The organism is Pseudomonas sp. lyk4-R2A-10 (assembly GCF_030209075.1).
GTDB classification, from domain to species: Bacteria; Pseudomonadota; Gammaproteobacteria; order Pseudomonadales; family Pseudomonadaceae; genus Aquipseudomonas; species Aquipseudomonas glycinae.
Map to the genome: position 1 here is coordinate 169,610 of NZ_JARVSR010000010.1, position 109,608 is coordinate 279,217.

The 109,608-nt window shown below is 59.3% G+C and carries 119 protein-coding genes, 1 tRNA gene and 1 pseudogene (2 of these 121 only partly in view); 63 read left to right on the forward strand and 58 right to left on the reverse strand.

Features of this window, described 5'->3' with window-relative positions; all coding sequences use genetic code 11:
- The 6 genes from drt3a to QRN46_RS14235 form a co-directional block, all read right to left on the reverse strand.
- Positions 1-872 carry the 5' portion of an antiviral reverse transcriptase Drt3a gene (gene drt3a, locus QRN46_RS14210; protein WP_285355351.1) on the reverse strand. It extends 475 nt beyond the left edge of the window, so only the first 872 of its 1,347 coding nucleotides appear in the window; it begins with the start codon at positions 870-872; its stop codon lies beyond the left edge, outside the window.
- Positions 873-956: 84 nt separating this feature from the next.
- A complete protein-coding gene (gene phnE, locus QRN46_RS14215; RefSeq protein ID WP_282473882.1) occupies positions 957-1,724 on the reverse strand; it encodes a phosphonate ABC transporter, permease protein PhnE in 768 nt (255 codons plus the stop codon).
- Positions 1,721-2,548 carry a PhnE/PtxC family ABC transporter permease gene (locus tag QRN46_RS14220; protein ID WP_085747402.1) on the reverse strand — a complete coding sequence of 276 codons (828 nt, stop codon included), beginning with the start codon at positions 2,546-2,548 and terminating at the stop codon, positions 1,721-1,723. Before QRN46_RS14220 ends, phnE begins: the two co-directional genes overlap by 4 nt.
- The gene (locus QRN46_RS14225) at positions 2,542-3,339 is read right to left on the reverse strand and encodes a phosphonate ABC transporter ATP-binding protein (protein WP_285355352.1); all 798 of its coding nucleotides are present in this window, start codon (positions 3,337-3,339) and stop codon (positions 2,542-2,544) included. Before QRN46_RS14225 ends, QRN46_RS14220 begins: the two co-directional genes overlap by 7 nt.
- A complete protein-coding gene (locus QRN46_RS14230) occupies positions 3,336-4,187 on the reverse strand; it encodes a putative selenate ABC transporter substrate-binding protein (protein WP_007955223.1) in 852 nt (283 codons plus the stop codon). The genes QRN46_RS14225 and QRN46_RS14230 overlap by 4 nt, the downstream gene beginning before the upstream one ends.
- A gap of 109 nt (positions 4,188-4,296) precedes the next feature.
- Positions 4,297-5,136 carry a type 1 glutamine amidotransferase domain-containing protein gene (locus QRN46_RS14235; protein WP_285355353.1) on the reverse strand — a complete coding sequence of 280 codons (840 nt, stop codon included), beginning with the start codon at positions 5,134-5,136 and terminating at the stop codon, positions 4,297-4,299.
- A 101-nt stretch (positions 5,137-5,237) separates the two neighbouring features.
- On the opposite strand from QRN46_RS14235, the gene QRN46_RS14240 reads away from it, so the two are divergent.
- A complete protein-coding gene (locus tag QRN46_RS14240) occupies positions 5,238-6,164 on the forward strand; it encodes a LysR family transcriptional regulator (RefSeq protein ID WP_285355354.1) in 927 nt (308 codons plus the stop codon).
- 6 nt (positions 6,165-6,170) lie between these two features.
- On the opposite strand, the gene QRN46_RS14245 is transcribed toward QRN46_RS14240, so the two are convergent.
- Together QRN46_RS14245 and QRN46_RS14250 are read right to left on the reverse strand one after the other, a co-directional pair.
- Positions 6,171-7,163, reverse strand: coding sequence for a zinc-binding dehydrogenase (locus tag QRN46_RS14245; protein ID WP_285355355.1), 993 nt, complete (start codon positions 7,161-7,163; stop codon positions 6,171-6,173).
- Positions 7,164-7,279: 116 nt separating this feature from the next.
- Positions 7,280-8,176, reverse strand: a complete 897-nt coding sequence (locus QRN46_RS14250) for a LysR family transcriptional regulator (protein WP_201818233.1) — start codon at positions 8,174-8,176, stop codon at positions 7,280-7,282.
- 164 nt (positions 8,177-8,340) lie between these two features.
- Between QRN46_RS14250 and QRN46_RS14255 the strand changes: the two genes are divergently transcribed.
- A complete protein-coding gene (locus QRN46_RS14255; protein ID WP_201818234.1) occupies positions 8,341-9,090 on the forward strand; it encodes an SDR family NAD(P)-dependent oxidoreductase in 750 nt (249 codons plus the stop codon).
- Position 9,091: 1 nt separating this feature from the next.
- Here the strand turns inward: QRN46_RS14255 and QRN46_RS14260 are convergent, their stop codons facing one another.
- From QRN46_RS14260 to gstA, 3 genes are all read right to left on the reverse strand, one after another.
- The gene (locus tag QRN46_RS14260; RefSeq protein WP_011333862.1) at positions 9,092-9,763 is read right to left on the reverse strand and encodes a paraquat-inducible protein A; all 672 of its coding nucleotides are present in this window, start codon (positions 9,761-9,763) and stop codon (positions 9,092-9,094) included.
- Positions 9,760-10,356, reverse strand: a complete 597-nt coding sequence (locus QRN46_RS14265; RefSeq protein ID WP_011333863.1) for a paraquat-inducible protein A — start codon at positions 10,354-10,356, stop codon at positions 9,760-9,762. The genes QRN46_RS14260 and QRN46_RS14265 overlap by 4 nt, the downstream gene beginning before the upstream one ends.
- 152 nt (positions 10,357-10,508) lie before the next feature.
- Positions 10,509-11,123 carry a glutathione transferase GstA gene (gstA, locus tag QRN46_RS14270; protein ID WP_011333864.1) on the reverse strand — a complete coding sequence of 205 codons (615 nt, stop codon included), beginning with the start codon at positions 11,121-11,123 and terminating at the stop codon, positions 10,509-10,511.
- Positions 11,124-11,231: 108 nt separating this feature from the next.
- On the opposite strand from gstA, the gene QRN46_RS14275 reads away from it, so the two are divergent.
- Both QRN46_RS14275 and QRN46_RS14280 read left to right on the forward strand, forming a co-directional pair.
- Complete coding sequence (locus tag QRN46_RS14275; RefSeq protein ID WP_201818237.1) at positions 11,232-12,134, forward strand: transcriptional regulator GcvA; 903 nt, start codon at positions 11,232-11,234, stop codon at positions 12,132-12,134.
- A 123-nt stretch (positions 12,135-12,257) separates the two neighbouring features.
- Entirely contained in the window at positions 12,258-12,683 is a 426-nt protein-coding gene (locus QRN46_RS14280; protein WP_007955201.1) for a cupin domain-containing protein, read from the forward strand.
- A gap of 65 nt (positions 12,684-12,748) precedes the next feature.
- Here QRN46_RS14280 and QRN46_RS14285 read toward each other — a convergent pair whose 3' ends face one another.
- The 4 genes from QRN46_RS14285 to QRN46_RS14300 all read right to left on the reverse strand — a co-directional run bounded on the left by QRN46_RS14285 (position 12,749) and on the right by QRN46_RS14300 (position 17,978).
- The gene (locus tag QRN46_RS14285; protein ID WP_201818239.1) at positions 12,749-13,864 is read right to left on the reverse strand and encodes an alkene reductase; all 1,116 of its coding nucleotides are present in this window, start codon (positions 13,862-13,864) and stop codon (positions 12,749-12,751) included.
- Positions 13,865-14,014: 150 nt separating this feature from the next.
- Positions 14,015-16,252: a xanthine dehydrogenase family protein molybdopterin-binding subunit gene (locus tag QRN46_RS14290; protein ID WP_285355356.1), complete on the reverse strand. Its 2,238-nt coding sequence runs from the start codon at positions 16,250-16,252 to the stop codon at positions 14,015-14,017.
- The gene (locus QRN46_RS14295; RefSeq protein WP_285355357.1) at positions 16,249-16,722 is read right to left on the reverse strand and encodes a (2Fe-2S)-binding protein; all 474 of its coding nucleotides are present in this window, start codon (positions 16,720-16,722) and stop codon (positions 16,249-16,251) included. Before QRN46_RS14295 ends, QRN46_RS14290 begins: the two co-directional genes overlap by 4 nt.
- The gene (locus QRN46_RS14300; protein ID WP_285355358.1) at positions 16,719-17,978 is read right to left on the reverse strand and encodes a c-type cytochrome; all 1,260 of its coding nucleotides are present in this window, start codon (positions 17,976-17,978) and stop codon (positions 16,719-16,721) included. Before QRN46_RS14300 ends, QRN46_RS14295 begins: the two co-directional genes overlap by 4 nt.
- A 309-nt stretch (positions 17,979-18,287) precedes the next feature.
- On the opposite strand from QRN46_RS14300, the gene QRN46_RS14305 reads away from it, so the two are divergent.
- Positions 18,288-19,487 carry an MFS transporter gene (locus tag QRN46_RS14305; protein WP_285355360.1) on the forward strand — a complete coding sequence of 400 codons (1,200 nt, stop codon included), beginning with the start codon at positions 18,288-18,290 and terminating at the stop codon, positions 19,485-19,487.
- A 100-nt stretch (positions 19,488-19,587) separates the two neighbouring features.
- Positions 19,588-20,505: a LysR family transcriptional regulator gene (locus tag QRN46_RS14310; protein ID WP_285355362.1), complete on the forward strand. Its 918-nt coding sequence runs from the start codon at positions 19,588-19,590 to the stop codon at positions 20,503-20,505.
- Positions 20,506-20,623: 118 nt separating this feature from the next.
- On the opposite strand, the gene QRN46_RS14315 is transcribed toward QRN46_RS14310, so the two are convergent.
- From QRN46_RS14315 to QRN46_RS14325, 3 genes are all read right to left on the reverse strand, one after another.
- Positions 20,624-21,826 carry an NAD(P)/FAD-dependent oxidoreductase gene (locus QRN46_RS14315; protein ID WP_285355365.1) on the reverse strand — a complete coding sequence of 401 codons (1,203 nt, stop codon included), beginning with the start codon at positions 21,824-21,826 and terminating at the stop codon, positions 20,624-20,626.
- Between the two features lie 223 nt (positions 21,827-22,049).
- On the reverse strand, positions 22,050-22,424 hold the full coding sequence (locus QRN46_RS14320; protein WP_041475244.1) for a response regulator transcription factor: 375 nt from the start codon (positions 22,422-22,424) through the stop codon (positions 22,050-22,052).
- A gap of 148 nt (positions 22,425-22,572) precedes the next feature.
- Positions 22,573-23,592 carry a GlxA family transcriptional regulator gene (locus QRN46_RS14325; protein WP_285355368.1) on the reverse strand — a complete coding sequence of 340 codons (1,020 nt, stop codon included), beginning with the start codon at positions 23,590-23,592 and terminating at the stop codon, positions 22,573-22,575.
- A gap of 275 nt (positions 23,593-23,867) precedes the next feature.
- On the opposite strand from QRN46_RS14325, the gene QRN46_RS14330 reads away from it, so the two are divergent.
- Positions 23,868-24,827 carry an MBL fold metallo-hydrolase gene (locus QRN46_RS14330; protein WP_011333876.1) on the forward strand — a complete coding sequence of 320 codons (960 nt, stop codon included), beginning with the start codon at positions 23,868-23,870 and terminating at the stop codon, positions 24,825-24,827.
- A 144-nt stretch (positions 24,828-24,971) separates the two neighbouring features.
- Here QRN46_RS14330 and QRN46_RS14335 read toward each other — a convergent pair whose 3' ends face one another.
- From QRN46_RS14335 to QRN46_RS14355, 5 genes are all read right to left on the reverse strand, one after another.
- Entirely contained in the window at positions 24,972-25,346 is a 375-nt protein-coding gene (locus QRN46_RS14335; RefSeq protein ID WP_064381874.1) for a response regulator transcription factor, read from the reverse strand.
- 126 nt (positions 25,347-25,472) lie between these two features.
- A complete protein-coding gene (locus QRN46_RS14340) occupies positions 25,473-25,997 on the reverse strand; it encodes a hypothetical protein (RefSeq protein ID WP_285355371.1) in 525 nt (174 codons plus the stop codon).
- A 15-nt stretch (positions 25,998-26,012) separates the two neighbouring features.
- A complete protein-coding gene (locus QRN46_RS14345; protein ID WP_350310501.1) occupies positions 26,013-26,660 on the reverse strand; it encodes an AraC family transcriptional regulator in 648 nt (215 codons plus the stop codon).
- Between the two features lie 110 nt (positions 26,661-26,770).
- Positions 26,771-28,225: a sensor histidine kinase gene (locus QRN46_RS14350; protein WP_011333880.1), complete on the reverse strand. Its 1,455-nt coding sequence runs from the start codon at positions 28,223-28,225 to the stop codon at positions 26,771-26,773.
- Positions 28,226-28,571: 346 nt separating this feature from the next.
- Complete coding sequence (locus QRN46_RS14355; protein ID WP_201818255.1) at positions 28,572-29,219, reverse strand: response regulator transcription factor; 648 nt, start codon at positions 29,217-29,219, stop codon at positions 28,572-28,574.
- A 402-nt stretch (positions 29,220-29,621) separates the two neighbouring features.
- On the opposite strand from QRN46_RS14355, the gene QRN46_RS14360 reads away from it, so the two are divergent.
- Positions 29,622-30,596, forward strand: coding sequence for a LysR family transcriptional regulator (locus QRN46_RS14360; RefSeq protein WP_011333882.1), 975 nt, complete (start codon positions 29,622-29,624; stop codon positions 30,594-30,596).
- 108 nt (positions 30,597-30,704) lie between these two features.
- On the opposite strand, the gene QRN46_RS14365 is transcribed toward QRN46_RS14360, so the two are convergent.
- Complete coding sequence (locus tag QRN46_RS14365; protein ID WP_011333883.1) at positions 30,705-31,523, reverse strand: alpha/beta fold hydrolase; 819 nt, start codon at positions 31,521-31,523, stop codon at positions 30,705-30,707.
- Positions 31,524-31,868: 345 nt separating this feature from the next.
- Positions 31,869-34,043 carry a TonB-dependent siderophore receptor gene (locus QRN46_RS14370; RefSeq protein ID WP_011333884.1) on the reverse strand — a complete coding sequence of 725 codons (2,175 nt, stop codon included), beginning with the start codon at positions 34,041-34,043 and terminating at the stop codon, positions 31,869-31,871.
- A gap of 406 nt (positions 34,044-34,449) precedes the next feature.
- On the opposite strand from QRN46_RS14370, the gene QRN46_RS14375 reads away from it, so the two are divergent.
- Entirely contained in the window at positions 34,450-34,890 is a 441-nt protein-coding gene (locus QRN46_RS14375; RefSeq protein ID WP_041475246.1) for a hypothetical protein, read from the forward strand.
- Between the two features lie 121 nt (positions 34,891-35,011).
- Here QRN46_RS14375 and QRN46_RS14380 read toward each other — a convergent pair whose 3' ends face one another.
- The 5 genes from QRN46_RS14380 to QRN46_RS14400 form a co-directional block, all read right to left on the reverse strand.
- Positions 35,012-35,431, reverse strand: a complete 420-nt coding sequence (locus QRN46_RS14380) for an organic hydroperoxide resistance protein (protein ID WP_011333886.1) — start codon at positions 35,429-35,431, stop codon at positions 35,012-35,014.
- Between the two features lie 301 nt (positions 35,432-35,732).
- Positions 35,733-36,650, reverse strand: coding sequence for an AraC family transcriptional regulator (locus QRN46_RS14385; protein ID WP_201818394.1), 918 nt, complete (start codon positions 36,648-36,650; stop codon positions 35,733-35,735).
- 81 nt (positions 36,651-36,731) lie between these two features.
- Positions 36,732-36,989: an Atu4866 domain-containing protein gene (locus QRN46_RS14390; protein WP_039773158.1), complete on the reverse strand. Its 258-nt coding sequence runs from the start codon at positions 36,987-36,989 to the stop codon at positions 36,732-36,734.
- Between the two features lie 19 nt (positions 36,990-37,008).
- Complete coding sequence (locus QRN46_RS14395) at positions 37,009-37,227, reverse strand: hypothetical protein (RefSeq protein ID WP_201818257.1); 219 nt, start codon at positions 37,225-37,227, stop codon at positions 37,009-37,011.
- A gap of 177 nt (positions 37,228-37,404) precedes the next feature.
- A complete protein-coding gene (locus QRN46_RS14400) occupies positions 37,405-38,169 on the reverse strand; it encodes an SDR family NAD(P)-dependent oxidoreductase (RefSeq protein WP_201818259.1) in 765 nt (254 codons plus the stop codon).
- A gap of 284 nt (positions 38,170-38,453) precedes the next feature.
- Between QRN46_RS14400 and QRN46_RS14405 the strand changes: the two genes are divergently transcribed.
- Complete coding sequence (locus tag QRN46_RS14405) at positions 38,454-39,398, forward strand: helix-turn-helix domain-containing protein (RefSeq protein ID WP_041475248.1); 945 nt, start codon at positions 38,454-38,456, stop codon at positions 39,396-39,398.
- A gap of 180 nt (positions 39,399-39,578) precedes the next feature.
- Positions 39,579-40,313 (forward strand): SDR family oxidoreductase, encoded by a 735-nt coding sequence (locus QRN46_RS14410; RefSeq protein ID WP_011333892.1) that lies wholly within the window; start codon positions 39,579-39,581, stop codon positions 40,311-40,313.
- 70 nt (positions 40,314-40,383) lie between these two features.
- Here QRN46_RS14410 and QRN46_RS14415 read toward each other — a convergent pair whose 3' ends face one another.
- From QRN46_RS14415 to QRN46_RS14430, 4 genes are all read right to left on the reverse strand, one after another.
- On the reverse strand, positions 40,384-41,736 hold the full coding sequence (locus QRN46_RS14415) for a cytochrome c (protein ID WP_201818262.1): 1,353 nt from the start codon (positions 41,734-41,736) through the stop codon (positions 40,384-40,386).
- A gap of 17 nt (positions 41,737-41,753) precedes the next feature.
- Positions 41,754-43,997, reverse strand: a complete 2,244-nt coding sequence (locus tag QRN46_RS14420; protein WP_285355378.1) for a xanthine dehydrogenase family protein molybdopterin-binding subunit — start codon at positions 43,995-43,997, stop codon at positions 41,754-41,756.
- On the reverse strand, positions 43,997-44,452 hold the full coding sequence (locus QRN46_RS14425) for a (2Fe-2S)-binding protein (RefSeq protein ID WP_085611777.1): 456 nt from the start codon (positions 44,450-44,452) through the stop codon (positions 43,997-43,999). Before QRN46_RS14425 ends, QRN46_RS14420 begins: the two co-directional genes overlap by 1 nt.
- Positions 44,453-44,530: 78 nt before the next feature.
- Positions 44,531-45,463, reverse strand: coding sequence for an AraC family transcriptional regulator (locus QRN46_RS14430; RefSeq protein WP_285355382.1), 933 nt, complete (start codon positions 45,461-45,463; stop codon positions 44,531-44,533).
- Positions 45,464-45,692: 229 nt separating this feature from the next.
- Between QRN46_RS14430 and QRN46_RS14435 the strand changes: the two genes are divergently transcribed.
- Entirely contained in the window at positions 45,693-46,901 is a 1,209-nt protein-coding gene (locus QRN46_RS14435; protein WP_221614828.1) for an MFS transporter, read from the forward strand.
- Positions 46,902-47,089: 188 nt separating this feature from the next.
- Here the strand turns inward: QRN46_RS14435 and QRN46_RS14440 are convergent, their stop codons facing one another.
- The 4 genes from QRN46_RS14440 to QRN46_RS14455 all read right to left on the reverse strand — a co-directional run bounded on the left by QRN46_RS14440 (position 47,090) and on the right by QRN46_RS14455 (position 51,036).
- The gene (locus QRN46_RS14440) at positions 47,090-48,088 is read right to left on the reverse strand and encodes an NADP-dependent oxidoreductase (protein WP_285356080.1); all 999 of its coding nucleotides are present in this window, start codon (positions 48,086-48,088) and stop codon (positions 47,090-47,092) included.
- Between the two features lie 67 nt (positions 48,089-48,155).
- The gene (locus tag QRN46_RS14445; RefSeq protein WP_285355384.1) at positions 48,156-49,025 is read right to left on the reverse strand and encodes an alpha/beta fold hydrolase; all 870 of its coding nucleotides are present in this window, start codon (positions 49,023-49,025) and stop codon (positions 48,156-48,158) included.
- 82 nt (positions 49,026-49,107) lie between these two features.
- Positions 49,108-49,896, reverse strand: coding sequence for an SDR family NAD(P)-dependent oxidoreductase (locus tag QRN46_RS14450; RefSeq protein WP_285355386.1), 789 nt, complete (start codon positions 49,894-49,896; stop codon positions 49,108-49,110).
- A gap of 39 nt (positions 49,897-49,935) precedes the next feature.
- Positions 49,936-51,036, reverse strand: a complete 1,101-nt coding sequence (locus tag QRN46_RS14455; RefSeq protein ID WP_285355388.1) for an alkene reductase — start codon at positions 51,034-51,036, stop codon at positions 49,936-49,938.
- Between the two features lie 150 nt (positions 51,037-51,186).
- Between QRN46_RS14455 and QRN46_RS14460 the strand changes: the two genes are divergently transcribed.
- The 3 genes from QRN46_RS14460 to QRN46_RS14470 all read left to right on the forward strand — a co-directional run bounded on the left by QRN46_RS14460 (position 51,187) and on the right by QRN46_RS14470 (position 54,003).
- The gene (locus QRN46_RS14460) at positions 51,187-51,783 is read left to right on the forward strand and encodes a TetR/AcrR family transcriptional regulator (protein ID WP_285355390.1); all 597 of its coding nucleotides are present in this window, start codon (positions 51,187-51,189) and stop codon (positions 51,781-51,783) included.
- A gap of 129 nt (positions 51,784-51,912) precedes the next feature.
- Positions 51,913-52,533: a TetR/AcrR family transcriptional regulator gene (locus tag QRN46_RS14465; protein ID WP_285355392.1), complete on the forward strand. Its 621-nt coding sequence runs from the start codon at positions 51,913-51,915 to the stop codon at positions 52,531-52,533.
- Between the two features lie 198 nt (positions 52,534-52,731).
- Complete coding sequence (locus QRN46_RS14470; protein ID WP_285355394.1) at positions 52,732-54,003, forward strand: OmpP1/FadL family transporter; 1,272 nt, start codon at positions 52,732-52,734, stop codon at positions 54,001-54,003.
- Positions 54,004-54,078: 75 nt separating this feature from the next.
- Here the strand turns inward: QRN46_RS14470 and QRN46_RS14475 are convergent, their stop codons facing one another.
- Complete coding sequence (locus QRN46_RS14475; protein WP_285355396.1) at positions 54,079-55,539, reverse strand: efflux transporter outer membrane subunit; 1,461 nt, start codon at positions 55,537-55,539, stop codon at positions 54,079-54,081.
- 209 nt (positions 55,540-55,748) lie between these two features.
- Here QRN46_RS14475 and QRN46_RS14480 point away from each other — a divergent pair, with 209 nt between their 5' ends.
- Together QRN46_RS14480 and QRN46_RS14485 are read left to right on the forward strand one after the other, a co-directional pair.
- Entirely contained in the window at positions 55,749-56,858 is a 1,110-nt protein-coding gene (locus tag QRN46_RS14480) for an efflux RND transporter periplasmic adaptor subunit (RefSeq protein WP_011333906.1), read from the forward strand.
- Positions 56,855-59,944 (forward strand): efflux RND transporter permease subunit, encoded by a 3,090-nt coding sequence (locus QRN46_RS14485; RefSeq protein ID WP_011333907.1) that lies wholly within the window; start codon positions 56,855-56,857, stop codon positions 59,942-59,944. The genes QRN46_RS14480 and QRN46_RS14485 overlap by 4 nt, the downstream gene beginning before the upstream one ends.
- A 322-nt stretch (positions 59,945-60,266) precedes the next feature.
- Here the strand turns inward: QRN46_RS14485 and QRN46_RS14490 are convergent, their stop codons facing one another.
- From QRN46_RS14490 to QRN46_RS14500, 3 genes are all read right to left on the reverse strand, one after another.
- On the reverse strand, positions 60,267-60,956 hold the full coding sequence (locus QRN46_RS14490) for a lipopolysaccharide kinase InaA family protein (protein WP_011333908.1): 690 nt from the start codon (positions 60,954-60,956) through the stop codon (positions 60,267-60,269).
- Between the two features lie 603 nt (positions 60,957-61,559).
- Positions 61,560-62,609, reverse strand: a complete 1,050-nt coding sequence (locus QRN46_RS14495) for a tyrosine-type recombinase/integrase (protein WP_285355401.1) — start codon at positions 62,607-62,609, stop codon at positions 61,560-61,562.
- Position 62,610: 1 nt separating this feature from the next.
- The gene (locus QRN46_RS14500; RefSeq protein ID WP_285355403.1) at positions 62,611-62,853 is read right to left on the reverse strand and encodes a DUF4224 domain-containing protein; all 243 of its coding nucleotides are present in this window, start codon (positions 62,851-62,853) and stop codon (positions 62,611-62,613) included.
- Positions 62,854-63,009: 156 nt separating this feature from the next.
- Between QRN46_RS14500 and QRN46_RS14505 the strand changes: the two genes are divergently transcribed.
- Together QRN46_RS14505 and QRN46_RS14510 are read left to right on the forward strand one after the other, a co-directional pair.
- Positions 63,010-64,101 carry a PIN domain-containing protein gene (locus QRN46_RS14505; RefSeq protein WP_285355405.1) on the forward strand — a complete coding sequence of 364 codons (1,092 nt, stop codon included), beginning with the start codon at positions 63,010-63,012 and terminating at the stop codon, positions 64,099-64,101.
- Complete coding sequence (locus QRN46_RS14510; RefSeq protein ID WP_285355407.1) at positions 64,098-64,916, forward strand: HNH endonuclease; 819 nt, start codon at positions 64,098-64,100, stop codon at positions 64,914-64,916. The genes QRN46_RS14505 and QRN46_RS14510 overlap by 4 nt, the downstream gene beginning before the upstream one ends.
- Before the next feature lie 269 nt (positions 64,917-65,185).
- Here QRN46_RS14510 and QRN46_RS14515 read toward each other — a convergent pair.
- Positions 65,186-65,851 (reverse strand): annotated as a pseudogene (locus QRN46_RS14515) (DNA cytosine methyltransferase); the annotation flags it as partial.
- Between the two features lie 168 nt (positions 65,852-66,019).
- On the opposite strand from QRN46_RS14515, the gene QRN46_RS14520 reads away from it, so the two are divergent.
- The gene (locus QRN46_RS14520; protein WP_285356085.1) at positions 66,020-66,295 is read left to right on the forward strand and encodes a hypothetical protein; all 276 of its coding nucleotides are present in this window, start codon (positions 66,020-66,022) and stop codon (positions 66,293-66,295) included.
- An 18-nt stretch (positions 66,296-66,313) separates the two neighbouring features.
- On the opposite strand, the gene QRN46_RS14525 is transcribed toward QRN46_RS14520, so the two are convergent.
- Both QRN46_RS14525 and QRN46_RS14530 read right to left on the reverse strand, forming a co-directional pair.
- A complete protein-coding gene (locus tag QRN46_RS14525) occupies positions 66,314-66,493 on the reverse strand; it encodes a hypothetical protein (protein ID WP_285355409.1) in 180 nt (59 codons plus the stop codon).
- Positions 66,490-66,984: a hypothetical protein gene (locus tag QRN46_RS14530; protein ID WP_285355411.1), complete on the reverse strand. Its 495-nt coding sequence runs from the start codon at positions 66,982-66,984 to the stop codon at positions 66,490-66,492. Before QRN46_RS14530 ends, QRN46_RS14525 begins: the two co-directional genes overlap by 4 nt.
- An 84-nt stretch (positions 66,985-67,068) precedes the next feature.
- Between QRN46_RS14530 and QRN46_RS14535 the strand changes: the two genes are divergently transcribed.
- Together QRN46_RS14535 and QRN46_RS14540 are read left to right on the forward strand one after the other, a co-directional pair.
- Positions 67,069-67,755: a hypothetical protein gene (locus QRN46_RS14535; RefSeq protein WP_285355412.1), complete on the forward strand. Its 687-nt coding sequence runs from the start codon at positions 67,069-67,071 to the stop codon at positions 67,753-67,755.
- A gap of 104 nt (positions 67,756-67,859) precedes the next feature.
- Entirely contained in the window at positions 67,860-68,636 is a 777-nt protein-coding gene (locus QRN46_RS14540; RefSeq protein WP_285355414.1) for a DUF2971 domain-containing protein, read from the forward strand.
- A 43-nt stretch (positions 68,637-68,679) separates the two neighbouring features.
- On the opposite strand, the gene QRN46_RS14545 is transcribed toward QRN46_RS14540, so the two are convergent.
- From QRN46_RS14545 to QRN46_RS14555, 3 genes are all read right to left on the reverse strand, one after another.
- On the reverse strand, positions 68,680-68,991 hold the full coding sequence (locus tag QRN46_RS14545; protein WP_285355416.1) for a hypothetical protein: 312 nt from the start codon (positions 68,989-68,991) through the stop codon (positions 68,680-68,682).
- 81 nt (positions 68,992-69,072) lie between these two features.
- A complete protein-coding gene (locus QRN46_RS14550) occupies positions 69,073-69,387 on the reverse strand; it encodes a hypothetical protein (RefSeq protein WP_285355418.1) in 315 nt (104 codons plus the stop codon).
- Positions 69,384-69,659, reverse strand: a complete 276-nt coding sequence (locus tag QRN46_RS14555; protein WP_285355419.1) for a hypothetical protein — start codon at positions 69,657-69,659, stop codon at positions 69,384-69,386. The genes QRN46_RS14550 and QRN46_RS14555 overlap by 4 nt, the downstream gene beginning before the upstream one ends.
- A gap of 402 nt (positions 69,660-70,061) precedes the next feature.
- On the opposite strand from QRN46_RS14555, the gene QRN46_RS14560 reads away from it, so the two are divergent.
- Positions 70,062-70,274 (forward strand): hypothetical protein, encoded by a 213-nt coding sequence (locus QRN46_RS14560; protein ID WP_285355420.1) that lies wholly within the window; start codon positions 70,062-70,064, stop codon positions 70,272-70,274.
- Between the two features lie 45 nt (positions 70,275-70,319).
- Here QRN46_RS14560 and QRN46_RS14565 read toward each other — a convergent pair whose 3' ends face one another.
- Both QRN46_RS14565 and QRN46_RS14570 read right to left on the reverse strand, forming a co-directional pair.
- Positions 70,320-70,703 carry a response regulator transcription factor gene (locus tag QRN46_RS14565; protein WP_285356086.1) on the reverse strand — a complete coding sequence of 128 codons (384 nt, stop codon included), beginning with the start codon at positions 70,701-70,703 and terminating at the stop codon, positions 70,320-70,322.
- Positions 70,704-71,065: 362 nt separating this feature from the next.
- Positions 71,066-71,761, reverse strand: a complete 696-nt coding sequence (locus QRN46_RS14570; RefSeq protein ID WP_502942403.1) for a S24 family peptidase — start codon at positions 71,759-71,761, stop codon at positions 71,066-71,068.
- A 145-nt stretch (positions 71,762-71,906) separates the two neighbouring features.
- Here QRN46_RS14570 and QRN46_RS14575 point away from each other — a divergent pair, with 145 nt between their 5' ends.
- The 10 genes from QRN46_RS14575 (at position 71,907) to QRN46_RS14620 (ending at position 77,334) form a co-directional block, all read left to right on the forward strand.
- Complete coding sequence (locus tag QRN46_RS14575) at positions 71,907-72,137, forward strand: helix-turn-helix domain-containing protein (protein ID WP_285355423.1); 231 nt, start codon at positions 71,907-71,909, stop codon at positions 72,135-72,137.
- A gap of 229 nt (positions 72,138-72,366) precedes the next feature.
- Positions 72,367-73,026 carry a phage antirepressor KilAC domain-containing protein gene (locus QRN46_RS14580; RefSeq protein WP_285356088.1) on the forward strand — a complete coding sequence of 220 codons (660 nt, stop codon included), beginning with the start codon at positions 72,367-72,369 and terminating at the stop codon, positions 73,024-73,026.
- Positions 73,026-73,769 (forward strand): DnaT-like ssDNA-binding domain-containing protein, encoded by a 744-nt coding sequence (locus tag QRN46_RS14585; protein ID WP_285355425.1) that lies wholly within the window; start codon positions 73,026-73,028, stop codon positions 73,767-73,769. The genes QRN46_RS14580 and QRN46_RS14585 overlap by 1 nt, the downstream gene beginning before the upstream one ends.
- The gene (locus QRN46_RS14590; RefSeq protein ID WP_285355427.1) at positions 73,766-74,461 is read left to right on the forward strand and encodes a replication protein P; all 696 of its coding nucleotides are present in this window, start codon (positions 73,766-73,768) and stop codon (positions 74,459-74,461) included. Before QRN46_RS14585 ends, QRN46_RS14590 begins: the two co-directional genes overlap by 4 nt.
- Positions 74,454-74,663, forward strand: coding sequence for a hypothetical protein (locus QRN46_RS14595; RefSeq protein WP_285355429.1), 210 nt, complete (start codon positions 74,454-74,456; stop codon positions 74,661-74,663). Before QRN46_RS14590 ends, QRN46_RS14595 begins: the two co-directional genes overlap by 8 nt.
- The gene (locus QRN46_RS14600) at positions 74,654-74,956 is read left to right on the forward strand and encodes a nuclease domain-containing protein (protein ID WP_285355431.1); all 303 of its coding nucleotides are present in this window, start codon (positions 74,654-74,656) and stop codon (positions 74,954-74,956) included. The genes QRN46_RS14595 and QRN46_RS14600 overlap by 10 nt, the downstream gene beginning before the upstream one ends.
- Positions 74,953-75,324, forward strand: coding sequence for a RusA family crossover junction endodeoxyribonuclease (locus tag QRN46_RS14605; protein WP_285355433.1), 372 nt, complete (start codon positions 74,953-74,955; stop codon positions 75,322-75,324). Before QRN46_RS14600 ends, QRN46_RS14605 begins: the two co-directional genes overlap by 4 nt.
- A complete protein-coding gene (locus QRN46_RS14610; protein WP_285355435.1) occupies positions 75,321-76,601 on the forward strand; it encodes a tyrosine-type recombinase/integrase in 1,281 nt (426 codons plus the stop codon). The genes QRN46_RS14605 and QRN46_RS14610 overlap by 4 nt, the downstream gene beginning before the upstream one ends.
- An 18-nt stretch (positions 76,602-76,619) precedes the next feature.
- Entirely contained in the window at positions 76,620-76,940 is a 321-nt protein-coding gene (locus QRN46_RS14615; RefSeq protein ID WP_285355437.1) for a hypothetical protein, read from the forward strand.
- Between the two features lie 4 nt (positions 76,941-76,944).
- Positions 76,945-77,334, forward strand: a complete 390-nt coding sequence (locus QRN46_RS14620; RefSeq protein ID WP_285355439.1) for an antiterminator Q family protein — start codon at positions 76,945-76,947, stop codon at positions 77,332-77,334.
- Positions 77,335-77,380: 46 nt separating this feature from the next.
- On the opposite strand, the gene QRN46_RS14625 is transcribed toward QRN46_RS14620, so the two are convergent.
- Positions 77,381-78,985 (reverse strand): ATP-dependent nuclease, encoded by a 1,605-nt coding sequence (locus QRN46_RS14625; RefSeq protein ID WP_285355441.1) that lies wholly within the window; start codon positions 78,983-78,985, stop codon positions 77,381-77,383.
- A gap of 361 nt (positions 78,986-79,346) precedes the next feature.
- Between QRN46_RS14625 and QRN46_RS14630 the strand changes: the two genes are divergently transcribed.
- The 28 genes from QRN46_RS14630 to QRN46_RS14770 all read left to right on the forward strand — a co-directional run bounded on the left by QRN46_RS14630 (position 79,347) and on the right by QRN46_RS14770 (position 103,197).
- Positions 79,347-79,667, forward strand: coding sequence for a phage holin family protein (locus tag QRN46_RS14630; protein WP_258449127.1), 321 nt, complete (start codon positions 79,347-79,349; stop codon positions 79,665-79,667).
- Between the two features lie 419 nt (positions 79,668-80,086).
- Positions 80,087-80,656, forward strand: a complete 570-nt coding sequence (locus QRN46_RS14635; protein WP_262949165.1) for a terminase small subunit — start codon at positions 80,087-80,089, stop codon at positions 80,654-80,656.
- A 4-nt stretch (positions 80,657-80,660) separates the two neighbouring features.
- Positions 80,661-82,655, forward strand: a complete 1,995-nt coding sequence (locus QRN46_RS14640) for a phage terminase large subunit family protein (RefSeq protein ID WP_285355447.1) — start codon at positions 80,661-80,663, stop codon at positions 82,653-82,655.
- Between the two features lies 1 nt (position 82,656).
- The gene (locus QRN46_RS14645; RefSeq protein ID WP_064596156.1) at positions 82,657-82,863 is read left to right on the forward strand and encodes a phage head-tail joining protein; all 207 of its coding nucleotides are present in this window, start codon (positions 82,657-82,659) and stop codon (positions 82,861-82,863) included.
- Positions 82,863-84,344 carry a phage portal protein gene (locus QRN46_RS14650; RefSeq protein WP_169430194.1) on the forward strand — a complete coding sequence of 494 codons (1,482 nt, stop codon included), beginning with the start codon at positions 82,863-82,865 and terminating at the stop codon, positions 84,342-84,344. The genes QRN46_RS14645 and QRN46_RS14650 overlap by 1 nt, the downstream gene beginning before the upstream one ends.
- Complete coding sequence (locus QRN46_RS14655; protein ID WP_285355452.1) at positions 84,341-85,489, forward strand: head maturation protease, ClpP-related; 1,149 nt, start codon at positions 84,341-84,343, stop codon at positions 85,487-85,489. Before QRN46_RS14650 ends, QRN46_RS14655 begins: the two co-directional genes overlap by 4 nt.
- Before the next feature lie 2 nt (positions 85,490-85,491).
- Entirely contained in the window at positions 85,492-85,836 is a 345-nt protein-coding gene (locus QRN46_RS14660) for a head decoration protein (protein WP_262949161.1), read from the forward strand.
- A 62-nt stretch (positions 85,837-85,898) separates the two neighbouring features.
- Positions 85,899-86,894 (forward strand): major capsid protein, encoded by a 996-nt coding sequence (locus QRN46_RS14665; protein WP_262949160.1) that lies wholly within the window; start codon positions 85,899-85,901, stop codon positions 86,892-86,894.
- A gap of 2 nt (positions 86,895-86,896) precedes the next feature.
- Entirely contained in the window at positions 86,897-87,217 is a 321-nt protein-coding gene (locus QRN46_RS14670) for a head-tail joining protein (RefSeq protein ID WP_285355455.1), read from the forward strand.
- On the forward strand, positions 87,214-87,879 hold the full coding sequence (locus QRN46_RS14675; RefSeq protein WP_285355457.1) for a hypothetical protein: 666 nt from the start codon (positions 87,214-87,216) through the stop codon (positions 87,877-87,879). The genes QRN46_RS14670 and QRN46_RS14675 overlap by 4 nt, the downstream gene beginning before the upstream one ends.
- Entirely contained in the window at positions 87,872-88,387 is a 516-nt protein-coding gene (locus QRN46_RS14680; RefSeq protein ID WP_285355459.1) for a hypothetical protein, read from the forward strand. Before QRN46_RS14675 ends, QRN46_RS14680 begins: the two co-directional genes overlap by 8 nt.
- A gap of 29 nt (positions 88,388-88,416) precedes the next feature.
- The gene (locus tag QRN46_RS14685; RefSeq protein WP_262949209.1) at positions 88,417-88,971 is read left to right on the forward strand and encodes a phage baseplate assembly protein V; all 555 of its coding nucleotides are present in this window, start codon (positions 88,417-88,419) and stop codon (positions 88,969-88,971) included.
- Between the two features lie 56 nt (positions 88,972-89,027).
- Positions 89,028-89,276: a hypothetical protein gene (locus tag QRN46_RS14690; protein ID WP_285355461.1), complete on the forward strand. Its 249-nt coding sequence runs from the start codon at positions 89,028-89,030 to the stop codon at positions 89,274-89,276.
- A gap of 5 nt (positions 89,277-89,281) precedes the next feature.
- Positions 89,282-89,608, forward strand: a complete 327-nt coding sequence (locus tag QRN46_RS14695) for a GPW/gp25 family protein (RefSeq protein WP_262949156.1) — start codon at positions 89,282-89,284, stop codon at positions 89,606-89,608.
- Positions 89,605-90,486 (forward strand): baseplate assembly protein, encoded by an 882-nt coding sequence (locus tag QRN46_RS14700; RefSeq protein ID WP_285355464.1) that lies wholly within the window; start codon positions 89,605-89,607, stop codon positions 90,484-90,486. Before QRN46_RS14695 ends, QRN46_RS14700 begins: the two co-directional genes overlap by 4 nt.
- A 1-nt stretch (position 90,487) precedes the next feature.
- Positions 90,488-91,096: a phage tail protein I gene (locus QRN46_RS14705; protein ID WP_285355466.1), complete on the forward strand. Its 609-nt coding sequence runs from the start codon at positions 90,488-90,490 to the stop codon at positions 91,094-91,096.
- Complete coding sequence (locus QRN46_RS14710; protein ID WP_285355468.1) at positions 91,089-93,065, forward strand: phage tail protein; 1,977 nt, start codon at positions 91,089-91,091, stop codon at positions 93,063-93,065. Before QRN46_RS14705 ends, QRN46_RS14710 begins: the two co-directional genes overlap by 8 nt.
- A 2-nt stretch (positions 93,066-93,067) precedes the next feature.
- Positions 93,068-93,511 carry a tail fiber assembly protein gene (locus tag QRN46_RS14715; protein ID WP_285355470.1) on the forward strand — a complete coding sequence of 148 codons (444 nt, stop codon included), beginning with the start codon at positions 93,068-93,070 and terminating at the stop codon, positions 93,509-93,511.
- Between the two features lie 104 nt (positions 93,512-93,615).
- On the forward strand, positions 93,616-94,785 hold the full coding sequence (locus QRN46_RS14720; protein ID WP_285355472.1) for a phage tail sheath subtilisin-like domain-containing protein: 1,170 nt from the start codon (positions 93,616-93,618) through the stop codon (positions 94,783-94,785).
- A 13-nt stretch (positions 94,786-94,798) separates the two neighbouring features.
- Positions 94,799-95,302 carry a phage major tail tube protein gene (locus QRN46_RS14725; RefSeq protein ID WP_285355474.1) on the forward strand — a complete coding sequence of 168 codons (504 nt, stop codon included), beginning with the start codon at positions 94,799-94,801 and terminating at the stop codon, positions 95,300-95,302.
- 13 nt (positions 95,303-95,315) lie between these two features.
- Positions 95,316-95,915 carry a phage tail assembly protein gene (locus QRN46_RS29140; RefSeq protein WP_502942401.1) on the forward strand — a complete coding sequence of 200 codons (600 nt, stop codon included), beginning with the start codon at positions 95,316-95,318 and terminating at the stop codon, positions 95,913-95,915.
- 150 nt (positions 95,916-96,065) lie between these two features.
- Positions 96,066-98,723, forward strand: a complete 2,658-nt coding sequence (locus tag QRN46_RS14740; RefSeq protein WP_285355475.1) for a phage tail tape measure protein — start codon at positions 96,066-96,068, stop codon at positions 98,721-98,723.
- A 9-nt stretch (positions 98,724-98,732) separates the two neighbouring features.
- A complete protein-coding gene (locus tag QRN46_RS14745; RefSeq protein ID WP_285355476.1) occupies positions 98,733-99,578 on the forward strand; it encodes a phage tail protein in 846 nt (281 codons plus the stop codon).
- Positions 99,553-99,759, forward strand: a complete 207-nt coding sequence (locus tag QRN46_RS14750; protein WP_285355478.1) for a tail protein X — start codon at positions 99,553-99,555, stop codon at positions 99,757-99,759. Before QRN46_RS14745 ends, QRN46_RS14750 begins: the two co-directional genes overlap by 26 nt.
- A gap of 97 nt (positions 99,760-99,856) precedes the next feature.
- Positions 99,857-100,906 carry a phage late control D family protein gene (locus QRN46_RS14755; protein WP_285355480.1) on the forward strand — a complete coding sequence of 350 codons (1,050 nt, stop codon included), beginning with the start codon at positions 99,857-99,859 and terminating at the stop codon, positions 100,904-100,906.
- Between the two features lie 49 nt (positions 100,907-100,955).
- The gene (locus QRN46_RS14760; protein WP_285355483.1) at positions 100,956-101,489 is read left to right on the forward strand and encodes a glycoside hydrolase family 19 protein; all 534 of its coding nucleotides are present in this window, start codon (positions 100,956-100,958) and stop codon (positions 101,487-101,489) included.
- Between the two features lie 5 nt (positions 101,490-101,494).
- Positions 101,495-102,001: a lysis system spanin subunit gene (locus QRN46_RS14765; protein WP_502942404.1), complete on the forward strand. Its 507-nt coding sequence runs from the start codon at positions 101,495-101,497 to the stop codon at positions 101,999-102,001.
- A gap of 83 nt (positions 102,002-102,084) precedes the next feature.
- Entirely contained in the window at positions 102,085-103,197 is a 1,113-nt protein-coding gene (locus QRN46_RS14770) for a DUF2971 domain-containing protein (RefSeq protein WP_285355485.1), read from the forward strand.
- Between the two features lie 217 nt (positions 103,198-103,414).
- On the opposite strand, the gene QRN46_RS14775 is transcribed toward QRN46_RS14770, so the two are convergent.
- From QRN46_RS14775 to QRN46_RS14785, 3 genes are all read right to left on the reverse strand, one after another.
- Positions 103,415-104,068 carry a hypothetical protein gene (locus tag QRN46_RS14775; RefSeq protein WP_285355487.1) on the reverse strand — a complete coding sequence of 218 codons (654 nt, stop codon included), beginning with the start codon at positions 104,066-104,068 and terminating at the stop codon, positions 103,415-103,417.
- 83 nt (positions 104,069-104,151) lie between these two features.
- Positions 104,152-104,361: a hypothetical protein gene (locus QRN46_RS14780; protein WP_016774031.1), complete on the reverse strand. Its 210-nt coding sequence runs from the start codon at positions 104,359-104,361 to the stop codon at positions 104,152-104,154.
- A gap of 210 nt (positions 104,362-104,571) precedes the next feature.
- A tRNA-Ser gene (locus QRN46_RS14785) sits at positions 104,572-104,659 on the reverse strand.
- A 122-nt stretch (positions 104,660-104,781) separates the two neighbouring features.
- On the opposite strand from QRN46_RS14785, the gene QRN46_RS14790 reads away from it, so the two are divergent.
- Positions 104,782-105,453 (forward strand): Bax inhibitor-1/YccA family protein, encoded by a 672-nt coding sequence (locus tag QRN46_RS14790; RefSeq protein ID WP_007955123.1) that lies wholly within the window; start codon positions 104,782-104,784, stop codon positions 105,451-105,453.
- Between the two features lie 72 nt (positions 105,454-105,525).
- Here the strand turns inward: QRN46_RS14790 and QRN46_RS14795 are convergent, their stop codons facing one another.
- Positions 105,526-105,852: a YceK/YidQ family lipoprotein gene (locus QRN46_RS14795; protein WP_064381848.1), complete on the reverse strand. Its 327-nt coding sequence runs from the start codon at positions 105,850-105,852 to the stop codon at positions 105,526-105,528.
- Between the two features lie 39 nt (positions 105,853-105,891).
- Positions 105,892-106,329, reverse strand: coding sequence for an Lrp/AsnC family transcriptional regulator (locus QRN46_RS14800; RefSeq protein ID WP_064381847.1), 438 nt, complete (start codon positions 106,327-106,329; stop codon positions 105,892-105,894).
- Positions 106,330-106,468: 139 nt separating this feature from the next.
- On the opposite strand from QRN46_RS14800, the gene QRN46_RS14805 reads away from it, so the two are divergent.
- A complete protein-coding gene (locus QRN46_RS14805) occupies positions 106,469-107,362 on the forward strand; it encodes a DMT family transporter (RefSeq protein ID WP_041475250.1) in 894 nt (297 codons plus the stop codon).
- A 3-nt stretch (positions 107,363-107,365) separates the two neighbouring features.
- On the opposite strand, the gene QRN46_RS14810 is transcribed toward QRN46_RS14805, so the two are convergent.
- Both QRN46_RS14810 and QRN46_RS14815 read right to left on the reverse strand, forming a co-directional pair.
- Positions 107,366-108,406 (reverse strand): FUSC family protein, encoded by a 1,041-nt coding sequence (locus QRN46_RS14810; protein WP_181457862.1) that lies wholly within the window; start codon positions 108,404-108,406, stop codon positions 107,366-107,368.
- A gap of 46 nt (positions 108,407-108,452) precedes the next feature.
- Positions 108,453-109,608 carry the 3' portion of an NADP-dependent glyceraldehyde-3-phosphate dehydrogenase gene (locus QRN46_RS14815; RefSeq protein ID WP_011333912.1) on the reverse strand. The gene runs 470 nt beyond the window's last position, so only the last 1,156 of its 1,626 coding nucleotides appear in the window; its start codon lies off the right edge, out of view — the gene reads right to left on this strand; it ends in the stop codon at positions 108,453-108,455.

A 109,608-nucleotide genomic window follows, 5' to 3' on the forward strand; every position in this document is an offset into this window, starting at 1 on the left:
GTCTTGTTGTTGAATTTTAATCCCTTGTCGTGAAGTATTTCGCTTAACGTAGATAGATACTTTGTTGCCAGCTCCTTTCGCTGAGGAGCGTACATTAATACCATGTCATCTACGTATCTGGCGTAGTAGAATAAATCATCTTGTCGTCTGATTTTTTCATCTATGCTCGATAAATATATTTCAGATAGATATGCGCTGATTCCAATTCCACGAGGTAAACCATTGGTCTCGCCGGAAGCAGTAGCGTAATCTTTCATAAGTCGCGTAAGTATTCTCTTGATTAATACTGATAGTTCCGGAGATCGATGGATTCCATCTAGCAGTTCCTTATGTCGGACCGACTCGTAGAAAGACTCTACATCTGACCTGATAATGTATTTTGGTACGCCATCCAAGGCTAGTGATTTTATTTGACTCACAAGTGTGTCGCGTGATGGCATGCGAATTTCGTTTAAGACTTTTAACGTTTTTTGAATGAACCTGACTGCGAGGGCTTGATCTAAATTGTTGCCAACACCATAAACTCTTTTCCCACCAATTAATGCAGGTAAAAGTGTCACGTTTAGTCTGAATTCCTTGCTGCTTATTCTCTTGGAGATTACTTCTAACTCGCCGTCAATTAAGCGCGTATGCTGAGCTTTGCGCTTGTCCATGACAAAAGTCAGACGTGTAACGCGCTTTTCATAAAAAGTGGAGGTTATTTTTCCTGTGCGTAAATGGTAGCGAGAAAGTGACCAAAGTTTGTTTAGCTTATAAAGTTTTACTCTTATTTTAAACGCTTCTGGGATATGTCGTTCTTCAAGATTGCCCCCTTTTTCTCTATCGTGCTTGAGTAGTTCGTTAAGATTTTTGATTGATAGGGCTTGATCCATACTAAATTGAACCTTCCATAAATTGTTCACCCTGCCTCGAGGCGATCTAAAAAAGGAGAAGAGAAAATAAGGAGCCTGCCAAACCTAAGCCTTAACCCACCGCCCCCGACCCCAACCACTCAACCAATCCACCCCCCACACCAAAATCAGCATAGCCAATATCACCGTCCCCGCCTGCGCCTCCTGAAACAAACTCAAGCTCACATACAACATCTGCCCCAACCCCCCAGCCCCGACAAACCCCAGCACGCTGGCCATCCGAATATTGTTCTCCCACCGATACAAACAGTACGCCAGCAACTGCGGCGCCAAATTCGGCAGCGTGCCGTAGCAGAATGCCAAAACCGGATTCCCCCCTTGCAACCGGATCGCATCCGCCGGTTCCGGCGGTGTGTTCTCCAGCGCTTCAGCAAACAACCGCCCCAACACGCCCGTGGTGTGCAGGGCCAGCGCAAGTGTCCCGGCATTCGGCCCAAGGCCAGCCGCAAGCACCATCAACGCAGCCCACACCAATTCAGGAATCGCGCGCAGGGCATTGAGCAGCAGGCGCGCGGCACTCTGAAAAAACCAGCCAAAGCGGCCAGCGGCGGGGAGCGCCAATAACAGGCCCAGCACAGCGGCGAGCAGGGTGCCGAGTGCGGACATGGCGAGGGTTTCCATCGATCCGCGCAGGATGGCGCTTAGGTAGTCAGCGCTAAGGTCCGGGCTGAGGAAGCGCGCCACATACAGGCCCATCTGTTTCAGGCTGGTAGCGCTGCCGAGTTCTTCAAGATCAAGGCCCAGGTAGGCAAATGAGGCAATGACGGCCGCGACAATGGCGAGTATCAGCACCGAATTGATCAGGCGTTTCATGCCAGCCTCCAGCGCAGCAGGCGGCTGAGTTGGTCGGCGCCGAGGACGAGGAGGAGGAAGGTCAGGAGCATGCTGGCGACTTCGCCGCCGGCGAACATGCGGATCGACAGGTCGATCTGTTGGCCGAGGCCGCCGGCGCCGACGAAGCCCATGACCACTGAGGCGCGGATGGCGCATTCCCAGCGGTAGACGGTGTAGGAGAGCAGTTCCGCCGCGACGTTGGGCAGTACGCCGTAGGCGAAGCTGGCGAGGCGGCCGCTGCCGGCCTGGAGCAGGGCGTGGGCCGGGCGTTGGTCGGTGGATTCGTAGATTTCGGCGTAGACCTTGCCGAGCATGCCGCTGTAGGTGATGGCGATGGCCAGCACGCCCGCCGCCGGGCCGAGGCCGACGGCGCGCACGAACAGCAGCGCCCAGACAATTTCCGGCACGCTGCGCAGGAAGATCAGCAGCCCGCGCACCGGCCAGCGCAGCAGGCGGCCCAACAGGCTCGGGCGGCCGCTGCGGGAGGCGGCGGTCAGCGACAGGGCGCGGCTGGCGAGCAGGCTGGCCGGCACGGCCAACAGCAGCGCCAGGGCCATGCCGGCGGTGGCGATGGCCAGGGTTTGCAGGGTGGCTTTGAGGAGTAATTGCAGAAACTCGCGGTCATGGGCCGGTGGCCAGAACATCGACACGAAGCGGCCCATTTCACTCTGGCTGTCGGCGTGAAACAGCACGCCCAGATCCAGCTCACTGAGCTGGATGCCGGGCCACAGCAAGGCAATCGCCAGCCCGGTCAGCAGCAACCGTGGCAGCGCGGCGGGGTCGCGGGTGTCGGCGCTCAGCATCGCGGAATCTGCACAATCAGTGGGGTGACGGCGGGCGCCGGGGATTGCAGTTGTTCGTTGGCGTAGAGGGTGTCGAGCATGTCGCGGCTGACTTGCGCGGACGGGCAGTCGAACAGGATTTGCCCCTCGCGCAGACCGACTATGCGCGGGAAGTGCGCCAGCGCCAGTTCCACCGCGTGCAGGCTCGCCACCAGCGTGACGTTGTGCTCGCGGGCATGGCGCGACAGGATCGACAGCGTGTGCCCGGCCAGCACCGGGTCCATCGCCGAGACCGGCTCATCCGCCAGCAACACCTCCGGCGCCTGATACAGCACGCGGGCAATGCCGACCCGCTGCAATTGCCCACCGGACAGTTGCTGGCATTGGCTGAAGAGTTTGTCGGCCAGATCCAGTTTTGCCAGGGCGGCGCGGGCGCCGGGCACGTCGAGCGGATGCAGCAGGTTGATCAGGCTTTTGCCCAGGCTCCATTGGCCGAGTTTGCCGGCCAGCACCGCCGTCACCACTCGTTGCCGGGGCGGCAGCGGCGGCGCCTGATGCACCAGACCGATGCGCGCACGCAGGCGTTGCCGTTGGCGGGCGGACAAGTGCCAGGCGCGCTCGCCCAGCACTTCGATGTCGCCGCTGCTGGGCCGAATGGCGGTCGCCAGCATATTCAGCAGGCTGGATTTGCCGGCACCGGACGGGCCGATGATCGCCACCTGCTCGCCGGCCTCGATCTGTAAATCCACGCCGCGCAAGGCCTCCACGCCATTGGTGTGGTGCAGAAAAGCCTGTTTGAGGCGCAGCGTCATTTCAGCAAGTCGGCGGCGCGGGCGGCTTCCTCGATGCCTTTGTAATTGTCCGGGCTGGTTTCGATGAAACGGCTGGCGGCTTGCAGGTCGAGGATTTTCTTGTGCTCGGGGTTGGCCGGGTCGAGGTCAAGGAAGGCTTTTTTGATCTTCGCCGCCAGAGCCGGGTCGAGGGTGCCGCGCACGGTCCAGTTGTAATCGAAGTAGGCCGGGGTGGTGGCGAAAACCTTGACCTTGTTGGTGTCGACCTTGCCGGCGTCCACCAGTTTCTGCCAGACGCTGGCGTTCAGCACGCCGGCGTCGACCTTGCCGGCCTGCACCCAGGCGACGGTGGCGTCGTGGGCGCCGGAGTAGCCGACGCGGCTGAAATAGCTTTCCGGTTTGATGCCGTCCTTGAGCATGAAATAGCGCGGCATCAGACTGCCGGAGGTGGATGACACGGAGCCAAAGGCGAAGGTCTTGCCCTTGAGGTCGGCAAGGCTTTTGACGTTCGGGTCGGCGGTGATGAATTTGCTGGTGAACTGCGCATCTTGCTCACGCTGCACCAGCGGAATGGCGTTGCCGGTTTTCAGCCGCGCCTGAACGAAGGTGAAACCGCCGAGCCACGCCAGATCGAGGCGGTCAGTGGCCAGCGCTTCAACCACCGCCGGGTAATCCGCCACGGGAACGAACTGCACGTCCATGCCCAATTGCTGTTGCAGGTACTTGCCCAGCGGCTCGAACTTGCGCAGCAGCTCGGTCGGGGCTTCATCGGGAATCGCGCTGACCTTCAACACCTCCGCGGCTTGCGCCAGCACGGCGGACAGGGACAGGGCCAAACCAGCGGTCAGTGCCAGGGTTCGCTTGAGCATGGAATTCTCCGTTTCGTGGGCATCAAGGTCGATGCACCCGTCGATGGGCAATCATCGTCGGGTGCAACGTCAGGTTAGACGAAACGGTGAAAGTGCGAGGGCGCCGAGATCACTTCAAGCGGTCAACGAGGGTCTTGCCCACGGCCAGGGCCGACGCCGGGTTCTGTCCGGTGACCAGTTCGCGATCAACCACTACGTGGCTGGCCCACGGCGCCGTGTTACTGCTGAAAACACCGCCAGCCTTTTCCAGTGCCGTCTGCGGATAGAACTTCATCGCGCCGCCGTTCAACAGGCCTTTGGCGATTTCTTCTTCCTGATTGCTGATGACCGTGAACTTATAGCCGGCATACGTCCAGTTGTTTGCCGTCGCGGCTTTGCCGGTTTCCAGTCGGCGGGTGAATGCGGTCGGATCCGTCAGGGTCGACAGCAGTGCAATCGGGCCGTGGCACACCAGCGCTGTGGTTTTGCCTGTTCGATGGAAGTTGTTCAGCAGTTTGCCCAGCGCCTGGCTGTGCAGCAGATCCTGCATCGGTGCGTGGCCACCCGGAATGTAGACGGCATCGAAATGCTCGTAGCCGACTTGCTCGACCCGCGACAGGCTGATGACCGGCGATTCACCGGGCGAGGTGATCTTCAGTTGTTCCAGCAGCGCCTTGTGGGTCTGCAAGGCTGCCACGTCATTGTTGAAATACATCTTGTCGTCGGAGGAGCGATCCAGCGTCGGCGCCTTGCCGGTCGGGGTGGCGAAGGTCACGGTGTGGCCGGCATCGAGCAGCAACTTGACCGGTTGCATCAGTTCGTTGAGGTAGAAACCGGTGTTGAAGACCTTGTCGTCCTTCAGATCGAGATGATCGGAGTCCGACAGCACCACCAGCACATTGGCCGCCTGGGCGTTCAACGCGGCAACGGAGAGAGACAAGGCGAAAGCAAGACGTGTAATTGAGCGCATGGCGATTCCAGAAGATGAAGGAAAGTGCGGCTCACTGTATTGATGCTCATGGCGGCGATAAACTCGCGCCACAGCAAAGCATTTGTTCTCTGGAGATCAAGATGAGTCGCCGATTCGATTATCTGGCCGACGTCGAAGTGTTCGTCACGGTGGTGGAGAAGGGTTCGCTGAGCGCCGGTGCAGTGTTTCTCGCAACCACGCCGTCGGTGGTCAGCCGGGCGATTTCGCGGCTGGAGGCGCGCCTGGGTGTGCAGTTGCTGCGGCGCACCACGCGGCGTTTGAGCCTGACCGATGCCGGTGTGTTGTATCTGGAGCAATCCCGGGCGGCATTCGGCCTGATCGACGACGCCGAGCGCACGATTCAGGGACAGGACGGCGAACTCAGCGGCCGCGTGCGCCTCAGCGTGCCGACCACTTACGGCCACTATCGTTTGCCGGCGATGCTCGCCCGTTTCACCCGGCAGCATCCGCAAGTGCGCGTTGAGTTGAGCATCAGCAATCGCAACGTCGATCTGGTGGCCGAAGGGTTCGACCTGGCTATTCGGCTGGGCGCGTTGCCGGACAGCGGGCTGATCGGTCGCAAGCTGGAGGACGCGCGTTTGTGTGTGGTGGCCGCGCCGGATTATCTGCGACGGGCCGGAACACCGCAGCGCGTCGACGATTTGCAGCGGCATGCGTGCCTGCCGTTCGTGATGCCCAGCACCGGGCGCGTCGGGCCGTGGCTGTTCCGTGAGCAGGGCGAAGACCGCGAATGGCTGCCCAGCGCCAATATTCAGGTGTCCGACGATGTGCTGGGGATTGTGTCGCTGGCGGAGCAGGGGCTGGGCATCTGCCAGACCTATGACTTCATTGTCCGCGAACGGATCGAAAGAGGGCGACTGGTGCGGCTGCTTGAACAGTCGGGCGGGCGCTCCCGACCGTTCTCGGTGATCTATCCGCCGCACCGGCAGCTGTCGGCTTCGGCGCGGGCGCTGATTGATTGTCTGACCCGAGAGGTCAGTCAAGGCACTGGGGAAGGCCTCGACTGACGCGATTCAAACGGCGGGCAGACGCGTCACCCATTTCCCGCCACCCGCGCCGTCCTTCAGGGCGCGCAAGGCCTGGGGCAATTCATCGAAGTTGAACATCTGCAGCGCCGGGCCGATCAGGCTGCCGTCGAGCAGCGCTTGCAGCAACTGCTCGCCGTTGCGGCGCAAGGTCTGGCGATCGTGCAGGCTGGCGTGGACGTGGAAGCTGTTCAATGCCACTTCATGCAGCGAAATCGCGGTGGTGAACGCCGGCAGGGGCGCGCTTTCCTGACGATCCTGAATGCACACCAGATGGCCGTTGTAGCCCAGCAGGTCGGCCATTTTCGCCGCGTGAGCGCCGCTGACTGTGTCGAACACGGCATGCAAACGACGTTCGCCGAGGCTGGCTGCGAGTGCGCTTTGCCAGTCCGGTTCGCGGTAATCGAATACGCCGACTGCGCCCAGGGCCTTGAGCTTTTCATGATGTGCGCCGGACGCGGTCGCCCAGACCCGCCATCCGCGTTGTACCGCCAGTTGCACCAGCAGCAGGCCGACCGCGCCGCCGGCGCCGATCACCAGCACATCGGCCGCGCCATTCGCTGGGACTTTCTCCACGGCTTGCCACGCGGTCAAACCGGGGCAGGGCAGTGACGCCGCCGCGGCATCATCGAGCGCGGCGGGCACCGACAGCACGGTGGCGGCGTCGAGCAGGCAGTACTCGGCGAAGCTGCCATCGTTCGCCAGTGATTGGTGATACGCCACGCGACTGCCGGGTTGCAGTGTCACGCCGGCGCCGGCTGCGACCACCACGCCCATGCCGTCGACACCCGGCACACGGCCGGTGTGCCACGCGGAGTGGCCCCACTCGATGATCTTCCAGTCCACCGGGTTCAAGGCGATGGCGCGGTTGGCCACCAGCACTTGCCCGGGGCCGGGTTGCCGGAGAGGTTTGCGGGTCAGTGTCAGGCCATCCAGCCCTTGGCCGGACGTCCAGGCCCAGGCAGCGTAATCGGTTTGCATTGTGCGATTTCCCATGACTGTCAATGGCCGCCAGTATCGGTGGCAACGTGCATGAGAAGAACCGGCCCTGGGTCAAAGGTGTTTTGCGTAAAAGTCAGCAATGGTCCCGCAGCACCTCAATCGACCTGCGCAAACCGCTCCACCAGCCAATCAATGAACACCCGCACTCGATTGCTCAAATGCCGGTTCGGCGGATACAGCACATGAAACGGATACGCTGGCGGACGCCAGTCCTCGAGGATCGGCACCAGTTCGCCGCGTTCGATGGCGGTCCTGACCGTGTAGCTGAAGGTGTGGATGATCCCCAGCCCGGCGAGGCCGGCCGCCAGGTGCGCGTTGCTCTCGTTGACGCTGATCAGGCCTTTGCCTTCGATCTGATGGCGTTCGCCGTTGCGCTGGAAGTTCGACGGCAGGATGCGCCCGGTGGAGGCCGAGCGGTAGGCGATCAGCTGATGGCTGGCCAGGTCGAGCGGGTGGCTCGGGGTGCCATGGCGTTGCAGATACTCGGGCGTGGCGCAGGTGGTCCAGGACACTTCACCAAGGCGGCGCACGGCGAGGGTTTGTTCGGTCAGCTGGCCGCCGCGAATCACGCAGTCGACACGCTCGCTGATCAAGTCCACCGGGCGGTCGCTGACGCCCAGATCAACCTGGATGTCCGGATAGCGTTCGAAGAACCTCGGCAGTTCGGGGATCACCAGCATCGTCGCGGTCGAGCCGCCGATGTCCACGCGAATCTTGCCGCGCGGCAGGCCTTGCGCCTGGCTGAAACCCTGATCGATGTCGTCCAGTTGATGCAGCAATTGTTGTGTCAATTGGTAATAGGAAGCGCCGTCTGCGGTGACGGTGAGGCGGCGGGTGGTGCGTTGCAGCAGGCGCACGCCGAGGTGGTTTTCCAATTGGCCGATCAGTTTGCTGACCGTGGTTTTCGGCAGGTTCAGCGAGTCGGCGGCTTTGGTGAACGAACCGCTTTCCACGACGCGGGCGAAGGTGCGGATCGCCATTAACTGATTCATCGGTTCGAGCTCGGTGGGGTAGATGCGGTTGAGTATTGTGCATGTCTGTGCACAAACAAAACCGATTTTGCGGATTTTTCAATTCAATTCATCGGCCTAAAGTCGCTTCCAACGGCTCACCTACGACCCGTCACCTACCTCGAAACGGTTACTGGAGATTCATCATGAGCAACAGACTTGAAGGCAAAATCGCACTGATCACTGGCGGCACCACCGGCATCGGCCTGGCCTCGGCGCAGGAATTCGTCGCTCAGGGCGCCACGGTATTCATCACTGGCCGTCGTCAGGCCGAACTGGACAAAGCGGTCGCCGCCATCGGCCCACGGGCCATCGGCATTCAGGGCGATGTGGCGAAGCTGGAGGATCTGGATCGCATCTACCGCGAGGTTTCCGCCAAGGCCGGGCACCTCGACATCCTGTTCGCCAACGCCGGCGGCGGGGACATGCTGCCGCTGGGCTCGATCACCGAAGAGCACTTCGACCGGATTTTCGACGCCAACGTGAAGGGCACGCTGTTCACCGTGCAGAAGGCCTTGCCGCTACTGCGCGATGGCGCCTCGATTCTGCTGACCTCGTCGACCACGTCGGTGCAGGGCACGGAGAACTTCAGCGTCTACAGCGCGAGTAAAGCGGCGGTGCGCAACTTCGCCCGCTCATGGTTGCTGGACCTGAAACCACGGCGTATCCGCGTCAACGCCATCAGCCCTGGCCCGGTGCGCACGCCAGGGCTGGCAGGGCTGGTGCCGGCGGAACACACCCAGGGGCTGTTCGATCAACTGGCGTCTATCGTGCCGATCGGGCGTCTGGGCGAGCCGAGCGAGATTGCCAAGGCCGCGCTGTTCTTGGCCTCGGATGACAGCAGCTTCGTCAATGGCATCGAGTTGTTCGTCGACGGCGGTACTGCGCAGATCTGATTTAAACCGCTTGATGCCCCGGCACTTGTTCAGTCGAGTGCCGGGGTTCTTCCGTTTCTTCGTCCGGCGCGTTATCCCAGATCAGGCGCGGGTCGAAACTCATGGCCGAGAGCATGGTGAACACGACCACCAGGCCGAAAAACAGAATCCCTACGCGCGGCTCGATATCCCCCAGCGCCTGGAATTTCACCAGCGCCGCCACCAGCGCGACCACCAGCACATCGAGCATCGACCAATAGCCGATCAGCTCGACGAAGCGGTACAGCTTCGAACGCTCCTTGCGCGCCCAATGGCTGTCCCGTTGCACGGTGACCAGCAGCAAGGTCAGCGCCACGAATTTCACCCCCGGCACGGCGATGCTGGCGACGAAGATGATGACGGCGATGTCCCACGCACCGTGTTCCCAGAACTCCAGCACGCCGCTCATGATGGTGCTGTCGGCGCCGCTGCCGAGCAGGGTGGTGTTCATCACCGGCAGCAGATTGGCCGGCACGTAAAACGCCAGCGCGGCGAACATGTAGGCCCAGGTGCGGGTCAGCGAGTTGGTCTTGCGCCGGTGCAGCGGCGCGTCGCAGCGCGGGCATTGGTGCGGTTCGCCGGTCATGTCGCAGGCCAGTCCGCAGCTGTGGCACAGGCACAGGTTGAGTTCGCTGGCAGTCGGTGGCCGTTTCATAGGATGTCCCACAGTTCACGCACGTCGCGCCCGGCGATGCGGATCAGCAACAGGCTGAGCACGGCCAAGGCAAACAGGCCGATGCCGGGAATGACGTCGAGCATGCCCGCCAGTTTGAACACCGCCACCATTGCGCCAAGCAAACACACTTCGAGCATGCTCCACGGCCGCAAGGTTTCCAGCCAGCGCATGCACAGCTTGAACCCCGGTGAACGGCGCGAGGCGAGGGCGAAGCTCAAGACCCAGATCAACAGAACCAACTGGAAGGCCGGGGCGATGATGATCGAGATTGCCGCGACCATCGCCATGAAGGTGATCGGCCCCTGACTCAGGGCCAGCACTGAATCCCAGAGGGTCGCGCTGTTTTTCAGGCCCTTCATGCTGATGCTCATCACCGGGTAGAAATTGGCGAACAGCCACAGCATCGCCGCGGTGAAGCTCAGGGCCAGCCGTTGCTCCACGCTCAGGTTGTTGTAGCGCTGGAGCACGGCGCCGCAACGCACGCAGAGGGTCTTCTGGTGTTTGGCCAGCACGACTTTTTCGTACACGCAGTCGCAATGCTCGCAGATGATCAGTTGATCGGTGCTGGCCATGGGGCGCTCGGCGGGAGGAGAACTTGAACCCTTTCACTATAGAAGCGCAGGGGCATTCAACAACTGTCACCTTGCGAAACGCGCGTGGGGCGATGAAATCAGCAATCCGGCGGGCAACAGCAACCCGTTCTGGTAGCGGTTTTCCGGTCTTGTCAGAGCACCGGTTGCGTGGCGTCCTCTTCCGCAATGGCAGCCCGCACGCTGGGCCGCTCGGCGATGCGCGACATATAGTTCGCCAGCGCTGGCCAGTCTTCGATGGCGATCCTGAACGTCGGTAACCATTTCAGCACCGTGAACAGATACGCATCCGCTACACCGAACGTCTGCATCAGAAAGGGCTGGGTGGCGAGGAGGCGGTTCAGGTAATCCAGACGCTTGAACAGTTTGTGTTTGAAGAGCGTTTTGGTGGTTTCCGGGATTTCGCTGCTGAACAACGGCGCGCTGCCCCCATGAATTTCCGAACTGATGAAGTTCAGGTGTTCCTGCAAGCGCGAGCGCTCCCAGGTGCCATTGGCCGGGACCAGCGCATGACCAGGCACGAGGTCGGCGAGGTATTGCAGAATGGCCGGCCCCTCGGTCAGCACTTCACCGTTGTCCAGCATCAGCGCGGCCACGTAACCCTTGGGATTGATCTGGCGAAAGTCCTGGCCATCGGCGGTTTGCTTGGTCTGGTTGTTGACCCGGATCAGCTCGAACGGCAGCTCCAGCTCGCGCAACACAATGTGCGGTGAAAGCGAACAGGTCATGGGGGCGAAGTACAGTTTCATGGGGGCTCCTTGCAGATGGAGCCTCAGAATCGGCTATCGCCGCGCCGCTTCGCAAAGGACAAATGCAGTGCTAGCGTATGACAAAATCTCATGGACTGAAGAGGTCATATGCTGCCCCGATTGCCATCGCTTAACGGATTGCGCGCCTTCGAATGCGCCGCCCGGCATATGAGCTTCACCCGCGCCGCCGAAGAACTGAACGTCACGCAGACCGCGATCAGCCATCAGATCCGTCGCCTCGAGGATGAGCTTGGCGTGCGTCTGTTCATGCGCTTGAAGGACGGTTTGGCGTTGACCGAGGAGGGCAATGCTTACTTGCCCGGCATTCGTTCGGCGTTTCTTGAATTGCGCTACTCGACTGAAAAGCTGCTGGAATCCAGCAACAACAGCGTCCTGACGATCAGCACCCTGGTATCGGTGGCGTCGAAATGGTTGTTGCCGCGTCTGCCGTCATTTCGCGAGGCGCATCCGGACATTGATGTGCGGATCAGTGCTTCCACCGAGTGGGTGGACTTTCGCAAGGGCGGCATCGATGCGGCGATCCGCTACGGCGACGGGAATTGGCCTGGACTTCGGGCCGACTGGTTGATGGCCGACGAGATCTTTCCGGTGTGCAGCCCGCCCTTGCTGACCGGCGACAAGCCGTTGAATACGCCGGCGGACCTGGCCCATCACCCTTTGCTGCAAGTCAGCGGCGTGACCGCCAATGACTGGAACGACTGGCTGCATGCGGCAGGCCAGCCACCGCTGACGGCCAAAGGCCCACGATTGACCTTCGACCTGGCGATGATGGCGGTGCAGGCGGCGATTGACGGGCAGGGCGTGTGCATCGGTCGCTCGACCTATGTCGATGACGATCTGCGCGCAGGCAGGCTGGTGGCGCCGTTTGATTTGCGCTTGAAATCCGCTTCCGGCTTCTATCTCGTCACGCCCCACGATCAGGCCGAATCGAAAAAGATCGTGGCGTTCAGAGGCTGGCTATCGCAGGTGCTGGCCAAACCCTTTGTATAAGCGTGTATCCATCGCGCCGCCGTACACAAACGGGTAACAAACCCCGTCATCAGGACACATCCTGCGTACATGCCTCGGCCAAAGTAGTCGTCAACACATCACTACTTCCAAGAGGACAACACCATGCGCCGCACACTTCTGATGACCGCTGCCGCCGTACTCGTTTCGCTGACCGGCCTCGCCCACGCGGCTGACACCCCATCTGCCGCCCCGGCGAAGAGCTGGCAGCAGGGCCTGAGCCGTACCGATCTGGTCCGACAGGACCTGGGTGCGGCGGATCGCGAGGTGATCCAGGCTCGCGTCGATTTCGAACCAGGCGTCACCTCGCCCAACCATGCGCATCCGGGTGTGGAAGTGGCTTACGTGATCAGCGGCACGTTCGAATACCGGCTGGAAGGCCAGGCACCGGTGACACTGAAGGCGGGTGATTCACTGTTCATCCCGGCGGGTGTGGCGCATATCGCCAAGAATGTCGGCAACGAGAAGGGCTCGGAACTGGCGACCTACATCGTCAAGAAGGGCGAGCCGTTGCTGATTCTCAAGCAGTAACGTTCCGCGAAAACGAAGAAGGCCTGCCGATGTGGCAGGCCTTTTTGCGTCCGCTGTTCAGCGTATCAGTGGGCGTAAACCGGGTAGTCGGTATAGCCACGCTGATCGCCGCCAAAGAACGTGCTCGGGTCCGGTGCGTTGAGCGTCAGGCCTTCGCGGATTCGCCGAGGCAGATCAGGGTTGGCCAGAAACGGTCGGCCAAACGCGATGATGTCGGCGCGACCGTCGGCCAGCGCCCGTTCCGCCGACTCGGGGTCGTAGCCGCCGGCGATCATCAGCACGCCACCCCACGCATCACGCAACTGAGCGATGATCGCGTCCCAGCGCGGGTCGAAATTTTCATCCTTGACGGTGCCGACCACGGCCGGCTCGACCAGATGCAGGTAGGCGAGTTTCCAGCGGTTCAGCGAGCGCACGATGTAGCCGAATGTGGCCTCCGGCGATTCATCGCCCATGCCCATGAAGCGGCCCATGGGTGTCAGGCGCACGCCGACACGGTCGGCACCGACTTCGTCGACCACGGCCGCCACCACTTCCAGTAACAGGCGCGCACGGTTTTCCAGGGGGCCGCCATAACCGTCGGTGCGCTGGTTGCTGTTGCTGTTGATGAACTGGTCCAGCAGATAGCCGTTGCCGGCGTGAATTTCCACGCCATCCATCCCGGCGTTCAGTGCATTGCGCGCAGCGCGGCGGTAGTCGCTGATGATGTCGGCGATCTCCGACGTTTGCAGTGCGCGCGGCACCGGCACGTCGCCCCAGACACCGTTGCCCTCGTCGTCGACGATGAAGGTCTTGCCCGGCACAGGCAATGCGCTAGGCGCCACCGGCAGTGCGTTGTCCGGTTGAAAGCTTGGGTGCGATACGCGGCCCACATGCCACAGTTGCATGAAGATCAACCCGCCGGCCTCGTGTACCTGGCGGCTGACTTCACGCCAGGCTTGCACTTGTTCATCGTTGTAGATGCCAGGCGTCCACGCATAACCCTGGCCCTGGCGGGAAATCTGCGTGGCCTCGGTAATGATCAGCGCGGCGCTCGCCCGTTGGCGGTAGTACTCGGCGTTCATGGATGTCGGGATGTCGCCCGGTTGCCCGGCACGGGAGCGAGTCAACGGCGCCATCGCTACTCGGTGGGGAAGTGTGTAGGGGCCGAGGGCGATGGGACGGAACAGTTGTTGTGTCATGGGGGTTCTCCAGTCTTCGAAAAGGATCGGCAGGGCGGTGTCGGGACATTTGGCCCGACACCGGATGGCCCTACGTTAAGCGGCTGTCCGGTGCTTGATAATCCACACGTGACGCCACGCTGCATTGCGCGAAATGCAACGTGGCGTGGTTCAGGAAGGCTGTTGCGAGCGGGTCAGGGGCAGGTTCAGCCAGCGCCGTCCGGTGGCGTTCGCCACGGCATTGCCGATGGCGGCTGCCATGGGGCCCTGAACGATTTCGGCGGCCCCGAGAAACGGTTGCCCCGGCTGGTCGAGCAGGTGAACGTCGACCTTTTTTGGTACTTGCGAGAAGCGCAGGATCGGGTAGCCGCTCCAGTCGTAGCTGCGGATGCCACCGGCGTCATAGGCGACCTTTTCATACAGCGTCCAGCTGGTGGACTGCACGATCCCGCCCTCGACCTGGTTGCGCAGGCCGTCGGGACTGACGATCTGGCCCACGTCCACTGCGGTCACGACGTGATCGATCTGCACTTCGCCGGTCTGCGGATGCACCCGCAGACGCACGGCAATGGCGCAGTAACCCATGATGTTTTTGTAACGCGCGAAGGCGAAGCCAAGGCCTGCGCCGGGTTCACTGCTTTTTTGCGGCCAGCCGACGGCATCGCGAACCTGTTCAACGACAGCCCTTGCCCGGGGATCGGTCAGGTGGGCCAGGCGCAGGGCAACCGGATCCAGTCCGGCCTTGGCGGCCAGCTCGTCGATGCAGGCTTCGATGGCGAAGACGTTGATGTGCGCGCCCAGCGAGCGCATGGCCGAGGTGCGGAACGGCATTTCGGTGACGAAGTTCATATCGATCCGCGAGGAGGCCACGGCGTACAGCGGCACCGCGTTACGATCGCCATCGCCCTCAGGCTGAGCGATCGGCACCGACGGTGCGGAGGCGAACGGCCGGGCCAGCAGGCGTGCGGGCAGCAAGCGCCCGGCGTTGACGATGCGTTCGTTGTGCGGCGTGGTCCACAGCTCATAGTTCCAGTCCTGCAGCCGACCCTGTGCGTCAAGGTTGGCTTGCACTTCGGTGACCATCGCCGAGCTGTACGGCTCCCAAAGGTTTTCCTGCTCGCGCATCCATTGCACCCGCACCGGCGTGCCCGGTACGCGCATGGCAATCAACGCTGCGTCGGCCGCGGCATCGTCGGCGCCGTTGTGGCCATAGCACCCGGAACCTTCGGTGTGGATACAGCGCACGCGCTCGGGCGGCAGCCGCAGCATTTCGGCGATCCCGGCACGCAGCGGATACACGCCCTGGGTGTGGGTCCAGACGTTGAGGGTGCCGTCCTTGAACCAGGCCACGGCGCAGGACGGACCGATCGAACCGTGCATCAGGTATTGCTTGGTCACCCGGGCGCGATATTCGTTGTCGGTCGCGCCTTGTGGGGTGCCTTCATGGCTAATCGGATAACGACGCGAGGGCAGGCGCTTGAGGAGCGCATGGATGTCGCGCGATTCGGGAATCGCCTGTCCGCCGCTCCAGCGCGCCGAGGCGTATCCATGACGCATGGCTTTGATCGCTTGCCATTCATCCCGCGCGACCACGGCCAGATAATTGCCGTCGCGAATCACCTGCACCACCCCCGACAGCGTTTTGATCGAATCAATATCGATGGCTTCCAGCGTGCAGCCGGGGCGCGGCGGGCGGATGACCCGGGCGTGGAGCATGCCCGGCAGGCGAATGTCCTGCACGAACGCGGCGCCGCCGCTGACTTTGCCCGGGATATCCAGCCGTGGCAGCGAATGGCCGATGAGCTTGAACGACGCCGGCGGCATCGAGGGCGACTCGGATTTTGCATAGCGGTGCAGATCGACCTGCTGCACGGCGTCGGCGTAGGACATGCGTTGCCCGGTCGGGCCGAGAATGATGCCGTCGCGAGTCGTCAACAGTGCCGGCGCAACGTTCCAGCTGCGCCCGGCCGCTTCCAGCAGCATCTCGCGCACTTGTGCCGCCGCGTTGAACAGCGCGGTGCCGCTGTCGAAAATCGTGTGGCTGCCGGCGGTGTAGCCTTCGTTCGGCGTCAGTGCGGTGTCGGCGGTGAGCAGGTTGATCGCGGTCGGAGCTACCTCCAGCCGTTCAGCGGCGATTTGCAGCAGCGCGGTTTTGACCCCGGTGCCCAGTTCGACCTTGCCGGTGTAGACGGTGATGCCGTTGTGGCCGACGCGGATCCAGGCATCGAGCCAGGGGTTGGTGCGCAGGCTGCCGGGCAGGTCCGGCGCCAGCACGACCGTACCGAGGGTATCGACTTCGGTGTCAGCCAGGGCGCGGCGCGAGACCGGCACCAAAGCAAACGCTACCAGCAGAGCGCCCCCGCGCAGGAACGCACGGCGACTGTGATCGACCTCATTGATCGTCGTCATAGCGCGCTCCCGTTTTGCCGGGCGACAAGGTTGATCGCCTCGATGATGCGCAAGTGCGTGCCGCAGCGGCAGAGGTTGACGGACATGTGTTCGCGAATGGTCTGCTCGTCGGGGTGCGGATTGCGTTCCAGCAGAGACTGCGCACGCATCAACATGCCGGCGATGCAATAACCGCATTGAGCGGCCTGCTTGTCGATGAACGCTTGCTGCAGAGAGCCGGGGTGTTCGGCGGTTCCCAGACTCTCGACCGTCCGAACCTTTTTGCCTTCGAGACCGGTGCAGGGTGTCAGGCAGGAAAACACCGGTTGGTCATCGACGATGACGGTGCAGGCACCGCATTGGCCCAGACCACAGCCGTACTTGGCGCCGTTCAGGCCTAGGTGATTGCGCAGCGCATAGAGCAGCGGCATGTCGGGCTCCAGTTCGAGAGCCTGGGTGGATCCGTTGACGTTGAGGGTGATCTGAGTCATTTCGTCTCCTGACGTAGCGCTTGGAGGGTGGCAGGAAGGTCGGTCCACGGTTGGTCGGGGCTGGCCTGATGGCGCAGGTAGACGGCCAGGGCGTCGAGTTGAGCGTTGTCGAGACTGGCGGCGAATGAGGGCATTACCGGCCCCGGCTGGCCGGGTTCTGCCGGGATGCCTTCGAGTACGGTTTTCACAAAGTTGCGCGGGCTGGCAGCCTGCAGCGCCGAGGTGCGATCCAGTGCCGGGCGGCCGTCGATGTCACGCATCGGCGCGCCTTGGGCATGGCAGCCGGCGCAGGCACTGGCGAACAGCAGCGCGCCAGAGGATCGATCCGCAGGTTCAGCGCTGGCGCTCGGAATTTCGTTGATCGCGGTTTTCGCCGGCAGACTCAGCAGGTACTCGGCAATCGCCTGAGCATCTTCCGCGGGCAAGCGCGCCAGACCGAGACTGACCGGGCGCATCGGGCCCGCCGCCGTGCCGTGTCCGTCGACCACGTCGGCCCGCAGGTAACTCACCAGTTGCTCGCTGCTCCACGGGTTTGCCCGGTGCGCCATGCCCAGCAGTGAAGGCGCGTCCCAGCCATCCACGCTGCCGCCGGCCAGGTTTTCGCCGGATTTCTCGGCGCCGATCAGGTTCAACGGCGAATGACAGCCCGCGCAGTGACCGGGCCCCTCGACCAGGTAACGCCCGCGATTCCACGCTTGAGATTGCTGCGCCACCGGCGTCAGCGGCTGCCCATGCAGGAACAGCAGGTTCCAGAACGACACCAGTGGCCGGATGTTCATCGGGAAGTTCATGCGGTTCTGTTGTGGCGGCGAGTCCACCGCCGGGCCGCTCATCAGGTACGCATAGGCGTCGGCGATGTCGTCTTCGCTCATGCGCCGGTAATGAACGTAAGGGAAGGCCGGGTACAGGAAGTGGCCGTCGCGGGAGATCCCTTCACGCATCGCCCGCTCGAAGGCCGGCAGCGACCATTGGCCGATGCCGGTCTGTGGATCCGGGGTGATGTTGGTGCTGTAGAGGGTGCCGAACGGCGTCACCAGCGGCAGTCCGCCAGCCAGGTATTGGCCGCCGGGCCGCGTATGACACACCGCACAGTCGCCCGCCTCGACGACACGCGCGCCGCGTTGCCGTTGCGCGGAGTCGAAGGTTTGCGGGCGTTCGACCGGCGCAATTGCCGGCCGCCACATCAGCGCCAAGGCCGCGATTGCCCCGATCGACGCGAGGGCTGCTGCGCTGATCCACAGCGTTCTGGATCTCATGAAATGGCCGTTCATGAGCGGTTGCCCAAGAAGCACGCGGTGGGCGTGAGGGACGGATTTGGCATCTTCGACAACTCCTTGAACGACCGGGGAAGGGCGCCGATGCAAAGCTCTGCGCCAGGTGCCCAAGGGTAGAGAAGGCGCATGCGTCCGGGTATTGCCGGACCGCGCAATAGCACGTTGCGCCAAGTGCAACGCCGGGGGGCGTTGCATTTGGCGCATCACTCAATTGCCTTTGGGATGGATACTCGAAGGCCGAAGCAGCCCTTAGCCTTGGCGTCACTTTTCCAAACTCATCGAGGTGTCATCATGCTTACGGGCAATCCGGCAGCGGCGGCCAAGGCCGAACCATCCGCTTCTCTTTCCGGCCTGATGGTCGCGTTCCTGGCATTCTGCTGCGGCGCGGTCGTGGCCAACCTTTATTACGCTCAGCCGATCGTCGAACTGATCGCGCCGCAGATCGGCCTGTCCAGTGCCAATGCCAGTCTGATCGTTTCACTCACGCAGTTCGGTTATGCATTGGGCCTACTGTTGCTGGTGCCGCTGGCCGACCTGATGGAAAACCGTCGGCTGGTGGTGGGCTTTACCCTCGCGGCGAGCGTGACGCTGTTGTGCGCCGGCCTGACGCATTCGCCGTCGATGTTCCTGGTCCTGTCGTTGCTGATCGGCCTCACTTCGGTGGCGGTGCAGATTCTGGTGCCGTTGGCCGCGCATCTGGCGCCCGAGGCGACCCGTGGCCGGGTGGTGGGCAACATCATGAGCGGCCTGTTGCTGGGCATTCTGCTGTCGCGGCCACTGTCGAGTCTGCTGGTGGAAGTGTTCGGCTGGCGCGGTGTGTTTTTCAGCGCAGCGGCGCTGATGGCTGTCATCGCCCTGATCATGGCGATTGCCTTGCCGCGCCGCGTCCCGAGCCATCAGGCGACGTACGCTGCGCTGATCGGCTCGGTGTTTGCGCTGGCCCGTCGGCACGCGGTTCTGCGTCAGCGTTCGCTGTATCAGGGCTTGCTGTTCGCCAGTTTCAGCCTGTTCTGGACCCTTGCACCGATCGAGCTGATGCGGCACCACGGTTTCAGTCAGGCACAGGTGGCGATATTTGCCCTGGTCGGCGCTGTCGGCGCGGTCGCAGCGCCGATTGCCGGGCGCCTGGCCGATGCCGGGCACGGTCGGCGCGGGACGCTCGTGGCACTGTTGCTGGCGCCAGCCTCGTTGCTGATCGCCGCGCTGCCGGGCAGCGGCTATGTCTGGCTGGTGATTTGCGCGGTGCTGCTGGACTTCGCCGTGCAACTGAACATGGTGCTGGGCCAGCGCGAGGTGTACGCCATCGATCCGCACAGCCGGGCCCGCCTGAATGCCGTGTACATGACCAGCATCTTCGTCGGCGGCGCCCTGGGATCGCTGGTCGCCAGTCCGCTCTACGAGCATTTCGGCTGGAACCTGTCCGCCGTGACCGTGGCGTTGCTGCCGGCGCTGGCCCTGGCGCTGTTCCTGAGCCGCAAGGCCGATGCCTGAACCGCAGGCACCGCTGAGTCCGATGAAGCACGGTCCTACAAGACGATCGGCGAACGGTGATGCACAATCATCACCGTTTCCTTTCGATCGGGCTCCACTTATGGACAAGTTGCTGGCACTGAAGATGTTCGTTGAAACCGTCCGTTGCGGTGGTTATTCCTCGGCGGCGCGCAAACTCGGCATCTCTACCTCTTCAGTGACGCGCCAGGTGGCGGGGCTGGAACACGAGTTGGGCGCCAGCCTGCTCAACCGCACGACACGCAACACCAGCGTGACGGTCGCCGGCCAAACCTATTTCGAGAAAGCGGTGGCCATTCTCGATGCCATCGATGAGGCCGACGCGGTTGTCGCCGACCGTGGCAGCGATGCGCAGGGACGCCTGCGCATCAGTGTGCCGGTCGAATTCGGCCGACAGATCATTGCACCGCAACTGGGGGAATTGCTCGACCGCCATCCGGGGCTTGAAATCAGTGTGTCGTTGAGCGATCAGGTCAGCGATCTGCTGAGTGAGCAGATCGATGTCTCGGTGCGCCTGGGATCGTCGGTGGTCAGTGACGATATCGTCAGCAAGCGCGTGGGCGGCTTTCAGCGCTGGGTAGTGGCGAGTCCGGATTACCTGAGCGGTCACGCTGTGCCGGCGCATCCACGAGACTTGCTCGAGCATCAATGCCTGCGCTTCGACTACGGTGGTTCGCACCAGCACTGGACGTTCCAGGGTGACGAGGAAACCATCCAGCTCAATGTGCATGGCCGCCTGCAAAGCAACAACGCTGATATCCTGCGCGAAGCGGCGGTGGCGGGACGCGGGGTGGCCCTGCTGGCGGACTGGCTGGTGCGCGCCGATGTCGAGGCCGGTCGGTTGACGCGGCTGCTGGAGGGTTATGAAGTCAACCCCGGTAATGCGAGCTGCTGCATCAATGCGTTGTATCTGCCCAATCACCGGGGCTCCAGTCGTATCAATGTGTTCATCGACTTTCTGGAAGACATTCTGGCAGCGGAGCCATCGACTCAACGCTAGAGTGCCGTTTATTGCCGCCCGACGCTTTGTGAGTTCTGCATAAAAAAGCGCCCGCCAAAAAAACCGTGGCGGGCGCCTGGGAATGCGCAGCGATAGGGAAGTGTGAACCGTCGGGTGATCAGGCCACCGGAATCAATGGGTCGGCCGCGGCCAGTGCGGTTGCACGATCGGCGGCAGGCGGGTAGATCCACACGGTGTTGATCTGGGTCTTGAGGTCCTTGGCCTCTTGCCCGACCAGTTTCAATTGGCGGTCCCAGCCCTCGGTGAACACCGCGCCCCAGGCGCCGAGGTCAAGGCAGGTCACGTACTTGGGCTGGCGGTAGGTGACCGGTGCGACACCGATCAGATCAGCCGCCACATTGTTGCCGGCATAACGGCCCAGGCTGATCGCATGCTGGCAGGACATCGCGGCGTAGTTTCCGAGATCATCCGTGGCGGCATAAGCGACGTCGCCGGCGGCGAAGACATCCACGTGCCCCAGCACTTTCAAGTGGCCGTCGACGTGCAGGCGACCTTGCGGATCACGGCTGCCCGGAATCTGTTCAGTGAGCGGGCTGGCGCGGAAGCCAACGGTCCAGATGACGGTGTTGGACTCGATCCGTTTGCCGTCAGCCAAAGTCACGCCGCCGGCATCCACCGAGGCGACCGAGGCGTCGACTACCCATTCAATGCCCAGCTCTCGGGACGCTTCGACAATGGACGGGCGAATGCCGTCACCCAGAGTCGCGGCGATTTTCGGCGCGCGATCCACCACGATGACCCTGATCGGCGCATCGTCACCCAGTGCGGCACGCAGGCGGGCCGGCATTTCGGTGGCGGTTTCGATCCCGGTAAAACCACCACCGGCGACCACCACGGTATTACGCGCAGCGCTCGACGGCTGGTCCTTCAACGACTTGATATGGGCTTCGAGGCGTGCTGCTTCTTCGATCTGATCGACATCGAAGGCGTGTTCGATCATGCCTTTGAGCGGTGGCCGGATTACTCGGCTGCCGGCAGCCAATACCAGTCGGTCATAGTTCAGCGTGCCTTGTGTGCCGAAGGCATCGCTGTAGGTCACTTGCTTGCTGGCGGTGTCGATGTTGTCGGCGATGCCTTTGACGAATTTCACGCCCACGGCATCGAACAGTTCACCCAGCGGCGCTTTCATGTTGTGGACATCCGGCTCGTAGAAGCGCGGACGGATGCGCAGTTCTGCCTGGGGTGCGAGGACGGTGATCTGCACGTCGTTACGATCATGCTGGTCCAGCAGACGTGCGGCGCTCAGGGCGCTCCAGACTCCACCAAACCCTGCGCCTATCACTAAAATGTGCTGTTTCATCGGATGACTCCTGTGGAAATTCTGGTCGTTGAACGGCTTGTCCGTTGATGCGTGACCGTCTGCCGCTCTGCACGAAGCAGGTGGTTGTGAACAACCGCAGAGCCGGTTCGATTCGCTGGGGAAGATGCTATCGGGGAAGGTGCGGCGAGACACTTCTACATAGGGTCAGTGCCGACATGCTTAGGTATGGGGTGGGGTATACACAGGTATAGAAAGAGGGCCGTCAAACGGCGCGATTGAATGCGCTTTCGATGCAGGTGATGAGTTCGCCGCACGGGAAGGGTTTAGGGAAATAGGCGAGGGGCTCGGGGAATGCGGCGTTGACCCTTGGCGGACGCCCCTGGTAACCCGTGATGAAAATGATCGGGATGCGCACGCCTCGGGCGCACAGCTCATCGTACATCTCGATGCCGGACAGACCGGGCATCTGGATGTCCGAGATGATGCAGCCGGGGCGGGGCGGCGCCTTCATCGCCAGAAAAGCCTCCGCGTTCGGGTACAACTGCACGGTGTAGCCGTGCGAGCGCAACAGGCTGTCCAGCGCCATGCGCACGGACTCATCATCATCGACAACCGATACAACAGCGGTGTGGGACATTGCTTTACCAGGGCTGATCTCGGGTAGCCCGTCGAGGACGCCCGCCATTGCCGCACGATACGCCGCTCGGTTCGGCGGCGTACTTATACGTGTGTATAGCGACAGTATTTGAACGTCTGCGAGCCCGGTGCCATTGCGCTGTGTGGCGTCAGCGCGAGAACCGGCTGCGGTATTCCCGGGGCGAGACCGAGAGGTGACGGTAGAAGGTGTCGCGCATGCGTTCTTCGTCGCCAAACCCGCACAACTGCGCGATCTGGTCGATGTTGCGCTGAGAGTCTTCGAGCATTCGTCGCGCCGCTTCCAGGCGAAACAGCTCGAGTGCCTTGGCCGGCGTGCGGCCAATCTTGCGTTTGTAGACCCGCGCGAAATTGCGCGGGCTCATTTGCGCCTGTCGGGCCAGCGATTCGACGCTCAATTGCGAGTCGCCGAGGTTTTCGCTGATCCACAGGTGCAATTCTTCGAAGCAGCCTCTGTCGTCGATCTGCGCTTGCAGCAACTGGCTGAACTGCGCCTGACCGCCAGGGCGTTTGAGAAAAACCACCAGCTCACGCGCCACCTTCAACGCCACGGCGCGGCCGCAATCGGCCTCGACCAGCGCTAGCGCCATGTCGATTCCGGTGGTGACCCCGGCGGAAGTCCAGACGTTGCCTTGCTGGATGTAGATCGCATCAAGGTCGACATCGACACTCGGAAAACCACCCTTGAGCATGTCGCACATGCCCCAGTGGGTGGTTGCGCGCAAGCCTTCCAGCAGCCCGGCCTGGGCCAGCAGAAAGGTGCCGCTGCACACCGAGGCGGTGCGTCTGGCCTTGGCTGACGCCGCGCGCAGCCAGTCGACCAACGCAACATTGTCGAGCATGGCCTGACGGATGTTCGGCGCACCGGGCACGATCAGCGTATCGATGGTTGTCTCGTCAAAGGTGCGCAGGGCCAAGGTGTTGACCGACAGCCCTTCGGCGGTGGCGATCAATCCGCCGTCCAGGCTGGCGGTGTGCAACGCGTAGCCAGGCAAGCCGCGTTCGGCCATGGCCTTGGACGCGGCCCAGAACACGGTTTGTGCGCCGGTCAGGTCCAGCAAGCCCATCTGCGGATACGCCAGGAACACCAGCGTGCGCGGTTGCGCGAGCAAGCAGGTGAGAGGGTCGGGTTGGTGAAAAATAGAGTTCATGACTGCTCAGGGACCTGATGATCGCCCGCTTTTCGGCGATCCGGTGCGCCGTAGTTTCGGTGTTTGCGGGCAGGAGCGCGAATATACATTGGTATGGGCCACTGCCACCTCAACAGCGGCGTTACTCGGTCGATGTGGTTCAAGCCCTATACCCGCGTATGGTGTTGGACGTCGTGGTCGCGATGCACACTCGATTTCAAGGCGCGCCATTCAGCGCTTGCGCCAGCAAGGGCATTCGTCCGGGAAATTTTGACTCAGCCAAGAGGAAAGCGACCATGTCAACGTATCTGAATCACTCCAATCAAACCAACGCAACCGATGACCGGCAGGCGTCCGTCACCCGCCAGCCATTCGCTCCGGCGCAGGAGCTGGTGCCATCGCGCTACGCACTGCAGGTCGGCGACATCGACGTGGTGGTGATCAGCGACGGCGTGCTGCCGCTGCCGACCTCGACCATGTCCACAAATGCCGACCCGCAGGCTCGCGCCGCCTGGTTCAAGGACATGTTCCTGGGGCCGGACGCGTTTGACTGGGCACTCAACGTGCTGGTGGTGCGCAGCGGCGAGCAGATCATTCTGGTCGACGCCGGGCTGGGCGGGCAGTTTCCCGGCTTCCCCCGGGCCGGCCAGTTGCCGAAACGCCTGGAAGCGGCGGGCATTGATCTGGCCAGCGTGACTGACATTGTGATCACGCACATGCACATGGACCATGTCGGCGGTCTGCTGGTCGACGAGGTGAAGAGCCGGTTGCGTGCGGATGTGCGCATTCACGTCTCGGCAAAAGAGGTCGAGTTCTGGGAGACGCCGGACTTCACCCAGACCGTCATGCCGGCGCCAGTGCCTGACGTTCTGCGCGCGACGGCCAATCAGTTCATCAACGATTACCGCCGCCAGGTGCGCACCTTCGAGGATGAATACGAAGTGGCGCCGGGGGTGGTGGTGAAACTCACCGGCGGGCATACGCCGGGGCACAGCATTGTCTACGTCAACTCGGGCGGCGAACGCCTGACCTTTGCTGGCGACGCCCTGTTTCCGGTGGCCTTCGAGCATCCGGAATGGCACAACGGTTTCGAGCATGATCCTGAAGAGTCGGTGCGTGTTCGCATGCGTCTGATGCGCGAAGCGGCGGCGAGTGGCGAGTGGTTTGTTGCCACCCATCTGCCGTTCCCGTCGGTAGGTCGAGTGGCGGTCGATGGCGATGCGTTCCGCTGGATTGCAGCGTTCTGGGATTACTGATCGGCTGTCGGCGGCCCGGCTGCATTCTGCCGGGCTCGATAAAAATCAGGCCCCGCAAGTGATGAGCTTGCGGGGCCTTTTTTTGCTTTGAGGTTTGTTGGTCGGGCAGCGGCGGCTCTGCATCCAGTTATTCGTCAGGGCCGCTCAACGGCGGCGCATCAGCGCCTGTTCGATGCAGGCCAGCAATGCCCCGGTATGGAACGGTTTGGAGAAATAACCTTCCGGCGTCTTCACCCGCGCACTGAACTCGGGGGGCAGGCCCGGTTTGCCAGTGATGAAAATCGTCGGAATATGGATCTTCCTGGCCGCCAGCGCCTCGTACATTTCGACCCCGCACATGCCGGGCATCTGAATGTCCGAGATCAGGCACCCGGTCTGCTCTGGCGCGCTCGATTCAAGAAATGCAAAAGCGCTGTTGAATGTCTTGACCGTATAACCGCAAGACCGCAACAAACTGTCCATTGAAACCAGAACAAGTTCGTCATCATCGACAACTGAAACAATAGCTGAGTTGAACATGGGAAACCTTGCGTTCTTTGCGGGTGTCTGTCGCGCCCGCCATACTTGCAAGATACGCTTTCAAAAATTGTGGAATAGTATACGTGGGTATGTTTAGTTGGTTTTTTTGTTAGTTGCGAAAGTTAATCAATGTTCAGCAAATAAATGGTTGTTGATTAACGAAAGAAAGTAACTGTTATGTCGAGTGCAGGCTTCAAAGAGTTGTCGGCTGGCGCAGTCGTTGTTGGCAATTGCGCTGGCGCGACAGTCGCGGAACAAGGCATCGGCGGCCCGCAGTCGGCTCAGGGCGCGGTCAATGCCTTTAAGGCAGTCGGCAAAGCATAAAGGTTCGGGAGCCTCATTGAGGTCGTAGAGCGCGTCGCGCTGGGCATGGCCGCCCAGGTCGGTGATGCCGGTGACGAGAAAGTCGGCGTAACGGGTATTGGCATTCAACAGCCTGCGAAACAGCGTCTGCACCGGTAGAAAGCTGACGGTGCGCATTGTCTGCTGGCTGTGTCTGAGTCGCGCCAGAATGCTCAGCGTCGCGCTCAGGGTCTGCGTCAATGCGTCGATGATCTCCACGCGCTCAGCGGTGGACAACGATGTGTGCGTGCCATAGCGGGTGATGCAGGGCGGGTGACTGACCAAATACAGTTTGTGCGGTGCGTTCATGACCACCGTCTCCGGCTAGCGCTCGTGCGCGATGGAATGTTGTGATTGCAGCAGCGGACTCCACTGTTTCTGGTTGTCCGGGCGTCGGTAGTACACCACCATGCGCCGGGCGACCTGCATGGCCAGCTCGCGACCGTGATCGGCCTCGACCATTGCCAGCGCCAGATCGATCCCAGCGCTGACGCCGGCGCAGGTCCACACCGATGCCTGGTGAACGAAGATGGCCTCGCGATCCAGCTCGACCCTGGGGAACAGCCGCTCGAACATGTCAGCCATCAACCAGTGTGTCGCCACGCGCAGGCCGTCGAGCAGTCCGGCCTGAGCCAGGAAAAAAGCACCGCTGCATACCGACGTCGTACGGTTGGCCGTGGCTGACGTGGCGCGCAACCAATCGACCAGCGGCGCGTTGTCTCGCAATGCCTGGCTGATGAGCGCCGAGCCTGGAACGATCAACGTATTGATCGGCTCGTCGCCGAGCTCATCCAGCCGCCGGGTTTGAACCACCAGGCCTTCGCCGGTCTGCACCGGCCCGCCTTGCAGGCTCGCGGTGTGCAAGGCATAACCGGGCAAACCGAGTTGCGCCAGTCCGCACGTCGCCGCCCAGAAAACGGTCTGCGCACCGGTCAGATCCAGCAGGCCCATTTGCGGGTATGCCACGAACACGACGGTTCGTTCGTGTACCGGAGTTTCGGGTTCTGCGCCGGGGTTTGTACGTTGGATAGACAATGCGGGTCTCCATATCGCCACCGGGCGACATCAGGGGTGGATGGTTGTCATTGATCGTGTTCGAGCGCAGCCAATGGAATCGCAAACACAAACTGCGTGCCGACGCCCTCGGTGCTGTTGACCCAGATGCGGCCGCCGTGGAATTCAATGATCGAACGGCAAATCGAGAGGCCCATTCCCAGGCCGGTGGGCTTGGTGGTGAAAAAGGGGTCGAACAGCGAAGGCAGGATGTCCTCGGCAATGCCGACGCCGGAGTCGGCGATTTCAAGCACGGCCTCGTTGTGCAGGATCGAGGTGGTGATCCGCAGCGTCCGGGCGCGGTCAAGCACATTGGCCATGGCCTGGCAGGCGTTGATGATCAGATTGATGATGACTTGCTGCAGTTGTACCCGGTCACCTTTGATCCGCGCACCGTGAGTGCCCAGTCGGGCGTGCGGGCGAACCTCATGGAAGCTGATGTCATGTTGCATCAGCGTCAGCGAGTCACTGACGATGTCGTCGAACACTTCGACATTGCGCTGCACCTCGCTGTGTCGCGATAACGCTCGAATACAGGCGATGACATCGGAGACCCTGACCGAGTTTTGAATGATCCGGTCCAGCGAACGGCGGGCTTCTTCCAGGTTGGGTTCGGGCCGGTTGATCCAGCGTTTGCAGGATTCGCCGCTGGTGATGACCGCTGCCAGCGGCTGATTGATTTCGTGGGCAATCGACGCGGCCAGTTCGCCCATGGAAGTCAGGCGCGTGACGTGGGCGAGGGTGGCTTGCGAGTGAAACAACGCCTCTTCCGACTGTTTGCTGGCGGTGACATCCATCAGCGCCCCGGCGTATTGCGTGCGCCCGCGATGTCTGGGCAACGGGCTGGCGATCATCTGCACGTGCTTGATCCGACCATCCGGCATGAGCAGCCGATGCTCGACTTCGACCAGCTCCTGCCGGCGCGCAAACTGCTCCAGCACCTGATCGATAACCGGCAGGTCGTCGGGATGAGTGCGTGACTTGACCAGCGCCAGTGTCGGGGTGACGTCCGGCGAATACTCGAAAATACGCGACGACTCTTGCGACCATGAAACGCTGACTTTTTTATCGATGATGAAACCGATACTGCCGGTGTGGGTAAGTTTCTGTGCGCCCAGAAAGAACGCTTCCTTGCGCCGCAGCGTTTCAGTGGCGCGTTTGCTGCGCAACGCGAGCAGGGAAATGGTCGTCAGCGCGATCAGGCACCTGACGAATCCGGCGATGCTGCGGTGATCGCGATAACCCTCATCGACCAGGAAGTCGGCCGTCAGCAGCGTGAGGCAACCCAACGCGACGGCAAGAAATACCGGTACCGGGAAGATGTTCGCGGACATGAATACCAGCGTGATGTAGAACAACGTCGGCGCAACGTCCAGATCGAGGTACGCGTTGGTTATATAGATCATGCTGCCGACCGCTATGGCGCAAAGCCAGGCGAAGGCGTCTGAACAAAGAAGTTGTGCGCGACGTTTGATGATAGACATTTATTCTTCCAGATTTTTGCTATCGGACGGCAGGTCGTGTTCTTTCGATGAAGCAGGCAAACGCTATGAAAGGCGTATTAATGAAGAGGTTAAAAAGTCTGAAGTTGTTTTTCAGACATGACGGTTGTTGGCGACTGTCTGTCATTCACCAATCGTTGTATTGAGTAATGGTTATTTGAATAAAAATCTTATTCGAAGACTTCTACGCTGGCACTGCTGCATTGGGTCACTTGCAATATGACTGCGTATGAAATGGATATACCCAAGTGTTAGTTGTTCGGAACTTGAGTGTTGATTGTGCCGGGCAGCCACGGCGGCTTGAGCCATACCGTATCGTTTCATTCGGTCACCGATGTGCAGGCAGCGCCGCGATGACTTCGGCCATGCGCACGAGGTCGGCAAATGAGCGCGCGCCCATCTTGCGCATGGCCTGGCCCCGGTGGATCTTCACAGTGATTTCACTGAGGCCGATTTCCCCGGCGATCTGCTTGTTCATCAAGCCTGAGGCTGCCAACGCCATGACCGTCTGCTCCCGGGGTGTCAACGTCCCATGACGGGCGCGCAGTTCATCGGCATGCCGCCCTGACTCGCGACGCTGCTTGTCCCGCGAGTGCGCGGCGCAGACGGCATCGATCAGGTCCTGCTCGCGAAACGGTTTGGTCAGGAAGTCCACCGCGCCGGCTTTCATCGCGCGCACGGTCATGGCGATATCGCCGTGTCCGGTGATGAACACGATTGGCACATTGGTTCCGGCGGTGGCCAGTTCATTCTGGAAATCCAGCCCGCTGCTGCCTTGCAGGCGCACGTCGAGTACCAGGCAACTCAGCGTGTCCGGACGTTGATACGTCATGAACTCGGCGACCGATCCGAATAGCTCCACCCGCAGACCAATGGAGCGCAACAGGCTGCCGAGGGATTCGCGCAACGCGGCATCGTCGTCGACGATGAATACCACCGGCTCGCTGGGGTTGTTGCTGATGGGATTGTTGTTCATTGCTCTTTTCCCAAAAGGTTGTGACGTTGTGGCGAATCCCTTGGCCGGGCGGCCGGTGTTTGCTCGTGCGGGTTGATGCCCGACCAGAGACACGGTCCCGCTGGCGATAGCGCCGTGCGACACGTTGCGCAGGTGTGGGCGTGAGTAGATAGACGGTTAAGCATCGTAGTGGCGCAGCACGCCGTCAGCTAGGACAAAAAACCCGAAAAAACGGCCATTGCACCGGTCTTTGCGCGGCCCGATGCAGCTATCGGTTTCAAACGGTTCATACACAAGTATCAAAACACTCACCTAACGCATGATCCCGCTGTCCCCAAGTACCACAGACGTCCGGCAGGCGCGCCCTTAACCTTTATCAGCTCTCCGTCGATTTCAATGGCCGCGTGCCGGGTGGTGAACTTCATGAACAGAAATGAACTCCGTCGTGTCGACATCAATCTGCTGGTGGTCTTCGAGACGCTGATGCATGAGCGCAACGTCAGCCGGGTCGGCGAGAAACTGTTTCTCGGTCAACCGACCATCAGTGCAGCGCTGGGGCGTTTGCGTGTGCTTTTCGACGATCCGTTGTTCGTTCGTGCGGGGAGGGTGATGGAACCGACAAGGCGGGCCGAGGAAATTTTCGCCAACCTGACGCCGGCGCTGGATGGCGTTGTCGCGGCGTTGAGCCGTTGCCAGCCCTTCGCCCCAGCTACCAGCGAGGTGACCTTTCAGGTCGGCCTGTCCGACGATGTCGAATACGCGTTGCTCCCGCGACTGCTGCGCCAGCTTCGTAGCGAGGCGCCGAATATTGCCTTGGTGGTGCTGCGCGTCGATCAGCAGCAGATGTCGCAGCGGCTGTTCAATGGCGAGATTTCTCTGGGCATCAGCCCTACGCTCGATCTGCCGGCCAACGCTCGACGCAAGAGTCTACGGTCGATCCGGCCAATGCTCCTGCGCTCGGATACCCGCCCGGGCCTGCTGGCGCTCGATGAGTTCTGCGAGCGCCCGCATGCCATCGTGTCGTCCATGGGCAAGGCCAGGGATGACACCGACCACGCGCTGGACCTGCTTGGACGTCGGCGCAAAGTGGTGCTGGCAGTGCCGCAGTTCAGTGCCTTGCCAAGGTTGTTGGCGCAGAGCGACATGCTGGTCATCGTTCCGGATTACGTGGCCAGGGCCATGGCCTCGGTGAATGGCATCAGGGCCGAGCCGGCCCCTCTGTTGCTGCCATCGCGGGAGCTTTCCATGGTCTGGCGTGCCGCTGCGCACAACGATTGCGCTCAGCGTTGGCTGCGTTCGCGTTGCCAGGCATTTCTTGGCACGCCGATTGAGTTGCAGGTAGTGCCAAAATTACGCCCCGCGTTGCCCGTCGATCAGACGTTGATGATGGCCCGGTAGATAACTGCAACGGCTGTGTGATTCGCCCAATAAAAAGCTCCGACTCGATCGGAGCTTTGTTTTTAAGGGGGTGTATGTGGCTTGCCGTCAGGAGGGCACCCCGGCAAATCACGCATTGATAAACGCCAGAAGATCCGCGTTGATGGTGTCGCCGTTTGTGGTGCACATGCCATGGGGCTGGCCGGGGTAGGTTTTCAGCGTACCGTGCTTGAGCAATTTGATTGAGAGGTGAGCCGAATTGGTGATCGGCACGATCTGGTCATCTTCACCGTGCAGCACCAGGGTCGGCACATCGATGTTTTTCAGGTCATCGGTGAAGTCGGTTTCGGAGAACGCGCTGATGCAGTCGTACTGCGCCTTGATCCCGCCGTTCATGCCCTGACGCCACCAGTTTTCGACGATCGCTTCAGACACTTTCGCACCTGGGCGATTGAAGCCGTAGAACGGTCCGCTCGGGAAGTCACGATAAAACTGGCTGCGATTCTGCGCGAGTGCCTTGCGCAACCCGTCAAACACCTCCATCGGCAGGCCTCCGGGATTTTTTGCGGTGCGCAGCATGATGGGCGCTACAGCGCCGATCAGCACGGCCTTGGCCACCCGGCCGCGACCATGCCGCGCCACGTAGCGCGCCACTTCACCGCCGCCGGTGGAGTGGCCGATGTGCACGGCGTTGCGGATGTTCAGGTGTGCCATCAACTCGGCAATGTCGGCGGCGTAGGTGTCCATTGCGTTGCCCATGGCCGTTTGCGAGGAGCGACCATGGCCACGTCGATCATGGGCGATGACGCGAAAGCCCTTGTTGAGGAAGAACAGCATTTGCGTGTCCCAGTCATCACTCGAAAGGGGCCAGCCGTGGTGGAAAACGATCGGCTGGCCGTGGCCCCAGTCCTTGTAGAAAATCTGCGTGCCATCCTTGACGGTGAACATTCCCGAATCGCTGCCTTTACCGGCGCTTTTGCTGCCCCCTGACGCGGATGCCGGTGTCTGCTGCGTCGCCAGCGCCGGCAATGCCACCGCCAGGGTAGCGGCCATGGCACCCGTCGTGATCAAGCCACGACGGGTGGTTCCGTTTTTCTCGTCAGTCATTTTGAACACCCATTGAGTTAAAGAAGTTGCACAGGCGGCGCAAGGCTGCAGCCCTGGCCGAAGGCAATCTTTGGGCAAAGGGGTACGACTGACCACCAGACATGGGTTTTTGAAATTAACGCTTTGGTATGTAGGTGTGGCGGGAGGAATCTTGGCGGGGGTGGCGCGTCCCTGCGCCTGGACAAATTAGAAGGTGTATTTGGCCGTCAACATCATGTTGCGCGGGCTGCCATAGCTGTCGCCGCCGTAGCTGACGGAGTTGGCGATGGTGGAGTAGTACTTGCGGTCGAAGATGTTGTTGGCGTTGAGTTGCAGGTTGAGGTTTTCATTGACCCGGTAGCCGGCCATCAGGTCGGTCACGGCGTACGCGCCTTGCTTGAGTCGGTAGTTGCCGCCATCGAGCAGTTCGATGTCGTTGTACATGCGGCTCTGCCAGGAAATGTTGCCGCCCACGCGAAGTTTTTCCAGCGGGCCCTGAAAGTTGTAGCGGGTGGTCAGTTTGAACAGGTGCTCCGGCGTGTCGGTGTCGAACTGCTTGTTCACGTTCTGCGGGTTCGCCTCATCCTTGATGGTGTGCGTACGGGCGTAGGTGTAGCCGCCGCCGATCTGCCAGTTGTCGGTGAGCGCGCCTTGCAGTTCGAAGTCGATACCCTGGCTGCGGATCTCGCCGGAGGCCTCATAGCAGGAAGACTGCGGGCAGTTCGGCACGAACACCTGCACCGCGCGGTTTTCCTGATCGACACGGAACACGGCGAGGCTGGCATTCAGCGCGCCGCCCAGGTATTCGCCCTTGATGCCGACCTCGTAGTTCTTGCCCACGATCGGCTTGACCGGGTTACCGGAGGTGCCCTTGTTGCTCTGCGGGGTGAAGATGTCGCTGTAGCTGGCGTACACCGAATGATGGTCGTCCAGCTCGTAGATCAGGCCGGCATAGCGGGTGACGTTGCGGGTGACTTTGTAATCGCCGTCGCCATCGCGGTTGTCGTAGTCGTACCAGTCCAGACGTCCGCCGAGGATCAGTTTCAGCGGGTCGGCCAGGCTCAGGCGGGTGGTCAGGTATACGCCGTCCTGAGTGGTGACTTCACGTGTGTTGTTGGTGTGGACGAAGTCCGGCTTGCCGGCGTTGATCGGCCAGTTGGTGTCGTACGGCGAGTAGTTGTGGGTGGTCAGGTCGTAGATGCGTTTGCTGGCGCCGACCACCAGTTCATGGCTGCGTCCGAAGGCTTCGAACGGGCCGCTGAAGAAGGCGTCGAGACCGGCCTGGTTTTCATCGGCCTTGGATTGGTAAACCGTGCGGGCCAGGGTGTCGTTGACCCAGCGCGACTGGTACGAGCCGGAGAACAGCGCGTTCTGCTCGGAATAGTTGGCGTTGACCTGCAGCTTCCAGTCGTTGGCCAGTTGCTGACGGATCTCGGCGAAGACGGTGTTGATTTCCTGATCCTTGTCTTCCCAGGAAGTGCCGGGGTTGTACGAGCGCGGGAGGTCGAGGTGATGGCCGTCGAGGCCGATCATTGATGAACCCCAAAAGTAGTTGGTCCTGTCCTTTTGGTGCGAGAAACCGAGGGTCAAAGTGGTGTCGTCGCTCAGATCGGCTTCGGTGACGGCGTAGAACAGGTTGTGTTGCTCGTCGACGTCATCGATGAAGCTGTTGGCGTCGTGGTAGGACGTGACCACCCGGCCGCGCAGGGTGCCGCTGTCATTGAGCGGGCTGGAAGCATCGAGCTCGCCGCGATAGTTGTCCCAGGTCCCGGCGGCGCCGGTCAGGGTCACGCGCTGCTCGGCCAATGGGCGTTTGCGCACCAGGTTGATCGCCGCCGAAGGGTTGCCGGCACCGGTGACCAGACCGGTCGCGCCCCGAACGACTTCAACCCGGTCGAACATCGCCAGATTCGGCTGGGAGCCGACGTTCACGCCGTCGTAGCCGCTCGGAATGCCGTCGTACATCAGGTTGTCGATGTTGAAGCCCCGGGCTTTGTAGGCCTGTCGGCCGGGGCCGTTGGAGTAGTCGAGGAACAGCCCCGGCGTGGCGTTGACCACGTCATTGATGCTGGTCATCGCCTGATCGTCCATGCGCTGGCGGGTGATGACGGTGACGGCTTGTGGTGTTTCGCGCAGGGTCAACGGCAGTTTGGTGGCGGTGGCCATGGTGCCGGTGGTGTACGACTCCGAGCCTTCGGTGGTACTGCCCAGTTGGGTGGATGTGATTGCAGTCGCGCCGAGTTCGAGGGTGGCGGGCGGGGCGGTGTCCTGCACCTCGCGGGTTTCATCGGCCAGCGCCGGGGTCATGACGGCCATGCAGATGGCCATGGACAGGAGGTTGCGTGACGGGTTGAAACGATGTGGCGAGGTGGGGCGCGACATGGAGGCTTCCTGATTATTAAATAGCAAACAAAGCGCTGTTGAGAATCATTGCCAATAATTGTGTCAGGGTTTTTTACAGCGACAAAGCGATTCGTGAAAGAAATGTGAAATCGCGCAACGGGAGAGGGAGCTGGGTCTGTGTCGTTACGGAACCGCTCAAGCACGGCCCTTGGCGCTCAGACAGCCGAAAAGCCGCTTGTCAGTTTCCAATGCAAACCAACAGGTTGGCGTCTACTTTTGTGGCCGGGTCAGTCAAATGACAGGAGAAATTCTGAAGTCATTCATGCGCTTTCGAACTGGCCCCGTGACGTTGATTTCAGGATGGATCTTGAATGAGGCGCGGAGCAACGCCCAGGCGATGCGTAACGGAGAAACCGCGCCTTTGAGCTTGTTAAGGAGAACGCAGATGGCAATCAGCCGAGTCACCGAAACAACCGATAAAACCGCACTCGTCAAAGCCGAGGTGTACCGCTGGTACAACCTCTTTTTCCCGTGGTCGCGCGGCGTGGCTTCCCAGTCGGAAGACGCGATAAAGCCTTTGTACGATGCCCTGGCGAACGATTTCCGGGTGGTGCTCACGGACGGTCAGATCATGGATCGGGAGAACTACTGGGAACGCCTTTGGGGACTGCACGGCAAACGTGCCGGAAGCCCCGAGTCGCACATCATCAATCTCTCGATCACGCCGCTTCCCGGTGACTTCTTCCTCACGGTTTTCGACCTGGTCAAGAACGGGATCACCAAGAAGAAAGTCGACTCGGCGCTGATGCGCCTCGACCCGGATTCGCCATCGGGAATCTCGTGGATTTACGTTCACGAAAGCGAGCACGAGACGTCGTTCGCGTAAATCGTTCAATGACCGTTCGCTCCTCTGGTTGTTTGAACCGGAGGAACGGCATCGCTCAACCCTGTAAAAAAACCGCCCGAAGCCGTGCATCGGGCGGTTTGCAGGATCAAACAGGGCTGATTCAGATCAGCCGCAGGGTGACGTCGATGTTGCCGCGAGTGGCCTTTGAGTAAGGGCAGGTCTGATGCGCCGCGTCCACCAGCGCCTGGGCAACCGAAGGCTCCAGCCCCGGCAGGCTGACACTCAAGCGTGCCTGAAGGAAGAACGCATCACCGGTCTTGCCCAGATCGATTTCGGTTTCGACCGCCACATCCGCCGGAAGCCTGATCTTCTGTGCCGCGGCTGCCTTGCCCATGGCGCCGATGAAGCAGGCCGACCAGCCGGCTGCCAACAGCTGTTCCGGATTGGTGCCGCTGCCATTCGAACCCGGTGGCGAGAGCTTGATGTCCAGATTGCCGTCAGAGCTGCGTGAGGCGCCATCGCGCCCGCCAGTGGTGCGGGTCTTGCCGGTGTACAGCACGGTGTCGAGTTGATTGATCATGGAAATACCTGCCTGAGTGATGGGTTAAGTCGGACAGCGAAGGTTCCGATGGCCCACACTTTTGCATTGGCATGTACCCGTGATGTGTCGTGCGGCGGCGTTTTTGTATCGCTCTGTAGCCTGGCCTGGACATCGGGGACGAGGCAGGCCATTGGTTCCTGTCGCTTATCACGTCAGACGATACGCATTGACCGCTTACAGACTCGCTGTGCATTGCGCAAAGGGGCAGGCTTGGGTCTGCCTGCCTCTTTCGCGATCCGGGCGGATAACCGTTCCCGGCGTCTGCGTCAACGTGCGGGGTTTACCCCGTGCGACGCGTGCGGCTGGCATCTTTGGAAGGTGGGCAGCCAAACTGGCGACTGTATTCCCGGCTGAATTGCGACGGGCTTTCGTAGCCCACTCGATAACAGGCGCTCGCCACATCCAGCCCTTCGCCGAGCAACAGCCGGCGGGCTTCCTGCAGGCGCAGTTGTTTCTGATACTGCAGCGGACTCATGGCGGTCACTGCCTTGAAGCGATGATGCAATGTGGAGTTGCCCAAATTCGCGACCCGGGCGAGTTCTTCGATGCGCAAGGGTTGGGTGTAGTGGTTGTTCAACCAATCGATCGCCCGCGTAACCCGACGTGTTTGCGAGTCGCCGAGGGCAAGCTCATACAGACGACGGCCGTGCATGCCGCGTAGAAGGCGGTAATACAGCTCCCGCAAAGCCAGAGGTGCCAGCATGCCGATGTCTTTCGGGGTGTCCAGCAGTCGGACCAGTCGAAGCATGGTTTCCAGCAGGGGCACATCGACCCTTTCAAGGAAAAGTCCCAGTTCCGGCTCGTCCGGTACGCCCGCCGGCGGCGCGTCGGCGATGACCTGGGCAATTTCCGCGGCCTCGAAATCGAACCGGATACACAGGTAAGGCGCTTGCGGACTGGCCTTCAGCACGCGCCCGGCAACCGGGAGCGTCACCGAGACCACCAGGTAACTGAGCGGATCGTAGAGGTAATGATCGTCACCCAGGCTGATTTCCTTTTGTCCTTGAACGATCAGGCAAAGTGCCGGTTTGTGCACGGTATGGATCAGCTCCGAAGGTGCATCGAAACGAATCACATGCAGCGGAGCTATGGCGGTCTCATAGATCCCGGGTGTGGTAAAGCGTTGAGTCAGCAGCCGAACCAGTTCGTCACGGTAGATGGCTGTGTTTTGAAGGATGAAAGCATCGCTTTGTTCCATTTCAAGGCTCTCACATGTGTTCATGAGCGTCTGCCCGGAACTGCCCGGGCAGACGATATTCACCCGACATCATCAAAGTACTCATTGCCGATAGAGGATCATTCCGGCGTGATACAGCACGTCGTCATGAAAGTGGCCATCAGCGGTGAAGCCGGTGTCGTCCCAGTACTGGATGTAATCACCAACCAGTTCGTAGCGGCCCTGATAGGCGCTCTTGTTTTTACCACGGGCCTCGTCGTAACGACCAGTCGTCAGAAGCTCATGACGGATGAATCCATCCGCGGTGACCCACATGCCTGCGTAACGATGGTCCTGAGTGGTTTTTTTGGCATCTTTCATCACTTTTCTCCTCGGATGTTCAGACTGAGCCGATACGGCCCAAAGCCGTGCGATCAGAGCCGTTTTCGGCAACGCGAAAACCCGGAGTGCGATCACTGCCGCCTTCAGTGACGCGCATGCCGGGCGTCCGGTCAGATCCGTCAGCGGCCAGGTACAGACTGGTCGAGGAAAGGTTGATCGCGCAGGCCACCATCGCGCCGATCACCAGTGAAAGGGAAAGCCGTTTTGCGTTTTTCATTGTTCAGTCCTCATTGACGTTGTTCATCTGAGCGGCCTGCCGTGGCCTGTGTGTGCATCCGTTGCGTGCTTTCAGATTACGTAGCCGAGCGCAGCGGTGTTAGGACGAAACTGCCGCAGATTTGCCTGATCCTCTCGGGCTGGTCGGGCGTGTCCTGCGGCGCATTTGTGCTGCGGCTCAGCCGGCCGTGACCGTCATGCCGCCGTCGGCCATGACCACCGAACCGACCATGAAGCTGGCCCGATCCGAGGCGATGAAGGCGACCACTTCGGCGATTTCTTCCGGTTGGGCGGCGCGGCCGATCGGCGCCGCTTCGCCATGTTGGGCGAGAAAGGCAGGGCCATCGTCGACCACATCGTTGAGGATGTTGGTCACCACATCGCCGACACCGACAGCATTGACGCGGATGCCGTGGCCAATGACCTCAAGCGCCAGGGTGCGCGTCAATTGGGCCAGCGCGCCTTTGGAAGCGGTGTAGGCGGCAATGGTGGGGAAGGCGAAATAGGAAGCGTAGGACGCGATGTTGACGATCGATCCGGACTTGTTGGGCATCATCGCTTTGACCGCCTCCCGGCTATGCAAAAAGGCCGCCGTGGCGTTGACCGCCTGAATGCGTTCCCAGTCTTCGCGGGTCATGTCGATGACCAGTTTGTTGATGATGATGCCGGCGTTGTTGACCAGAATGTCCAGCCGACCGAATTGCTCGACGGCCAGGGCGACCGCGCGTTCGGCTGCGCCGTCCTGAGTGATGTCGGCCACCAGGGGGACCAGGCCAGGGCGGGCCAGCGCTTCAACCTCAGGGTTTATATCTTCAGCAATGACTTGGGCGCCGCGGGCGTGCAGCAGCAGTGCGATGGCCTTGCCGATGCCACTGGCCGCGCCAGTGACCAGCGCGACTTTACCGGCCACTTCGTTTGGGGTGCTGTTCTTGAAGTCGGTCATGATGTTCTCCAGCGTTTTGATCGAGTAGGGATAAGCCGTGTTGGCGCCGGCGAGGCGCTGTCATCGGCGACGGGTCTACTGTCTCGCAGCGGAGTGAGGTCGGCTTTCGTGAGATTGCCCACGCTGTCGGAGTTTTGCGCTGAATGTCAGTGAGGGAGGTTCGGTGCTCGATTCAACCCACGGCAAAAGCTCGATATCATCGAGCCGGTCTCCTGACGCGGCGTACGGGCAAGCGTCCGAGACCTGTCTGGCTTGGCACAGCCGAATCTGAAAAGGACGAGTTCATGGCACATACCGGGCGCACCTCCCAGGAACCGATGTCGACATCTTCTCGAGACTTGCGCATCACCGGCGAGTCGATGGGTGAGTTCCTGCCAGGCGAACCGCAGGCGTTACCCTCGCGCCCGGAAATCACCGACGTAGTGATTCAGCTGTTTACCCATCGCAGCGTTACTGAGCCCATTCTCGTGCCTGCGGTGGTGGAACCGCTGCTCGTTCTGGTTCTGGCCGGGGCGGCGACGGTAGAGGAGCGCGCATTGGGGGGCGAGTGGGAAGCTGCGCAGGTCAGTGCCGGCGATTTTTTCCTCACCAGCTCCGATGAGCCGTATGAAATGCGTTGGCAGACGCACGGAGGCGATACCTTCGAGGTCATGCATCTTTATCTCGGCCTGCCGCTGATCGAGCAAGCGTCTCGAGAGCTGTCGGGTCAGCACGCAGGGTCTGTGCGTTTGCGCGATGTTTCAGGGGCACGGGACGAGCGCGTCGCGTTTGTCATGGAGCAATTGCGCACCGAACTGCTTCTGGAACGCTCGCCCAGTGCTCTTTTCGCCCGCTCGCTGGCGCAGGCGCTGGCCGTGCATCTGGTGCGCAGCTATCTGGCTGAAAGCCAGCCCGGGCGTCGGGTCAACGCCTTGCAAGCCTTCAAACTGCGCAAAGTCACCGACGCCATGCGCGCGCATCTGAGCGCTGAGTTCAGCCTGGCCAAACTGGCCAGCCTTGCCGAGCTGAGCGAGTACCACTTCAGCCGCCTGTTCAAGCGGGCGACGGGGCTTTCGCCATCGCAGTACTTCATTCGCTTGCGCATGGCTCGCGCGCGGCACCTGTTGCTGGAGACCCGTCTTGGCGTCATCGACATCGGGCTGGAGGTCGGCTACTCAAGCCCCAGTCATTTCTCGCAGGTATTTCGTCGCGAAGTGGGCGTAACGCCCAGCGAGTTCCGTGGGGCCTGAGCGCCCCTACGCTACAAATTTGCAGGCGATGCACACAGACACGAATAGGCAAAAGTGGCGCAGGTTTCGGCACGCGCCGACGACGCCCGTGCCCTTAATCTTTTCGACGTACCCCGCAGCAACGACCGCGTCTTCAGCGGTCGGTGCTGAACTTCAATGCAGACAGCAGGAGCTACGGATATGTCGAACATTCAAAACAAAGTCGTCCTGATTACCGGTGCAAGCAGTGGTATTGGCGAAGCAGCGGCCAGGTTGATTGCTGCCAAAGGCGCGCATGTGGTCCTCGGTGCCCGCCGCACCGAGCGTCTGGACAAACTGGTCAGCGAAATCCAGGCCGAAGGTGGCTCGGCAAGTGCCTGCGCACTGGACGTTACGGATCTGCAATCGATGCACGCCTTCGTGGCGTTCGCCAAGACGCAACATGGCAAGGTCGATGTGATCATCAACAACGCGGGGGTGATGCCTTTGTCTCCGCTGGCTTCGTTGAAGGTCGATGAATGGAACCAGATGCTCGATGTCAACGTTCGCGGTGTGCTACACGGTATTGCCGCCGTCTTGCCGGACATGCAGGCGCAGGGTTTCGGTCAGGTCATCAATATCTCGTCCATTGGTGGACTCGCGGTTTCTCCGACAGCGGCAGTGTACTGCGCGACCAAATTCGCGGTCCGGGCTATCTCGGATGGTCTGCGCCAGGAAACGGACAAGATCCGGGTGACCGTGGTGTGCCCGGGCGTCGTCGAGTCCGAACTGGCCGATACGATTTCCGATGAGGTGGCACGCGAGGAAATGAAAGCCTTCCGGCGTGTGGCGCTCAATGCAGACGCCATTGCGCGGGCGCTCACCTATGCCATCGAGCAGCCTGATGATGTGGACGTGAGTGAGATTGTGGTTCGTCCGACCGCCAGCCCACACTGAGCAGTCTGGAGGCTAGCCAGTCCCGCGCCGTGCGCGGGACCAGCAAGTCGATGCTTTATCAATCTTTCCTCTAGCGCATCTGCAGGATGATCGGACTGCTGCTGGCCGGATCGGTGTGTTCACGCAGTTTGCCCACCGTCTGCGCATCAACGGCACTCCCCTGATTGCCCCAAGTGCTGCGCATGAACGTCAGCACTTCGGCGATCTGCTGATCCGACAGCTGCTCACGGAAGGCAGGCATGCGATAGGCATCCGGCACGCCCGCCGCCACCACTCGTTGCGAACCATTCAGAGTGATGTTGATTGCCGAGGCACTTTCCCTGGCCAAAGCCGAGGTAGCGCCCGCCAGCGGCGGCATCCATTGCGATTGACCCTTGCCGTCCAGACCGTGGCACGACGCACAGCGCGTCACGTAGGTCTGTGCACCGGGCGATTCCAGACGTTGCGCTGCCGAAACCGCTTGATACTGCCAAGGCGCGCCATCCCGTTCGCGATCTCCCGGAAGCGACTTCAGGTAGTGGGCAATGGCCGTCAGATCGTCGTCGCTCATGAACTGTGTGGAGTTGTTGAACGCCTCGGTCATCGAGCCGTAGACCACCGCGTGCTGGTTGCGACCGGTCTTGAGGAACTGCACGATCTCTTGCTCGCTCCAACGGCCCAGCCCGGTGTTGTGGTCATCGCGCAGGCTCGGCGCGTACCAGCCATCGAGCAGGGCGCCGGCGAGGTATGGCTTGCCGGACTCATCCAGTGCTTTTTCGTTGAACGCCAGGCTGCGCGGAGTATGACAACTGCCGCAGTGCCCGGCGCCCTGAACGAGGTAAGCGCCACGGTTCCACTGTTCATCCTGCGACGGTTTGGCTACGTAGGGCTCCGCGTCGACAAACACACCGTTCCACAGTGCAATCGGCCAGCGCAGGTTCAGCGGAAACGGAATTGCACTCGGGATGTTCGCTTGTTTCACCGGTGCCACGCCTTTCATGAAAAACGCATACAGCGCTCGTACGTCTTCATCACTGAGCTTGGCGTAGGACGGGTAGGGCATCGCCGGGTACAGACGGCGACTGTCGGGCGCCACGCCGTGGCGCACGGCCCGGTCGAAGTCCGCCAGGCTGTAGTGACCGATGCCGGTTTCTGTGTCCGGGGTGATATTGGTCGCATGGATTGAGCCCAGCGGCGTGGCCATTTCCAGCCCTCCGGCGAACGGCGCGCCGCCCGGCACACTGTGGCAGGCCACGCAATCGCTGAGCCTGGCGACGTATTCGCCACGGGCCACCAGCGCCGGATCGATGTCGGCCACGGCGATCTGATGGTTTTCCAGGCGCGAGACAGGCTCGCGGGTGACATACCAGGCCAGCAGGCCTGCCGCGACCAGACACGGCACGGCCAGCCAGCCAGCGGTTCTTGCGAATCGGCTGTTATTCATGAACGCTCCGGCGCTGATCAGGTGAAAGTGTGTCGGCTCAAGGGCAGGCTGCGTACCCGCTGACCGGTCAGCGTCGCCACCGCGTTAGCGACAGCGGGCGCGACCGCAGGCAACGGCGGTTCACCAATGCCACCCATTTTTTCCCCGCTCTCGACCACCCGCACATGCACCCGTGCCATCCGCGCAGGCGGCAGGATCGGGTACAAGTCGTAGTTGCGCGCCCGGGGTTTGCCATCCACCCACACGGCTTCCTCGACCAGCGTTTGCGACAGTCCCAACGCCACGGCGCCGTTCACCTGAGCCTCGACAATCGCCGGATTGACGATGCTGCCCGGATCAATCGCCTGCCAGATGTCGTGCACCTTGACCTGGCCGTTCTCGATGGACACCTCAGCGATCACCGCCGTCTCGGTACCGAACGGCGAAGCCATGGCCACGCCGCGCGCACGTCGGCTGCCATCCTCGGCGGTAAACGGCCCGCGCTTCCAGCCTCCGGACAGTTCACCCACCGCTTGTAGCAGCGTGGTCAGGCGTTTGTTGTCACGCAGCAAATGCAGGCGCAGCTCGAATGGGTCTTTGCCCCCTTTGTCGGCCAGTTCATCGAGGAACGATTCATAGAAGAAGTCGTTGAGGGAATTGCCCACCGAACGCCAGTAGCCGAGCATCGCCGGGCCTTTGACGTAAATCTGCGCGATGCGCTTGTTGGGGATCGCATAGGACTTGCCTGACAACCCTTCGAGCGCCGTCGGGTCGAGCTTTTCACCCTGTTTGCCGGCGAGGGCTTCGGTCGGGCCTTCGGTGGCACTGATCGCTTCGATTGCCAGCGGCCAGCCGTCGCTGTCCAGCGCGGCGCTGAAATTCACCGCTGCCACCGGTCGAAGCACGTCACGCAGGAACTCTTCTTCGCGACTCCAGATCAGTTTGACCGGGCGGCCAACTGCTTTGGCCAGCGCGATGGCCTGAGGGTAGGGACTGGCCGAGTCGTAGAGGAAATGCCGACCGAAGAACCCGCCCAACAGCGGCGAATGCAAGGTGATGCGTGACGGATCGAGCCCGGTGCGTTTGGCGATATCGGCGCGGAACATGTCCGGCGCCTGATTCGGCAGCCAGACCTCAAGCGAACCATCCGGATTGAATCGGGCCAGTGCTGAAGGCGGCTCCAGCTGTCCGTGGTTCAGGTATTGGTTGTGGTAAGTGGCGTCGATCCGGGTCTTGGTCTCTTTGAGAGTCGAAGCCACATCGCCTTCGTGTTCATCATCTCTGGCGGGGCTTTTATCTTCAGCGAGGCGCTTGAACCAGGCATCGCTGGAAAAGTCGGCGGGCATCGGCCGCACTTGGCTGTCGGCCGTCGGCTCTTGCCAGTCGACCTGAATCGCCTCGACGGCACGTTTGGCGTGCCACCAGCGCTCGGCGACCACCGCTACAGCGCCCGGCAGACGGTGCACGGAATGCACGCCTTTCATCGCCTTGACCTGGTCTTCGTTGCGCAAGTTGCCCACGGTCATCCCCAAGCGCGGGGCATGTTGAACGGCGGCATGCAGCATGTCGTCGACCTTCAGATCGATGCTGTACAGCGCCTTGCCGGTGGATTTGTCGTAGGCATCGAGACGCTTCACCGGTTTGCCGATCCAGCGGAACTGACTCGGATCACGCAGCTTCACCGAGGCCGGATCGGGAGCCGGCAGATCCATCGCGCGCTCGGCCAGTTCACCGTAGGCCAGCGAACGGCCCGATTTGGTGTGCACCACTTTGCCAGGCTCGGTGCTCAACTCGCTCACCGGCACGCCCAGTTGCTGCGCGCCGGCCTGCAACAGCATGGCGCGGGCGAGGGCACCGAGGCGGCGCATGACCGGGTAACTCATGCGCACCGACATGCTGCCGCCGGTGATGCGCAGGCCGTTTTCCATCACCACGTAGGCTTCTCCGGGCGGCGCTGCTTCGACCAGGAAGGTCGCCGGGTCCGCATCCAGTTCTTCACCGACGATCTGCGCCATGGCGGTGAACGTGCCTTGCCCGCCTTCCATGAACGGGCAGAGCAGACGCACGCGGTTGTCCGGGCGGATTTCGAGAAACGCCGGGACTTGGGTGCCGCGCTCGGCAGACGCTGCCGCTTGTACCCGTGTCGCACCGAGCGGCAGACCGAAGCCGAGCACCAATGCGCCGACGGCGGTACCGGTCAGGAAACGTCTGCGCGACACATTGATCGGTTCCTGCAGATCCAGTACTGAAGCGTGTTGTGAAGGGTCGATACGAACGTTCATCACGCGTCCCCCTTGCCGGCAAGTTCATGCACGGCGGCATGAATGGCGTTGTAGGTACCGCAGCGGCACAGGTTGACCATCGCCGCCTCGATCTGCGCATCACTCGGTTTGGGGTTCTGCTTGAGCAGCGCGGTGGCAGCCATCACCTGCCCGGACTGGCAGTAGCCGCACTGGGCGACCTGCAGATCGACCCAGGTCGAGACGACCCGTTTGCCCACGTCATCGGTTTCGATGGCTTCAATGGTGGTGACCTCGCGGCCAACCACACCCGCCACCGGCGTGACGCAGGAACGCACCACATTGCCGTCCACCAGCACCGAGCAGGCGCCGCATTGCGCCAGTCCGCAGCCGTACTTGGTGCCGGTCATGCCCAGATCATCGCGGATCACCCACAGCAAGGGCGTATCGGCGTCGGCATCGACCTGATAGGTCTTCTGGTTGATTCGTAGTTCCATGGTTCACCCGCTTGATCATCGGTTGACGTGCATTGTTATGAGCGGTGACACGCGGCGGGGCGCATCACCGGTTTTGGTTCAATTCGCGACTGTGCCGAGCGCGGCTGCCTCGAAGGGCTGCCCGCGCAAAAGGGCCATGTCGCGGCTCGGTGCGGTGCCGAACAGCCGGCCATATTCGCGGCTGAACTGCGAAGGACTTTCATAGCCGACCGCAAACGCCGCGCGCGAAACGTCCAGGCGCTCGACCAGCATCAGTCGGCGGGCTTCGTTGAGCCGCAGCCATTTCTGGTACTGCAGCGGACTCATGCCGGTGAGCTGGCGGAAATGATGGTGAAAGGTCGGCGCGCTCATCTGCACCCGCGCGGCCAGATCATCGATGCGCAGAGCATCGGTGTAGTTGACCTTGAGCCAGTCGATGGCCTTGGCGATGCGATAACCCTGACCGTCGACGGCAGTGATCTGCCGCAGCCGTGGGCCTTGGTCGGTGTGCAGCAACCGGTAGTGGATTTCCCGCAGAATCAGCGGCGCCAGGACCGGGATCGCCTCGGGTTCATCGAGCAGGGCCAGCAGGCGATCGAGCGCGTCTTCCAGCGCTGACGACAGGCTGCCAATCGCAGCGCCCGTACCCGTTGATGGCTGGCGTTTCGAGGGCAAGCCGCTCTTGGTAATGACCTCGGCAAGCATGCTGACATCCAGCTTCAGCACGAGGCCGACACAGGGCTGTTCAGGACTGGCGAGCATCACTTCGGAGTTGGCGGGCAGATCCAGTGAAGTGACCAGAAACCGCGAAGGGTCATAGCTGTAACCCTGACCACCCACCCACAGGCGCTTTTCGCCGCGGCCCACAAGAATCAGGCTGGGTTCGATCATGCACACAACGGGTGGTGCCGGTTGGTCGCGACGAAACAGAGACAGACCGGGTATCGACGTGGCGAAGTCGCCCGGTGCGCGCACGTGCGGGTCGATGTGCCGTGCCAAAGGTGATTCCTGGGGCAGAGGGGTCGGGATCATGTGGGCTCACTCCTTTGACCGAACTCTAATGCGCGCGCGAGACGTTTCCTATCCATCTCCCTGCATCGCCAGAGGATCAGGCAAGCATTCAAGAGGAATGCGCTAGGGAAGCACCGGACTGACCGGGAGAATGTGTCTATCTGTTACAGGGGCACTGCCCGGACGGGCGACAAACTGTTTGCCCCTGCGCATCACACCCCTACGTTTTTTCGCACCACGGGTAGTTTTCATGACGTTTCCTTCTACAGATCCTTCTAAAAGAGCAGGCGGCTGGAGCGCCGTGCTGGCGATGTCGCTGGCCGCATTCGCTCTGGTCGCTTCCGAGTTCATGCCCGTCAGCCTGCTGACGCCGATTGCGGCAGACCTGCACATCACCGAAGGTCAGGCCGGGCAGGGTATTTCCGTGTCCGGTGCCTTTGCCTTGATCACCAGTTTGTTGATCGCCTCGGTCGCCGCTCGCATCGAACGCAAGCAGCTTCTGCTGGGCCTGACCTTGCTGATGATCGTCTCCGGAACGGTCGTCGCACTCGCCCCGGGCTACCCGTCCTTCATGTTCGGACGTGCGTTGATCGGGATTGCGATCGGTGGTTTCTGGTCGTTGTCGGCGGCGACTGCCATGCGCCTGGTGAAGCCTGAACAGGTTTCCCGCGCGCTGGCCATCGTCAATGGCGGCAACGCTTTGGCCACGGTCATCGCCGCTCCGGCGGGCAGCTTCCTTGGCTCGTTGATCGGCTGGCGCGGTGCATTCTTCTGTGTGGTTCCGGTCGCGGTGCTTGCCGCCGTGTGGCTGCTGATCAGCCTTCCGTCTTTCAAGGCCGAGCGCCAGGCCGGTAGCGGCAACGTTCTGCGGTTGATGAGGCAATTGCCAGTGGCTTTGGGCATGGTCGCCGTCAGCGTCTTTTTCATGGGCCAGTTCATGCTGTTCACTTACCTGCGGCCATTTCTCGAAGGGGTCACCGGTGTCAGTGTTTCAACATTGTCTTTGATGCTACTGGGCCTGGGGCTGGCAGGTTTTATCGGCACCTTTCTGATCGAACGGTTTATGGGGCGTGGCCTCTATCGCACGTTGACCGCCATTCCGCTGATCATGGCGGTGATCGCGCTGGCGTTGGTCAGCTTCGGCAAATCACCGCTGCTGACCGCCGTGCTGCTCGGACTCTGGGGGCTGGTTGCCACAGCTGCGCCGGTTGGCTGGTGGACGTGGCTGGCGCAGACGCTCCCGGATGATGCGGAAGCCGGAGGCGGCTTGCTGGTGGCCATCGTCCAACTGGCGATCGCCGGCGGCGCAATCGTTGGCGGCCTGGCCTTTGATCTGAGCGGTTACAAAGCCACCTTCGAGCTTAGCGCCGCTGTCCTGGTCGCTGCTTCCGTGCTGGCCTGGCTGGCCGGGCGCAATGCCACGGAAGTTCATCTTGTCGAGCCGAACGCGACAGCCTGACGAGATCACCTGCAACCTTCCTTATGGCTCAAGCATCAAACTGCGCCAAACGATAACGGGCGGCTGAGCCTGCGCATCATCCGGTTGAAGCACTTGCTGCTCCTCTGGCGAAATCACTTCGGATGATGAGCGCTCAAGCAGTAAAAGCTGTGCAGTGTCTACGTTCGATTCATGAGTCTGCGGCTTGGTCATTTGAGCAAAACAACGACCTTGCCCTTGGCGCGTCCCTGCTCAACGTACTTCAGTGCTTCAGCCGTTGATTCAAAGGGGAAGGAGCGATCAACCACTGGTTTGATGATCCCGTCCTCCACGAGCGCGGTGATTTGTTGCAGTTGAGCGCCATTGGCCCGCATGAACACGAACGCGTAGCTGACATCCTGCTTGCGCGCTTTGCGACGAATGCCAAGGCTCAGCAGGCGCATGACTTGCTGCAATGGCCAGGACAAACCTTGCTCCCTCGCGAACTGCACAGTGGGTGGGCCCGAGATGGAAATGAGTTGGCCGCCGGGCTTCAGGACCTTGAGTGACTTCTCCAGCACGTCGGCGCCGAGGCTGTTCAGCACCACGTCGTAGTCATGCAGGACACTTGCGAAGTCCTGCTGTGTGTAGTCGATCACCAGATCGGCCCCCAGCGCCTTGACCCATTCGACATTGGCGGTACTGGTGGTTGTGGCGACAAACGCACCGAGGTGTTTGGCAAGCTGAATCGCAACTGTGCCGACGCCGCCGGAACCCGCGTGAATCAGCACTTTCTGGCCCTTTTGCAGCCGGGCGGTTTCAACCAGTACTTGCCAGGCGGTCAGTGCAACCAAAGGCAGGGATGCTGCTTGTGCCATGTCGGTATTGGCAGGTTTCAGGGCGACCGCGTTTTCGTTCACAGCGATCAATTGGGCGAACGTCCCGATCCGCGCTTCGGGCGGGCGAGCGTATACCTCGTCTCCCGGTTTGAAGCGTGTCACCTGCGGGCCGACTTCAACCACGACACCCGCCAGGTCATTGCCCAATATCAACGGAAAGGCGTAGGGCAGGATCAGCTTGAACTCGCCTTTGCTGATCTTCGAATCCAGCACGTTGACACTGCTCGCATGGACCTCGATCAACACGTCGTGGGCACCGACTGCGGGGGCGGGCGCTTCGCCAATGCGTCCGGGGTTCTTGCCATAGCCATCAATCAGAAATGCTTTCATCGTGGTGCGGCTCTTGCTGGTTGTACGGAGGGTAGTCGGTGGGTTGCGGTGTTGCTGCGTGACGTGATCAAGCATCGAGAAACGCCTGCGCCTTGGCCACAAAGTCGGCGTGATGCTGGAAAATCCCGCCGTGCCCGGCATCCTCATAAATCACCAACTGTGCGTCGGGGATAAGCCTGGCCAGTTCAAACGAGTTAACGCTGGGCACCATGATGTCGTTGTCGCCGTTGACGACCAGTGTCGGTGTGCGCAAGCGTCCGAGCGCTTGCCGCGGTTGTCTGCCCCACGCCGTGATGGCTTTCAATTGCCGCAGGAAGGCGCGTGGCGTCGGGCCCTTGTCGCGATTGTTCTTGCGTGCCTTGAGGCGTCTCAAATACTGCGAGGCAGATCGTCGTCCATTGGCCGACGAGGTGAAGAAAAGGTAGAACTTGGGATCGCGCAGGGTCAGCAAGCCTTTGAGGATCAATGGCCATGACACTGTGCCGACCTTGTCGATGCCGGTGCCGCCCGCCGGTCCAGTACCGGTCAGAATCAACCGGCGTACCAAGTCAGGCGCCTTGAGGGCAATGTCCTGAGCGACGAAACCTCCGAGGGAAAAACCGAGCACATCCACGGTTTTCAGCCCCAGCGCATTGATCAGCTGGATGGCATCGTCGGCCATTTCGCCCACCGTCAGTGGCGCGGTACCACCCGAGTTGCCGATGCCGCGATAGTCGGTGGTGATGACGCGTCTGGTTTGCGCCAGGCCATCGATGATCGCGGGGTCGAAGTTGTCCAGCACCGCGCCCCAATGATTGAACAGCACGAGGGGCACGCCGGTTGCGGGCCCGGTGTCGCGGTAGGCGAAGGGAATGCCGTTGACCGTGATCGACTGGTTCGCCGCGTCGATGAATGACGTCGGCGAACCCGAGCGGGAATTTGTCTGCATTGAACTCATTGTCACTCCGGCAAGCCGGCAGGATGCGATGCAATGCCATGTGCCTGCATCGAACCCGGCGCGAATGCTCGCTAGCAAAAAATCACTGTGGCGTCTGGTAGCGTTGGGCAACCGCAGACTGGCGGATTTGTCCCAGCAGGCCCTGGCGTGCGCCCTGCAGGTCATCCCAGCGCTCGGCTTCGTGCAGCGGCGGGATGGTCACAGGTTCGCGACGATCAAAACCGACCAGTGCGGCATCCACCAGATCACCCACTTCCATGATTTCGCTCAGGGTGTTGATGTCGACGCCGGAGCGATCCCAGATTTCCGTGCGGGTGGCGGCGGGCAACACGGCCTGCACGTAGACGCCCTGAGGCGAGAGTTCCAGGCTCAGGCCCTGGGACAGGAACAGCACGAAGGCCTTGGTCGCACCGTAGACGCTCATGCCGAACTCCGGCGCCAGGCCCACCACCGAACCGATGTTGATGATCGCACCGTCGCCGGCCTTGGCCAGGCGTGGGGCGATGGCGCTGGCGAGCCGCACCAGCGCCGTGGTGTTGAGGGCAACCAGTTGCGCGACGCTGTCGGTGCTTTGGTCGACGAAGTGGCCGGACAGCGCGGCGCCGGCGTTATTGACGAGAATGCCGATGCGGGCGTCGTCGCGCAGGCGGCTTTCAACGGTGGTCAGATCGGCGAGTTGGGTCAGGTCTGCCGGGATGACATCGACGGCGACGTCGTGCTCGCTGCGCAGGCGCGCTGCCAGTGTGTCCAGGCGGGCCTTGTCGCGGGCGACCAGAACCAGATCGTGGCCGCGTTGGGCGAAGCGGTCGGCGTAGACGGCGCCAATGCCGGTAGAGGCGCCAGTGATGAGAACAGTAGGGCGAGTGCTCATGGGGTATCTCTTTTTCAGGAGGTGAGAAACAGAACGCGCTCAGCTTGCGCTGACGCTCGATTCAGCCAGCGTCGGGTAGTCGATGTAGCCCGCCGCGCCGCCGCCGTAGAGGGTGGCGGGATTGAACGCGGACAACGGCGCACCCTGTTTGAGGCGCTCCACCAGATCCGGGTTGGCAATGAACGGGCGACCGAAGGCGATCAGGTCGGCCTGGTCTTCGGCCAGTCGCGCAGTCGCCAGGTCCAGGTCATAGCCGTTGTTGGCGATATAGGTGTTTTTGAAGCGCTGGCGCAGGGCGCCGAAATCGAAAGGGGCCACGTCGCGCGGGCCGCCGGTCGCGCCTTCGACCACGTGCAGGTAAACCACACCGAGGGCGTCGAGTTGCTCGACGATGTAATTGAATTGCGCCTGCGGATCGCTGCTGGAGACGCCATTGGCCGGCGACACGGGAGACAGGCGCACACCGGTGCGATCCGCGCCGATCTCGTTGATGACAGCCGCCGTCACTTCGAGCAGCAGACGCGCACGATTTTCAATCGAGCCGCCGTAAGCGTCGGTGCGCAGATTGGCGTTGTCCTTGAGGAATTGATCCAGCAAATAGCCGTTTGCACCGTGAATTTCCACGCCATCGAAACCGGCAGCGACTGCGTTGGCCGCAGCCTGGCGGAAATCGGAGACGATCCCCGGCAGTTCGCTGGTTTCCAGGGCGCGGGGTTCGGAGACGTCTTCAAAGCGGTTGTTGACGAACACTTTGGTCGCGGCACGCAGCGCAGAAGGGGCCACCGGTGCGGCGCCGTTTTCTTGCAGGTCAACGTGTGAAACGCGGCCGACATGCCACAGCTGCAGGAAGATTTTTCCGCCTTTGGCGTGGACGGCATCGGTGACTGTGCGCCAACCGTCTATCTGCGCCTGTGTGTAGATCCCGGGGGTGTCCTGATAACCCTGACCCTGTTGGGAAATCTGCGTCGCTTCGCTGATCAGCAAACCGGCGCTGGCGCGTTGGCTGTAATAGGCGGCCGCGTATTCGCTGGGGACAAAGCCCTGGCCTGCGCGGTTGCGTGTCAGCGGTGCAAGAACGACGCGGTTCGACAGCGTGAGACTGCCTAGCGTGTAAGGGGAGAAAAGAGTCTGTTTGGTCATCTGATGAATCTTCCGTGCCCGTGGATGAAGATCGGTGGGGATGTGAAATTAGGATGATGATCGAAATCTAAGCTGTCAACTGTTTTGATTATGGCCAACATCTATGTATCATCGAGCGCAGAAAATCCCGCTTAACACGAGGTATTGCACGTGAGAGTGACCAAGGCCCAGGCACAGGCCAATCGAGAACACATCGTTGAGACGGCCTCAGAGCTGTTCCGTGAGCGTGGCTTTGACGGCGTCGGTGTGGCGGATCTCATGGCGGCTGCCGGTTTCACCCATGGAGGCTTCTACAAGCACTTCGGCTCGAAGGCTGACCTGATGGCCGAAGCCTCGGCCTGCAGTCTCGGCAAATCGTTGACCGGCGCCCAGGCGCTCGATGTTCCCGGTTTCATCGACGTCTACGTGAACAGAGAACATCGCGACGGACGCGGCAGCGGTTGCACGATGGCCGCATTGTGTGGCGACGCGGCGCGTCAGTCGGACGATGTGAAAGCCACGTTTGCCGAAGGCATTGAACGCACCCTGCAAACTCTGGGGGAAAAATATCCGACAGGGCCGGATGCCGCAGAGGGCGAGGGGAGAAAGAAAATGATCGACCTGCTGTCGCGGGCGGTCGGCGCGATCGTCCTGTCACGCGCTTGCCCGGATGATTCGGCATTGGCGGACGAAATTCTTGAGGTTTGCCGCGCTGAAATGTTTGCTTCATTACCGGTGCTGCCGGTCGATCAAGTGGAAACACCGTAGAAGGGCCGATCCGCCCTTCGCGATGACTTGAACGTCAGCCTGTTATCAGCCGATCAGCCGGCTTTTCGTGACCATGTACTCTGTTGGTCACGATTTGTAAGTCCTCGACAGGGTGAGTAAGCTACGCCCATGAATCAGCCATCCCTATCTTCGCCCGGCCCACGTGGCCCAGTTGATCACGAGATTCGTGATCAGATCGTCGCGGCAGCCAATGAACACTTCAGCCAATACGGCTATGGCAAAACCACGGTTTCCGATCTGGCCAGGGCCATCGGTTTTTCCAAGGCGTACATCTATAAGTTCTTTGATTCCAAACAGGCGATCGGCGAAGCGATCTGCTCGAATTGTCTGGGCCAAATCGTTGCCGCGGTAGAGCAGGCTGTTAACGCAGAGGGGATTTCGCCGACCGAGCGTTTCCGCAGACTGGTGAAAACCGTGATAGCAACGGGTGTGGACCTGTTCTTCAATGATCGCAAGCTCTACGACATCGCTGCATTTTCCGCCGGGGAGCGCTGGCCCAGTGCGCAGATGTATGAAGACCAGATCAAGCGCTTTATCTTCGACATCGTGCGTGAAGGGCGGGAGCTCGGAGAGTTCGAGCGCAAGACCCCGCTGGACGAGACCGTCGAGGCGATTCATCTGGCCTTGCGCCCCTTCGTGAACCCGTTGCTGCTGCAGCACAATCTGGATTTTATCGAGGTTGCGCCCACGCTGACCTCCAACCTCATTCTGCGTAGCCTGATGCCCTGACCAATCCGGATCACCAGTTCAGGTGAGCTGAGCCAGAGCGCGACATCCCCCAACCAGGTTTCCTGTTACCGGCACATGCGTGCCGGTACGACGTTGTTTTTTACTTTATGTGACCATTGACTGAAATGGTCACTTGGATAGTATGGCTTCGCTGTTGTTCTCGATGTTGTTTTCCAGTGATCCCATAGAGTCCAGATAATGAAAAAAATAATGCTCAAGAATCCCGTCGGCCTGGCGGTCGCGCTGGTGTCCTCCAATGTGTTGGCCGGTGGTTTTGCCCTCAACGAACAAAGCATCAGCGGGATGGGGTCCGGGTTTGCCGGGCGATCTTCATCCGCCGAAGACGCCAGTACGATCTACGGCAACCCGGCAGGCATGGCGCGGCTTGAACGAGAGCAGGTGAGCGTGGGGGCGGCGACGCTGTTCGCCAAATCGGACATCAGCCAGACACGCAGTACGTTTGGGGGGAAGGAAGACGGCGACATGGTGCCCGCCACCACAGTACCGATGGGGTATTACGTGAAACCGATCGATGAGCGTTGGGCATTCGGCGTCGGGTTTTATGTGCCTTTTGGGCTGATCACCGACTACGGCAGTGGTTTTGCGGGACGCTATTACGCCAACAAAAGTGAAGTCACCACGCTGACCTTCCAGCCGACCATCAGCTACGCCTTTAACGAAAAGGTGTCGATCGGATTCGGGCCGACCATCAATCGTATCGGCGGAGAGATATCGGGCATGGTACCCAACCCACTCAGCCCCGGGCGCAACGACGGCAAACTCAAAAGCACCGGCGATGACACCGCACTGGGCTTCAATGCTGGCGTGCTGGTGCAGGCGACCGATCAGACCCGCCTGGGCCTGACGTATCACTCCAAAGTCAGTTACCACCTGGACGCCAAAACCAAGGTCACCGATGGCATCTTCAGCGTGCTGGGCGTCAGCGGCCGTAGCTATGACGCATCGCTGGATGTGGACACGCCGGAGTCGGTGGACTTTTCGCTGACACATCAATTCAACGACGACTGGACGCTCTATGTGGGCAGCACCTGGACACGCTGGAGCCGCTTCAAGGAACTGACCATTGAGAACAGCGGCTTGCCGCCGTTATTGAGCGGGCAATTGGGGACGATCAGCGAAGAGCAGAACTGGCATGACACCTGGGCTCACGCGATCGGTGCGGCCTATCGATTGAATAACCAATGGGTGCTGCGTGGCGGGTTTTCGGTCGATCAGTCACCCGCCAACAACACCAATCGGGGGCCGCGCATTCCGACGGGCGACCGTAAGGTTGTCAGCTTCGGCGCCGGCTGGACACCCGTGGACAATGTCACGATCGATCTCGCGTATTCCTATCTTTGGGAGGAAAGCGTCGAGGTCAACGACACCTCGGCATCGAGGGGGGCCTACCGTGCCAGGTACAAGAACAGTGCCAGCGGGTTCGGTACGTCGGTCAGTTATCGCTTCTAGTTGAGCGCCATCAAGCCAAATGCGGGTCGGGAGTACACGTGTCTCCCGACTCTTGAAGCGATCTGAGGTTGCCGCTCAGCGCGCCGCTACAGAACCCGGCTCAACGGGTTGCCATCCTCCACCGAGCGACTTGAATACCGCCACCGCCGCGCGGGCCGTTTCCGTCCGCGCCTGCGCTCTGGCGTCGGAGGCCTGCAGCAATGTTTCGTCGGCGTGCAGGACATCGATCAGGCTGGCGGTGCCTTTTTCATAGGCGGTGAACGAGGACTGGCGAGCTTGAGTCAGCGCCGCTTCGCCGCCGGTAAGGGTGGTGGTCTGAGTTTGCCGATTCACCAGTGAGGACAGCGCGTTCTCGACATCTTCGGTGGCGCGCAGTACTGACTGGCGATAGGCGGCCAATGCTTCAGATTCCTGGCCTTTGGCCTGATCGATCCGGGCGTTGATGCGTCCGAAGTCGAAAAGCCGCCAGCGCAGACCCAGGACAGCGCTCGACTGGCTCGCTCCGCTGGTGAAAAGATTGCCGCCGGAGACGGCAGTCGCGCTGCCGAGCAAGGCGCTGAGGGAAAATTTCGGGTAGTACTCGGCAATCGCTTCACCGATACGCGCGTTGGAGGCCGCAAGGCGGCGTTCGGCGACGATCAGGTCCGGTCTGCGCCGCAGCAGATCTGCCGGAGTGCCCAGCCTATTCAGCGACGGCACATCGGGAATCTCGCCCTCACGTGCCAGTTGCGTGCGGTGAGTGCCGGGAGGCGTGCCGAGCAGCACGTCCATCGCATTCATGGCCGCCTCCAGACCGCTTTGCAGTACCGGAACGGTCGCCTGGACTTGCGACAACTCACCCTCGGCCTGGCGCACCTGATACTCCGCGGCCAGACCCTTGCCGTAAAGTAGCCGGACCTTTTCCAGCAACGCGAGCCGGGTTTCGACTTGCCGGTTGGCAATCTCCAGCCGTGCCTGTAATCCGCGCAGGTTGATGTAGATATCGGCCGTTTGCGCAGCGATCGCCAACCTTGTAGCGGTGAAACCCGCTGCCGAGGACTGGTACTCGGCCAGTGCCGCCTCGCGTCCGCGGCGCAGTCCGCCGAAGACATCGACTTCCCAGCCCGCCTCGAGATTGGCCTCGTAGGCATTGCCGTAACGGTCGTAGCCGGGTGTTGAATTCAAGACTTGGCCCAGTGGTGTCTCGACGGACTGATAAGCGCGTGCAGCCTGTGCGCTGATGCTCGCCGAGGGCAGCAGTGCTGCATTGGCGGCGCCCAGGCCGGCCCTGGCCTGGGTGACGCGCGCTGACGCCTGCGCCAGGTCCAGATTCTGCTGCAGCGCCTGGTTGATGAAGTCGGTCAGCAGTGGATCATTAAAGTTTTTCCACCAGGCGACAAGATTATCCGGCGTCGATTCGGACCGCGGTTCGACAGCGGACTGGCCGACGTAATGGTCCGAAATCGGGGCGTCCGGACGATGGTAATCCGGGCCTACCGCGCAACCTGACATCAAGCCGGCGGTAACCAAAAGAGCAATCGGGCGGAGGGGGGGCATGTGAGTTCCTTGGCGGGCTGTTTGTGACCATAATATGTTTTGGTCACAATCTGTCAATTAGCGACGCTCGTGAAGTTTGGCAGTTTTCAGAGGTGGGTAGAGGGTTTTCTGATTGGTAAAGCTCGGCAGGGCCTACATGAAGTGACTATTGACTGTAATGGTCACAAGTATGAGAATATGATGATCATCCTATTTCAGTAAGGGAACCTATGCGCCGGCTCCGATCTTTCCCCATTGCCGCATGTCTGTTGCCACTCGCTCTGGTGGCGTGCGGTGATTCTTCCTCCGTAGTCGATCCGCGTACTCAAGCGCCTTTGGTCCGGGCCACCGCCGTTCAGTCAGCGGCCGACGGTTCCCGATCTTTTACGGGGGTGGTGACGGCGCGCATTCAGAGCGACCTGGGCTTTCGCGTATCGGGCAAGCTGCTCGAACGTCTGGTGGACACGGGGCAGACCGTCAAACGCGGTCAGCCGCTGATGCGGCTTGATCCCATCGACTTGGGGTTGCAGGCGCGCGCGCAACAGGAGTCGGTCACCGCCGCCCGGGCCCGGGCCAGGCAGACAGCCGATGACGAAGCCCGCTATCGCACTCTGGTCAGCGCGGGCGCCATTTCCGCATCGGCCTACGATCAGATCAGAGCCGCCGCAGATACCGCCAAGGCGCAACTAAGCGCTGCTGAAGCGCAAGCGGACGTAGCCCGCAACGCTTCCGGTTATGCGGTGCTGGTCGCCGATGCCGACGGCGTTGTGGTGGAAATACTCGCCGAACCCGGACAAGTCGTCAGCCCTGGACAACCGGTGGTTCGACTGGCGCGGGCAGGGCAGCGCGAGGCCATCGTGCACTTGCCCGAGACGTTGCGTCCCGCAGCAGGATCCACCGCGCAAGCCACGCTCTATGGTGATGCCTCGGGTGCTGTGACCGCGAAACTGAGGTTGCTTTCGGATTCGGCGGACCGCACGACGCGTACGTTCGAGGCCCGCTATGTACTGGAAGGCGCGCTGGCCAATGCGCCGATAGGTTCGACAGTCACCCTTAGAATCGCCGAGGGCTCGACACCTGCCGCGTCGTTGCAAGTGCCCATAGCCGCACTCTACGACGCCGGTAAAGGTCCTGGCGTGTGGGTCATCGCCGGGACACCGCCAACCGTGACCTGGCGTCCGGTTAAGGTGCTGGGTTTGAGCGATGATCTGGCGCGCGTGGCTGGCGATCTCCGGGTCGGCGAACAGATTGTGGCGCTGGGCGCTCATCTATTGCACGAAGGTGAACCCGTAAGAATGCCTGTGCCTGAAGCGGCCACCGTTGCCGGGAGTCGTCCATGAGCGAAGGACGATTCAACCTTTCCGCCATCGCCGTTCGCGAGCGGGCGATCACGGTCTTTCTGATTTTCCTGATTGCCGTTGCCGGCACCCTGGCGTTCTTCCAGTTGGGGCGTGCCGAAGACCCTCCATTTACGGTCAAGCAGTTGACCGTCATCACGGCATGGCCGGGGGCGACCGCACAGGAGATGCAGGATCAGGTCGCGGAGCCACTGGAAAAACGCCTGCAAGAACTCAAATGGTACGACCGCTCGGAAACCTATACGCGGCCAGGGCTCGCTTTCACGATGGTCTCGTTGCTCGATAGCACGCCGCCTTCGCAAGTGCAGGAAGAGTTCTATCAGGCGCGTAAAAAACTTGACGATGAAGCCATCAAGTTGCCGGCGGGCGTCATCGGGCCGATGGTCAACGACGAATATTCGGACGTGACCTTTGCGCTGTTCGCCCTGAAAGCCAAGGGCGAGCCACAGCGTCTGCTGGTACGCGATGCGGAGTCCATGCGCCAGCGCCTGTTGCATGTGCCGGGGGTAAAGAAGGTCAATATCATCGGCGAACAAGCCGAACGGATATTTGTTTCTTTCTCCCATGAGCGGTTGGCGACCCTGGGCTTGTCGCCGCAGGACATCTTCGCCGCGCTGAACAGCCAGAACGCACTGACCCCGGCCGGATCAATCGACACCAGCGGGCCACAGGTTTTTCTGCGTCTCGATGGTGCGTTCGACAAACTGCAGAAAATCCGCGACACCCCTGTGGTCCTGCAAGGGCGGACACTCAAGCTGTCTGATGTGGCGACGGTCGAACGCGGTTATGAAGACCCGGCCACCTTTATGGTGCGCAATAACGGTGAAGAGGCGCTGTTGCTCGGCGTGGTGATGCGCGAGGGCTGGAACGGTCTTGATCTGGGCAAGGCGCTGGATGCCGAGATCGTCAGGATCAATGAGGAAATGCCCTTGGGTATGACCCTCTCGAAAGTCACCGACCAGGCAGTGAATATCGACTCCGCTGTCGGCGAGTTCATGGTCAAGTTCTTCGTCGCGCTGCTGGTGGTCATGCTCGTCTGCTTTCTGAGCATGGGCTGGCGTGTCGGCGTGGTGGTCGCCGCTGCCGTACCTTTGACCCTGGCGATCGTGTTTGTGGTGATGGCGGCCACCGGCAAGAATTTCGACCGTATTACCCTCGGGTCATTGATCCTGGCGCTTGGTTTGCTGGTCGACGATGCGATCATTGCCATTGAGATGATGGTGGTGAAAATGGAGGAGGGCTACGATCGCATCAAGGCGTCTGCCTATGCCTGGAGCCACACGGCGGCGCCGATGCTGTCCGGAACCCTGGTGACGGCGATCGGTTTTTTGCCGAACGGTTTCGCTCAGTCCACGGCCGGCGAATACACCAGCAACATGTTCTGGATCGTGGGCATCGCTCTCATCGCCTCGTGGGTCGTCGCAGTGGCGTTCACCCCTTATCTGGGCGTGAAACTCTTGCCGGACATCAAGGCTGTGGAGGGTGGACACGCGGCGATCTACAACACGCCGCGATACAACCGTTTTCGCCGGGTTCTGACCCGGGTCATTGCACGCAAATGGTGGGTCGCAGGCATGGTCATTGCGCTGTTCTTCGTGGCCGCTGCGGGCATGGGCCTGGTGAAGAAACAGTTCTTCCCGACCTCTGACCGTCCTGAAGTCATGATCGAAGTGCAAATGCCCTACGGCACTTCCATCGAGCAGACCAGCGCCACGGCCGCCAAGGTCGAAGCCTGGTTGCGCCAGCAGGAGGAGGCAAAAATCGTCACGGCCTATATCGGCCAGGGTGCACCGCGTTTCTTCCTGGCGATGGCGCCCGAACTGCCCGATCCGTCGTTCGCCAAGATCGTGGTGCTGACCGACAGTCAGGAGGCACGAGAAACCCTCAAGTTGCGTTTTCGTGACGCGGTGGCTCAAGGGCTTGCCCCTGAGGCGCGCCTCAGGGCATCGCAGATTGTGTTTGGTCCTTATTCGCCATTTCCAGTGGCTTACCGGGTGATGGGGCCTGATCCGGCGAAGTTGCGCGTAATCGCCGAGCAGGTGCGGAGCGTGATGCAGGACAGCCCGATGATGAGAACCGTGAACACTGATTGGGGGCCGCTGACGCCGTCGTTGCATTTCAACCTGGATCAGGACCGTCTACAGGCAGTGGGGCTGACATCGACTGCGGTTGCACAGCAATTGCAGTTCCTGCTCAGCGGAGTACCGATTACGGCGGTGCGTGAAGATATCCGTTCGGTACAGGTGATGGGGCGGGCAGCGGGCGATATCCGGCTCGATCCGCAGCAAATCGAAGGCTTCACCTTGGTCGGTGCGTCGGGACAGCGAATCCCGTTGTCGCAGATCGGCGAGGTCGATGTGCGCATGGAGGATCCGATCCTGCGCCGGCGTGATCGCACCCCGACCATCACCGTGCGCGGCGACATTGCCGAGGACTTGCAGCCACCGGATGTTTCCAATGCGCTGCTGAAGCAACTGCAGCCGATCATCGAGAAGCTGCCTTCCGGTTACCGGATCGAGCAGGCGGGCGCGATCGAAGAATCCGGCAAGGCCGGCAAGGCGATCCTGCCGTTGTTGCCGATCATGATCGCCATGACCCTGGTCATCATCATTGTGCAGGTCCGTTCGATCTCGGCGATGATCATGGTGTTCCTGACCTCGCCGTTAGGCTTGATAGGCGTGGTGCCGACACTGCTCATCTTCAATCAGCCGTTTGGCATCAATGCGCTGGTCGGGTTGATTGCACTGTCGGGGATCCTGATGCGCAATACGCTGATTCTGATCGGCCAGATTCATCACAACGCGCAAGAAGGGCTGGATCCGTTTCACGCTGTCGTCGAAGCCACGGTGCAACGTGCGCGACCGGTACTGTTGACGGCCCTGGCGGCAATCCTGGCGTTCATTCCCCTGACGCACTCGGTATTTTGGGGGACGCTGGCCTATACCCTGATTGGCGGTACGCTCGTCGGCACCGTCATGACGCTGGTGTTCCTGCCCGCGATGTACTCGATCTGGTTCAAAATCGGTCCTGACGCCAGGCCGCCGGCTGCAACAGTCAAACCGGAGTAGCCATCAGTACTGAAAATCGAGGCCTGATCGCGGAAACGACAAAGCCCTGAATAATCAGGGCTTTGTCGTATATAAAGATGGCTTCCAGCCTCACCGCCCGGCGCCGCGCGGGTCGTCAATGTGCGCCGAATCGCTCTCGGCCGTTCCGATCTCGGTCCGGCGTGGCCTGTGCTTTCGAAAAACTGGATGGTAGCTGAGTCAGTAGAGTAGAGCCATCAATGAGTTGGGCGGAGCCGGGCACACACCCTGCATTCACCGGTTCACCTGGCAGATCGATGCAGACATTCATGTGATGTGAGCGCCTGCCGCCTTCGTTGGGATCTCAAGAACGGCCCTGAGTGATCACTGGTCGACCCAGGTGCTTTTCATAATGACGAAGAAAGTGTTGCCACTCCGGTTCGCTCCAATAGGAATGGCGCCTGAGTTGCAAAATGTCGTGCCGAGCTGCCCGCAATGAGCTAATTCGCCCATGGGATTTCTCGAGATCGAGCAGCGCAAGCTCGAACTCGGGATCGCTCGACGAATTGCGAACTTTGATAAAAATGTGTTTTGAGCGCATGCAGCCATGTTGCCAGCGGCCGAGATGCATTCGTGCCATTAACGAAGCGAGTATTTCGAGCACATTGTCCAGTTGCTTGGGCGTGTATTGGTTTTTTGCGCCTTCGTTGTACCAGGATTCCAAATCCTGGAAACCGTTCAAGTCCTTGGTGACCAAGATGCCGTGCCAGACCCCTTTGATTTTTTGCGCACCGTAGTAAACCGGTTGAGGGGCGTTGACCCCAAGATGGAGTAACTTCGTGAGCGCGCGGCCTTCGCGCAAGGTGGTGGGGCGCCCCAGTGGATATCTCAGGCTGCGAAACAAATGACCCGTCTGGCGCTTAACATAAACAGTCGCGCCGTTATGCATAACTCGCTGCACTCCGCTTGTGCCACTCCTGCGAACGTTGGGTTCTTCTACCCAAGGGCCTGATGTATTCCACCAATAGGAAAAAAGTTGGTCGGTTTGGCTCATCGCGCACTCCATTCTTGTGTTGTTATCAGCTGCGCCATCGGCCTTTTTGTTGGCCGGCATCATGCCGTAATTCAAACAGACGTTTCAGTGCTGAGCTAGTTCCTTTTGATGACACGCTTATCCATTATTGAGCAGCAGCTACGGTTCAAAGGCAGTCGTGGGAGATGAAATGGTTTCGGCCAGGGCAGTCGTCCGCAGGGGGCAGCATTCGGCTGATAGCCATCAGTCAGGTGCCATCATCAAGGCCAGGGTCATCTTGATGAATTCCCGTATTACATGAAGAGTGTTTTATGTTCGGCAGGACGCTGGAGAAGGGAGTGAAAGTTGCGGTTTGTGGAAAACATCCTGATGTCATCAGAATTTCTGGAACGTCAGAAACGACAAAGCCCTGAATAATCAGGGCTTTGTCGTACTTAAGATGGCGGAGGCGATGGGATTCGAACTCATGGACCTGTTACAGTCGACGGTTTTCAAGACCGATATGCAAAGCCAATGAAACCGGGGCCTGTAGCCGTTTTTCGTTACGACACGTTTTTTTTTTGACACCTCTACAGCCCGCGTTCTACAAGGAGCAGATTTTGAGTTTTGTAACGATTTTCGGGGCTATTTCGATGGCTTGGCAATGGCGCCAATTCGTCGATAAACGCGCTCGGTAATGTCTCCTTTGGTGTGCCCCAAGAGTAGGCTTGCATCGCCGACGTCGAGGATTTCCGACGCCGCTTTCGGCCTGATGTCTCTGAACTGGAAGCCTCCGATTTTCTCAGCCAGCTGAACATCGCCTTTTTCTTCAGCTTCTTTCTTGGCCCTTTCTCTGGCGTCGTCCCATCGATCGCGAAGCATCTTCGCGGTCATCCGCTTGCCGCGTGCGCTCACGATCAAATAGCTGCAAATGTGCTGAGCATTGCGCTCGGCCATTCTCCCGATCAACAGGCCCAGACTGTTTGGCTCATCACCGTCAGTCATCTGGATACGCAGCTTTTTGTGTGTCTTGTTCTGCTGCACACCCAAGTAATTTCCCTCGACATCGTCCTTCCTCATGACCAGGACATCTGCCGGTCTTTGCCCGGTCAGATAGGCCAAGTCCATCGCGTCCTTCAGCTCTTGAGCTGCCTTCATGTAAACAGCATCCCAAACCACATCATTCGCGTAATAGTCCCTCGGCGTTTCCTTGTTTTTGCGCACGCCCTGGCAGGGATTTTCTTTGGTCGTCAGTCCCCATTCCCGGGCAATATTGAAAATGTGGGAGAGAGTAGCAATCTCGCGATTCGCCCGAACCTTGGCGGTCCGCGCGTCGCGGTACCCTGCAATAGTTGCTGGGGTGATTGAGTCGATGGGTGCGCTGTCGAACATCGGCCGAAGCTGCTTGATCTCCGCCAAATTGTCCTTCTGCGTTCGTGCCGCTTTCTTAGATACGATATCGCGGATATATCGGTCGAAGATGCCCTTCATTGTGCGCAAATCAATCGGCTTTTCCTTCGCCTCCAGCTCCGCCCATTTGGCCCTAGCCAAGTCCAGATCCTTGCCCAGCGGGATCGCCTTGCCTGTCATATCCAGGTAGTAATAGGCGATCCAAACCTTTCCGCTTTTTCGTGTTCGCGTCCACTGGTACATCCGAGGCGGCAAGTTGCGTGTGTCGGCCTTGCGGGGGCGCATATCAATTCACTCGCGAGTAGTCAGGTGTCCATACCGGTGCAGCCGCCGGCGGGTTCGGATCGGCAACCGCAGGGCTGATCATGCCCAGCTTCATGCGGGCATACATGCGGCCCACCAGCGGGCGCTTGCCGCGGCTTTCGACGAAGACCCATTGACGATCTGTCAGCCAGCGCCTCTGGTATGCCCTAGCCTTGTAGCCTGTTAGTTCAGCCAGTTCTTCATCCGAGAGGATTTCGGTTTCCATTTTGGTGCTCCATACCGCGCATAGCGGTGAAAGTTGGTGATGTGCGTTTCTAGGCCGGAAACATCAGTCCGATTTTCCCCTCCTATCCACGATCTACATGAGCTATGCTGGCAATTTGCCTATTGCAATATTTTCTTGTCAGAGAAGGACGTACAAGTGTCGGACTTTGTATTGAAATCTAAGTATGTATTTGTTGATACGAATATCTATGAAGGAAAAAACTTTCAGTTTTTAACTTATGAGTTAGAACGCTTGTCGCTGTTGGCATCCGCTGGTGAAATTATTTTATTAATGAGTCCTATTATTGATTTCGAGATTCGAGGGCATATAAAGGCAGGGGCCGCTAAGGCCGCAAAGAGCGTCAAGGATTTTAAAAAAGAGGCAATGGTCCTCAGGAATGCAACAGAGTTGCCAGTTTCGGGTGTTTTCGAGCGGGTGTCTGAACTGGATATATCTGATGCGCTGCTTGAAAATTACAGTCGCTTTGTCGAGTTAGCTACGCCTGAAATAGTGCCGTTTGACGATGTCGACCCTATTGAGGTGTTTGAAAGGTATTTTTCTGGACGTCCTCCTTTCAGTGAGAGTAAAAAGCACGAATTTCCTGATGGGTTTGCTTTGCTGTCTCTGGTGAACTATTCGCGGGCCAAAGATAGCTCTATATATGTTGTAAGTAACGATCGCGACATGGAGGATTTTTGCTTGGAGTACCCTTCTTTAATTCATCTTGATAATCTTGATCCGATAATTAATGCATTAAGTAATGTAGGTCCCTTCAATCTGTCTGTTTTTGCACGTCAGATGCTTGATAAGCTGCAGAATGAGATTCTTGATGCTGCAAGACATTACTTGGGGCTTCTGGAGTTCGATACAGTACCGTCGATTGATGAAGTCGTTACTCAGCAGTTCTACTTTGAGAATCTGAGCGTTGTTGATTCGGATCTTTATAAAGTGGAGCTTGGGCACGCAGAGTTCAATGTAGTAATTGGTCTGGAGATTTGGGCTGACCAAGTTATAGAGGTGCAAGAAAGTTTGGAGCAGGATAGTGGCTCTGAGCAATGCTCAGAAGGTGAGCGTATTCGGCAGCTTTCCAAATTCAATGCCATAGTGGATATGCCTGTCATGTTGAATTCGAAAGGGTATAATCTCGAGACAGCATACTTGCGCGATGTCGATCCGTTGCTACGAAGCGATCTTAGTTTGCGAGATGCGTTTTTTATTGAAACGTTTGAGCTTGAGCAAATTTTATGATTCTTGCGGAAGGTAGTGATCTGTTTAAGTTGATAGGTCGCGAAAGTGTTTCAAAGCGAAATCTTTATGATCTAGTTCAATATTCTAAAATTCAGTCTTCCCCTTATTGGGGTGGTGCGGAATTTTTAATTGGTAACACGCCTCAGCAGGGTATTAATTGGATTGGTGAGTTCCCAGCCTTAAGTGGTGTGATAGTTAAAGTGCGTCCTGGTAGTTATGAGGGTGATGGCTGGGCAGATAGTGATGAAATGACCTATCACTACTCCTTTAAGGCGAGGAGTAAAATTATCTCATATGCTGAAAAAGCAAATCAGGCGCTAATCAATCAACCACAGCATCTGTATCCGATATTTTTATTTACAGACGCAGGGAAGGAGTGGAGTTTCGAGGGAAGGTTTTTAGTCTCCGAAATAATGGATACCTACGTGATTCTGCAGCGTGACAAGAAAGTTTTTGTAGGTGCAAATATTAGTCAGGTAGAACAGTACTATGAAGAGGGTGGTAAAAGGTATGTCTCACATCTTATGGCAGAAAGAAGCGCGGCGGTTGTTGCGGCGGTCAAAGCCTCTGCGGATTGGGTTTGTGAAATATGTGCTATTGATTTTGAATCGCTTTATGCATTTCCATATATTGAAGCCCATCACAAAACGGCCATTTCAACTTATGAGTCATCACAGAAGGTAAAGCCGTCTGATTTGGCATTGCTATGTCCAAATTGTCATGCGGCTGTTCACTTGTATATGAAGAATACGCAGTTTGATTACTTTGCTATCAAGGAAGCATTGATTAAGCGCTTGCAAAAAATAACTGGTTAGATTTGCTGTTTCAGAATGCGTTCACCTAGCCACTTAATAACTGGCACGGCTTTGCTGTTTCCGATCGCCTTGTATCGAGGCCCATCGGGGCATTCCTCTGCAGGCTTTCCGCGCCAAGGGATTAAGGTATAGTTATCAGATATGCCTTGGCAGCGTTCCCATTCGATTACGCTGGTGCGGCGGACACCATCGGCCTCCAGAACATATGCCTCTCGATCATCGAGAGACCCACCCCCTTGTGCCGTGAGAGTAGGATGAAGTTCCGGCTTCTCCTTCCATCCCGGCGGGCAATCCCTGCGAGTGCCTTCTCGCTCAAAAAGTACCTCGGTGGGATCGAATCCGTCTCGAGCACTTGCGACAACGAACACGCGACGGCGTCGTTGGGCCAAGCCGAAATATTGGGCGTCCAGGATCCGCCACGCGATTGTTCTTTTGGGTCCATACACACAACCAGCGTCCGGCCATTTTTTCCCTGAAGGCTGCAGTTCGCAGTCTTCCCCAGCAAGCGCGCCAAGAAAGCATCCGAAGGCGTTCCCTTTGTCGCTGAGGACGCCGGGGACGTTTTCCCAGACGACAACACAGGCGGGCTTTCGCTGGCCGGCGCGAACATAGTCAACTGCATCTGCTAGCTCCACATATTTGATCGTGAGTGCGCCGCGCGGGTCGGTAAGGCCTTCGCGCATCCCCGCCACGCTGAACGCTTGGCACGGGGTGCCGCCGACGAGCACGTCCGGCGCGGCGATCTTGCCGGCCAGCACCTGCGCGCCGAGTTTGGTCATGTCGCCGAGGTTCGGCGTGTTTGGGTAGTGGTGAGCCAGCACTGCACTGGGGAAGGGTTCGATCTCGGCAAACCAAGTGGCGCTCATGCCGAGAGGCTGCCATGCAAGCGTTGCCGCCTCGATGCCGCTGCACACGCTTCCGTAAGTAATGGGCAAGGGGCTACTTGCGGGAGTGGTTCCGGGATCTGCTACGGAGTTGATGCAGGAAACACGGAGCATGACTTCGTCCTTGCCGCTATAGCGGCTGACTTTGAAGGGGGAGGGAGTAGAGGTTTTTGAAGCTACGGCTACTATCGATAAGAGTCAGTTATTGCTGTGGCCCAGATGCTCAACGAGACAGATAAGGTTGGAGAGACGTTCAAGCGTGCGTTCTTCCGCGTCGATGGCGTGGCGATGTACTTCTTTTGGGCCGTCTGGATAGGGTTAGCAGTCTGGCAGCTATTTGATCCAAGTAAGCCAAAAGGCGTGTCTCTCATTTTTGTTGTGGGTGGCATGATGAACCCTTTTATTTTTCTCCTGTTCGGCGTGATGCGCACACCCGCTCCTTGGACTGCTTTACTTATCGTCGGGCTGAATGTTCGCTTCCTGATATTTGGCTGATTTTTAAGCCGGAGGGAGTTACTGGTATTTGTTGCTGATGCGCTCGGCGATGTCTTCAAGCTCTTCGGCCATGCCGTACATCCTGTTGTTGTCCTGGCGGGAGACGACCGGGGAGCGGTGGACGTTCCGGCCCTCGAGGATCTTCGCGGCCAGCAGGATCAGCCAGGCTTCGAATTTTCGGCGGATAAGGCGCTTCACGGCTGAACCGTTTCGTCGGGGTCGAACCCGAACCGCCTGCAAAGCGCGTGCGCAACACCGGATCCGACGCAGAAGGCGTCTTTCATCGCAACCCAACGCAGAGTTCCGCGCCGACTGGTTCCGGTAACGGCTCGTACAGCCTTGCCGACCAGCTCGTCCTCGGTGAATTCGCAGCCAGACAGGCTGATCGTGCGGCTTTCGGCCTGCCGTGTGGTCAGCTCATCAATCCGCTGATCCGCTGCGTTCAGGCGCTGCTGCAGGGCGTCACGCTCGGCGGTGAGTCGCCCAACCTCACCCTCTGCTGTAGCCCGCCTGGTGTCGCGCTGGTATTCGTCAAAACGCCGCTGCGCCTTTTCGTCGCCACTCAAGCACCCGCAACGATGAGGGTGTGTCGTGTAATCGATGTGGTATAGACGGTCAGGATACGGCTTTGGCTCCTTGCCGGTCACCAATGTCGGAAGCGGCTCGGCCGTTTTGTTTTCTGTGGGCATGGGGCGTCCTATGCCGGGGCATGCCCGGGCGGTGGAGATGGTTGGGATCAGGTACAGTGAATGACAAATTAGGCGGGGAACGGTATGTCTAGTGGAACAAATAAGGCACTTAAAGCAGTAACGAGTTTTTGGTTTTGGTCATGCATATCTATTGTGATTGCATTCTGTATCGCTGTTGCAGCTTATCTTTCAAAGTTTGACGGTGGCTTGTCTGGACAATCCAGCGATTGGTCAAATTTCGGGAGCTATATTGGCGGAATATTTGGGCCGTTAGTCTCATTCATTACTTTGCTTGCTGTACTTAAGACTGTTTACCTGCAGAGAGAGTTGCTTGACGCGCAGAGAGTAGAATTTGAGGGGATGCAGTCGAATCAAGCTAAGGCTTTCGAAGCTCAGCAGGAGCAAATAAAAAGTGCTTCCGAGCAAGCTGCAAGCGAAACAAAGGAGAAGGCAAGGCTTGCGATCTTAGGAATGATCGATCGATATATTCAACTTGTCGAAAAGAAACAGGACAGAACTACCGAAGGTCTAGCTAGAATTGGAGACTGGGTTTCTGCAGGAAATAGTTCTGCCACGCTAGAGCAAACGAAAAAACTTGCGAAGAATAACGAAGAGCTTCGTGCAGTGATTTTGAAGTTGATTGGGTTGTCAGAATTGATTTCATTGATGGATTACAATACTGTTTCCGAAATGCGTGATTATTACGAGGTTGAAATAGCTAGAATATTCATCGGTGAGGATGGCGAGGATGTTAAAGAAGATGTTATTTGATCTTTTAGTATGACAATTGTTTTAAGATAACTCGCCGGCTGGCGTGATTCGTAGAAGTGGGGTATTTGTAGCTGTATTAACTATCATAATTGTCAGGGGGTTCAATGTCGCTTTTTCATTACACGGATATCCATGCGATTCAATCAATTCTTACTAATAGGGAATTTTGGTTTACGCATATAAACTTTATGAATGACAAGGAGGAGCTTAAAACTGGTTTAGCTGAAATAGTTGATTGGCTGGAAATCTATGAGTTGGTCGGGTATCCAGACGCGTCAAAAAACAGGGCGTTTGATTTCATTAATGGTCTAATTCGAGACTCCACAGCGCTCCAAGATTCTGGATATGCTTTATTTAGTTGTTCATTCAGTTGCTCTGGGGACTCTCTTAGTCAATGGCGTGCATATGGTAAGTTCGCGATTGAGCTAGAGAGATCAGTTCTTCGCGACGGATTCGAGCTATATGACTGTGTTTACACCAAGGAAGAGAAATACGCCGCTGCCCATCAGCTTGGAAACGGTGTGTTAGAGAAAATTGCCGGTGATATATCGGCGGACGGTACGGTTGGGCCGAATGGATTGTCTGAATATGGTCGGTTGCTGGTAGAGGCAGCCAAATTCAAAAATGCGCATTTTGCAGAGGAACAAGAAGTTAGGGCTGTTTTGCCGGAAGACCTAAATTCTGATGTGAGTTTTAGGGTTAAATCTGATTATTTAGTACCATACGTTAAAAAGACATTTGATATAAAAGCGATTAAGGCTATTCATGTGGGCCCAACACCAAATCAAGAATTATCACAGAGGTCCATCGAAACGCTGCTCAAAACATTAGGCTTGGCTGACATTCCAGTGATTGCTTCACGTATTCCGTTTCGATCATGACTATTTGTGGTTTCAATTTGATTGGTATTTTCCTAGATTTTATTCATTCGTCTTTGCAAATCCGGGCGGCTTCTCGGTTGAAAGCAAGCTTCAACTTCCGCGACACGTTTTCGGTTATCACGTATTCGTGTCGCGGTGGGGTGAGTAGGGGAAGGGCGCCGCCCGGGCCAAGGCCATGCAGGTGGTGAATCATCAGCGTGATCGCCTCGCCCTGTTCCTCGATGCCGCTCCAGGCCATCAGCTCAGCAAGGGCTTGGCGCGTACCGGGCAGGCAGTGCAGCCTGATTTCCTCTTCGCCGCGGCTCTTCCTCTTCGCCGATGCTTTCTCTGACCGTTCCGCGTTGCTCTTGGCCATGGCCTACCTCTTCAATTCCGCTGGCTGGCAAGTCCAGCCAGGTCTGTCGGCGGCGCGTGGCCGCCCGGTTGATGGTTCGCTTCACTGAGGCCCCGGGAAGTTGATGCTGTTCTCTCGGGCGATCAGGCGGGCGCGCTTCGTTTCCATGCCCATCTCTTTCGCTGCCTCGATGACGGTGAGGCCTTTTTCGGCCAGCGCCTTCAGCTGCGGCGCCATTTTGTCGCGTTCGGCGCGCAGCCTTGCTGTGTAGGAGGTGCCGAACATCGCGTCTCGCACACCGGTTGCGCCGGGGTCGACCTGCTTGACCTTGTTGCCGGCGCCGAAGAACGCGTCCAGCTGCTGGTTCAGGTTGTCGATCAGTTGATCCCGCGGGTTTGGAAGTGGGACGCCGATCACTGCTCACCCCCTGCTGGCCGGTTGGCCTTTTCTTCGAACTGAATCGCCATGTCGAGCGCTGCTTTGTAGGTCCAGCGAAACGCCTTGGTCTTGCCCGTGGACAGGTCCACGACGTGAAAGGCTTTGCCGACCGTCTTCACCTGGAAGCGCACCTTCTTCTCCGGCATCACTAGGCCGGCGAGTCGGGCGAACGTCTCGCGCGCCGCCTGGGTACGAATCATCAGTACGCGCAGAACATCGACGCGCTGTTGCATCAGTGGGTGCATTTGCATGGCTGATCCCTCGGTAGTGGGTGTTGCGTGTATTCGTCAGCACTCGGCGCCGCCTGCTGGTTGCCGTTGGGCCCAGGGGAGAGTACTGACGGATAAACGCGAGGCGAAGAAAAGGCCCAACTGGACGGGAGGGCCTTTTGTGTTGCTCAGATGCAGTGATCTCGGGTGGCGAGATTTTTGGCGGGATCGTTCAGCGCCAGAACGCGGCGACCCCGGCGGTACATCGCCATCGCTCACGGCGTGCACGTTGCGGATCGGTTGGCAGCCCGACAGAGCAGGGCGGTTCTGGCCGCACATGCGTAAGCGCTGCGCCGATCAGGATGATCAGGAGCATGTGGATCTCCGGTTGAGTGCAGGTGTCCAGCGTCTGCTGCACAGGTGTTGCACCGAGTGTTACGCTTGATGCTCTACCAAGATGCACAACAGAGGACGTTTATGAGTCAGGAAAGAAGCGGAACAGTTGAGTCGATCGATACAGCTCGAGCTGTGGCGAACAAACTCGCACTTCATGGCGAATCGAAGGATGCAAAGGACGCGGCGGCGGCGATCTTCTCGCTGTGCAACGTCGTAACCGTCCTTTTGGGGCGGATCGAAAACCTCGAATCCAAGAAGTAACTCGTTAAACTGCCGAGGCCCAATCTTCGGGTCTCGGTAATTGCTTCAGGCGTACAGTTCAGGCTGTTCGGCGCGGCGCACCATTCGAACTTGCGCTGTTCTGCGTTCCGGTACGCGGCGATCTCGGCGCATGGCGTCATCCCCAATCATTGAGTGCATCGCGATGAGCGCCGCGAGAGCGATGCACATCGGCGAGATGATCTGGCGACGCATTGCTTCGGCGACCATTGCGGTCTGGCGGTGAACGCCAAGCTTGAACATAGCGTTCGAAAGCCGCTTAACCACAGTGCCCGGCTCAACATTGAACACCCGGGCAATCTCTTTCGCTGTCATGCCTTGAGCAGCAGAAAGCACGAACTGAAGCTCGCGCGGTGCAAGGCCGCGACCGAGATAGCCCTTCCATGCACCGCTAACGATTTCCGATTCCATTTGTTGTGACTCCCGGTTGTTTTCCCAATGCGCCCGGGCAACCAGGCGCATCAGTGAAAGTTTCCTTGTCCCTTCGGCGCTGCTGGCGCGGTACGGGCTCGTTCAAATTTTTCACCTGGTCGCGGCTCGGCCCACCAGAACACTTTTTTCGATCGCTTTACGCTGCGCGCCTTGGGTAGTGGCCACCCATCTGAACCGTTCAGGCCGGTTCATCGCTGCCTTCCATCTGGCCGGTTGTTATCCGGCGATGGACAAACATTACCTGTGGGTAACAGTGGTGGTCAATACCTGTAGGTAATTATTTTTCTGCGGGCGAAAAAAAACCCGCTGCTAAGCGGGCTTCTTGAGCGACTTTCTCGCCTCTACAGGAGGACTGAGTACCAGAAGACTTTCCCTATCACGATAATGTCTTTTTGCAGCATTTCTTCAGCGGTGTACACCTCGTCTGGGTGCTCCTCTATGTTGTAGCTTCGCATCCTGATGCCGCCACCTGGTGCGCGATAGAGGGTTTTAACACGGAGTTGGCCGCCATGATTTAGGGCATACATCTTCCCATCTGTGACAGTCGTGCAGCCTTGATCAACCCCCACAGTGCTGCCGTGGGGGAGTACTGGTTCCATGCTGTTTCCGCTGACGCTAACGCATACCGCCTCGCTAGGCTGAACGTTTTGCCGACGCAGCGTCATTTTGCCGAACCGCAGTTTCTGCTTATTCGACGGCTCTACAACGGTCTTTCCATTGCCAGCGGACAGCTCTACTTCCTTGAGAAATGGCACGTACACCTCGTCATCGTCCAGCGGCGTGTCATCGTCCCAAACCGAAAATTCGCCAAAATATTCCGCGTTACCTTCGACCTTCGCCACCAGCTGCATGTCTTTTTGATCGAGCTGATAGCGCTCCAGGCCAAGCTTCTGCTCGATCTCTCGAGCGAAGTCTTCCCCGATATTTTTGCTGCCCGCGGATGATTGGGCTGTCGATAAGCAGCGTGAAATGTAATTGGCGCTCTTACCTAAAGCATCGGCCAATCTGGCCTGCCTCCCATCAAAGCGCTGCTTCATAAGTGTCCGCAAATTTTCGCGGCGAATATCTGAAATTTCCATCCGCAGATCATCCATCACTGTTACCAACAGGTAAATTCCCTATGGGTATTGCTTTGAGGTTACCTGCGGGTAATAATCCGAGGCATCTAAAGGGAGGCCCGCCATGCGGACAAAAAATCCTCAACTTCTTGAGTGGTTGAAAACAGCAACCGACGCATCTGTGGCGAAGACAGGTACCACTCGCGCGTATCTGCGATTGATTGCCTACGGACACAAGACCGCTTCGGCGGAAATCGCTGCACGAACTGAATCGGTCACAGATGGAAAAGTCACTCGTCAAGCACTGCGGCCGGATGACTGGAAACAAATTTGGCCGGAGCTCTCGGTTGCTTAAAAGCGCGTTCCATTGAGCAAATTATCCAGCAGAAGCGGCGGCCTTGGCAGTGCGTCGGACATGCTGGGAATCCATACAGTGAAAAATCGCAGACGAAAAAAAAGCCGGTGGCTAGACCGGCTTCTTCAAACAACAAATTTCAGGGGCCAGTATGAACACGAACGTCACCCCCGGCAATACCCCGAACTCTGCGACACGTTTTGCTCAATCTCAAAACGTGTCGCGACACATGTCGTCTCGCGAGATCGCTGAGCTGATCGGCAGCTCTCACGACAACGTGCTGAAAACCATCCGTGCGCTGGTTGCGAAGGGTGTCGTTTCTTCAAACGACACCCCCTACGTGCACCCGCAGAACGGTCAGGTTTACCGCGAGTTCCTTCTGTCGCAGCGCGACACGCTGGTCGTTGTGTCCGGTTACAGCGTCGAGCTGCGTGCCCGGATCATTGATCGCTGGCAAGAGCTGGAAGCCCAAGCGGGCCAATTCCAGATCCCGGCCACCTACGCGGAGGCGCTTCAGGCTGCTGCTGATCAGGCGAAGGACAACCAAACCCTGCGGCTGGTCATCCTCGACCAGGCGCCTAAGGTTGCAGCCATCAACCGTCTTGCAGCCGCTGGCGGCGCGATCTGCATCACCGACGCTGCGAAGCATCTGCAGCTGAAACCTTCGAAACTCTTCGCCTGGATGCAGCAGAACCGGTGGATCTTTCGCCGCCAAGGCTCCGGCCGCTGGACTGCCTATCAACCGCGCATCACCTCCGGGCTCATGGTCCACAAAGTCACTGCTCTCAAGCCTGACTCAGAAACCGGTGCTGACCGTGCCGCTTTCGATCCACTGGTAACCCCAAAGGGCCTGGCCCGTCTCGCTGAACTTCTGCAGGAGGCCGTGTAATGGCCGGCGACTGGATCAAATTCGAACTCACCACCCTTGATAAGCCAGAGGTCTGTCAAATCGCAGACTTCGCCGATATCGACCCTGATGCGGTGGTCGGCAAGCTGATGCGCGTCTGGGGCTGGTTCGACCAACAAACCGAAAACGGTAACGCTCCGAGCGTTAGCAAAAAGTTACTCGACCGTTTGGTGGGCGTTACCGGTTTCTGTGACCACATGAAATTGGTCGGCTGGATGATTGAGGCTGATGGGGTGATCAGCCTTCCTCATTTCGAGCGCCACAACGGGAAGACCGCTAAAAACAGGCTTCTTACCGCAAAGCGTGTTGCAAACCACAAGTCTGCCAACGCTAAAGGTAACGCTGCGAACGTTAGCGGTGCGTTACCTAAAGAAGATTTAGAGAAGAATAAAGAACCTCTCTCTGCGCGTGAGTCGGTTGACCCTCGCATGCCCAGCGAAATGACCCTCGGATGGAAGCCAGACGCGAAGATTCTAAAAACCTATGCGCTGCACCAGGCTGTTCCGTTGGAGCTGTTCACCGACGAGATGTTGAAAGCGTTCACGGGTTACTACGAGCCGAAGGGCCAGATCAATACCGAGGCCGAATGGGTCAGCATGCTGGTCAAGTGGGTACGCAACGATCTGAACAGAACCTCCAACGTCAAACAGTTCGCACCACGCCAAGCGTCTCAAGAGTTCGACGATGACGACACTGGCTGGAATGAGCAGGAGGCGGCCCAATGAAAAGCGTTGCAGTCGTCACGACAGGCCTTTGGGCGAAGGTCCAGTCGGGCCAGTACATCGCCAAGGAACAGCCACTCCCCCAAGAGATTCAGGCAGAGATCAATCGCGAAACCGCCATTGTGATCAACGGCCTGTTTCGCCAATTGCGCGCGATCTTCCCGGCTTGGAAGCAGGCTTGGCCGGATATGGCGGCCTACAAGGCGGCAAAAAAGGAGTGGCTACAGGCTTTTCTGGAGGCAGGACTGCGCAGCCTTGATCAGCTGCAGTTCGGTCTGATGGGCGCTCGTCAGTCAGGTCGTGATTTTATCCCGGCGCCTGGGGTGTTCATCGGCTGGTGCACGCCAACTGCCGAGATGCTTGGCCTGCCAACACTTGCTACCGCACATCGCGAAGCATGCCGCAACGCCCATCCCTGCAGGGCTGGCCGGGCACGGTGGAGCCACGACGCGGTTTGGCACACGGCGAAAGAGTGTGGTTTTGAAAGCCTCAACAAGCTCGAAGAATCGCTCAGCCTCAAGCTGTTCGAGCGCAATTACACCATCACTGTTCGCCGCCTGATTGAGGGCCTGCCATTGCAGAATATGCCCTTGGCTCTGCCTGAGCGAGTTGAAGGGCGCCGCACACCTGAGATCGGAAACAGAGCGCTTGCAGAACTGCGCGCCATGCGATCGAGGGCTGCCCGCCATGTCTGACCGTCGCCTGGCTGTTCCTGAGATCGAAACCTACCGCTGGGCCGTGTTCTGCTGCTCGTTCAAGGTCGATTTGAGTTCGCCACCTGATCACGCGCTGGCGCTGTTCGCCGATGAGGCGATGGCCAAGCGTTATGGATCGTGGATGTGGCCGGGCACCTACGAAGTCGTCGACGTCGTCACGGGGAGGCCAGCATGCGAGTGAGTTCGAGAAAGCTCCGCGCCTCGACCAATGGCCAAGAGTGCACCGTCCGGATGCCGGGCATCTGCAATTACAACCCAGAAACCACCGTCCTTGCGCATCTGCCATGCGGGCAGAAGGGCATGGGCATGAAGGGCTTCGACACCGTCGCGGTGTACGCCTGCAGCGCTTGCCACGACGTAATCGACGGCCGCGCCGCCGGCGACATCGACTGGCAGGACATGCCGCGCGCCATTGCCGAAACCCACGAAGGCCTGATCCGGGCCGGAATTCTCACCGTAAAGGGGGCTGCATGATCGACATGACGCTGCCGTGGCCGCCAAAGGAGTTGAGTCCTAACGCGCGCGTGCACTGGCGGCGAAAACACAAACTCGCGAAGGCGTACCGCCGCACCTGCGGTCTGATCGCGATGGCGCTGGATGCGCCGCGCCTCAGTGGCAAAAAGTACTTCTGGGTCACGTTCTGCCCGCCGAATCGCCGCTCCTACGACGATGACAACCTGTTGGCGCGCTTCAAGGCCGGCCGGGACGGCATTGCCGATGGCCTGGGCATCGACGACAAGAACTTCGTCACCACGATCAACATCGGCAAGCCTGTGCCTGGTGGTGCCGTTCGCGTGCATATCCGGGATTACCCGATCGACCCGGAGCCGAACACGCCATGAGCCAGAGCTTGCTGACCACGTTTTCTGATGCCGAGATCCGCCGGCAATCGGCCAACACCGATATCCGTGACATGCGGGACGCGCGGTACCCAGGCGTTTACTTTCGCTTCCACAAGAATCGCGAGCGCGGTACGTGGCACCTGGTGGTCGGCAAGAAGTGGGAGAAGATCGCCGGCTTCCCGGAGCTTCCGGTGAAAGGGCTGATCAATGCGCTGCCGAAGATCCGCGAGCGCCTCGCTGCTGACCCGAAGGCCTCAGCCGCTGCTGGCACGCTGCAGACGGTCGGCCAGTTACTCGACTGGTTCACGGCGCGCCAAGCCGTTGACCGCAGCCTGTCGGCCAAGCGCCGATCCACCAACACCTCGATCATCGCCTGCCACCTGAAGCCGCGGCTCGGTGAGCTGCTGGTGGAGGAGGTCGACCGCTTCACACTGGATAAGCAACTGATGTGGCCTATGCAGGCGAAGTTCTCGCTGTCATACGTGCGCCTGATGTGGGGCGTTCTGGTGGTGGCGTTCCGGCAGGCAGAGAAGCTGCGCATGATCAGCTCCAACCCGATCGCCGGCTTCAAGTTCACCGACTTCACCAAGGCCAAGATCCAGCCCAAGCCTTCCCGGTTGCGCGCCGTCCAGCTCGAGGATGTGATCGGGGACTTGGCCGCCATTTTCGACCGGTACCCGCAGGACTGCATGCTGGCGCTGATGATGCTCTGCCACGGTACGCGCGTAGGCGAAACCCGCATGGCTCGATGGGCGCACATGACCCTGGGCGAGCAGGGCGAGTGGTTCATCCCGGCCGAGAACACCAAGACCCGCTGCGAACATCGGTTGCCACTGACGCATCAGGTCTGCGCGCTGCTGGAGCGGTACCGGGACTGGCAGGCAGCGAAGGGCTACAAGGGCGCGTTCGTCTTCCCGGCGCGTGGCGGTGGATGCCTCAGCGACAGCCAGGCCTGTGCCGTGTTCACCCGGTTGGGGCAGGGCGAGTGGACAAGCCACGACCTGCGCAAAGTGGCCCGCACCGGCTGGACTGACCTCGGCGTGGACTTCCTCATCGGCGAGATGCTGGTGAACCACACGATGACCCGCAACGTGCAGACCTACATTCACACATCCGCCGAACTGCTCAAGCGCGAAGCCCTGGGCAAGTGGCACGAATGGTTAGACGGGAAAGGCTTCAGCCTGATTCACCGCTCGACCATGACTAGAAACGGAAATTCGCAGAATGCCGCCGAGGCCTTGAATGGCGCGGCTTCTAGCCAAATCACGAAACCATAAAAGGCGAGGTTTCAAAACATGCAGAAAAGGCCAGTGCCTAGCTTTAAGCGGGAACAGATCGAGCTGGAGCATTGCTCGATCTGCAAGGGAAAAGCGGTTGTAAAAGGACTGTTTTATGAGCTGGTTTGTGCTGATTGCAACGGCTCAGGTTGGGTTGTTTGGGGTAGCAAACTGGTGCTTTCTTCGGACGAGTTAGTCACTCAGTTAAGTTTCAAACTGCAGCACGCTCAGCGTGAAATTTCCGCGCTGAAAGTTTCGCCACCTATGGCTGGACCACAGAGCCAATACGAACAATCGAACCGCCTGGGAGCGGGCGGAACAAATTACACAGGGGATTGAAAGAATGATGATTCGTAAGCCAGCAGGCCGACCATTGGGGGACACCGAATACCTACTTGAGCAGTGGGGCTGGTGGAGGATGGATGGAATGGGGGTTCCTGGTTACACGTCACCGACTTTAGCGCTGATGCGACAAGCGGTAGCCCAGCCGTCTGCGAGCAACAACTACTGCATCACGGATGACTGGGCGATTGCTATCGACAATGCAGTTGCCAGGCTCGCACATCGGGATCAACAAATGGGCGATATCATCTGGCTTTATTACGGCGCCAAATGGGCAATGGTAAAAGTCGGTAAGCATTATGGGATCAGTGAGGGTAAGGCGAGGGAGCTGGCTAGGGCAGGGGCGGCTTGGGTGGATTGTGCCGTGGGTGAAATGCGTACAGCAGCCTGAGATTTTCGCGATGCCAGGAGGACTCTGAGTCCCCCTGGCTGAGTGCTTAAAAGGCGTTATTCCACGCCTTCGTTAAAGCATCTAACATGGCAGGCATATTAGATTCAAAGGACTCTTTGGAAATTTCATCGCCAACAGTCTTCGCGAGTTGCTTTTTCTGGTGGCCGGACATTCCTTTGGTTTGCTCTTCACTTCGTTTCCATCCCTGCTCATCGGGGTAGCATTCTTCGAGGCTGCCAAAAGGAAGCACAACTATTTGATTTCGGCGGTGTAAGTCGATATGGCCCTCAATGAATTGTTCAAATCCGGGTCTTGCTCTTTCAGTAGGTTGGTCGCATAAGATAATCGTACGTTCGTTGTAAATGCTTGTGCCCATCGGAGAGTAAGCTTTTGATATTGCATTTATGGAACGTTTTGCTTGGTGCGTATCGCCTTCGGCAGAAATGATCTGTATCGAAGGTTGGTCGTTATAGTGGCGCTTTATTACACGGGTCAAAAGTTCAAGTTCACTCGGTCCTTCTACAATCAGAAAGTTTCTTGGTAATAACAGATCGGCGGGGCTGCCCCCGAGTAATTCGTAGATTATATAAGGCTTATCATTCTCGTCTGTTTTAAAGATTTCCGTTTTACAATCATGCTTTTCTGTCTTGAATACTGACTCGCGACTGCTTGAGTCGGCGACGAAGACCGATGAGTGTGTACTGATCACAACTTGATCAAGGGTCGAACTCAGCTCTAATAAAACATCTTTTAGTTTTCTTTGGGCCGTTGGGTGGAGGTGTAATTCTGCTTCATCAATGAAGAATAAAAAGGATTTTCCCGCATCCTCTCTCGCTTTGCGATAGTCGGCATATGCCTGGATGATTGCGAGCATCAATGCTCGCTGCATCCCGTCTCCTTTTTCACTTGCGTAGGTCTCGATCCCATCATCGACAACTGTTTCGAATTTCTTCAGTAGATCGCTAAACTCCGGGGATAGAACTTCAAAGTAAACCTTAGAGCACTCGGAGAACTGCTTTTCGAGATGGCTTTTTACGGAGTGTCCCAAAGCCTTGAAGTGAGCATTAACGGCAGAATCTTCGGCGTTAAATAGGTCGTCGAAGGTGTTGCGAAACCTTTTGTATTTTGGGTCATCATTTAGTATTTCTTCAATGACAGATGAGAGCATAATTCCTACAGCGCTCTTTTGGTTGTATTTTGTGAATTCTTCATAATATTGGCGGGTGTGGATGTACTCAAATTTAGGGAGGAAATCATTAAGGGCGGGGTCAAATCCGGTGGGGTTTTTTTTGATTTCACCATTGATTTCCACTACGCGTTTTTTTGGCTCTGAACTTTGTCTTGTAACGACTATGTTATCTGCGCCAGATAGGAAGTTCTGGATCTTTGTCCGGTTGGCTTCATTTATCATGTTCTCGGCGCCATGTTGAGCGCCTGAGAACTCTAAGCTCACGATGATCTCTCTTCCTGCCTCTCGCTGGTATTTCATATCGCTAGTAAGACCGGAGCCGGTATAAAACCAAGCTATTGCCTCAAAAAAATTGGTTTTTCCTGTGTTGTTTTGGCCTATCAAAATATTGAAGTCGGAGAGGGTCAAATGCGCATTTTCAATAGATCTGAAATTTTCAATTTTAACGCTAACGATTTTCATATTGCCTCCATGCCAAAACGGAAACAGAAAAGGTCGATGCAGGAGTCAACGATAGCCTATAGGTGGTTTTTTGCTTGCCTATCCGCCTCGCGGTTCAAAAACTTCTGTTGCCATCGAGATTTATAGGGATAAGAAGACAAAAAACACTTTTCCGCACGGAATAGGTTTGTTTTTATAGCAGCGTGAACTGCTGTGAACGCAGCGAGACGCTTTCGAAACCCGGCCAATGAGTCGGGTTTTTTTATACCTACTTACAAGCCCCGCCATTGAGCGGGGCTTTATCGTTTTCGGCCCCATGCCTGCCTCTTTGCTCTGCGCGGATGACAGTGACATGGAGGCCGAACCTATTTGAGGACTACAGATGAGCACCGAGCAACAAGCTCTCGCGGATGTGCCCCTTTGGCTTTTGATCCTGCTGAGCATGGCGGGCCTGTCGGGGGAAATGCTGAGGGCGTCAGGAAGCGACCTTGGTCTTCGGCAAATCCTGCAACGAGTGGCTTTGCGATTTCTCGCATCTGGTCTGCTGGGTATGGCGACATTGCTGCTAGCGATGGCGCTCTGGAACAACCTCTACCTGGCTGCTGGATTGGGCATCGTCATTGCGGTGATTGGTGCCGATGTAGCCGGTGGTTTGTACACCCGGTTCTTGGCAAAGAAGGCAGGTATTCAAGTCGACGAGTAGGTCGCTGACAGTCAAATACTCCAGGGAGATCGGTCAATGCAGGTCCGCGTGATAGGCGATGACGGGAAGGTGTTGTGGGTCAAAGGTGAGACCCGACCTGACCTGGCGCTGACATCGCCGGGGACCCTGAGGTTATCTGAAGGGTACGGGGTCGCAAACCCGCGGGAAAGCGTTAGCCACAGGGCTGGAAAGTTAGTTGACAGTGGTTGACAGGTTGACAAGGAATTCTGTGTTTCAGCGACAGAGTTCGCATGTTCCAAACAGTGGTTTTTAGTGAAGTGCCCCCGGTTCTATTGGGCTGTAGGCCTTTTCATGCCTGTTCATTTTCTTAAACAGTACCCCCGGCGCAATGGCCAAAAGGCTTGTCAACTAAGCCGGGTTAGTTGACAAGACCGACAAGCCAAGACGATGGAGGCCGCATGGCTTTTGTAACTCGCAAGGAGTACTGCGAGCTGAAGGGGTGGTCGAGGCAGTACGTTGGCAAGCTGGTCAAGAGTCAACGGCTGGTTCTGAATGCCGCCGGGCAAATTGATGTGGAGGCCAGCGAGCAGCTTCTGGCCATGACGAGCGACCCGAGCAAGGCCGCCGTCGCCGCTCGACATGAGCGCAATCGACCGAAGCGGGGAAATCAGCCACCGCTGGAAATAGTCATCGCAGACTTTGTTGATGACCCCTCTGGTCAGGTACCCGACTTTCAAAAGTCACGCGCTCTTCGTGAGCATTACCTGTCGCTTCAGGAAAAAAACAATTTCCTTAAAGCCCAGGGCACTTTAGTAGAGCGCAAAGCGGTTGAAGACGCAGCCTATAACGCCGGTCGCTTGCTGCGTGATCTTTTGCTTGGAATGGCTCCACAACTATCGCCTGAACTGGCCTCGCTGTCTGATCCATGGCAAATCGAAAAGCGTCTGACGTCGGCTTTACGACAAACACTGGAAGATGCTGAGCGGCTGTCAGCAGCAGATCTAGAACAAGCAATTACCCCGAGCTAAACCTATGTCCTTAGAAATGTCGAACGGTGCGACGGTGTACCGCGAAGCGTATTTCCGTGGGCAGCGACCAGAGCCTGACGTCTGGATTGATCAGTGGGCCGATGAGTACATGCGCATCCCGCGCGACACCGGTGCGGCCGAGCCTGGTCAATACCACACTTCGCGCACCCCTTATGCGCGTGAGCCGATGCGCTGTCTGTCACCTGCCCACCCGTGCAAGCGGGTGGTGACCATGGTGGCTTCGCAGTTGATGAAAACGCAGATCGCCTTGAACTGGATCGGCGGCCTGATCCATATGGCCCCGTCCAACATCCTGACGTTGTTGCCCAGTCTGGGGTTGGCCAAGCGGGTATCGTCGCGCATTGGTAAAACCATCAAGGCCACGCCGGTTCTGCGTGAGCGCGTGGCGTCCAACCGCTCGCGAGATGCGCGCAATACCATGGACACGAAGGAGTTCGAGGGTGGTTCGCTGTACATCACCACGGCCGGTTCTGCGGCCAACCTGGCGGAGCTTTCCGCCCGCTACATCTATGGCGACGAGGTTGATCGCTGGAGTGTGGACGTGGGTGAAGAGGGCGACCCGGTCGAACTGGCCGAGACTCGCGGCAGTACTTTCGGCCGTAACGCCAAATTTTATTTTTCCAGTTCGCCGACGGTCAGGGGGGCGTCACGGATCGCTGATCTGTTTGAGGTCAGCGATCAGCGTTACTACTACGTGCCGTGTCCAACCTGTGAACACATGCAGGTTCTGGAGTGGGAGCGGTTGCATTACTCGGCGGATTTTCAGGTTGTGCATTACCAGTGTGCCGGCCCCGACTGCGACGTACTGATCGAGGAGCGCTATAAGGGCGAGATGCTGGCAAAAGGGGAGTGGCGATCACACACCCAAGGCGATGGCGAAACCGTTGGTTTCAACTTGAATGCGTTGTATTCGCCGCCCGGCTGGACCGGTTGGGCCTCGTTGGCCAAGCAATTCGAGAAGGCTAAAAAGGCTCAGGCCAAAGGCGATCTGGAGCCGATGCAGGTGTTTTATAACACCCGTCTGGCCAAGGTCTGGGATAGCGCTCAGGAGCAAACCTCGGCCGACGTGCTGAGGGATCGGGCGCGGCTGGAAAGCTACAGCCTTGGCTCAATGCCCGACGGCGTGTTGATGCTGACCGCTTCTGTTGACACCCAAGCCAACCGCCTGGAACTGATGGTGATGGGGTGGGGGGCTGGCATGGAACGCTGGGTGGTCGACTTTCAGGTGATCTCCGGCGACCCCGCAGACGAACGTACCTGGGCGGCGCTGGATGAGTTGCTCAAGGCTCGTTACCGACACCCTTGTGGTGCTGATCTGATGATCATGGCGACTGCGGTCGACTCCGGTGGTAACCATACGGATGAGGTTTATCAGTTCTGTCGTATGCGCCGCTGGCGCAGCGTGTTCGCCATCAAGGGGGCGAGCAAGCGAGGCCGGCCGGTGATCGCGCAGCGACCTTCCATGGTCGACGTGACATGGAAGGGCCTCACTGAGCGGCATGGCGCCGAGCTTTGGATTGTTGGTACCGACACGGCGAAGGACTGGATCTACAACCGCTATGTGTTCGACACCGGACCGGGAGCGCTGCACTTTGCCAACGACCTGCCGGATGACTTTTTCGCCCAGTGCGTGGCTGAGCGAAAAATCACCCGTTACGTCAGGGGGCACAAACGCATTGAATGGACCAAGGGCAAGGCCGAGCGCAACGAAGCGCTCGATCTGTTGGTGTACAACCTGGCCATGGCCCATTACCTCGGCATCAATCGCTACCAAGAACACGATTGGACGCGGATTCGGAAGTCGATCTACGAGTCGGTTTCGGGCGATAGCAGCCAGCCCGTTCAGAGCGAACGGCTCAGCCGGCCAGTCGTAACACCGGCCGCACCACAGGCGCCGCAACCCGCCGTGAAATCACGTCCGGCAGCCGCTCCCCCACAACGCCGCAGTTCCACCAGTGGCTACCTGAAGAGACGCTGATATGTCATTTACGAAAAAGCACCTCGACGCGGTTGAGGCGGCCATTGCTCGCGGTGAGAAAACTGTGCGCTACACCGACCGTACCGTGGAATACCGCACGGTCGATGAACTGCTCGCGGCGCGCGCGGAAATACGCTCGTCGCTGGCACGCGACGCCGGGCCACGTTCGCGCGTGGTCCGCCTTTATCACGGGGGCAAGGGACTTTAATGGCCCGACATTTTCCGACGTTGACCCGTAACGGCTTTGTGCTGCCGTCCAACATCAAGGCCAGTTACGAAGGCGCTGGTGAAGGCCGCCGATCCGCTAACTGGGACGCTCCCGACAACGGGATCAACAGCATCAACACTCCGGCACTGCGCAATTTGCGGTCGCGCTCCCGGGCAGCGGTTCGCAATGACCCGTATGCCTTCAACGTCATCGACAAGCGCGTCAGCAACCTGATCGGCACCGGCATCACCCCTAGGCCAGCGACCGATGATGATGCCCTGCGCAAGCTGCTGCAGGAGCTGTGGAGCGATTGGGTTGATGAATCTGATGCGGATGACCGCACCGACTTTTACGGCCAGCAGGCGCTGGTGGCGCGCACGGTGGAAACATCGGGTGAATGCTTTGTTCGCTTGCGTCCTCGCAGTCGGGACGAAGGCTTGGCGGTTCCGCTGCAGTTGCAGATTCTGGCGCCGGAGTTCGTGCCGCACGATAAATTCGAGAGCACCAAGAACGGCAACGTCATCCGCGCCGGCATCGAGTTCACGCCCGGCGGCAAGCGGGTAGCGTATTGGATGTACCTGTCGCACCCGCGTGATGCGGCCTCGTTGAACGCCGGCTACAACCAGCTAGTGCGCGTCCCGGCCGCGCAGGTGCTGCACATCTTCGAACCGGTCGAACCTGGCCAGTTGCGCGGTGTGCCGCGATTGTCGCCGGTTCTGAAACGGCTACGCAGTCTGGACAACTACGACGACGCGGTGCTGTTCCGGCAGGAGGTGGCCAACCTATTCGCCGGTTTCATCACGCGCCCGCCGCCGGACGCGGGTCCGGCTCCACGCGATCCGGTCACCGGCGCGTTATTGGATCTGGACCGCGACGGCTTCACGCCCATGGTTGCGCTCGAACCCGGCACCATGCAGGAACTCGGTCCGGGCGAAGAGGTGGAATTTTCCAAACCGCCGGATGCGGGCAACAACTACCCGGACTTCATGCGGCAGCAGTTGATGGCTGCAGCGGCGGGTAGCGGTACGCCTTACGAGATCCTCACCGGCGACATGCGCGGAATCAACGACCGAGCATTACGGGTGGTGCTCAACGAGTTTCGGCGCCGCCTGGAACAACTCCAATTCAGCGTATACGTGCATCAACTTTGCCGTCCGGTGCGGGCCGCGTGGATGGACATGGCGGTGCTGTCGGGTGTTCTGGTGCTGGACGATTACGCACAGAAGCGCCGCCAGTACCTTCGCACTCGCTGGGTACCGCAAGGCTGGGCCTACATCCAGCCGGTTCAGGACGTGCAGGCGCGAGCGATGGAGGTGAGAGCCGGTTTTTCGTCGCGCAGCGAGATGGTTTTGCGTACCGGCTACGACGCCGAAACGGTCGATCTGGAAAACGCCGCCGATCTGGCGCGGGCCACCGCATTGGGCCTCAACTACAACACCCTGGATGCCGTCGAAGACACCGACGACAAGGAGCAACCATGAGCAAGAGCGCGAAACCGCGTATTTACAACCGCGCCGGCAAACGCGTCGAGGTCAAGGACAAGACCTGGTACGCCGTTCATGCCAGCGGCGAGTCAACCGAGCGAGTGATCGAAGTCTTTGTCTATGGCGAGATCGGCGCGTGGGGCATCACTGCCAATCAGTTCGTGCAGGATCTGCGCGCCATGGACGACGGTGTGTCGCCGGTGGTCGCCGCGTTCAACAGTATCGGCGGTGATCTGTTCGACGGGCTGGCGATGCACAACGCGCTGTCGCGGTTGGGCGAGCGCTGCACCGGTCGGATCGATGCACTGGCAGCGAGTGCCGCCAGTGTGGCTGTGTGCGGTGCCCACCGCGTAGTAATCGCGGCGAACGCCATGTTGATGATTCACAACCCCTACACCTATGCAGGCGGGGGCGCCGAGGACTTCCGCCGGGTCGCTGACGTATTGGATCAAACCTTGGAGGCGATCATCGCGGCCTATAAGGCCAAAGCGCCCGACATCGACGAGGCCGAGCTGCGGCGAATGGTCGATGCCGAAACCTGGCTGACTGCCAACGAAGCGGTGGCTTTGGGCCTGGCTGATGAAGTCGGCGACGGCATCAAGGTCAAAGCATGCCTAGGTCAAGGCGCGGTCTTGCAACGGTTCCAGCACGCTCCGGCTGAGTTGGTTGCGCAGCTCGACGAGGAACCCGAGCCGGATCCGGATCTTGAGCCTGTCGATCCGCCGCAGGTGCCGCCCGTCGTAGACTCGGCCAAGTTGGCATTGATGGTCAGTCAGCGCTGCACGGCGGCGGGCATCAGCAACCTGATCGAGCCGCTACTCAAGTCCACCCAGCTTGAAAGTGAAGAGATCGTTTTTGCGGGTCTGGCACGCGCCAAGGCGATTAACGACCTCTGCGTGGCTGCGCGGCTGCCTGAATTCAGCGCCGAGTATGTCGCGGCAGGTCTGGATGCGCCGGCGGTGCGGGCGCGTCTGTTCGACAAAATTGTCACCAGCGGTAAGGGCTTTGAAATCGACAACAGTCTGCCGCTGGCGGACGACCTGGCACCCAAGGTGCTGGCCAAACAACCTGACCCCAACTCGATTTGGGCTGCTCGCCAAGCGGCTCAAACTGGAACCGCGCGCGGCGCGAAAGGAGCATGAGCATGACCATCAAACAGGAACCGATGCACGCAGGTGAATTCCTGCTGTCCGAAGGCGCCGGGAACATTTCGCGGGAAACGATCAATGTCGCCGCCGGTCCGGCACTGAATCCGGGCCAAGTCCTCGGTTTGGTGACGGCCACGGCCGAGTTTGCGCCGTATGCTCCGGCCGCCGAAGACGGCACCCAAACTGCTGTCGCGATCCTTTACGGGCCGCTGGGCGAGTCGGACATCGTGCGCCGTGGTCGCGCTGTGGTGCGGTTGGCCGAGGTCAGTGAAGCGCACCTGACAGGGCTGGATCCTGAGGCCGAAAAAGATCTGGCCGCTCATTTCCTGATCGTCCGCTAAGACGTTTCCTTTCTTAATATGCATCCCGCCGCGTGCGGGATTTTTCGTTTCTGGAGAGTACCATGGCCGATATCGCCATTTTTGAAGACGAAGCGTTTACCGTTACCTCGCTGACCGCTGCACTCAATGATCAACCCTACCTGCCGGGCCGCATCAGCGCCCTGGGCCTGTTCCGCGAGGAAGGCATTACCACCCTGACCGTGCAGATTGAAAAGGACGGTGACACCCTGGCACTGGTGCCGGCCGGTGAGCGCGGTGGTTCTGGCCTGGTGGTTGCTGCGAGCAAGCGCAACCTGATCCCGTTCAACACCGTGCACCTGCCGGAGCGTTTCACCATCAAGGCGGATGAGATCCAAGGCATCCGCGCCTTCGGGACGCGTACCGAGCTGCAGGCGGTTCAGGATGTGGTCAATGCACGTCTGGCAAAGGCGCGTCGTCAGTTGGACGCGACGCATGAGTTCCAGCGCATGGGCGCACTCAACGGCCAGATCCTCGACGCTGATGGTTCGACGGTGCTGCTGGACTTGTATGAGCGCTTCGGTGTGCAGCGTCAGAAGATGTCCATGGGGCTGACTGAAGCCGGTACCGAGCTGCGGGTTAAGTGCGGTGAGGCGCTGGACATGCAGGAGGATGCGCTGGGCAGTGTGACCAGTACCGGTTCGCGCGCTTTCTGCGGCAAGAACTTCTGGAACAAGCTGATTGTTCACAAGTCGGTCAAAGAGACCTACCTCAACAGTCAGCAAGCGGCAGCGCTGCGTGGCGACGCCCGGGAAAGCTTCGAGTTCGGCGGCATCATCTGGGAACGCTACCGTGGCAAGGTCGCCGGCGTGTCTTTTGTCCATGACGACAAAGCGCTGCTGGTTCCGGAAGGCGTGCCGGATCTGTACATCTCGGTGTTCGCGCCGGCTGACTACATGGAAACGGTCAACACTCAGGGCATTCCGTACTACAGCATGATCGAGCCGCTGCCCTTCAACAAAGGCATGGCCGGTGAAGCGCAGTCCAACCCGCTGCATATGTGCACTCGGCCGCGCGCCCAGATCCTGCTGGAACTCTGACCGTGGGCTTTCGCGATCTGATCGCCGAGGTCGACGCGGTGGTGTTCGAAACGCTGGGCGATACGGCTCGGATTGAAGGTCGCGAAGAGCCAGTGTTCGGCATGTTTGCCGCGCCCTGGCTGCAACCCAAGTTCGGCAAGCTCAATACTGGTTTGCGCGAGCCGCGCTTCGAGATTCGCGTCAGCGATTCGCACGGTCTGGAGCAAGGCATGCTGGTCAGCGTCGATTTGCCTGTCTTGGATGGCGGCGGTGACTACGACCTGATCCAGCTCGAACCGAGCGGCGACGGTCTGGTCGCCCTGATTCTGAGGTTGCGGCCATGAGCGTCGGCAGCTATTTCAAACCCTCGGCCGGGGGCGGGATGATCTCTATCCAGTCCTCGGCCGCAGATTTTCAAGCATTCCAGGACTTTGCCAAGGTGGTGCCGAAAGCGGCGGCTGCGGCGCATCGGCGCGCAATCAACAAGACGCTGGGTTGGTTGCGCACGCACATTGCCCGAGCCGTCAGCCGGTCAGAGCGCATTGCCGTAGCGGCGGTTCGTCAGCGGTTGCGCAGCTATCCAGTTTCCGGCGCGGCCGCGAGCGGCAAACTGTGGTTCGGGTTGAACAGCATCGAGTCCAGCCGGATCGGCCGGGCGCGGCAGACCGGCAGCGGAGTGTCGGTGGCGGGGCGGCGTTACGAAGGTGCCTTTCTCAAGAAGGTCTACGGCAACAAGCCCGACATCTGGATCCGCACGGCCAGCAAGCATTTCAACGCGGACGACTACCCGGACAGCACGGTGTCACCCGGGCGCGGGCCGAGTTCGGGTTGGGTCGCTGAAAACGGTAGTCGTTTCCCGCTGGCCAAAGCCAAGGTGTCGCTTGAGCAAGCCCGGCCGCATTTCGACAGCTGGGTCAAAAAGGCCGATGAGCGTCTGCTGGAAATTCTCAAACAAGAACTCAACTTCGAGCTGCAGAAATACCTAAAGAGGATCGGCAATGTCTGACGAACCGTTCAGCCTGGACCAGCTTTATCGGGCGGTAGAACAGCATTTGCGTACCCACTTGCCGGGCGTGCAGGCCGTCACCGCCTGGCCAGACATTAAGGATCGCGTGTTGCTGCCGGCGGTGTTTCTGGAAGTGGCCGAGATTGAGCCGGGTACCGATATCGGCACCGGCGAAACCTCGCTGGTCTGCAAGTTCGAGGCGCGAATCATCGTTGACCCGATCAAGCCGCACCATCATCAACAGGCTGTGCAATTGGCGACCCAGTTGGCGGTCCTGTTGCGTGCGCAGACGTGGGGGTTGCCAGTTGAACCCGCCGAGTTTGTGCAATCGCTTCAGGACTGGACCCAACCGCATCTGGATGGATACACCGTGTGGCTGGTGGAGTGGACTCAGCAAGTCTATCTCGGCCCAGAGGAATGGCTCTGGCCCTACGAACCGCCGGGCATGTTGCTCATTGGGTTCAACAACGACGCCAAAGAGGACTTTGTCCCTGCGGAGGATGTGTGAGTAGCTACGCGAGCGCCCAGCATGACCGCATGATCGCCGGCGCGGTAAAGGCTTGCTATGTGGTCGCGCTGGATCTGTCGGCATCGCCGCCCGTGTGTCGCGTCTCGGATGGCAGTGAATGGGTCAGCGCCTGGGTGCGGTGGCACAGCATCGCGGCGGGCAAGGCCAGACACTGGCGGGCGCCCTCCATGGGCGAGCAGGGCAGTTTGATCAGTCCCAGCGGTGACGTGTCACAAGGCACGTTTGTCCCGGGTTTGTATGGCAATGCCGGTCCACCACCGGACAATCGCGACCACGTCGAGGTCTGGCGTTTCGATGATGGCGGCTCGCTGGTCTACGACTGGCAGGCCAAGTCTTACACCATCACCCTGCCGAGTGGCACGGTGGCAATCAAGGTCGGCGGCACGAACGTCGTCGTTACGGATAACGCGATAACGGTGAAGTCGGGCACGATCGATCTTGAAGCGACCGTGAATATTAAGGGGCCTGTCAATATCGACGGCCCGTTATCCGTAACGGGCAACATCGACGGCGCTGGCAACATCATGGCCGCCGGCAACAGTGACAACCACCACAAGCATTAACCCAAACATTCACCACAGCCCGCCAAGCGCGGGCTTTTTTATACATGGAGAACCACATGGCCAAGATCGATACGACCTCAACCGATGCGCAAACGTCCTCGGAACCGGCATTGTCATCCCTAACGTACTCATCGCTTGAGTCCTTGAAATTTCGCGACAAGGTTTACACCTCGCGACTGGTGATCGTGCCCGGAACTGACCGTTCCTATCCGGTCGAAAAGGCGACGGTCGAGGTGCCGGCCTCCGACATCGAAGCGATCAAGTTCCTGAAAGCCAGCGAAGAATACGAGCCGTTCAAGGAGTGACATAGATGATCGGAATGGATCGCCACACCGGCCAACCCATCTCCGGCATCGAGCATCTGCGGCAATCCATTGCTGACATCTTGAGCACGCCGCTGGGCAGTCGCCGACACCGTATGGAGTACGGCAGCAAGCTGCGGCGGTTTGTCGATTTGCCCGTTAACGAGGGCTGGAAAAGCGCCGTACAGGCTGAGGTCGCCCGCGCTTTGGGGCGCTGGGAGCCACGTTTGAAGCTCGACCAGGTGCGTGTCCTCTCCGTCATTGGCGGGCAAATCAATCTGCAAATCGTCGGGACGTACCTGGGCGACAGCGTCACGTTGGAGGTGGCCGCATGAGTACCGTTGATCTGTCGTCGTTGCCGGCACCGACCGTGTTGGAGCCTCTGGACTTTGAAGAGGTTTATCAGGACGGGCTGGGCGTGTTTCGCGGTTACATGGGCGGCAACTGGACGGCCGCGCTGGAAAGCGATCCAGTGGTCAAGACGCTTGAGGTCGGGGCTTATATCAAGGTCGGCAACCGCGCCCGGGTCAATGACGCCGGCAAGGCGTTATTACTGGCGCATGCCATTGGCGGTGACCTTGATCACCTGGGTGCGAACGTCAATTTGAAACGCCTGGTGATTCAGGTGGCAGATCCGCAAGCGGTGCCACCGGTGCCCGAGGTCATGGAAGACGACGACCCGTTTCGCGAGCGCATCCAGTTGGCCTATGAGGGGTTGACCACAGCCGGCCCGCGTAACAGCTACATCCTGCACGCGCGTAACGCCTCGGGGCTGGTGGCAGATGCCACGGCCGAAAGCCCAGCGCCTTGCTACGTTACTGTAACGGTGCTGGGGTTGGACGGGGAGGGCGAAGCGCCGCCGGAGCTGTTGACGACGGTGGCCACTGTGTTGAATGACGAAAACGTGCGGCCGGTGGGTGATCGGGTGACCGTGCAGAGCGCGCAGGTGATCCGCTACGAGATTGACGCCATCTTGCATATGGCCGGCGCGGGACCGGAAGCGGATGCCAGTTTGGCCGAGGCCAAGAGCCGCTTGGCAGCCTGGATCAATCCACGCAAGCGGCTGGGCGTCGAGGTCGCACGCTCTGCTGTTGACGCTCAGTTGCACGTTGCCGGCGTTGCCCGGGTCGAGTTGGTCGGGTGGCAGGACTTGGCCCCGACCAAGGCTCAGGCAGCGTTCTGCACGCGCTACAACGTGAGGCTGGCGGGCTGATATGAAAAGTCTACTGCCGCTCAACAGCACGCAACTGGAACGGGCCATGGAGGCCGCGTTTTTCGAAAAGACGATTGTCCCACTGCGCGACCTCTACAACCCCGACACCTGCCCGGCGCATCTGCTGCCGCATCTGGCGTGGGCGTGGTCGGTCGATCGCTGGGACTATCGATGGTCTGAGGCGACCAAGCGCGCGGCCATCAAGGCGTCGTTCTACATCCACAAACACAAGGGCACGATCGGGGCGATCCGTCGCGTGGTCGAGCCGCTGGGTTACCTGATCGAGATTGTCGAGTGGTTCCAGACCGTGCCCGAGGGCGTGCCGGGCACCTTTGCGCTGAAGGTTGGCGTGCTGGACACCGGTATCACCGAGGAAATGTATCAGGAGCTTGAGCGCCTGATTGACGACGCCAAGCCCGTAAGTCGCCAGTTGGTCGGGTTGGCGATCAGTTTGGAAACCCAAGGCAATTTAGACATTGCCGTGTGCCTGTACGACGGCGACGAAATCGACGTTTACCCGCCCGTCATGCGTGACATTGAGGTCACCGGCAGCATTGGCGTGGTCGGCCGCGAACACACCATAGACACCCTGGACGTTTATTATGATTGATGCGAATTCGCAGTTTTTCGCGATCCTCACGAACGTGGGGATGGCCAAACAGGCGAACGCCGACGCGCTCGGCATTGCCTGGAAGATCACCGAAATGGGGGTTGGCGATGCCAACCCGGGAGGGTTGGCCGACCCGCCTAATCCAGTGCCGGCGGCCACTCAGACCAAGTTGCTCAACGAGTGGCGCCGCAAGCCGTTGAATCAGCTTCGCGTTGACCCGGTCAACCCGGCGGTGATCATCGCCGAGCAAATCATTCCGGCCGACGAGGGCGGTAAGTGGATTCGCGAAATCGGCCTTTACGACGCGGACGGGGATCTGGTGGCGGTGGCCAACTGCGCGCCTAGCTTCAAGCCGCTGCTGTCGCAAGGCTCCGGCCGCACGCAAGTCGTGCGCATGAACTTCGTGGTTAGCAGCACGGGCAGCATCACGCTCAAGATTGACCCGGCGGTGGTGCTGGCAACCCGTGAGTGGGTGCTTGCGCAGATTCTGGAGGAATTGAGCAAGCTCGACATCAAGCAGTCGGTGCGCGCTGCCACCACGGCCAACATCAATCTGGTCGGTTTACAGGTGGTGGACGGCGTTTCGCTGAACGCCGGCGATCGGGTGCTAGTGAAAGACCAGACGGTGGCCAAGGACAACGGCCCGTATGTGGTGGCGGTGGGTGCGTGGGTACGTGCCAAGGATGCGGACAACAGCACCAAGGTGACGCCGAATCTGACGGTGGCAGTCGAGGTCGGCGCGACTCAGGCCGACACGATATGGCAACTGGTGACGGACGGCCCGATTGTCGTAGGCACCACTGCGCTGACGTTCAAGAACATTACGGACGGTTTTGCCCGGTTGTTCTCGCCGACGTTTTCCGGCAACCCCACGGCCCCGACGCCGGCACAGTTCGATAGCAGCAAGTCGCTGGCGACGACTGAGTTTCTCAGGCGTCGTGGTTTCGAGTTCTCGGGGTTCACGACCAACGACGCGAGCCTTGTGCTTTCGGCGACGCACCTCGGCGGCCTGCACAGTTTCTCCGCCGCCACGCAACTCACGGCAACCTTGCCACCGACGGCGGGCGTAGCGCAGGGGGCGACGATCACGCTGGTCAGTGCCGGCCCGGGTGGCTTGAAAGTCGTGGGTTCGGGTGCTGACGTGGTGTACACCTCGACCGGTGTGGCCGGGCCTCTGGTGCTGGCTCTGGGCGACACGGCCGAATTCATCCGCCTGCAAGACCAGTGGCGACTGGTTGGCGGTTCGGTGCTGTTGCGCTTTGCTGGCACGATGGGCGGCGCGCACTTCGTCACGCAGCCGCAGTTCGATAGCGGCAAGGCGCTGGCGACGACGGAATTTGCGCAGCGGGCGCAGGGGAGTTTTGCCGGGCGTGTGGATATTGGAGCATTGCCCGCAACGCTCAGTGCCTCGGCCGCTGGCTGCCGTATTGTGCTGGCGGCGTCAGGGACGCTGACCCTGCCGCCTGTTGCTTCGGTGCCGACGGGCACCAATTTCTTTCTGTTCAACACGACGCCGGGTGTGGTCACCGTCGCTCGGCAGGGTACGGACGTTATTAGCGCGATGTCCGTTAATTCCATGACCTCTGTAACCCTTCAGTCCCTGTCCACCATTGTGATCACCGCAGGCAATGGGCAGTGGGTCGTTGAAAGCGGTATGTCTGCTTTGAAGTATGCACCTGAGTTCGGTAGCTCTTGGGGCGGCAGCGGCTATCAAAAGCTGCCATCGGGCTTTATCGATCAATGGGGAACGGGGTCTACAGATGCGAGCGGCAATATCTATGTGACGTTCCAGACGGCGTTTCCTAATGCTGCCCGGAGCGTTATCGCTTTTCATACGGGAACGGCGGGGGTCATGGGGTGTGTCGTCTTTGGCTCGCTGACCAAGTCAGGGTGCACCCTTCGTTTTCAAAATCAAAGCGGCGCTGTTCAGGCAGGCTGGACTGTCTACTGGCGGGCCTCGGGGGATTGATGATGGATGATGTTGTGTTTTTCAGTCCGACAACGTGTGGGGCTTACACGTATGCCGTGCATGGTTCTGATATGCCGGAGGATGTTGTACAGGTCGCGGCGAGCACTTGGCGTCAACTGCTTGCGGAGCTTGCGACCAGTCCAAAAAAAATGTCGTCCCGGCCTGATGGTCAGCCGGTGCTGATTGATCCGCCGCCACTCGATGCCGACGAACTGGCGACGGTCGAGCGGGCTTGGCGTGACGCGCAACTGGCGCTGACTGACCCGATGGTTTCCCGGCACCGCGATGAGCTGGAAGAAAGCGGCGCAACTTCGCTCACGGCTGAGCAGTACGCAGAGCTTCAGGCTTACCGCCGGCAGTTGCGCGACTGGCCGCAAGGCTCGCAATTCCCGCTCGTTGAGCACCGGCCGCCGGCGCCGACCTGGCTGTTAGCACAACCCGACTAAACGCCCCGCACTGACGGGGCGTTTTCTTTTCCGTTACACGTAACACCAACACCCCTCACAGCCTCGCTTATGCGGGGTTTTTTCGTTTCTGGAGACTGACCCTTATGAGTGGTTTATTTCACGGCATCACGACCACGGTGGTGGAGACCGGCGCGCGCACCATCTCGCTGCCGTCGTCGTCGATTATCGGCCTGTGCGACACCTTTACCCCGGGCCAACTCGGCGGCGGTACGGCCAAGGCGGGCGAACTGAAGTTGATCACCACCGAGCGCGAAGCCATTGCCGCGTTCGGTGCCGACTCGGCCATCACCAAGGCCTGTCAGGCGATCTACGTCAAAGCTAAGGCGGTGATCGTCGCTATCGGCGTGCCCAAGCTGGAAGACGCCGCGCTGCAAACCTCGGCGATCATCGGCGGTGTCCTGGCCTCGGGTCAGCGTACCGGCCTGCAGGCGCTGCTTGATGGCAAAAGCCTGTTCAACGCCCAACCGCGTCTGTTAATCGCGCCGGGCCATACGGCGACTCAGGCGGTGGCCACGGCCATCGACAGCGTGGCGCAGAAGCTGCGCGCTATCGGCATCATCGACGGCCCCGGTACCACCGATGAGGCCGCCATGGCCTACGCCGATAACTTCGGCAGTCGCAACCTGTTCATGGTCGACCCTGGCGTCAAGTATTGGGACACCGTCACCAGCGCTACGGTCGAAGCGCCCGGCTCGGCTTGGGCAGCAGGCCTGTTTGCGTGGACGGATGCTGAATACGGTTTCTGGGCCTCGCCATCGAACAAGGAGTTGACTGGCATCACCGGCACCGGCCGCGCGGTCGAGTACCTGGACGGCGACGAGACGTGCCGGGCCAACCTGCTCAACAACGCCAATATCACCACGATCATTCGCGACGACGGCTACCGCCTGTGGGGCAACCGCACTCTGTCGAGCGATCCGAAGTGGGCCTTTGTTACTCGCGTTCGCACGCTGTTCATCCTCATGGACGCGGTGCAGGCGGGGCACAAGTGGGCGGTCGACCGCTCGATCACCAAGACCTATGTGGCCGATGTCACCAACGGTCTGGATGCATTCCTGCGCGACCTCAAAGCCCAGGGCGCGATCATCAACTTTGAAGTTTTCGCCGACACCGAACTGAACACGGCCAGCCAAATCGCCCAGGGCAAGGTGTATTGGCGCATCCGTTTCACCGATGTTCCGCCGGCAGAAAACCCGAATTTCCTTTTCGAAGTCACCGACCAGTGGATGACCGAAGTGCTTGAAGCAGCCTAAGGGGGCGTAGCAAATGATTCCTCAAACTTTGTACAACACGAACATGTTCGTCGACGGCGTAAATTTTGCCGGCGAAGTGCCGAGCATGACGCTGCCCAAGTTGACCACCAAGACTGACGAATACCGTGGCGGCGGCATGGCCGGCCCCATCGAGATGGATCAGGGGCTGGAAAAAATGGAAGCCTCGTTTGTCACCAAGGGCGTGCGCCGTGAGTCGCTGAAGTACTTTGGCCTGGCGGACGGCACGGCCTTCAACGCCACGTTCCGTGGTGCCTTCAAGGGGCAAAAAGGCGCGGTGACAGCGGCCGTTGCCACCTTGCGCGGTCGCCTCAAAGAGGTCGATCTCGGTGACTGGAAAGCCGGTGATGCTGCCGAGATCAAACACGCCGTTGCAGTCACCTACTACAAGCTCGAAATCGACGGGCGCCTGATGTACGAAATCGACATGGTCGCCGGCATCCAGGTGATCGACGGCAAAGACCAACTGCTCGAAGTGCGCAACGCGCTCGGCCTGTAAGGAATAGATCCAGATGACTCAAGTAATCACTAAAAACTTGCCGGCCTGGCTGTCGCTCAGTGCGCTCGGCGCTGTTGTAACGCTGACCCGTCCAAGCAAGGCCAACAGTGTCGAGGTCGAGACGTTGAACTTGCGTAACCCGACCGTGCGTGAGGTGCGGGCGGCCGACCGCGCCGCCAACGGCGACGACGAACAGCGCGAGCTGATGCTGTTTGCCGGGCTGGCTGAGGTCGGACTGAAGGATCTGGAAGGCCTCAAACTGACCGACTATCGCCGCGTGCAGACGGCGTATTCGCACCTAGTGCCGAAAACCGACTATTCGGACTCGATGCCGGCATGGTTGTCGCTGACCACCGATCAGGTGCTAGTGACGCTGTCCTGTCCGAGCGAAATCAACGGCGTGACCGTCGACAAGCTGGCCTTGCGTTCGCCGACCGTGGGCGACGTGCGGGCGGCCAACCGTGAAGTGGGTGGCGACGATGAGCAGCGCGAGCTGGTGTTGTTTGCTGCGTTGTCCGGTGCGCCTGTCGCGGATCTGGAGGGGCTGAAGCTGGTGGATTTTAACCGCTTGCAAGCCGGCTATTTTCGCATGGACAACGACGACGGGCTTTAACCCCAGCGTGATCAAGTCGGCGGCGAAACGTCTGGCGGCGGAAACCGGATTTTCCGCCGCCGAGATCCAGTCGATGCCGTTCGCGGATATGGTGTGGTGGCTCACGGATTGAGCTGCCACCGGTAGTGCTGGGCACATGAGGGCCATGACATGGCAAACAAACTCGCCCTCGGGCTGGTGATCGGCGGTGCCGTCAGTTCCACGGTCGGCGCCGCGTTCAAGGACGTGACCGGGCGCATCAAGCGCCTTGAGGCTGAGGGCAACAAAGCGCGCGTGCTGCAGCGCACGATTGGCGACACCATCCGCCTGCGCGAAGAATGGAAAAAGGCTCACGACACCGGCGCTGCCGGTGCGTCCAAATTACTCAGCCGTTTGAACTCGAACCTCGACACCCTGAAAAAGCAGGGGGTCGAGGTTGGCCGGTTGGAAAAAGCCTATCGCTCGATGGGGCAGACGGCCAACAAGGCCGAGCTGAAAGCCAAGGGTCATCAGCAGATTGATTCTGGCGCAAAGGGCATGAAGGGCGCCGTGGGTGCAGCGGTGGTCGGTGTCGGTGCCATGGCGGTACCGACCAAGGTCAGCGCTGACTTTGGCGCGATTGTGCGTGACATTGCGATCAAGGCCGGCATTGCCAACAAGCCGCAAGAGCAGGAGATGTCGCGCAAGATCATCGACACTTCACGCGACACCGGAATGGCGCGCAATGATGTGGCCGACGTGGTCAATCAGTTGGTCGGCGCCGGCATGGACTTGAGCAAGGCGCTGGAATACGCGCCTGTCGCGGCCAAGTTTGTCGTGGGGCAGGGATCCAGCGGCGTCGACACGGCGAAGATGATCAACGCCCTGGGGCAGAACGCCAAGATCACCGACCCCAAGCAGATGCAGCAGGCGCTGGAGGCGATCGCTTACCAAGGGCAGGCGGGCAGCTTTGAAGCGGCCGACATGGCCAAGTGGTTTCCGGAGCTGCTGGCCAACATGGCCAGCAACGGTATCACCGGCTTGGACGCGGTGACGCAACTGGGCGCCATGCTGCAGGTGCAGATGAAGCAGGCCGGCAGTTCGGATGAAGCGGCCAACAACCTGAAAAACTGGATGGGCAAAATCGGCTCGGGCGATACGGTCAAGGCTTACGAAAAGGCCGGTATCGACTACAAGGGGTCGATGCAGACCGGTTTGCAAAACGGCATGTCGACGCTTGAAACCAGTATGGCGCTGGCTCAGAAATACATTCAGGCGACCGATCCAAAGCGCGCGGCGGCCATGGCCGAAGCGACGTCGAAAATCAGCAAGGAAGCCGATCCGGATAAGGCCAAGGCCATGATGGCCTCGCTGGAGGAGTCCCTGCGCACCGGCGACCTGTTCGCTGACATGCAGGTCAAGGCCGCACTGTCCGCCTACATGCAGAACAAGGCGCTATACAGCCAGCTCAAAAACGATTCGCGTGAGGCGACCGGGATCCTCGACAAGAACCTCGCCGAGCGGCGCGAGTCATCATCGCAGAAATGGGCGGAAATGGCCCAGTCGATGGATGACGCCATGCGTAGCATCGGTGATGCGCTGCGCCCGGTGACGGACACTGTGGCCGAGTCGTTGACCAAGGTTACTAAAGGCATTACGTCGCTGACGGATAGCGCGCCCGGGGTAGTTGCCGGTATCGCCACGGTCGGGGCGGGGCTGATCGCCTTAAAAGGTATCTTCAGCACGATCAAAATCAGCAAGGGGCTAATCAACCTTGCACGCGGTTCGCGCGGTGGCAGGAGAGAAAGAGACGGCAATCAAAAGCCCGGTGAACTTGATCTAGTAGCGACTGGCCTGGATGTTGTCTCGCGGGTGAAGGAAACGGCAACGGGCGGCGGCCTTGGCACTGAAACTGGCGCAGGTAACGACGGCGTCAAAAAGGTTTTCGTCGTCAATGCCGGTGCTATGGGTGGCGGTGTGGATGCGTCGGGCGAATCGCGCCGACGTGGACGTGGGTCAAGGCGCAGCGTTCGGCGTCGGTCGTTGCCGAGTTCGAGAGGGCTTCGCCCGTCTGTGCCTCCTCCACCTGTTCCGGTTTCACGCCCATCTGTTCCGGCTCCGCGTCCACCTGTTTCGATCCCGACGCCATCAGCCCCTGCCGTTCCAAGTGGTGTGCTGTCAAAGCTCGGCGTCGTTGCAGAATCCGTCGGTAAGGTCGGCAAGGCGGCCAAGGTAATTCCTGGCGGCACGCTGCTGGAGTCCGGGGCGATGGCATTTGAAACCTTTCAAAGCGCCAAGACCAAGGACGAAAAAGCCGAGGGCTACGGTGCGGCCGCTGGCAACTTGGCCGGCACCATGGCCGGTGCAGCAGCAGGCGCCGCCATTGGTTCGGTGGTGCCGATCATCGGCACCGCTATCGGCGGCATGATCGGTGCGTATCTGGGCAGTCAGGGCGGTGCGGCGCTGGGCGGGTCGTTGGGTAAGTCGCTGTTCGGCGGTGAGGATGAAAAGCCCGAACAAACGGCAAAGGCGCCGGTGCCGGCCACGCCGCTCATGCTGATGTCAGCGGCGCAGCAAGGCCCGGTGCTGGGGGATGTCGCGCGCTCGATGGCGGTGACGGCGCCGCTCAAATCGGCGGCGACGGCGATCCAGCCCAAGGAGCCAGAAAAACCGGTGCAGGCCAAGGTGGACCAGCAGTTTCAGTACTCGCTGAACATGCCGGTCACGGTGCAGGGCGACGTCAAGGACCCGCAAGCTTTGGCGCAGGATCTGATGCCGCACATGCAGCGAATGATGGCGGATGCGGCAAAGAGTAATGCCGCCAAGCTGTACGACGAACCCCATGTCTAAGGAGGTTTCATGGCTTACATGGAGCAAATGCAATCGAGCCTGAAGTATTTGGTCGAGGCAGCGGAAACCGGGCGGCGCAGTGCTGACGGCATGCTGACCCCGGTCAACGGCGCGATCCGCGAACTGATCGGCGCCGCGTCCGAGCTGGAGAACATCCCGTTTGTTGGTCCGGCCATCGGCGCCAAGCTTCAGCGGGTGATGCGCGGCGTCGATGCGGCTCAAGCCAAGATCGGTCAGGTGGCGGCGGTGTACGGCCGCGCTACCCGGGCCGCGGCCGAAGTGCAGGAGCGGCTGGGCACATTGAAGGAACAGGCGGGCAAGGTGGCCACGGCGATCAACAACGTCGCCGGCAAGGTCAGTCCGTCGCTGGCCAACATCGTGCCCACCAGTTCCTTTGCCGTGGAGGCCACGCCGGCGCCGGAGGCGGTGAAGCCGTTCCCGCACCTGATGATCATTCAGCCGCGCGCTCCGAAGATTGAGCCGTATTACTTCAACCTGGACACGGCGGCCTTTGATGAGCTGAGCCGTTCGACCGAATTCCGCTGGGCTTCGCAGGAGCGGCTGACACGCCGGCCGGCGAAGCAGGCCATCGGTATGGGTGATGAAAAGTTGACACTCAAGGGCACGATCTATCCGGGCTTCAAAGGCGGTTTAAAGCAGCTCGACACGCTGCGTTCCATCGGGGCCAGGCTGCAACCGCTGACCCTGACCACGGGCTATGGCGAGGTGATCGGGACCTGGTGCCTGAAAAACATCAACGAGGAACAGTCCGCTCTGCTGCACGGCGGTATTGCTCGCAAACAGGGGTTCACTTTGGAGTTTGAGCGCTATGGCGACGACATGCAGGACGTCTGACGGCGACATGCTCGATGTCATTTGCAACAACGTTTACGGCCATCTGAATGGCAGCGTCGAGGCCGTGCTCGATGCCAATCAGGGGTTGGCCGATGAGCCTCAGCCGTTCCGGGCGGGCGTGATTATTGTCCTGCCGGATCTGCCCAGCCCGACCAGTGAGGGCGTCAGCTTGTGGGATTGACCCGGGGCGATACCTTCGCCGGCGCCGCGTCGCGTTACGCGTAACGACGCCTTGTTTTTCTGGCCCGCCTTGTGCGGGTTTTTTTTTGGAAAAAACCATGACTCCGATGTTTCGAATCGTCGCCGATGGGGCTGATGTCACGGCCAAGATCAATGATCGGCTGTTGTTGTTGCGTACCTCTGACAAGCCAGGCATGGAGTCCGACGAGTTTGAGTTGCGTATCGACGACCGTGACGGGCAAGTGCAATTGCCTCGTCGCGGCAGCTCAATCGAGATTTACCTAGGGTATGCCGAAACGACCTTGGCGCGCATGGGCAGCTATACCGTGGACACGGTCGAGGTGTCAGGCCCACCCGATACGATCGTGATCAAGGGCAAGGCCAGCGACATGCGTGGCAGCGGCAAGACCATCCGTAGCGGAAGCTGGGAAGATGTGCCGCTGTCGAAGATCGTGGCTGACGTGGCCGCGCGCAATGGCTGGCAGCCGGTTTGCCCGGTGTCGACCAATGTCGCCCGGGTCGACCAGCTCAACGAGTCCGATTTTAATTTCATCACCCGGCTGGCCAAGCAATACGACTGCACGGCCAAGGTGGCCGACGGCAAGCTGTTGGTAATGCCGCGCCAGGGTGGCCAGACGGCCAGCGGTAAGGCGTTCGGCGCCATCACTCTGAACCGCAGTGACCTCAGCCGCTGGCAATTCAGTCTCGGTGATCGCAACTCGCACAAGGCGGTGGCCACCAAACATCAGGATAAGAAAAACGGCAAGCTGGCGGTGGTCACCATCGACAACGATGACGCTCCGGACGGCTTGCCGGCAGTGCATACCGATCGCCATATCTACCCAAACAAGACCGCCGCCGAAGCGGCCGCCAAGGCGCGGCTGTCAGCGTTCAACCGCTCGACCGCCGACGTGCGGTTTGAGATGGAAGGACGGACTGACATCTTCGCCGAGCGGCCGATTCTCGCCCAGGGCTTCAAGGTCGGGCTTGATGGCGAGTATCTGGCGGACTCGGTCGAGCAGGTGTTCACTCAGTCCGGCTGGTCGACCACGATCGAATGCAATGCCGGCAAGGCAGGTAAATCCAAGGGCAAGAAAAAGAAAGGGCCGAAACCACCCCTCAAGGTTGTGAACATCGAGAAGCAGTAGCCGCATCCCATCGCCGCCTGAGTGCGGTTTTTTTATGTCTGGAGTTTTTATGTCGCTCACTCAGCAGCAGTTGCTGCAGATCCTACCCAATGCCCGTCCAGTCGCGAGCGTTTTCTTACCTGTCCTGAATACAGCAATGCAGCGCTACCAAATTGTCGGTAGAAAGCGTGTTGCCGCTTTCATCGCCCAGCTCGGCCATGAGTCGGGACAGCTGCGCTTCGTTCGCGAGATCTGGGGGCCGACCCCGGCTCAAGCGAAGTACGAGGGGCGAGCCGATCTGGGCAATACCCAACCCGGAGATGGTTCGAAATATCGAGGACGGGGCCTGATCCAGATTACCGGCCGGGCGAACTATGCCTCGTGCGGCGAGGCGCTGGGCCTCGACCTGATCACTGAGCCGGAGCTGCTGGAATTGCCCCAGTACGCGGCCATGTCAGCAGCGTGGTTCTGGAAGCAGAACGGGCTGAACGATCTGGCTGACCTAGACCAGTTCAACACCATCACTCGCCGTATTAATGGCGGTCTGAATGGTTTACAGGATCGACTGGAGATCTGGTCGCGTGCGCGGGCGGTGGTGGTGTGATCTCCATCCTCTTGAAAACAGTCGGAGTGCTGGCGCTGGTACTAATCGGCGCTGGCAGTGCCTCGCAGTTTCAGGACTGGAGGTACGGGCTACAACTGGCCGAGCAGGCGCGGTTGCACGCCGAAACCCTCAATCAACTGACCCAGGCTGCAGCCACTGCGCAACAGGCCGAGCAGGATAAGCGTCTGGCGCTGGAGCAACGGCTCACTGCCAGTGAGCAAACCCACTTTAGGAAAATGACTGATGCCCAACGTGATCAAGATCGCCTGCGTGATCGCCTTGCCACTGCTGATGTCCGCCTGTCAGTCCTCCTCGACGCAACACACGTTGACAAGGGCTGCGGCGTGCCAGCCACCTCCGGCGCCGGCAGCGTGGATCATGCAGCCGTACGAGCCGGACTTGACCCAGCGCATGCTCAACGAATTATCGCAATCACCGATGACGGTGATAGGGGATTGATAGCGTTAGCCGCTTGCCAAAGTTTCATAAAACATTTGGATGAATATAAATAATTTTGTGGCTCACCTTGATTGAAGTCTTAATGGTTCGGCATAATTCTTGGCTAAGTTAGGTAAATTTTACTGTGAGTTTGTGAATGGAAAAGCAAATTTTTGTTTATCACTATACGACTGCTCGTACAGCAATTGATTATATTTTGAGAAATATGAGTCTTCGGCTTGGTCGTCTTGGTGGGGTTAATGATCCCAAGGAAAGTAAGTTTAGGGATTTCGTTTTTTATGCGCGCGGCCCTAAGGCGATCTCAGATTTTGAAGGTGTATTGTTTGATGATGCTTGTGATGATTTAGCTAATAACTCGTATGCTTTGTGCTGTGGCGTTGCAGGGGCCAACGATCGCGATCGAGAGGACGGAGCACTTCATCCCCATATGTGGGCTAACTACGCCGGCAGGCATACGGGCGTATGTCTAGTTTTAGATAAGGACGCCCTTCACAAGAAGGTTGTAGCTTCGGCTGGGAGTAATACTTTGTTTTATGGCGAGGTCGAATATCATGATTTCGCGGAGCTTTCGAAACGGAATTCCCCAGCTTACAGCTTGTATCTTGAAGACTGGCTTAAGGATAAAGAAGGATATTTTGATTTTCATGTTAATAATTATAATCGGCAGATGTTCTTCCTGAAGCATGAGGATTGGTGTGTTGAAAATGAGATTAGATGGGTTATTCGTTCTAGAGTTGGTGCCGATTTTTTTGTAGATATAAGTGATGCTTTGGTAAAGGTCGTCGTTGGGCATGATGTCAGTGAACCTGACTTCCATTATCTTAGAGAACGGTGTGTCGCACTGGGCGTGCCGATACATAAAGTGATATGGAACTCCTCAGGCTCACTCTCCGCGGATTTATCAACTGAGAATGTGCCTGAAACACTAGATATGAATTTTATGTTTAGTCGGCAAGTCCCTTGCTCCGCAATATTTCACCGAGTCAGTGATGGAAGGGGTAACCCGAAGGTAATCGCCGTATCATCAAGAAATGGTAATGTGGTTTATTGTGGAAAAGGTGACGATAGTCATCGTTCATTGAAACCGTTGGGCTATACAGAGGCAGAGGCTGCTGAGGGCGTTTCTCCTCGAGGATTTTCCGCCGGAAGATTAGCCGAAATAGGCGAAAGACCACTCAATGGAATATTTAAGGATGGAGTATTTTACGGTAATCCTGGAGAGGAGGTTCCTTTTTATGAAAACAAATAGTCAGAATAGGCTTAATGCGGTATGGAAGATCATTGCTTGAAAAATGTGTACCTGGGCATCGTTCTTTGATTTCTGAGCGGGTTGCTATGTTTCTTGATGAGACTTCTGAGAATAGATGTAAGCATTGCGTTCGCAGATGTAATAGAGGGTAAAATCTCTGGCGCCGGCTTCGTCACAAAACATTTTTCCCGAGCAGGTCGGGCAGTCATCACGTGCATCAAATCGATCGAGGCAGGCAGGGCACATGCAGAACACTGCCGACTCGTGTGAGGTCGCACCCTTTTTCAAGGGTTCGCAGATCTCGTACCTCCTGGGCAACCTGAGCAACGTCTACGAGCGCCCGATACGCGTCTTCGTCAAATAGTGGCCGATGGGTGATCCCGGCGATCATTCGCTCAGTCTCGATCAGTTGGTACCGGAGCCCATTTTTTTCCAGCACCAGGCCAGCGATTTTTCCAATTTTTCTAGAAAGCCCCGAGATCAGCCGCACCCCGTCCGCGTCAGAGTAAACCTTTCCATCGTATGCGAAGGACGCGCCGCGAGGCTCGTCACTCACAAAGATGAAGATTGACCGGCTGATAGTGCATGGCAGGTTTCCGTTGTCGATCTGAATGACGTCATAGGTCGAGGCGCCACGGTAGTGCCCGGTCGAGTTCTGCAGCTCTTCGACGGCGTGCCAGTACGAGGCGTCTGCCATCTCATTCATGTCGAACTGCTCAAGCTGGTGGATCAAGCCTTCATTGAGAAGCGTCGCCGCCATCTCGTGAAGGGTTTCCCGATGACACTCTGGGTTCTGTAGACGGACGTTGTGATCGTCGAGGGCCGCGCGCCATCGCTGGAGCCGTAGGGTTTTTGCTTGGTCGAAATTCATGCTGCGGAGTTCACTGCATAGATTCTGTATGCATGTACAGTAATCGAGGTGGGGCAGTTGTGCGAGGTGGAGGCGAAGAGCTGTCAGTCGGGCGTCATTAGAACTGCCAAGGTCATCTTGATGAACTCTTCGTTCTTATCGATTGCCCAGAGCGCGCCGCGGACGTTCTCAGCGACGTCGGCCGATCCGCGCTGCTCGACCCAATTCGATAGCTCCATAATGGCGGCTTCGAGGGCGAGTTGGTTTTCGTTGATCTTGAAGAGTAGGGAAGGGAGTAGGTCTGAGTTGGGCATTTTGGTCTCCTTGGTAGCCAAAGAACCAGCGTAGCACCGTGTTACATGAAGAGTATTTTACGTTTGGCAGGACGCCAGAGAAGGGAGAAAAACCAGAAAGTTTTGTAACGCGTCTCAAAAAGTTTTGTAACACCTCAACGAGCGCGGCGGAAATTTCAAACCCCAAAAACGACAAAGCCCTGAATAATCAGGGCTTTGTCGTACATAAGATGGCGGAGGCGATGGGATTCGAACTCATGGACCTGTTACAGTCGACGGTTTTCAAGACCGTTGCCTTAAACCACTCGGCCACACCTCCGTTGCGTTGCGGGCGCCATAATACCTGAATGAAACACACTGTCAAACTCTGTGCATGGCTTGTTACAGAGCGTCTGTTATGATCTTTGCGACTGAACGTTTCAAACCAACAGGAGTGTCGCCATGCGCGAACAGGATTACGCAGTTCACAACAGCGTGCAGGCTGAGCAGCTAGAGGTTAGCCGCGTCCTGCGCAACACTTACGGTCTACTGGCGCTCACCCTCGCATTCAGCGGTGTGATGGCGTTCGTGGCCCAGCAGATGCGGGTCGGCTACCCGAACATTTTCGTGGTACTGATCGGTTTTTACGGGCTGTTCTTCCTCACCAACAAGCTTCGTGACTCTGCCTGGGGCCTGGTGTCGGCGTTTGCCCTGACCGGTTTCATGGGTTTCCTCCTCGGCCCGATCCTCAACCGTTACCTGGGCATGCAGGGCGGCGCTGAAGTGGTCAGCTCCGCGTTTGCGATGACTGCACTGGTGTTCGGTGGTCTGTCGGCCTACGTGCTGATCACCCGTAAGGACATGAGCTTCCTCGGTGGCTTCATCACCGCCGGTTTCTTCGTCCTGCTGGGCGCGACGCTGGCAAGCATGTTCTTCCAGATCAGCGGCCTGCAACTGGCGATCAGCGCAGGTTTCGTGCTGTTCTCGTCGGTCTGCATCCTGTTCCAGACCAGCGCCATCATCCACGGCGGCGAGCGCAACTACATCATGGCGACCATCAGCCTGTATGTATCGATCTACAACCTGTTCGTCAGCCTGTTGCAGATCTTCGGCATCATGAGCCGCGACGACTGATCGCTGCACCGCTATAAACAGAAAACCCGCGAAAGCGGGTTTTTTGTTGCCTGCGATAAAGAGAGCAGGCGATCAATTGATCTCGATGCTGCCATCGGCCTGTTGCTTGTAGATCGTGTAGGGCAGCAGCAACGTATCGAGCACTCCCGACACGGCCGCATCGACCAGCAGACCCGGTGTCGCGTTCTTGTAGTTGAACGCATCGACGTCATCCGGCTTTTCGGCGTGCAGCATGCAAAAGTCGTACGTCACGCCACTGTAGATGCGCGGTACAGCGCCGCAGTAGGATTTTTTAGCCTTCAACTGGTCGGTGGAAAACTTATCGCTGAACGCCACGGTCTGCACCGTCCCGCACCCGGCCAGCATCAACACAGCCAGCATCATTGCCTGAATTTTCATACCGCCAATCCTTCGCCGGAAAAAATCAATCTACGCCGCTCAGGCCATTGGCGGCAACCGCCGTTTTACCGGGGTCTTCTTGACGATCGCCGTATTGGTTTCCGCCAGCGTATTCAGCCGGTCGAGCAAGGTGTCAAGTTGCTCCATCGAACGCACATGCAGGCGGGCGATAAAGCAGTCCTCGCCGGTGACCTTGTCGCACTCGGTAAACTCGGGAATCGACAGAATCTGCCGCTCGACTTCCTGCAATTGCCCCGGCAATGGCCGCACTCGGACGATGGCCTGCAACTGGTAGCCGAAGCATTTCGGGTCAATTTCAACGGTGTAACCCTTGAGCACACCGCGTTCCTCCAGCCGCCGCAGGCGCTCGGCCACGCTCGGCGATGACAACCCGCTGATTTGCGCCAGGGCCTTGAGCGAGCGCCGCGAATCCTCCATCAGGGCTCCGATCAGGATCTGGTCGATATCGTCGGTCATACAAGAAACTCCCGCATTAGGCGAATGGCACAAACTACCCTTGATAAAAAAGGCAGAAACCGAGTTTAGCCTGCTTTTTCCGCTGGAGAGGCCCCGATCTCGCTTGGCATACTTTTGCCACACATTAAGGAGATAGATGATGGACAAAACAATCCGTCGCGGCTCATTCGAAATGACCGCTGCCATGCTGATATCCGGGACGATCGGCTGGTTCGTACTGGTGTCCGGGCAACCGGTGATGGACGTGGTGTTCTGGCGCTGCGTGTTCGGCGCCGGGACCTTGTTGCTGATCTGCGCTGCGTTCGGCTTTCTGCGCCCAGGCATCTTGACCCGCACCACATTCTTGCTGGCGGTGCTCAGCGGGGTGGCAATCGTCGGCAACTGGGTGCTGCTGTTCGCCTCCTACTCAAGGGCCTCGATTGCCATCGGCACGGCGGTGTACAACGTGCAGCCGTTCATGCTGGTGGGTTTGGCGGCGCTGTTTCTCGGCGAGAGGATCACCCTGCAGAAGATGTTCTGGCTGGCGATTTCTTTCATGGGAATGCTGGCCATCGTCAGTGCCCACGGCGGGCAGGGCGAGGGTGGCAATGATTACCTGATGGGGATTGCGCTGGCGCTGGGGGCGGCGTTTCTGTACGCCATCGCCGCGTTGATCATCAAGCGCCTGACCGGCACGCCGCCGCATCTGATTGCGCTGATCCAGGTCTGCACCGGCGTGCTGTTGCTCGCGCCATTCGCCCATTTTTCAGCGATGCCCGAGGCACCGAGTGCCTGGGCCAGTTTAGTGACACTGGGCATCGTCCACACCGGTCTGATGTACGTGTTGCTCTACGGCGCGATCCAGAAACTGCCGACCGCATTGACCGGCGCGCTGTCATTCATCTACCCGATCGCGGCGATTTTCGTTGACTGGTTTGCCTTCGGTCATCAACTGCAAACCCTGCAATGGATTGGCGTGGCGGCGATTCTATTGGCCGCTGCGGGCATGCAACAGGGTTGGGGATTGAAGGCGCGGCGCCTGGCCGCGCAGTAAACCTCAGATGTTCCAGCGCGGTGCGGTCTTCGCCAGGCGCTGACGCATTTCGCCGATGTTGGCCGCCAGTTGCCGGGTCAACAAACGGTAGCCATCCAGCGGGCTGTAGACAGGCGTATCGAGGCTGGCGTCCGGCAATTCCACCGGGCGCCCCAGCCTCTGGGCCGCACCAGTTTTCAACGCTCGGGCCATGCCGATCAATTGCACGCGAATATGCCGGTGCTCGGCCTTGAGCGCCGCTTGCAGGTGCGTCATGGCGTCGGGGTCGTTGGCATCCGGGCGAATGTTGCCGAGGATTTCCAGGGTGCTGATGCACATACGCAGGTTGCGCTGAATGGCGTCCAGTTCGGTCATCGAGACTTTGACTTCCTTGGACACCGACGGCATCAGCGAGCGCAGTTGCACCATCACCGCGTTCAGCCGGCTCATCAACTTCAAGTGTTCGTCGGCCGTCACCGGTTGGCCGCCGATGATCCGCCCGTACACCGTGGCGCAGTCACGCAGCGCGTCGGCCAGGTTGTAGCGCCACGAGTACACCGCGTACAGCGGCAGAGCGAAGGAAAAGGCCAGGGCCAGGGCGATACCGATCAGGATATCGACCCCGCGCCACAGCCCGTCGGTGATCGGGTTGTCGCCATGCCCGGCGACAATGAACACGGTAATGGCCGAGAGCAGGGCGGTGTAGCCGCCCTTGCCGATGGCGTGATACGAGAAAAATCCGCAGACCACTGCCATCGCAAAATAGGTCAGCCACGGCATGCCCAGCCACGCCTGTTGCGCCACGATCAACAAACCGACGCCGGCACCGATCAAGGTGCCGGTGGCACGCTCGGCGGCTTTCTTGCCGATGTTGCCGTGGTGCTGCAGGCCGCCAATCACCACCAGCATGGTCACCGACGCCCATTCGCCGTGGGGCAGATTGATGCCGGTGGTCAGCAGGATTGTCGCCAGCAACCCCAACGCGACCCGCACCGCGTGAATCGTTCGAGCATGGCGATAACGTCGATACGGGTCGAGCAACGGCCGCAGGATCCGCCGCAACAGCGGCGGCCAGCGGTGGGGGCTGAAAGTGCTCAGCGCTGATTCCTCCTCAGAAGATGTAGTCGGTGGCGATGAAGTTCGAATCCCGTCCGCGAATGATTTCGCTGATCAGATCCTTGTTGGGTTCCTGGAACTTGGTCGCCACCAGGGTGCGGATCGAAAACACCCGCAGTGCATCGTGTACCGACAGCGTGCCTTCGGCGGAGTTCTTGCGACCGTTGAACGGGTAGGTGTCCGGGCCGCGCTGGCACTGGGCGTTGAGGTTGATCCGCCCGACCTGGTTGGCGAAGGTGTCGACCAGTCGGCCGACGGCCACCGGGTTGGTGCCGAAGATGCTCAGTTGCTGGCCGAAGTCCGATTCCAGCACGTAGTCGATCACGGTATCGAGGTGACGGTACGGCACAATCGGCACCACCGGCCCGAACTGCTCTTCCTGATAAACGCGCATCTGCGGCGTCACCGGGTACAGCACCGCCGGATAGAAGAACGATTCCCGCGACTCGCCACCATTCGGATTGACCACCTGGGCGCCTTTGCTCTGCGCGTCGGCCACCAGCCCATGCAGATAATCGACCTTGCCTGACTCTGGCAGCGGCGTCAGCGAAACCCCGCTGTCCCACGGCATGCCCGGTTTGAGGCTGGCCAGTTTGGCGTTGAATTTCTCGATGAAGCTGTCCACCACATCTTCATGCACGAACAGAATCTTCAACGCGGTGCAGCGCTGGCCGTTGAACGACAGCGAGCCGGTGACCGCTTCGCTGACCGCATTGTCCAGATCGACTTCCGGCAGGACGATGCCGGGGTTCTTCGCATCCAGGCCCAATGCTGCGCGCAAGCGGTGTGGTTTCGGGTGCAGTTTCTTCAGGTCGCTGGCGGCCTTGTTGGTGCCGATGAAGGCGAAGATGTCGATCTTGCCGCTGGCCATCAGCGCACTGACGGTCTCGCGGCCGCTGCCGTAGATGACGTTGATCACGCCGGTGGGGAAGCTGTCGCGGAAGGCTTCAAGCAAAGGACGGATCAGCAGTACGCCGAGCTTGGCCGGTTTGAATACCACGGTGTTACCCATGATCAGCGCCGGAATCAGCGTGGTGAAGGTTTCGTTCAGCGGATAGTTGTAAGGCCCCATGCACAGCGCCACCCCGAGCGGAACGCGGCGGATCTGGCCGAGGGTGTCCTGTTCCAGCTCGAAACGGCTGGAGCGGCGG

Excerpts from the sequence above, each read along its gene's own strand:
- phnE (WP_282473882.1), bottom strand. The coding sequence starts at position 1,724 with ATGAAACGCCTGATCAATTCGGTGCTGATACTCGCCATTGTCGCGGCC.
- QRN46_RS14220 (WP_085747402.1), bottom strand. The coding sequence starts at position 2,548 with ATGCTGAGCGCCGACACCCGCGACCCCGCCGCGCTGCCACGGTTGCTG.
- QRN46_RS14225 (WP_285355352.1), bottom strand. The coding sequence starts at position 3,339 with ATGACGCTGCGCCTCAAACAGGCTTTTCTGCACCACACCAATGGCGTG.
- QRN46_RS14230 (WP_007955223.1), bottom strand. The coding sequence starts at position 4,187 with ATGCTCAAGCGAACCCTGGCACTGACCGCTGGTTTGGCCCTGTCCCTG.
- QRN46_RS14235 (WP_285355353.1), bottom strand. The coding sequence starts at position 5,136 with ATGCGCTCAATTACACGTCTTGCTTTCGCCTTGTCTCTCTCCGTTGCC.
- QRN46_RS14240 (WP_285355354.1), top strand. The coding sequence starts at position 5,238 with ATGAGTCGCCGATTCGATTATCTGGCCGACGTCGAAGTGTTCGTCACG.
- QRN46_RS14245 (WP_285355355.1), bottom strand. The coding sequence starts at position 7,163 with ATGCAAACCGATTACGCTGCCTGGGCCTGGACGTCCGGCCAAGGGCTG.
- QRN46_RS14250 (WP_201818233.1), bottom strand. The coding sequence starts at position 8,176 with ATGAATCAGTTAATGGCGATCCGCACCTTCGCCCGCGTCGTGGAAAGC.
- QRN46_RS14255 (WP_201818234.1), top strand. The coding sequence starts at position 8,341 with ATGAGCAACAGACTTGAAGGCAAAATCGCACTGATCACTGGCGGCACC.
- QRN46_RS14260 (WP_011333862.1), bottom strand. The coding sequence starts at position 9,763 with ATGAAACGGCCACCGACTGCCAGCGAACTCAACCTGTGCCTGTGCCAC.
- QRN46_RS14265 (WP_011333863.1), bottom strand. The coding sequence starts at position 10,356 with ATGGCCAGCACCGATCAACTGATCATCTGCGAGCATTGCGACTGCGTG.
- gstA (WP_011333864.1), bottom strand. The coding sequence starts at position 11,123 with ATGAAACTGTACTTCGCCCCCATGACCTGTTCGCTTTCACCGCACATT.
- QRN46_RS14275 (WP_201818237.1), top strand. The coding sequence starts at position 11,232 with ATGCTGCCCCGATTGCCATCGCTTAACGGATTGCGCGCCTTCGAATGC.
- QRN46_RS14280 (WP_007955201.1), top strand. The coding sequence starts at position 12,258 with ATGCGCCGCACACTTCTGATGACCGCTGCCGCCGTACTCGTTTCGCTG.
- QRN46_RS14285 (WP_201818239.1), bottom strand. The coding sequence starts at position 13,864 with ATGACACAACAACTGTTCCGTCCCATCGCCCTCGGCCCCTACACACTT.
- QRN46_RS14290 (WP_285355356.1), bottom strand. The coding sequence starts at position 16,252 with ATGACGACGATCAATGAGGTCGATCACAGTCGCCGTGCGTTCCTGCGC.
- QRN46_RS14295 (WP_285355357.1), bottom strand. The coding sequence starts at position 16,722 with ATGACTCAGATCACCCTCAACGTCAACGGATCCACCCAGGCTCTCGAA.
- QRN46_RS14300 (WP_285355358.1), bottom strand. The coding sequence starts at position 17,978 with ATGAGATCCAGAACGCTGTGGATCAGCGCAGCAGCCCTCGCGTCGATC.
- QRN46_RS14305 (WP_285355360.1), top strand. The coding sequence starts at position 18,288 with ATGCTTACGGGCAATCCGGCAGCGGCGGCCAAGGCCGAACCATCCGCT.
- QRN46_RS14310 (WP_285355362.1), top strand. The coding sequence starts at position 19,588 with ATGGACAAGTTGCTGGCACTGAAGATGTTCGTTGAAACCGTCCGTTGC.
- QRN46_RS14315 (WP_285355365.1), bottom strand. The coding sequence starts at position 21,826 with ATGAAACAGCACATTTTAGTGATAGGCGCAGGGTTTGGTGGAGTCTGG.
- QRN46_RS14320 (WP_041475244.1), bottom strand. The coding sequence starts at position 22,424 with ATGTCCCACACCGCTGTTGTATCGGTTGTCGATGATGATGAGTCCGTG.
- QRN46_RS14325 (WP_285355368.1), bottom strand. The coding sequence starts at position 23,592 with ATGAACTCTATTTTTCACCAACCCGACCCTCTCACCTGCTTGCTCGCG.
- QRN46_RS14330 (WP_011333876.1), top strand. The coding sequence starts at position 23,868 with ATGTCAACGTATCTGAATCACTCCAATCAAACCAACGCAACCGATGAC.
- QRN46_RS14335 (WP_064381874.1), bottom strand. The coding sequence starts at position 25,346 with ATGTTCAACTCAGCTATTGTTTCAGTTGTCGATGATGACGAACTTGTT.
- QRN46_RS14340 (WP_285355371.1), bottom strand. The coding sequence starts at position 25,997 with ATGAACGCACCGCACAAACTGTATTTGGTCAGTCACCCGCCCTGCATC.
- QRN46_RS14350 (WP_011333880.1), bottom strand. The coding sequence starts at position 28,225 with ATGTCTATCATCAAACGTCGCGCACAACTTCTTTGTTCAGACGCCTTC.
- QRN46_RS14355 (WP_201818255.1), bottom strand. The coding sequence starts at position 29,219 with ATGAACAACAATCCCATCAGCAACAACCCCAGCGAGCCGGTGGTATTC.
- QRN46_RS14360 (WP_011333882.1), top strand. The coding sequence starts at position 29,622 with ATGAACAGAAATGAACTCCGTCGTGTCGACATCAATCTGCTGGTGGTC.
- QRN46_RS14365 (WP_011333883.1), bottom strand. The coding sequence starts at position 31,523 with ATGTTCACCGTCAAGGATGGCACGCAGATTTTCTACAAGGACTGGGGC.
- QRN46_RS14370 (WP_011333884.1), bottom strand. The coding sequence starts at position 34,043 with ATGTCGCGCCCCACCTCGCCACATCGTTTCAACCCGTCACGCAACCTC.
- QRN46_RS14375 (WP_041475246.1), top strand. The coding sequence starts at position 34,450 with ATGGCAATCAGCCGAGTCACCGAAACAACCGATAAAACCGCACTCGTC.
- QRN46_RS14380 (WP_011333886.1), bottom strand. The coding sequence starts at position 35,431 with ATGATCAATCAACTCGACACCGTGCTGTACACCGGCAAGACCCGCACC.
- QRN46_RS14385 (WP_201818394.1), bottom strand. The coding sequence starts at position 36,650 with ATGGAACAAAGCGATGCTTTCATCCTTCAAAACACAGCCATCTACCGT.
- QRN46_RS14390 (WP_039773158.1), bottom strand. The coding sequence starts at position 36,989 with ATGAAAGATGCCAAAAAAACCACTCAGGACCATCGTTACGCAGGCATG.
- QRN46_RS14395 (WP_201818257.1), bottom strand. The coding sequence starts at position 37,227 with ATGAAAAACGCAAAACGGCTTTCCCTTTCACTGGTGATCGGCGCGATG.
- QRN46_RS14400 (WP_201818259.1), bottom strand. The coding sequence starts at position 38,169 with ATGACCGACTTCAAGAACAGCACCCCAAACGAAGTGGCCGGTAAAGTC.
- QRN46_RS14405 (WP_041475248.1), top strand. The coding sequence starts at position 38,454 with ATGGCACATACCGGGCGCACCTCCCAGGAACCGATGTCGACATCTTCT.
- QRN46_RS14410 (WP_011333892.1), top strand. The coding sequence starts at position 39,579 with ATGTCGAACATTCAAAACAAAGTCGTCCTGATTACCGGTGCAAGCAGT.
- QRN46_RS14415 (WP_201818262.1), bottom strand. The coding sequence starts at position 41,736 with ATGAATAACAGCCGATTCGCAAGAACCGCTGGCTGGCTGGCCGTGCCG.
- QRN46_RS14420 (WP_285355378.1), bottom strand. The coding sequence starts at position 43,997 with ATGAACGTTCGTATCGACCCTTCACAACACGCTTCAGTACTGGATCTG.
- QRN46_RS14425 (WP_085611777.1), bottom strand. The coding sequence starts at position 44,452 with ATGGAACTACGAATCAACCAGAAGACCTATCAGGTCGATGCCGACGCC.
- QRN46_RS14430 (WP_285355382.1), bottom strand. The coding sequence starts at position 45,463 with ATGATCCCGACCCCTCTGCCCCAGGAATCACCTTTGGCACGGCACATC.
- QRN46_RS14435 (WP_221614828.1), top strand. The coding sequence starts at position 45,693 with ATGACGTTTCCTTCTACAGATCCTTCTAAAAGAGCAGGCGGCTGGAGC.
- QRN46_RS14440 (WP_285356080.1), bottom strand. The coding sequence starts at position 48,088 with ATGAAAGCATTTCTGATTGATGGCTATGGCAAGAACCCCGGACGCATT.
- QRN46_RS14445 (WP_285355384.1), bottom strand. The coding sequence starts at position 49,025 with ATGAGTTCAATGCAGACAAATTCCCGCTCGGGTTCGCCGACGTCATTC.
- QRN46_RS14450 (WP_285355386.1), bottom strand. The coding sequence starts at position 49,896 with ATGAGCACTCGCCCTACTGTTCTCATCACTGGCGCCTCTACCGGCATT.
- QRN46_RS14455 (WP_285355388.1), bottom strand. The coding sequence starts at position 51,036 with ATGACCAAACAGACTCTTTTCTCCCCTTACACGCTAGGCAGTCTCACG.
- QRN46_RS14465 (WP_285355392.1), top strand. The coding sequence starts at position 51,913 with ATGAATCAGCCATCCCTATCTTCGCCCGGCCCACGTGGCCCAGTTGAT.
- QRN46_RS14470 (WP_285355394.1), top strand. The coding sequence starts at position 52,732 with ATGAAAAAAATAATGCTCAAGAATCCCGTCGGCCTGGCGGTCGCGCTG.
- QRN46_RS14475 (WP_285355396.1), bottom strand. The coding sequence starts at position 55,539 with ATGCCCCCCCTCCGCCCGATTGCTCTTTTGGTTACCGCCGGCTTGATG.
- QRN46_RS14480 (WP_011333906.1), top strand. The coding sequence starts at position 55,749 with ATGCGCCGGCTCCGATCTTTCCCCATTGCCGCATGTCTGTTGCCACTC.
- QRN46_RS14485 (WP_011333907.1), top strand. The coding sequence starts at position 56,855 with ATGAGCGAAGGACGATTCAACCTTTCCGCCATCGCCGTTCGCGAGCGG.
- QRN46_RS14490 (WP_011333908.1), bottom strand. The coding sequence starts at position 60,956 with ATGAGCCAAACCGACCAACTTTTTTCCTATTGGTGGAATACATCAGGC.
- QRN46_RS14495 (WP_285355401.1), bottom strand. The coding sequence starts at position 62,609 with ATGCGCCCCCGCAAGGCCGACACACGCAACTTGCCGCCTCGGATGTAC.
- QRN46_RS14500 (WP_285355403.1), bottom strand. The coding sequence starts at position 62,853 with ATGGAAACCGAAATCCTCTCGGATGAAGAACTGGCTGAACTAACAGGC.
- QRN46_RS14510 (WP_285355407.1), top strand. The coding sequence starts at position 64,098 with ATGATTCTTGCGGAAGGTAGTGATCTGTTTAAGTTGATAGGTCGCGAA.
- QRN46_RS14520 (WP_285356085.1), top strand. The coding sequence starts at position 66,020 with ATGCTCAACGAGACAGATAAGGTTGGAGAGACGTTCAAGCGTGCGTTC.
- QRN46_RS14530 (WP_285355411.1), bottom strand. The coding sequence starts at position 66,984 with ATGCCCACAGAAAACAAAACGGCCGAGCCGCTTCCGACATTGGTGACC.
- QRN46_RS14535 (WP_285355412.1), top strand. The coding sequence starts at position 67,069 with ATGTCTAGTGGAACAAATAAGGCACTTAAAGCAGTAACGAGTTTTTGG.
- QRN46_RS14540 (WP_285355414.1), top strand. The coding sequence starts at position 67,860 with ATGTCGCTTTTTCATTACACGGATATCCATGCGATTCAATCAATTCTT.
- QRN46_RS14545 (WP_285355416.1), bottom strand. The coding sequence starts at position 68,991 with ATGGCCAAGAGCAACGCGGAACGGTCAGAGAAAGCATCGGCGAAGAGG.
- QRN46_RS14555 (WP_285355419.1), bottom strand. The coding sequence starts at position 69,659 with ATGCAAATGCACCCACTGATGCAACAGCGCGTCGATGTTCTGCGCGTA.
- QRN46_RS14560 (WP_285355420.1), top strand. The coding sequence starts at position 70,062 with ATGCTCTACCAAGATGCACAACAGAGGACGTTTATGAGTCAGGAAAGA.
- QRN46_RS14565 (WP_285356086.1), bottom strand. The coding sequence starts at position 70,703 with ATGGAATCGGAAATCGTTAGCGGTGCATGGAAGGGCTATCTCGGTCGC.
- QRN46_RS14570 (WP_502942403.1), bottom strand. The coding sequence starts at position 71,761 with ATGAAGCAGCGCTTTGATGGGAGGCAGGCCAGATTGGCCGATGCTTTA.
- QRN46_RS14575 (WP_285355423.1), top strand. The coding sequence starts at position 71,907 with ATGCGGACAAAAAATCCTCAACTTCTTGAGTGGTTGAAAACAGCAACC.
- QRN46_RS14580 (WP_285356088.1), top strand. The coding sequence starts at position 72,367 with ATGTCGTCTCGCGAGATCGCTGAGCTGATCGGCAGCTCTCACGACAAC.
- QRN46_RS14585 (WP_285355425.1), top strand. The coding sequence starts at position 73,026 with ATGGCCGGCGACTGGATCAAATTCGAACTCACCACCCTTGATAAGCCA.
- QRN46_RS14590 (WP_285355427.1), top strand. The coding sequence starts at position 73,766 with ATGAAAAGCGTTGCAGTCGTCACGACAGGCCTTTGGGCGAAGGTCCAG.
- QRN46_RS14595 (WP_285355429.1), top strand. The coding sequence starts at position 74,454 with ATGTCTGACCGTCGCCTGGCTGTTCCTGAGATCGAAACCTACCGCTGG.
- QRN46_RS14600 (WP_285355431.1), top strand. The coding sequence starts at position 74,654 with ATGCGAGTGAGTTCGAGAAAGCTCCGCGCCTCGACCAATGGCCAAGAG.
- QRN46_RS14605 (WP_285355433.1), top strand. The coding sequence starts at position 74,953 with ATGATCGACATGACGCTGCCGTGGCCGCCAAAGGAGTTGAGTCCTAAC.
- QRN46_RS14610 (WP_285355435.1), top strand. The coding sequence starts at position 75,321 with ATGAGCCAGAGCTTGCTGACCACGTTTTCTGATGCCGAGATCCGCCGG.
- QRN46_RS14615 (WP_285355437.1), top strand. The coding sequence starts at position 76,620 with ATGCAGAAAAGGCCAGTGCCTAGCTTTAAGCGGGAACAGATCGAGCTG.
- QRN46_RS14620 (WP_285355439.1), top strand. The coding sequence starts at position 76,945 with ATGATGATTCGTAAGCCAGCAGGCCGACCATTGGGGGACACCGAATAC.
- QRN46_RS14625 (WP_285355441.1), bottom strand. The coding sequence starts at position 78,985 with ATGAAAATCGTTAGCGTTAAAATTGAAAATTTCAGATCTATTGAAAAT.
- QRN46_RS14630 (WP_258449127.1), top strand. The coding sequence starts at position 79,347 with ATGAGCACCGAGCAACAAGCTCTCGCGGATGTGCCCCTTTGGCTTTTG.
- QRN46_RS14635 (WP_262949165.1), top strand. The coding sequence starts at position 80,087 with ATGGCTTTTGTAACTCGCAAGGAGTACTGCGAGCTGAAGGGGTGGTCG.
- QRN46_RS14640 (WP_285355447.1), top strand. The coding sequence starts at position 80,661 with ATGTCCTTAGAAATGTCGAACGGTGCGACGGTGTACCGCGAAGCGTAT.
- QRN46_RS14645 (WP_064596156.1), top strand. The coding sequence starts at position 82,657 with ATGTCATTTACGAAAAAGCACCTCGACGCGGTTGAGGCGGCCATTGCT.
- QRN46_RS14650 (WP_169430194.1), top strand. The coding sequence starts at position 82,863 with ATGGCCCGACATTTTCCGACGTTGACCCGTAACGGCTTTGTGCTGCCG.
- QRN46_RS14655 (WP_285355452.1), top strand. The coding sequence starts at position 84,341 with ATGAGCAAGAGCGCGAAACCGCGTATTTACAACCGCGCCGGCAAACGC.
- QRN46_RS14660 (WP_262949161.1), top strand. The coding sequence starts at position 85,492 with ATGACCATCAAACAGGAACCGATGCACGCAGGTGAATTCCTGCTGTCC.
- QRN46_RS14665 (WP_262949160.1), top strand. The coding sequence starts at position 85,899 with ATGGCCGATATCGCCATTTTTGAAGACGAAGCGTTTACCGTTACCTCG.
- QRN46_RS14675 (WP_285355457.1), top strand. The coding sequence starts at position 87,214 with ATGAGCGTCGGCAGCTATTTCAAACCCTCGGCCGGGGGCGGGATGATC.
- QRN46_RS14680 (WP_285355459.1), top strand. The coding sequence starts at position 87,872 with ATGTCTGACGAACCGTTCAGCCTGGACCAGCTTTATCGGGCGGTAGAA.
- QRN46_RS14685 (WP_262949209.1), top strand. The coding sequence starts at position 88,417 with ATGATCGCCGGCGCGGTAAAGGCTTGCTATGTGGTCGCGCTGGATCTG.
- QRN46_RS14690 (WP_285355461.1), top strand. The coding sequence starts at position 89,028 with ATGGCCAAGATCGATACGACCTCAACCGATGCGCAAACGTCCTCGGAA.
- QRN46_RS14695 (WP_262949156.1), top strand. The coding sequence starts at position 89,282 with ATGATCGGAATGGATCGCCACACCGGCCAACCCATCTCCGGCATCGAG.
- QRN46_RS14700 (WP_285355464.1), top strand. The coding sequence starts at position 89,605 with ATGAGTACCGTTGATCTGTCGTCGTTGCCGGCACCGACCGTGTTGGAG.
- QRN46_RS14705 (WP_285355466.1), top strand. The coding sequence starts at position 90,488 with ATGAAAAGTCTACTGCCGCTCAACAGCACGCAACTGGAACGGGCCATG.
- QRN46_RS14710 (WP_285355468.1), top strand. The coding sequence starts at position 91,089 with ATGATTGATGCGAATTCGCAGTTTTTCGCGATCCTCACGAACGTGGGG.
- QRN46_RS14715 (WP_285355470.1), top strand. The coding sequence starts at position 93,068 with ATGGATGATGTTGTGTTTTTCAGTCCGACAACGTGTGGGGCTTACACG.
- QRN46_RS14720 (WP_285355472.1), top strand. The coding sequence starts at position 93,616 with ATGAGTGGTTTATTTCACGGCATCACGACCACGGTGGTGGAGACCGGC.
- QRN46_RS14725 (WP_285355474.1), top strand. The coding sequence starts at position 94,799 with ATGATTCCTCAAACTTTGTACAACACGAACATGTTCGTCGACGGCGTA.
- QRN46_RS29140 (WP_502942401.1), top strand. The coding sequence starts at position 95,316 with ATGACTCAAGTAATCACTAAAAACTTGCCGGCCTGGCTGTCGCTCAGT.
- QRN46_RS14740 (WP_285355475.1), top strand. The coding sequence starts at position 96,066 with ATGGCAAACAAACTCGCCCTCGGGCTGGTGATCGGCGGTGCCGTCAGT.
- QRN46_RS14745 (WP_285355476.1), top strand. The coding sequence starts at position 98,733 with ATGGCTTACATGGAGCAAATGCAATCGAGCCTGAAGTATTTGGTCGAG.
- QRN46_RS14750 (WP_285355478.1), top strand. The coding sequence starts at position 99,553 with ATGGCGACGACATGCAGGACGTCTGACGGCGACATGCTCGATGTCATT.
- QRN46_RS14755 (WP_285355480.1), top strand. The coding sequence starts at position 99,857 with ATGACTCCGATGTTTCGAATCGTCGCCGATGGGGCTGATGTCACGGCC.
- QRN46_RS14760 (WP_285355483.1), top strand. The coding sequence starts at position 100,956 with ATGTCGCTCACTCAGCAGCAGTTGCTGCAGATCCTACCCAATGCCCGT.
- QRN46_RS14770 (WP_285355485.1), top strand. The coding sequence starts at position 102,085 with ATGGAAAAGCAAATTTTTGTTTATCACTATACGACTGCTCGTACAGCA.
- QRN46_RS14775 (WP_285355487.1), bottom strand. The coding sequence starts at position 104,068 with ATGAATTTCGACCAAGCAAAAACCCTACGGCTCCAGCGATGGCGCGCG.
- QRN46_RS14780 (WP_016774031.1), bottom strand. The coding sequence starts at position 104,361 with ATGCCCAACTCAGACCTACTCCCTTCCCTACTCTTCAAGATCAACGAA.
- QRN46_RS14790 (WP_007955123.1), top strand. The coding sequence starts at position 104,782 with ATGCGCGAACAGGATTACGCAGTTCACAACAGCGTGCAGGCTGAGCAG.
- QRN46_RS14795 (WP_064381848.1), bottom strand. The coding sequence starts at position 105,852 with ATGAAAATTCAGGCAATGATGCTGGCTGTGTTGATGCTGGCCGGGTGC.
- QRN46_RS14800 (WP_064381847.1), bottom strand. The coding sequence starts at position 106,329 with ATGACCGACGATATCGACCAGATCCTGATCGGAGCCCTGATGGAGGAT.
- QRN46_RS14805 (WP_041475250.1), top strand. The coding sequence starts at position 106,469 with ATGGACAAAACAATCCGTCGCGGCTCATTCGAAATGACCGCTGCCATG.